The 88,370-nt window shown below is 54.2% G+C and carries 84 protein-coding genes, 2 tRNA genes and 1 other RNA gene; 37 read left to right on the forward strand and 50 right to left on the reverse strand.

Translation table 11 applies throughout. The features are described from left to right. Nucleotides 1-217: 217 nt before the first annotated feature. Nucleotides 218-490 (forward strand): hypothetical protein, encoded by a 273-nt coding sequence (locus tag JKP81_RS21720; protein ID WP_200553355.1) that lies wholly within the window; start codon nucleotides 218-220, stop codon nucleotides 488-490. A gap of 191 nt (nucleotides 491-681) precedes the next feature. Here the strand turns inward: JKP81_RS21720 and JKP81_RS21725 are convergent. Then, nucleotides 682-755, reverse strand: a tRNA-Gly gene (locus JKP81_RS21725). A gap of 202 nt (nucleotides 756-957) precedes the next feature. Between JKP81_RS21725 and JKP81_RS21730 the strand changes: the two genes are divergently transcribed. Continuing rightward, nucleotides 958-1,314, forward strand: coding sequence for a hypothetical protein (locus JKP81_RS21730; RefSeq protein WP_200553356.1), 357 nt, complete (start codon nucleotides 958-960; stop codon nucleotides 1,312-1,314). 55 nt (nucleotides 1,315-1,369) lie between these two features. Here the strand turns inward: JKP81_RS21730 and actS are convergent, their stop codons facing one another. Further along, nucleotides 1,370-2,104, reverse strand: a complete 735-nt coding sequence (gene actS, locus JKP81_RS21735) for an amidase activator ActS (RefSeq protein WP_045512762.1) — start codon at nucleotides 2,102-2,104, stop codon at nucleotides 1,370-1,372. Nucleotides 2,105-2,169: 65 nt separating this feature from the next. After that, entirely contained in the window at nucleotides 2,170-3,069 is a 900-nt protein-coding gene (locus JKP81_RS21740; RefSeq protein WP_200553357.1) for a LysR family transcriptional regulator, read from the reverse strand. A 218-nt stretch (nucleotides 3,070-3,287) separates the two neighbouring features. Here JKP81_RS21740 and JKP81_RS21745 point away from each other — a divergent pair, with 218 nt between their 5' ends. The 4 genes from JKP81_RS21745 (at nucleotide 3,288) to idi (ending at nucleotide 6,779) form a co-directional block, all read left to right on the forward strand. After that, the gene (locus JKP81_RS21745) at nucleotides 3,288-4,781 is read left to right on the forward strand and encodes a UbiD family decarboxylase (RefSeq protein ID WP_200553358.1); all 1,494 of its coding nucleotides are present in this window, start codon (nucleotides 3,288-3,290) and stop codon (nucleotides 4,779-4,781) included. Between the two features lie 10 nt (nucleotides 4,782-4,791). Continuing rightward, the gene (locus tag JKP81_RS21750; protein WP_313626058.1) at nucleotides 4,792-5,379 is read left to right on the forward strand and encodes a UbiX family flavin prenyltransferase; all 588 of its coding nucleotides are present in this window, start codon (nucleotides 4,792-4,794) and stop codon (nucleotides 5,377-5,379) included. Between the two features lie 15 nt (nucleotides 5,380-5,394). After that, nucleotides 5,395-6,111 carry a DUF554 domain-containing protein gene (locus JKP81_RS21755; RefSeq protein WP_200553359.1) on the forward strand — a complete coding sequence of 239 codons (717 nt, stop codon included), beginning with the start codon at nucleotides 5,395-5,397 and terminating at the stop codon, nucleotides 6,109-6,111. A gap of 116 nt (nucleotides 6,112-6,227) precedes the next feature. Further along, nucleotides 6,228-6,779 carry an isopentenyl-diphosphate Delta-isomerase gene (gene idi, locus JKP81_RS21760; RefSeq protein WP_200553361.1) on the forward strand — a complete coding sequence of 184 codons (552 nt, stop codon included), beginning with the start codon at nucleotides 6,228-6,230 and terminating at the stop codon, nucleotides 6,777-6,779. 48 nt (nucleotides 6,780-6,827) lie between these two features. On the opposite strand, the gene lysS is transcribed toward idi, so the two are convergent. The 5 genes from lysS to xerD all read right to left on the reverse strand — a co-directional run bounded on the left by lysS (nucleotide 6,828) and on the right by xerD (nucleotide 12,918). Next, nucleotides 6,828-8,345, reverse strand: a complete 1,518-nt coding sequence (gene lysS / locus JKP81_RS21765; protein WP_017457623.1) for a lysine--tRNA ligase — start codon at nucleotides 8,343-8,345, stop codon at nucleotides 6,828-6,830. A gap of 9 nt (nucleotides 8,346-8,354) precedes the next feature. Beyond that, nucleotides 8,355-9,453, reverse strand: a protein-coding gene (gene prfB / locus JKP81_RS21770) for a peptide chain release factor 2 (protein ID WP_131408511.1) whose coding sequence is annotated in 2 segments (ribosomal slippage) — nucleotides 8,355-9,377 and nucleotides 9,379-9,453 — 1,098 coding nt in all. Because the reading frame shifts where the segments join, the coding sequence is not laid out codon by codon here. Nucleotides 9,454-9,544: 91 nt separating this feature from the next. Beyond that, nucleotides 9,545-11,278: a single-stranded-DNA-specific exonuclease RecJ gene (gene recJ, locus JKP81_RS21775; RefSeq protein WP_200553363.1), complete on the reverse strand. Its 1,734-nt coding sequence runs from the start codon at nucleotides 11,276-11,278 to the stop codon at nucleotides 9,545-9,547. Between the two features lie 5 nt (nucleotides 11,279-11,283). Next, nucleotides 11,284-11,997 carry a bifunctional protein-disulfide isomerase/oxidoreductase DsbC gene (gene dsbC / locus JKP81_RS21780; RefSeq protein WP_200553365.1) on the reverse strand — a complete coding sequence of 238 codons (714 nt, stop codon included), beginning with the start codon at nucleotides 11,995-11,997 and terminating at the stop codon, nucleotides 11,284-11,286. A gap of 24 nt (nucleotides 11,998-12,021) precedes the next feature. After that, nucleotides 12,022-12,918, reverse strand: coding sequence for a site-specific tyrosine recombinase XerD (gene xerD, locus JKP81_RS21785; protein WP_200553367.1), 897 nt, complete (start codon nucleotides 12,916-12,918; stop codon nucleotides 12,022-12,024). A gap of 99 nt (nucleotides 12,919-13,017) precedes the next feature. Here xerD and fldB point away from each other — a divergent pair, with 99 nt between their 5' ends. Then, on the forward strand, nucleotides 13,018-13,539 hold the full coding sequence (gene fldB / locus JKP81_RS21790; protein ID WP_200553369.1) for a flavodoxin FldB: 522 nt from the start codon (nucleotides 13,018-13,020) through the stop codon (nucleotides 13,537-13,539). A gap of 12 nt (nucleotides 13,540-13,551) precedes the next feature. On the opposite strand, the gene JKP81_RS21795 is transcribed toward fldB, so the two are convergent. Together JKP81_RS21795 and sdhE are read right to left on the reverse strand one after the other, a co-directional pair. Beyond that, nucleotides 13,552-13,968, reverse strand: coding sequence for a protein YgfX (locus JKP81_RS21795; protein ID WP_020455134.1), 417 nt, complete (start codon nucleotides 13,966-13,968; stop codon nucleotides 13,552-13,554). Continuing rightward, the gene (gene sdhE, locus JKP81_RS21800) at nucleotides 13,949-14,215 is read right to left on the reverse strand and encodes an FAD assembly factor SdhE (RefSeq protein WP_131408523.1); all 267 of its coding nucleotides are present in this window, start codon (nucleotides 14,213-14,215) and stop codon (nucleotides 13,949-13,951) included. Before sdhE ends, JKP81_RS21795 begins: the two co-directional genes overlap by 20 nt. A 246-nt stretch (nucleotides 14,216-14,461) precedes the next feature. Between sdhE and ygfZ the strand changes: the two genes are divergently transcribed. Further along, nucleotides 14,462-15,445: a tRNA-modifying protein YgfZ gene (gene ygfZ, locus JKP81_RS21805; protein WP_200553371.1), complete on the forward strand. Its 984-nt coding sequence runs from the start codon at nucleotides 14,462-14,464 to the stop codon at nucleotides 15,443-15,445. Nucleotides 15,446-15,507: 62 nt separating this feature from the next. On the opposite strand, the gene JKP81_RS21810 is transcribed toward ygfZ, so the two are convergent. After that, nucleotides 15,508-16,167: a hemolysin III family protein gene (locus tag JKP81_RS21810; RefSeq protein ID WP_200553373.1), complete on the reverse strand. Its 660-nt coding sequence runs from the start codon at nucleotides 16,165-16,167 to the stop codon at nucleotides 15,508-15,510. Nucleotides 16,168-16,406: 239 nt separating this feature from the next. Here JKP81_RS21810 and JKP81_RS21815 point away from each other — a divergent pair, with 239 nt between their 5' ends. After that, on the forward strand, nucleotides 16,407-17,135 hold the full coding sequence (locus JKP81_RS21815; protein ID WP_086873857.1) for a MurR/RpiR family transcriptional regulator: 729 nt from the start codon (nucleotides 16,407-16,409) through the stop codon (nucleotides 17,133-17,135). A gap of 116 nt (nucleotides 17,136-17,251) precedes the next feature. Next, nucleotides 17,252-18,685 (forward strand): 6-phospho-beta-glucosidase, encoded by a 1,434-nt coding sequence (locus tag JKP81_RS21820; RefSeq protein ID WP_200553374.1) that lies wholly within the window; start codon nucleotides 17,252-17,254, stop codon nucleotides 18,683-18,685. Nucleotides 18,686-18,721: 36 nt separating this feature from the next. On the opposite strand, the gene JKP81_RS21825 is transcribed toward JKP81_RS21820, so the two are convergent. The 8 genes from JKP81_RS21825 to JKP81_RS21860 form a co-directional block, all read right to left on the reverse strand. After that, a complete protein-coding gene (locus JKP81_RS21825) occupies nucleotides 18,722-19,465 on the reverse strand; it encodes an SDR family oxidoreductase (protein WP_200553376.1) in 744 nt (247 codons plus the stop codon). 62 nt (nucleotides 19,466-19,527) lie between these two features. Continuing rightward, nucleotides 19,528-22,401 carry an aminomethyl-transferring glycine dehydrogenase gene (gene gcvP / locus JKP81_RS21830; protein WP_200553378.1) on the reverse strand — a complete coding sequence of 958 codons (2,874 nt, stop codon included), beginning with the start codon at nucleotides 22,399-22,401 and terminating at the stop codon, nucleotides 19,528-19,530. A 173-nt stretch (nucleotides 22,402-22,574) separates the two neighbouring features. Further along, nucleotides 22,575-22,964, reverse strand: coding sequence for a glycine cleavage system protein GcvH (gcvH, locus tag JKP81_RS21835; protein WP_045512799.1), 390 nt, complete (start codon nucleotides 22,962-22,964; stop codon nucleotides 22,575-22,577). Between the two features lie 23 nt (nucleotides 22,965-22,987). Next, the gene (gcvT, locus tag JKP81_RS21840; RefSeq protein WP_200553379.1) at nucleotides 22,988-24,082 is read right to left on the reverse strand and encodes a glycine cleavage system aminomethyltransferase GcvT; all 1,095 of its coding nucleotides are present in this window, start codon (nucleotides 24,080-24,082) and stop codon (nucleotides 22,988-22,990) included. Nucleotides 24,083-24,505: 423 nt separating this feature from the next. Next, nucleotides 24,506-25,708: an FAD-dependent 2-octaprenylphenol hydroxylase gene (gene ubiI, locus JKP81_RS21845; RefSeq protein ID WP_200553381.1), complete on the reverse strand. Its 1,203-nt coding sequence runs from the start codon at nucleotides 25,706-25,708 to the stop codon at nucleotides 24,506-24,508. 18 nt (nucleotides 25,709-25,726) lie between these two features. Beyond that, a complete protein-coding gene (gene ubiH / locus JKP81_RS21850) occupies nucleotides 25,727-26,905 on the reverse strand; it encodes a 2-octaprenyl-6-methoxyphenyl hydroxylase (RefSeq protein WP_200553382.1) in 1,179 nt (392 codons plus the stop codon). Further along, a complete protein-coding gene (pepP, locus tag JKP81_RS21855) occupies nucleotides 26,902-28,215 on the reverse strand; it encodes a Xaa-Pro aminopeptidase (RefSeq protein WP_200553384.1) in 1,314 nt (437 codons plus the stop codon). The genes ubiH and pepP overlap by 4 nt, the downstream gene beginning before the upstream one ends. Nucleotides 28,216-28,239: 24 nt before the next feature. Next, nucleotides 28,240-28,818, reverse strand: coding sequence for a YecA family protein (locus tag JKP81_RS21860; RefSeq protein ID WP_200553385.1), 579 nt, complete (start codon nucleotides 28,816-28,818; stop codon nucleotides 28,240-28,242). Between the two features lie 227 nt (nucleotides 28,819-29,045). Here JKP81_RS21860 and zapA point away from each other — a divergent pair, with 227 nt between their 5' ends. The 3 genes from zapA (at nucleotide 29,046) to JKP81_RS21875 (ending at nucleotide 30,219) form a co-directional block, all read left to right on the forward strand. Beyond that, complete coding sequence (zapA, locus tag JKP81_RS21865; RefSeq protein WP_017457603.1) at nucleotides 29,046-29,375, forward strand: cell division protein ZapA; 330 nt, start codon at nucleotides 29,046-29,048, stop codon at nucleotides 29,373-29,375. 43 nt (nucleotides 29,376-29,418) lie between these two features. Further along, a non-coding RNA gene (gene ssrS, locus JKP81_RS21870) (6S RNA) lies at nucleotides 29,419-29,602 on the forward strand. A 20-nt stretch (nucleotides 29,603-29,622) separates the two neighbouring features. Continuing rightward, entirely contained in the window at nucleotides 29,623-30,219 is a 597-nt protein-coding gene (locus JKP81_RS21875; protein WP_200553387.1) for a 5-formyltetrahydrofolate cyclo-ligase, read from the forward strand. Nucleotides 30,220-30,255: 36 nt separating this feature from the next. Here the strand turns inward: JKP81_RS21875 and serA are convergent, their stop codons facing one another. Both serA and rpiA read right to left on the reverse strand, forming a co-directional pair. Continuing rightward, nucleotides 30,256-31,488 carry a phosphoglycerate dehydrogenase gene (gene serA / locus JKP81_RS21880; RefSeq protein WP_200553388.1) on the reverse strand — a complete coding sequence of 411 codons (1,233 nt, stop codon included), beginning with the start codon at nucleotides 31,486-31,488 and terminating at the stop codon, nucleotides 30,256-30,258. 267 nt (nucleotides 31,489-31,755) lie between these two features. After that, nucleotides 31,756-32,415 (reverse strand): ribose-5-phosphate isomerase RpiA, encoded by a 660-nt coding sequence (gene rpiA, locus JKP81_RS21885; protein WP_017457599.1) that lies wholly within the window; start codon nucleotides 32,413-32,415, stop codon nucleotides 31,756-31,758. A gap of 164 nt (nucleotides 32,416-32,579) precedes the next feature. On the opposite strand from rpiA, the gene argP reads away from it, so the two are divergent. Beyond that, nucleotides 32,580-33,473: a DNA-binding transcriptional regulator ArgP gene (argP, locus tag JKP81_RS21890; protein ID WP_017457598.1), complete on the forward strand. Its 894-nt coding sequence runs from the start codon at nucleotides 32,580-32,582 to the stop codon at nucleotides 33,471-33,473. 39 nt (nucleotides 33,474-33,512) lie between these two features. Here argP and JKP81_RS21895 read toward each other — a convergent pair whose 3' ends face one another. The 8 genes from JKP81_RS21895 to tkt form a co-directional block, all read right to left on the reverse strand. Continuing rightward, entirely contained in the window at nucleotides 33,513-34,256 is a 744-nt protein-coding gene (locus tag JKP81_RS21895) for an oxidative stress defense protein (protein ID WP_200553390.1), read from the reverse strand. Nucleotides 34,257-34,351: 95 nt separating this feature from the next. Continuing rightward, nucleotides 34,352-34,987, reverse strand: coding sequence for an arginine exporter ArgO (gene argO, locus JKP81_RS21900; protein ID WP_200553392.1), 636 nt, complete (start codon nucleotides 34,985-34,987; stop codon nucleotides 34,352-34,354). Between the two features lie 138 nt (nucleotides 34,988-35,125). Beyond that, a complete protein-coding gene (locus tag JKP81_RS21905) occupies nucleotides 35,126-35,986 on the reverse strand; it encodes a small-conductance mechanosensitive channel MscS (protein WP_200553394.1) in 861 nt (286 codons plus the stop codon). Between the two features lie 187 nt (nucleotides 35,987-36,173). Beyond that, nucleotides 36,174-37,253: a class II fructose-bisphosphate aldolase gene (fbaA, locus tag JKP81_RS21910; RefSeq protein ID WP_200553396.1), complete on the reverse strand. Its 1,080-nt coding sequence runs from the start codon at nucleotides 37,251-37,253 to the stop codon at nucleotides 36,174-36,176. A gap of 215 nt (nucleotides 37,254-37,468) precedes the next feature. Further along, on the reverse strand, nucleotides 37,469-38,632 hold the full coding sequence (gene pgk, locus JKP81_RS21915; RefSeq protein ID WP_017457593.1) for a phosphoglycerate kinase: 1,164 nt from the start codon (nucleotides 38,630-38,632) through the stop codon (nucleotides 37,469-37,471). Nucleotides 38,633-38,680: 48 nt separating this feature from the next. Further along, nucleotides 38,681-39,700, reverse strand: a complete 1,020-nt coding sequence (gene epd, locus JKP81_RS21920; protein WP_200553397.1) for an erythrose-4-phosphate dehydrogenase — start codon at nucleotides 39,698-39,700, stop codon at nucleotides 38,681-38,683. 354 nt (nucleotides 39,701-40,054) lie between these two features. Further along, nucleotides 40,055-40,804, reverse strand: a complete 750-nt coding sequence (locus JKP81_RS21925) for a phage antirepressor KilAC domain-containing protein (RefSeq protein ID WP_200553399.1) — start codon at nucleotides 40,802-40,804, stop codon at nucleotides 40,055-40,057. Between the two features lie 310 nt (nucleotides 40,805-41,114). After that, nucleotides 41,115-43,106 carry a transketolase gene (gene tkt, locus JKP81_RS21930; protein WP_200553400.1) on the reverse strand — a complete coding sequence of 664 codons (1,992 nt, stop codon included), beginning with the start codon at nucleotides 43,104-43,106 and terminating at the stop codon, nucleotides 41,115-41,117. 279 nt (nucleotides 43,107-43,385) lie between these two features. Between tkt and JKP81_RS21935 the strand changes: the two genes are divergently transcribed. Beyond that, on the forward strand, nucleotides 43,386-44,144 hold the full coding sequence (locus tag JKP81_RS21935) for a M48 family metallopeptidase (RefSeq protein ID WP_200553402.1): 759 nt from the start codon (nucleotides 43,386-43,388) through the stop codon (nucleotides 44,142-44,144). 299 nt (nucleotides 44,145-44,443) lie between these two features. On the opposite strand, the gene speA is transcribed toward JKP81_RS21935, so the two are convergent. Beyond that, nucleotides 44,444-46,420, reverse strand: a complete 1,977-nt coding sequence (speA, locus tag JKP81_RS21940) for a biosynthetic arginine decarboxylase (protein WP_017457588.1) — start codon at nucleotides 46,418-46,420, stop codon at nucleotides 44,444-44,446. 8 nt (nucleotides 46,421-46,428) lie between these two features. After that, a complete protein-coding gene (gene yqgB / locus JKP81_RS23795) occupies nucleotides 46,429-46,611 on the reverse strand; it encodes an acid stress response protein YqgB (RefSeq protein ID WP_200553403.1) in 183 nt (60 codons plus the stop codon). A gap of 676 nt (nucleotides 46,612-47,287) precedes the next feature. Between yqgB and metK the strand changes: the two genes are divergently transcribed. The 8 genes from metK (at nucleotide 47,288) to ruvX (ending at nucleotide 54,487) form a co-directional block, all read left to right on the forward strand. Continuing rightward, on the forward strand, nucleotides 47,288-48,442 hold the full coding sequence (gene metK, locus JKP81_RS21950) for a methionine adenosyltransferase (RefSeq protein ID WP_200553405.1): 1,155 nt from the start codon (nucleotides 47,288-47,290) through the stop codon (nucleotides 48,440-48,442). A gap of 402 nt (nucleotides 48,443-48,844) precedes the next feature. Continuing rightward, entirely contained in the window at nucleotides 48,845-50,239 is a 1,395-nt protein-coding gene (locus JKP81_RS21955; RefSeq protein WP_200553407.1) for a sugar porter family MFS transporter, read from the forward strand. Nucleotides 50,240-50,320: 81 nt separating this feature from the next. Continuing rightward, nucleotides 50,321-50,827: a SprT family zinc-dependent metalloprotease gene (locus JKP81_RS21960; protein ID WP_200553409.1), complete on the forward strand. Its 507-nt coding sequence runs from the start codon at nucleotides 50,321-50,323 to the stop codon at nucleotides 50,825-50,827. An 87-nt stretch (nucleotides 50,828-50,914) separates the two neighbouring features. After that, complete coding sequence (gene endA / locus JKP81_RS21965) at nucleotides 50,915-51,613, forward strand: deoxyribonuclease I (RefSeq protein ID WP_200553411.1); 699 nt, start codon at nucleotides 50,915-50,917, stop codon at nucleotides 51,611-51,613. 81 nt (nucleotides 51,614-51,694) lie between these two features. Next, nucleotides 51,695-52,426, forward strand: coding sequence for a 16S rRNA (uracil(1498)-N(3))-methyltransferase (gene rsmE, locus JKP81_RS21970; protein WP_200553412.1), 732 nt, complete (start codon nucleotides 51,695-51,697; stop codon nucleotides 52,424-52,426). A gap of 13 nt (nucleotides 52,427-52,439) precedes the next feature. Then, complete coding sequence (gene gshB / locus JKP81_RS21975; RefSeq protein ID WP_097406108.1) at nucleotides 52,440-53,387, forward strand: glutathione synthase; 948 nt, start codon at nucleotides 52,440-52,442, stop codon at nucleotides 53,385-53,387. A 120-nt stretch (nucleotides 53,388-53,507) separates the two neighbouring features. After that, a complete protein-coding gene (locus JKP81_RS21980; protein ID WP_017457580.1) occupies nucleotides 53,508-54,071 on the forward strand; it encodes a YqgE/AlgH family protein in 564 nt (187 codons plus the stop codon). Beyond that, complete coding sequence (ruvX, locus tag JKP81_RS21985) at nucleotides 54,071-54,487, forward strand: Holliday junction resolvase RuvX (protein WP_200553414.1); 417 nt, start codon at nucleotides 54,071-54,073, stop codon at nucleotides 54,485-54,487. The genes JKP81_RS21980 and ruvX overlap by 1 nt, the downstream gene beginning before the upstream one ends. Before the next feature lie 153 nt (nucleotides 54,488-54,640). Here the strand turns inward: ruvX and JKP81_RS21990 are convergent, their stop codons facing one another. Then, nucleotides 54,641-55,333 (reverse strand): IclR family transcriptional regulator, encoded by a 693-nt coding sequence (locus JKP81_RS21990; RefSeq protein ID WP_200553416.1) that lies wholly within the window; start codon nucleotides 55,331-55,333, stop codon nucleotides 54,641-54,643. A gap of 66 nt (nucleotides 55,334-55,399) precedes the next feature. Here JKP81_RS21990 and JKP81_RS21995 point away from each other — a divergent pair, with 66 nt between their 5' ends. Then, a complete protein-coding gene (locus JKP81_RS21995; protein WP_200553418.1) occupies nucleotides 55,400-57,658 on the forward strand; it encodes an FAD-dependent oxidoreductase in 2,259 nt (752 codons plus the stop codon). Here the strand turns inward: JKP81_RS21995 and JKP81_RS22000 are convergent. After that, on the reverse strand, nucleotides 57,655-58,635 hold the full coding sequence (locus tag JKP81_RS22000; protein ID WP_200553419.1) for a type IV pilus twitching motility protein PilT: 981 nt from the start codon (nucleotides 58,633-58,635) through the stop codon (nucleotides 57,655-57,657). The two genes, JKP81_RS21995 and JKP81_RS22000, sit on opposite strands and share 4 nt — an antisense overlap. 17 nt (nucleotides 58,636-58,652) lie before the next feature. Here JKP81_RS22000 and JKP81_RS22005 point away from each other — a divergent pair, with 17 nt between their 5' ends. Genes JKP81_RS22005 through hemW form a run of 5 tightly spaced genes read left to right on the forward strand, consistent with a single transcriptional unit; the run spans nucleotide 58,653 to nucleotide 61,960 of the window. Next, the gene (locus JKP81_RS22005) at nucleotides 58,653-59,357 is read left to right on the forward strand and encodes a YggS family pyridoxal phosphate-dependent enzyme (RefSeq protein ID WP_200553420.1); all 705 of its coding nucleotides are present in this window, start codon (nucleotides 58,653-58,655) and stop codon (nucleotides 59,355-59,357) included. Nucleotides 59,358-59,375: 18 nt separating this feature from the next. After that, a complete protein-coding gene (locus JKP81_RS22010; RefSeq protein WP_200553422.1) occupies nucleotides 59,376-59,942 on the forward strand; it encodes a YggT family protein in 567 nt (188 codons plus the stop codon). Further along, nucleotides 59,939-60,229, forward strand: coding sequence for a DUF167 family protein YggU (yggU, locus tag JKP81_RS22015; protein WP_200553424.1), 291 nt, complete (start codon nucleotides 59,939-59,941; stop codon nucleotides 60,227-60,229). The genes JKP81_RS22010 and yggU overlap by 4 nt, the downstream gene beginning before the upstream one ends. Nucleotides 60,230-60,237: 8 nt before the next feature. Continuing rightward, nucleotides 60,238-60,831 (forward strand): XTP/dITP diphosphatase, encoded by a 594-nt coding sequence (locus JKP81_RS22020; RefSeq protein ID WP_200553425.1) that lies wholly within the window; start codon nucleotides 60,238-60,240, stop codon nucleotides 60,829-60,831. Then, nucleotides 60,824-61,960 (forward strand): radical SAM family heme chaperone HemW, encoded by a 1,137-nt coding sequence (gene hemW, locus JKP81_RS22025; RefSeq protein WP_200553427.1) that lies wholly within the window; start codon nucleotides 60,824-60,826, stop codon nucleotides 61,958-61,960. The genes JKP81_RS22020 and hemW overlap by 8 nt, the downstream gene beginning before the upstream one ends. 186 nt (nucleotides 61,961-62,146) lie before the next feature. Here the strand turns inward: hemW and JKP81_RS22030 are convergent, their stop codons facing one another. The 3 genes from JKP81_RS22030 to trmB are packed head-to-tail and all read right to left on the reverse strand — an operon-like array spanning nucleotide 62,147 to nucleotide 63,967. After that, a complete protein-coding gene (locus tag JKP81_RS22030) occupies nucleotides 62,147-62,866 on the reverse strand; it encodes a DUF2884 domain-containing protein (RefSeq protein ID WP_200553429.1) in 720 nt (239 codons plus the stop codon). Nucleotides 62,867-62,921: 55 nt separating this feature from the next. Beyond that, complete coding sequence (locus tag JKP81_RS22035) at nucleotides 62,922-63,248, reverse strand: YggL family protein (RefSeq protein WP_200553431.1); 327 nt, start codon at nucleotides 63,246-63,248, stop codon at nucleotides 62,922-62,924. Beyond that, nucleotides 63,248-63,967: a tRNA (guanosine(46)-N7)-methyltransferase TrmB gene (trmB, locus tag JKP81_RS22040; RefSeq protein ID WP_017457567.1), complete on the reverse strand. Its 720-nt coding sequence runs from the start codon at nucleotides 63,965-63,967 to the stop codon at nucleotides 63,248-63,250. The genes JKP81_RS22035 and trmB overlap by 1 nt, the downstream gene beginning before the upstream one ends. Nucleotides 63,968-64,109: 142 nt before the next feature. Between trmB and mutY the strand changes: the two genes are divergently transcribed. The 4 genes from mutY (at nucleotide 64,110) to JKP81_RS22060 (ending at nucleotide 68,144) form a co-directional block, all read left to right on the forward strand. Further along, nucleotides 64,110-65,159 carry an A/G-specific adenine glycosylase gene (gene mutY / locus JKP81_RS22045; RefSeq protein WP_200553433.1) on the forward strand — a complete coding sequence of 350 codons (1,050 nt, stop codon included), beginning with the start codon at nucleotides 64,110-64,112 and terminating at the stop codon, nucleotides 65,157-65,159. A gap of 25 nt (nucleotides 65,160-65,184) precedes the next feature. After that, nucleotides 65,185-65,460 (forward strand): oxidative damage protection protein, encoded by a 276-nt coding sequence (locus JKP81_RS22050; protein ID WP_200553435.1) that lies wholly within the window; start codon nucleotides 65,185-65,187, stop codon nucleotides 65,458-65,460. Nucleotides 65,461-65,569: 109 nt separating this feature from the next. Beyond that, nucleotides 65,570-66,652, forward strand: a complete 1,083-nt coding sequence (gene mltC / locus JKP81_RS22055) for a membrane-bound lytic murein transglycosylase MltC (RefSeq protein ID WP_200553437.1) — start codon at nucleotides 65,570-65,572, stop codon at nucleotides 66,650-66,652. A gap of 238 nt (nucleotides 66,653-66,890) precedes the next feature. Then, the gene (locus JKP81_RS22060) at nucleotides 66,891-68,144 is read left to right on the forward strand and encodes a nucleoside permease (RefSeq protein ID WP_200553439.1); all 1,254 of its coding nucleotides are present in this window, start codon (nucleotides 66,891-66,893) and stop codon (nucleotides 68,142-68,144) included. 242 nt (nucleotides 68,145-68,386) lie between these two features. Here the strand turns inward: JKP81_RS22060 and citG are convergent, their stop codons facing one another. The 8 genes from citG to JKP81_RS22100 are packed head-to-tail and all read right to left on the reverse strand — an operon-like array spanning nucleotide 68,387 to nucleotide 75,733. Beyond that, nucleotides 68,387-69,214 (reverse strand): triphosphoribosyl-dephospho-CoA synthase CitG, encoded by an 828-nt coding sequence (gene citG, locus JKP81_RS22065; protein ID WP_200553441.1) that lies wholly within the window; start codon nucleotides 69,212-69,214, stop codon nucleotides 68,387-68,389. Beyond that, nucleotides 69,192-69,731: a citrate lyase holo-[acyl-carrier protein] synthase gene (gene citX / locus JKP81_RS22070; RefSeq protein WP_175273134.1), complete on the reverse strand. Its 540-nt coding sequence runs from the start codon at nucleotides 69,729-69,731 to the stop codon at nucleotides 69,192-69,194. Before citX ends, citG begins: the two co-directional genes overlap by 23 nt. Further along, the gene (citF, locus tag JKP81_RS22075; protein ID WP_200553443.1) at nucleotides 69,728-71,254 is read right to left on the reverse strand and encodes a citrate lyase subunit alpha; all 1,527 of its coding nucleotides are present in this window, start codon (nucleotides 71,252-71,254) and stop codon (nucleotides 69,728-69,730) included. The genes citX and citF overlap by 4 nt, the downstream gene beginning before the upstream one ends. Nucleotides 71,255-71,264: 10 nt before the next feature. Next, complete coding sequence (gene citE, locus JKP81_RS22080; protein WP_086873483.1) at nucleotides 71,265-72,140, reverse strand: citrate (pro-3S)-lyase subunit beta; 876 nt, start codon at nucleotides 72,138-72,140, stop codon at nucleotides 71,265-71,267. Then, a complete protein-coding gene (citD, locus tag JKP81_RS22085) occupies nucleotides 72,137-72,430 on the reverse strand; it encodes a citrate lyase acyl carrier protein (RefSeq protein ID WP_020455183.1) in 294 nt (97 codons plus the stop codon). The genes citE and citD overlap by 4 nt, the downstream gene beginning before the upstream one ends. Nucleotides 72,431-72,447: 17 nt before the next feature. Beyond that, nucleotides 72,448-73,467, reverse strand: coding sequence for a [citrate (pro-3S)-lyase] ligase (citC, locus tag JKP81_RS22090; RefSeq protein WP_200553445.1), 1,020 nt, complete (start codon nucleotides 73,465-73,467; stop codon nucleotides 72,448-72,450). Between the two features lie 16 nt (nucleotides 73,468-73,483). Beyond that, a complete protein-coding gene (locus JKP81_RS22095) occupies nucleotides 73,484-74,347 on the reverse strand; it encodes a fumarylacetoacetate hydrolase family protein (protein ID WP_200553447.1) in 864 nt (287 codons plus the stop codon). A 21-nt stretch (nucleotides 74,348-74,368) separates the two neighbouring features. Further along, on the reverse strand, nucleotides 74,369-75,733 hold the full coding sequence (locus JKP81_RS22100) for a 2-hydroxycarboxylate transporter family protein (RefSeq protein ID WP_200553449.1): 1,365 nt from the start codon (nucleotides 75,731-75,733) through the stop codon (nucleotides 74,369-74,371). 335 nt (nucleotides 75,734-76,068) lie between these two features. On the opposite strand from JKP81_RS22100, the gene JKP81_RS22105 reads away from it, so the two are divergent. Together JKP81_RS22105 and JKP81_RS22110 are read left to right on the forward strand one after the other, a co-directional pair. Next, entirely contained in the window at nucleotides 76,069-77,706 is a 1,638-nt protein-coding gene (locus JKP81_RS22105; RefSeq protein WP_200553451.1) for a sensor histidine kinase, read from the forward strand. Further along, nucleotides 77,696-78,388: a response regulator gene (locus tag JKP81_RS22110; RefSeq protein WP_017457553.1), complete on the forward strand. Its 693-nt coding sequence runs from the start codon at nucleotides 77,696-77,698 to the stop codon at nucleotides 78,386-78,388. Before JKP81_RS22105 ends, JKP81_RS22110 begins: the two co-directional genes overlap by 11 nt. Before the next feature lie 35 nt (nucleotides 78,389-78,423). Here JKP81_RS22110 and JKP81_RS22115 read toward each other — a convergent pair whose 3' ends face one another. After that, nucleotides 78,424-80,559 carry an ornithine decarboxylase gene (locus tag JKP81_RS22115; RefSeq protein WP_200553453.1) on the reverse strand — a complete coding sequence of 712 codons (2,136 nt, stop codon included), beginning with the start codon at nucleotides 80,557-80,559 and terminating at the stop codon, nucleotides 78,424-78,426. A gap of 398 nt (nucleotides 80,560-80,957) precedes the next feature. Here JKP81_RS22115 and JKP81_RS22120 point away from each other — a divergent pair, with 398 nt between their 5' ends. Next, nucleotides 80,958-81,674: a DUF554 domain-containing protein gene (locus JKP81_RS22120; protein ID WP_017457551.1), complete on the forward strand. Its 717-nt coding sequence runs from the start codon at nucleotides 80,958-80,960 to the stop codon at nucleotides 81,672-81,674. A gap of 105 nt (nucleotides 81,675-81,779) precedes the next feature. Further along, nucleotides 81,780-81,855: transfer RNA gene (locus JKP81_RS22125), tRNA-Phe, on the forward strand. 768 nt (nucleotides 81,856-82,623) lie between these two features. Here the strand turns inward: JKP81_RS22125 and JKP81_RS22130 are convergent. From JKP81_RS22130 to tssF, 5 genes are all read right to left on the reverse strand, one after another. Continuing rightward, nucleotides 82,624-84,033 carry a VasL domain-containing protein gene (locus JKP81_RS22130; protein WP_200553455.1) on the reverse strand — a complete coding sequence of 470 codons (1,410 nt, stop codon included), beginning with the start codon at nucleotides 84,031-84,033 and terminating at the stop codon, nucleotides 82,624-82,626. Nucleotides 84,034-84,435: 402 nt separating this feature from the next. Then, entirely contained in the window at nucleotides 84,436-84,873 is a 438-nt protein-coding gene (gene tssE / locus JKP81_RS22135; protein WP_200553457.1) for a type VI secretion system baseplate subunit TssE, read from the reverse strand. Next, complete coding sequence (tssJ, locus tag JKP81_RS22140) at nucleotides 84,873-85,418, reverse strand: type VI secretion system lipoprotein TssJ (protein ID WP_200553459.1); 546 nt, start codon at nucleotides 85,416-85,418, stop codon at nucleotides 84,873-84,875. The genes tssE and tssJ overlap by 1 nt, the downstream gene beginning before the upstream one ends. Then, nucleotides 85,396-86,481, reverse strand: coding sequence for a type VI secretion system baseplate subunit TssG (gene tssG / locus JKP81_RS22145; protein WP_200553461.1), 1,086 nt, complete (start codon nucleotides 86,479-86,481; stop codon nucleotides 85,396-85,398). Before tssG ends, tssJ begins: the two co-directional genes overlap by 23 nt. After that, entirely contained in the window at nucleotides 86,445-88,199 is a 1,755-nt protein-coding gene (gene tssF, locus JKP81_RS22150; protein WP_200553463.1) for a type VI secretion system baseplate subunit TssF, read from the reverse strand. Before tssF ends, tssG begins: the two co-directional genes overlap by 37 nt. Nucleotides 88,200-88,370: the final 171 nt, after the last annotated feature.

Below are 88,370 nucleotides of genomic sequence, written 5' to 3' on the forward strand. Positions count from 1 at the left end.
ACAACCTGTTTGACTGCTTCAGTTTTAAACTCTTCGGGATAACGCTTACCGCTCATGGGCACCTCTCTTTAAGCCATCTTAAATGACTCTGAGGTGTCTGTTAAACCCGTGGCGATTCAGAGCAAAATTCGGCACATTGCAGCGGGAGTCGCCGCTACTGGCGATTCATTATCGCAGTATTCCAGCGGTACTTTTGGCGGCGTATTAGGGGGATCTTATGACGTTGACGAGTAGAACCAAAACTATCCTCCGATGGGGAGGAATTTGTTTTGTCACCTTAAGCTATTTCTTCGGGCTGTTTGTAGCCTTACAAGCATTCGCGATTTTCTCTGAAAATCAAACCCTTGTTTCAGACCCTGTTCCATTAAAAGACTATTACCAAGCGGTTGATTCAGTTATGCAAGCTACAAACGGCGTTTTTTATGTCGCCTTCTTTGGCTTTGCGATCTGTGTCCCGCTGATCTTACTCATCTTCAAAAAAGTGAGATAACCGCCAAAGGCTGGAGAGATCCAGCCTTTCCCTTTCTTCCTGAATTTAGCCAATACAAGCCGAATGCCAGTTGGTGGTTCGTTGTTCAATGTCAGAACAATCAAAAACAACTTTTGCTTAGTAAATTTCTGATAGCTAAACACATGCAAACCAACTTTTGTCGGTGTTTTATAAGAAAGGGGAGAGAATTCTGGAGCGGGCGAAGGGAATCGAACCCTCGTATAGAGCTTGGGAAGCTCTCGTTCTACCATTGAACTACGCCCGCATTGAGATGCGACAGGCATTATAACCTCTTAGCGCGTGAGAGCAAGGCGAGTTTGCGGGTAACCGCTGGAGTTTTAAGCAATTAATCTTCCCTGGTGTAGCGCCATCATTTTGTTGCGAAAATTAGGACAACATAACCTCCCGCGTTACGCTTTCAGGCATAGCATAGCTCCCGTTGTTCCCACTCATTTCAGAGAATCGCTATGAACGCTAAGCCGTTGGTTTTGGGATTTATTATTTTTGCGGGTTCGTTGAATACTGCACTGGCGGATAGTTGCCAATCCAACATTTTTGGTGGACAGGATTGCCGCTATGACGATGGCACAACCTCCAGCAGCCGGGCCAATATTTTCGGCGGGCAGGATACTAACTACAGCGATGGAAGAACGACAACCAGCCGAGCCAATATCTTTGGCGGCCAGGACACCGATTACAGCGACGGTACCCATTCGAGCAGCCGGGCCAACATTTTCGACGGCCAGGATACGGACTACAGCAACGGTAAATCCTCAACCAGCCGCGCGAATATTTTCGGCGGTCAGGATACGCAAAACAATTAATTCCACATCAACACGCAAGCTAACAGGGCGGGCTGCCGCCTGTTAGCTTCACTCATCAGCATTTCGGCGGGCTGCCTTGAGGCGGTAAATAACGCAGCGGATCGATAGCCGTCGCCTTATAGCGCAACTGGAAGTGTAAGCGCACTGAATCAGCATCGCTGCTGCCCATGGTGGCGATTTTCTGCCCCGCTTTCACACTCTGTCCGTTGTTGACCAGCAGCGTGTCGTTGTGCGCGTAAGCGGTAATGTACTCTTCGCTGTGCTTAATCATGATCAGGTTACCGTAGCCGCGCAGTTGATTGCCAACATAGACCACCTTCCCGGCGCCGGAGGCATAAACCGGTTGGCCGCGTGTACCAGCAATATCAATGCCTTTGTTCCCGCCGTCAGACGTGGAATAGGTCATGATGACTTTCCCGGTTGTCGGCCAGCGCCAGCAGCGCTGCCCTACTGGCGGCCACGACGAGAGCGGAACCTGCGAGGAAGGCACCACTTTTGCAGTCTTAGTGCCGGATTTTGTCGAGGATGAGGTGGTTTTCGACGCGCCATTCACTTTCAGCCGCTGCCCCACTTCAATGGTGTACGGCGGTGAAATGCCGTTCATGCTGGCCAGATCTTTTACGCTGGTGCCGGTAATACGGGATATGCGGTACAGCGTATCGCCCCGCTTCACCGTATAAACGGAGCCGGAATAAGTAGAGTTACTTCCGGCGCAGCTCGCCAGCAGCAAACTGATTGCCAGGCAAATGACAATACGAAACGGGCTTTTCGTCAGGCATCCTGCGCGCAAAACAGATCCTCGAATAGAATAAATGGCGACATATCATACCAGCCACTCGCCGGTTGCTAAACCCTTCAAACTGACTTGCGCGCAATCGGGTAACCCTGCGCGATAATTTCCATTATCTCCGGCAAATAAGGTGTGGAGGGCATCTTCACCAGCGCCGGATAAAATACCTGCGGTGAAGGAAACACATCCACCACATGGCAATGACTGAGTTTACGGGCGTCGACTTCCGATGACGGCAGCAGCGTGGCCGCGGCGAGACCAGACTCCAGCCACTCCAGGATCACTCCCGGCTGGGTGATGTGCATAATCACCTTCGGGTTACCACCCGCTTTACGAAACAGATCGATCAACATCTCGTAAGTGCCGGCGTCTTTTGCCCGGTGCAGCAGCACCAGTGGAAACGCCGCCAGCGCCTGGTAATCAAACGGGCTGGCAGGAGCTTGCGCCAGGCACTGCTTACTGATCACCGCCACCAGCCGCACCGGATCAAAAGAGACATAATCGAAGCCTTCGCTGCGATAAGGCCGCTGGATCATCGCCAGATCGATCGTGCCTTCATTGAGCATGGTTTCTAAGTGGCTGGAATCGGTAACGGATATATTAATTTCAGCATCGGGGTGGCGCTTATAAAGCTCCAGTAATAACGGTTTAAAATAGGATTGAAAAAGATGGGTTAAGCCGAGTCTTAGCTGGAATTTTTCTTTATTGGCAATTGCTACAGTTTCCCGTGCCGTATCTTCAACCTGACGTAATATTTCACAGGCTTTACGATAAAGAAAATAACCGGCTTCGGTGGGTTCAATTCTGTTTCCCTGACGCGAAAATAAGGAAACCTGTAACTCTTCTTCCAGTTCCTGAATCCGTTTACTGAGCGGCGGCTGCGCCATATTCAGCACTTTCGCCGCCTGGCTTACGGATCCCTGTTCCACCACACGGCAAAAATAACGCAATCTTTTCAAATCCATACCGCTTATCTCCGCTGTACCTGAGCGCTCAGTATCACACCTGGCGTAAAAAAGGAAAAGCACGACGTTTTATGCCATTTATCAACCTGAATTTAACATTCTCATAAAGAGTACTTTTTTGATCTGGTCTGCCTCCGGAAAACGGTATTTGTTTAATCACCGCAGGAAAAATAAGGTAACGGCAATCAGTAAATTCCCATCTAAAAATGGAAAAGACCATGTCAAATAGCAAAAACAATAATGCCAGCGGCGTTTTCGATTTACGCTCTGCACTTAAATTACTCAAAACACTGCCTGGCGAATATGTGGAAACCGACACCGAGGTTGATCCGCACGCGGAGCTCTCCGGAGTTTATCGTTATGTTGGCGCAGGCGGAACCTGCCAGCGCCCGACGCGGAAAAACGGTCCGGTGATGGTGTTCAACAAGGTGAAAGGTTTTCAGGATATCAGCGTCGCGATTGGCCTCAACGGTTCCCGCAAACGCGTCAGCCACTTCCTCAACTGCGCACCGGAAAAACTTGGCCACCTGCTGAAAGACTCGGTACAAAACCCGATTCCACCGGTGCTAACCCAGGACCACGCGGTGTGCCAGGAAGTGGTGCATCTGGCAAGCGATGCGAATTTCGATTTGCGCAAATTGCTACCTGCGCCAACAAACACCGAAGAAGATGCTGGTCCGTACATCACCATGGGGCTGTGCTACGCCTCAGATCCAGAAACGCGTGAATCCGATATCACCATTCACCGCCTGTGCGTGCAAAGCCGTGATGAACTGTCGATGTGGCTTACGCCGGGTCGCCATATCGACGCATTTCGCATGAAAGCGGAAGCCGCGGGGAAACCGCTGCCGATCTCCATCAGTATCGGTGTCGATCCGGCAATTGAAATTGCCGCCTGTTTTGAGCCGCCGACCACACCGCTGGGTTATGACGAACTGAGCGTTGCCGGTGCGCTACGCGGGCACGCCGTGGAAATGGTGCAGTGTAAAACCATCAATGAACGCGCCATTGCCCATGCGGAAATTGTTATTGAAGGCGAACTGCTGCCGCATATGCGTCTGCGTGAAGACCAGAACACCGATACCGGCAAAGCGATGCCTGAGTTTCCGGGCTACACCGGCGAAGCCAAAGAAGCCCTGCCGGTTATCAAGGTGAAAGCGGTAACCCATCGCTATAACCCGATCTGGCGCACCACAGTTGGGCCGGGCGAAGAACACGTCAACATGGCAGGTATTCCAACCGAAGCCAGCATCCTTGATATGGTAGGTCGTGCCATGCCGGGTAAACTGCTTAACGTCTTCGCGCACTCAGCGGGCGGCGGCAAGCTGCTGGCGGTGATGCAATTCAAAAAATTCTCGCCTGCGGATGAAGGTCGTCAACGCCAGGCCGCGCTGCTTGCATTCTCCGCGTTCCCGGAACTGAAACACGTGATTCTGGTTGATGAAGATGTCGACATTTTCGACAGCGACGATGTGCTGTGGGCGATGCAAACCCGTTATCAGGGCGATGTCGATACCGTCACCATTCCCGGCGTACGTTGTCACCCGCTCGATCCATCGCAGGTGCCGGAATACAGCCCGAGCATTTTGCAGCAGGGCATGTCCTGCAAAACCATTTTTGACTGTACGGTGCCATTCCATCTGAAAAGCCACTTTGAACGCTCGAAATTCAAAGCGGTGGATGTGAAACGCTTCCTGCCAGATTTCGAATAAGGAGGCCGGTGTGACCACATTGCAACGCATCATTGTTGGCATCAGCGGCGCTTCCGGTTTTCAGTATGGCGTGAAAGCACTTGAGCTTTTGCGCGGGCAGCCGCTGGAAGTCCATTTGGTTGTCTCGAAAGGGGCGGAAAAAACCTGTGCGCTGGAGACGGATTACCAGCTGGATGAGGTGATGGCGCTTGCGGATGTGGTGCATCCTGTCGGCAATCTTGGGGCTGCCATTTCCAGCGGATCGTATAAAACCATGGGCATGCTGGTTGCGCCCTGCTCCATGCGAACGCTGGGATCTATCGCCAACTGCCTGACGGATAACCTGCTAACCCGCGCCGCCGACGTGGTGCTCAAAGAGCGCCGCCGTCTGGTGCTGCTGGCGCGCGAAACGCCGCTTAATCTCGGCCATATTCGCAATATGCAGGCGGTGACAGAAATGGGCGGGATTATTTTCCCGCCGGTGCCGGCGCTCTACCAGCGCCCGCAATCCACTGATGAGATCATTACCCACAGCGTCAGCCGTGCGCTGGATCTGTTTGGTATTGATGTGAAAAATCTCCCGCGCTGGGGCGAGGGAAACCTCGCTCATCACGCGTAACGTGCAGGAAACATTATGTTAATCGGTCCTTATGTGAACGGCGCCGCCGTCATTGTTGGTGGTCTGCTCGGTTCACTGGTTGGTACGCGCATTCCCGAACGCGTGAAAGTGGCGCTGCCGCTGACATTTGGTTTGTGCTCTGTTGGTCTGGGTATCAATCTCGTTATTAAAGTGAAATTTATGCCCGCCGTGGTGCTGGCGATGGTGATCGGCGCGGTGATCGGCGAAGCGTTTTTCCTCGAAAAACAGATTGGCAAAGCGGCCGGCACCACGCGCGGTTTAATCAACCGTATTTTCCCGCCGGTTCAGGGCCTTACCCATGATGAATTCACCGAGAAGTTCGTCGCCATTCTGGTGCTGTTTTGCGCCAGCGGCACGGGGATTTTCGGTGCCATGCATGAGGGCATGACCGGCGATCCGTCGATTTTGTATATCAAGACGGTGCTGGATCTGTTCACGGCGGCGATTTTTGCCACCATGCTCGGCTTCTCGGTGATGACTATCGGTATTCCGCTGATCATCGTCCAGGTGGCGCTGGCTACGCTCGCGGTCTTTATCCTGCATATGATCACCCCGGATATGATGGGCGACTTCTCCTGTGCGGGTGGATTAATCATGGTGGCGACCGGGCTGCGAATTTGTAATATCAAGACCTTCCCGGTGGCGAACATGCTTCCCGGTCTGGTGCTGGTGATGCCCTTTTCCGCTCTCTGGGCCACTCTTTTTGCCTGAGCCTCGGATATACTAGCGTTTGCCCGGTGGCGCTGTGCCTGGCTGATCCGTGAGATCGCGTTCTCCCGGTAAGTCACGCATAGCGCCACCCGGCGTGGTTATGTTCGGGAGTCGTTATGGTTATTCAAGAACACGTTATTTTGCTTAACGACCAGGGAGAGGTTCTCGGCACGCAGGAAAAATACGCCGCGCACACATCGCATACACCGCTGCATCTGGCTTTCTCCTCCTGGCTTTTTCGCCCGACAGGCGAATGTCTGGTTACCCGCCGCGCAATGAGTAAAAAAGCCTGGCCCGGCGTCTGGACCAACTCAGTTTGCGGTCATCCACAAATGGGTGAAACCATTGAGCAGGCGATTGTCCGCCGCTGCCGCTACGAAGTGGGTGTTGAGATCGCCGCTATCACCGCCATCGCACCGGGTTTTCGCTACCGCGAAACCGATCCGTCAGGCATTGTCGAAAATGAGATCTGCCCGGTTTTTGCCGCAGAGATCGTATCGCCGCTAACAATAAACAGTGATGAAGTAATGGAGTATCAGTGGGTTGAACTGGATGCATTGCTGCGTGCGCTTAACGCCGCGCCGTGGGCTTTCAGTCCGTGGATGGCGGCAGAAGCCGCCAGCGCAGAGCAACAGTTACGACACTTTGCCGCAGAACTAGCGCAATAAAAAAGCCCCGACGCGACAAACGCCGGGGCTTTTTTTATCGCTGAGCGATTATTTCACCGGACGCATCGCCGGGAACAGGATCACATCACGAATAGTGTGGCTGTTGGTAAACAGCATCACCATACGGTCAATACCGATGCCCAGACCAGCAGTCGGCGGTAAGCCGTGTTCCAGCGCGGTCACGTAGTCTTCGTCGAAGAACATGGCTTCGTCGTCGCCCGCTGCTTTCGCATCAACCTGATCCTGGAAGCGCTGCGCCTGATCTTCTGCGTCGTTCAGCTCGCTAAAGCCGTTACCGATTTCACGTCCGCCAATGAAGAACTCAAAGCGATCGGTGATTTCCGGATTCTGATCGTTACGACGCGCCAGCGGCGAAACTTCCGCCGGGTATTCGGTAATGAAGGTCGGCTGGATCAAGTGCGCTTCGGCCACTTCTTCGAAGATCTCCGTGACGATGCGGCCCAGACCCCAGCTCTTCTCAACCTTGATACCGATACTTTCGGCGATTGCTTTCGCGCTGTCGAAGTTATCCAGATCCGCCATGTTGGTTTCCGGACGGTATTTCTTGATCGCTTCGCGCATGGTCAGTTTTTCGAACGGCTTCCCGAAATCAAACACTTCGTCGCCGTACGGCACTTCGGTTTTGCCGAGAATGTTCTGCGCAAGCGTACGGAACAGCGATTCGGTCAGTTCGATCAGGTCTTTATAATCTGCGTACGCCATATAGAGTTCCATCATGGTGAACTCAGGGTTATGGCGAACGGAGATACCTTCGTTACGGAAGTTACGGTTGATTTCGAATACGCGCTCGAAGCCGCCAACCACCAGACGTTTGAGGTACAGTTCCGGCGCGATACGCAGGTACATGTCGAGATCCAGCGCGTTATGGTGGGTGATAAACGGACGCGCAGAGGCACCGCCCGGGATCACCTGCATCATCGGCGTTTCCACTTCCATAAAGTCGCGGCCTACCATGAACTGGCGGATGCCGGCCAGGATCTGCGAACGCACTTTGAAGGTGTTGCGGGATTCATCATTCGAGATGAGATCCAGGTAACGCTGACGATAGCGCGCTTCCTGATCCTGCAAACCGTGGAATTTGTCCGGCAACGGACGCAGCGCTTTAGTCAGCAGACGCAGTTCGGTGCAATGGATAGAGAGTTCACCAGTCTTGGTCTTGAACAGCTTGCCGCGTGCGCCGAGGATATCGCCGAGATCCCATTTTTTAAACTGCTCGTTGTAGACGCCTTCCGCCAGATCGTCCCGAGAGACATACAGCTGAATGCGGCCACCCACATCCTGCAAGGTTACGAAAGAGGCTTTACCCATGATGCGGCGGGTCATCATACGGCCCGCAACGGCAACTTCGATGCCCAGCGCTTCCAGCTCTTCGTTCTCTTTGGCATCGAATTGTGCGTGCAGCTTGTCAGAGGTCTGATCGCGACGGAAATCGTTCGGGAACGCCACGCCCTGCTCACGCAGTTGCGCCAGCTTCTCGCGGCGAGTTTTCAGTTCATTATTAAGATCGACTGCCGCGTCAGCGCCTTGTGCTTGTTGTTCAGACATGTTGGTTCCTCATAACCCTGCTTTCAAACTTGCTTCGATAAATTGATCCAGGCTGCCGTCCAGCACCGCCTGCGTGTTGCGGGTTTCAACCCCGGTGCGCAGATCTTTAATGCGGGAATCATCCAGGACATAAGAACGGATCTGGCTGCCCCAACCGATGTCCGACTTGGTGTCTTCCATCGCCTGTTTCTCAGCATTTTTCTTCTGCATTTCCAGTTCATAAAGCTTCGCTTTCATCTGCTTCATGGCCTGGTCTTTGTTCTTATGCTGGGAGCGGTCGTTCTGGCATTGCGTGACCAGCCCGGTTGGAATGTGGGTAATACGCACCGCGGATTCCGTACGGTTTACGTGCTGACCGCCCGCGCCGGATGCGCGATAAACGTCAATGCGCAGGTCCGCCGGGTTGATTTCAATATCAATATCGTCGTCCACTTCCGGGTAGACAAACGCGGAGCTAAACGAGGTGTGGCGACGGCCGCCGGAATCGAACGGGCTCTTACGCACCAGGCGATGAACGCCGGTTTCGGTACGCAGCCAGCCGTAGGCGTAGTCACCCATAATCTTAATGGTGACAGATTTGATGCCCGCAACTTCACCTTCGGACTCTTCAATGATCTCGGTTTTAAAGCCGCGCGCTTCCGCCCAACGCAGATACATGCGCGTTAACATGCTCGCCCAGTCCTGCGCTTCGGTGCCGCCGGAACCGGCCTGAATATCCAGGTAGCAGTCGGCGCTGTCGTACTCACCAGAGAACATGCGGCGGAACTCCAGCTGCGCCAGTTTCTCTTCCAGCACATCCAGTTCGGCGACTGCTTCGTTAAAGGTTTCTTCGTCTTCGGCTTCAACCGCCAGATCCAGCAGGCCGCTGACATCTTCCAGCCCCTGACGCATTTGATCCAGCGTATCAACGATAGCTTCGAGTGAGGAACGCTCTTTGCCCAGCGCTTGTGCGCGCTCAGGTTCGTTCCACACGTCCGGCTGTTCCAGCTCGGCGTTTACTTCTTCCAGACGCTCTTTCTTGGCGTCATAGTCAAAGATACCCCCTAAGAACGTCGGAGCGCTCCGTGAGGTCCTGAATACGATTTTTTACCGGGTTAATTTCAAACATGGTCTGATTTCTTTTAATGGACTAGTCAAAATGCGGTGATAAGGGCGGAAGTTTACCGGATTCCCGCCCTGTTTTATAGCGAATACTGGCGCTAAAGTGGCCAGAGATTCTCGATGATCAGCTGTACGCTACGATTGCCGCGAAACTCGTTCACATCCAGTTTATAAGCAATATTTACCTGCCGCACACCGTTGTCCGGCCAGCAGGAGGTATCGACGTTAAAAGCGATGCCATCGAGCAACGGGCCGCCGCCAACCGGCTCCAGCATCACCTTGAGATGACGCTCGCCGACCAGTCGCTGCTGCAGGAGGCGAAACTCACCGTCAAACAGCGGTTCCGGGAACATTTGCCCCCAGGGGCCAGCTTCTCGCAACATCTCCGCGACTTCCAGCGTCATCTCCTGCGCCGACAGCGGGCCGTCAGAGACAATCTCACCTTGTAATAACGCTGGATCCAGCCATTCGGTCACCAGCTCGCCAAAGCGCTGGCGGAACTCTTCAAAACGGTGTTCTTCCAGCGTCAAACCGGCTGCCATTGCGTGACCACCGAATTTGAGCATCATGCCAGGAAACAGCATATCCAGACGCTCCAGCGCATCGCGCATATGCAGCCCCTGAATCGAACGTCCCGAGCCTTTCAGCACCCCATCTCCGGCAGGCGCAAAGGCGATCACCGGGCGGTGAAAGCGCTCTTTAATGCGCGAAGCGAGAATACCGACCACCCCCTGATGCCACTCGGGATGGTACATCGCTAAGCCGCCGGGCAGCGTTTCACCGCTGCGTTCAAGCTGCTCGCACAGCGTCAGCGCTTCTGCTTGCATCCCCTGCTCAATCTCTTTGCGCGTCTGGTTCAACGCGTCGAGATCGCTGGCTAACTGGCGCGCTTCACCAAGGTTATCGCACAGTAACAGCGCAACCCCTACCGACATATCGTCCAGCCTGCCCGCCGCGTTAAGGCGTGGTCCGAGCGCAAAACCGAGATCGCTTGCCGCCAGCTTCTGCGCATCGCGGTTGGCAATTTCCAACAGCGCTTTGATGCCGGGACGGCAACGACCGGCGCGAATACGGCTCAGCCCCTGCCAGGTCAGAATGCGGTTATTGGCATCCAGCGGCACCACGTCTGCCACCGTTCCCAGCGCCACCAAATCGAGCAGCTCTGCCAGATTTGGCATCGCCAGGCCGCGCGTCTCAAACCAGCCGTTGTCACGCAAAAAGGCACGCAAAGCCAGCATCAGATAGAACGCAACGCCAACCCCGGCCAGCGACTTCGACGGAAAATCGCAGTCGCGCAGATTCGGGTTAACAATCGCTTCGGCATCCGGCAACGTGTCACCCGGCAGATGGTGATCGGTTACCACCACCGGGATCCCCAGTTCATGTGCTCGCGCCACGCCGGCATGTGAAGAGATGCCGTTATCCACTGTCAGAATGAGCTGTGCGCCACGCGCATGCGCTTGATCGACCACTTCAGGACTAAGCCCGTACCCGTCGTCAAAACGATTTGGCACCAGGTAACTGACGTTTTCGCAACCGAGCGCGCGCAGCGCCAGCACGCTAAGGGCGGTACTGGTTGCGCCATCCGCGTCGAAATCACCCACCACAATAATGCGCAGCCCTTCACGCAAGGCGTTGTAAAGCTGCGCAACTGCATCATCGATACCGGTAAGTTGTTGCCACGGCAGCATGCCTTTAACACTGCGTTCCAGTTCACTGGCCGTGCGCACACCGCGGCTGGCGTATAAGCGACGCAGCAGCGGCGGCAAGTCTGCTGCCAGTTCTGCTGCGTCATCCACCTCACGGCGGCGAAGTTGTATCTGAGCTTTCACGCGAATTATTTACCGCCGGTCGCTTTCTGATGTTGATCGAGGAAGGCTTTCATTTCCGCCGGAGCCTGATACCCCGGAACGAGATAGCCGTCATTCAGCACGATGGCGGGCGTGCCGTTGACGCCAAACTGCACGCCCAGCGCGTAGTGATTGGCGATGTCGATATCACAACTGGCCGGTTTCACGTCTTTACCTTCCATCGCACTATCGAAGGCTTTTTTAGGATCTTTTGCACACCAGATAGCCTTCATCTGGTTTTCAACTTCGCTCGGTACGCCCTGACGCGGGAATGCAAGATAACGCACGGTGATGCCGAGTGCGTTGTAGTCTGCCATTTCGCTGTGCAGTTTCTGGCAGTAGCCACAAGTGATGTCGGTGAACACGGTAATGACATGTTTTTCCTGCGGCGCTTTATAGACAATCATCTCTTTTTCCAGCGCGTTCAGATGCGGTAACAGCATCTTAGTGGTGACATTTACTGGCTGCGCGCCGCTGACATCGTACATCGGGCCCTGGATGATATGTTTGCCATCTTCGGTCACATACAGCACGCCGCTGTTGGTCAACACGGCTTTCATTCCGGCAACAGGCGCGGGCAGAACTTCGCCACTCTGTACACCCAATTTTGCCAGCGACTGTTTGATAGCCGCGTCATCAGCATGTGCCGCGCCGGTAAACGCCGCCGCCAGCAGGGTGAACATCACTAAACCTTTTTTCATAACATATCCTTAGATTGTCAGCATTCACGCCCGCGGGTGATGCTGTTGATGAAGCTTGCGCAGCCGCTCGGTAGCGACATGCGTATAAATTTGCGTGGTCGATAAATCCTGGTGGCCTAAAAGCATTTGCACTACTCGCAGATCCGCGCCGTGGTTCAGCAGATGGGTGGCAAACGCATGACGCAAAACATGGGGCGAAAGCTTTTCACTGTCGATGCCCGCAAGCACAGCATAGTGCTTGATGCGATGCCAGAAAGTCTGGCGCGTCATCTGCTGCGCACGCTGGCTTGGAAATAGCACATCAATTGAAACACCGTTAAGCAGCCACGGGCGGCCATGCTCCAGATAGTTTTCGACCCAGTACACCGCCTCTTCGCCCAGCGGCACCAGGCGTTCTTTATTGCCTTTACCAATCACTCGTACCACGCCCTGGCGCAGGCTGATATCACTCATCGTCAGGCCAACCAGTTCCGAGACGCGAAGGCCGGTGGCATACAACACCTCAAGCATCGCTTTATCGCGTAACTCCAGCGGTTGGTCAACCACCGGTGCCTGCAAAAGCCTGCCTACCTGCGTTTCACTTAAGTCTTTCGGTAAACGTTGCGGCAATTTAGGCGATGCGAGTAATGCGCTGGGATCGTCGCTGCGTACTTTTTCCCGGTAAAGGTACTGAAAAAAACGTCGCACGGCGCTAAGCAAGCGCGCCGAGCTGGTAGCCTTATAACCCCCGCTCACCCTTTCAGCTAACAGCGCTTGTAAATCATCACTTTGCGCTTTTTCAAGACTGCTGGCGTGGTGGTGCAGCCACTCCACCACACTTTTCAAATCGCGGCGGTAAGCATTTAGCGTATTTTCCGCCAGGTTGTTCTCAAGCCAGAGAGCATCGAGAAACTGTTCGATCCGTGCAAGATCCTGTTCCATCCAGCGTCTCCTTTACTCAAACGCTGCATTATGCCTGATTGATGTACGATTCTGGTACACTGCGTGAAAAGACACATCAAGAATCGAGAAGTTTACGTTATGAATATCGGTCTGTTTTACGGTTCCAGCACTTGCTACACCGAAATGGCGGCGGAAAAAATCCGCGATATTATCGGCCCGGAACTGGTGACGCTGCACAACCTGAAAGACGATGCTCCCACCCTTATGGAACAGTACGATGCGCTTATTCTGGGCATTCCAACCTGGGATTTCGGCGAACTGCAGGAAGATTGGGAAGCGGTTTGGGATCAGCTTGATAACCTCAATCTCGACGGAAAAATCATTGCGTTGTACGGCATGGGCGATCAGCTCGGTTACGGCGAATGGTTCCTTGACGCACTCGGCATGCTCCACGACAAACTGGCTCCCAAAGGCGCAACGTTCATCGGTTACTGGCCGACAGAAGGCTATGAGTTTACCAGTAAAAAACCGGTCATTGCCGATGGGCAGCTCTTTGTCGGCCTGGCGCTGGATGAGACCAATCAGTACGATTTAAGCGATGAACGCATTCAAAGCTGGTGCGAGCAAATACTGACGGAAATGGCGGAACGGCTCGGCTGAGCCATACCCGCCTTAATGCAGCCCCTGCGCCGGATTTTGGGTGATCATCCGGCGTAGATCGCGCCACTCCTGCGAATCCATACTGTCTGCCGCCAGCCATAAATGCTGGCGCCGTCCATCTTCCGCACGGCGTAAACGCAACATCATGCCGCCGCGTATCATCCAGGGTGTACCGACAATATCCCACTCCACACCCTGCCAGCGCAGACGGGAATCCATGAGCAGTTTGATTTCGCCGTGGCAGGCGTTGATCCGCCGCTGGCTGCGTACGCAGTCGAAAACCACCAGCGACAGCAGCAAAAGCCATAGCGGCGTATAGCTCAACGGCCAGGGCATAAAAAGAATGAAGGCCGCCACCAATCCGTGCAGTAATAACGAAATCCATTGTGCGCGCCATGAGACGCGTAAATCAGATTGCCACAGGACCACGATCCCGATTCCGTGTCTGAATTAACTGCACCATTCGCTGCAACTCCGCGTCCTGGGGTTTGCCATGATTCATCAACCAGTTGAATAAATCAGGATCATCGCTTTCAAGCAGACGTACAAACAATTGCTTGTCATGGTCGCTGAGCGAGTCGTACTCGTGTTCAAAAAAAGGCATGATGGAGATATCGAGTTCGCGCATTCCGCGGCGACAGGCCCAATGGATACGGGCTTTATTATTAATATCCATGTTCTTCTCCCTTCATAGGCATGAGGGCCTATTGTAACGTGTTTTTAATATTCCTTTTGCGGAATATTTAGCTTCCCGGGCCTGCTTCCAGAATAAATCGCATCGTCTGCAAAATTATCACTGTGCTGCGTAGCGCCTCGCAATGCTCGCACAATGGCACAAATCGCATGCTTTATCGCTTGCATTGAACAATGGCTCTTTTACCATTAAGTACCAACACAGCGTTAAGCTAATCAGGACATTATTATGGCTTTTACTCCATTTCCTCCGCGCCAGCCGACCGCATCTGCCCGTCTGCCGCTGACGCTTATGACGCTCGATGACTGGGCGCTGGCAACCATTACCGGTGCGGATAGCGAGAAATACCTGCAAGGCCAGGTCACCGCTGATGTGTCGAAGATGGCGGTAGATCAGCATCTTTTGGCGGCGCATTGCGATTCTAAAGGCAAAATGTGGAGCAATATGCGGTTGTTTCACTATCAGGAAGGATTTGCCTGGATTTTGCGCCGCAGCGTGCGTGAATCGCAGCTTCGCGAACTGAAAAAATACGCCGTATTCTCAAAAGTCACTATCGCCGCAGATGACGAACATGTGCTGCTGGGCGTTGCCGGTTTTCAGGCTCGCGCCGCGCTGGCTAATCTCTTCACAACGCTACCGGACAGTGAAAAGCAGGTTGTGCAAGAAGGGGAAACAACCATCCTGTGGTTTGAACATCCGGGCGAACGTTTCCTGCTGGTTACCGATGTCGCAACGGCAGAGCAGGTAACGGAAAAACTGCGCGGCGAAGCGCAGCTTAACAATAGCCAACAGTGGCTGGCGCTGAATATCGAAGCCGGGTTAGCGGTGATTGACGAGCCAAACAGCGCACAGTTTATTCCGCAGGCGACCAACCTCCAAGCGTTGGGCGGCATTAGCTTCAAAAAAGGGTGCTACACCGGGCAAGAGATGGTGGCTCGCGCGAAATTCCGTGGTGCCAACAAACGTGCGCTGTGGTACCTGGCGGGCGCAGCCAGCCGTACACCAGAAGCGGGTGAAGATCTTGAATTGAAAATGGGTGAAAACTGGCGTCGAACCGGTACGGTGCTAGCATCAACTCAGTTGGATGACGGCCGCGTGCTGGTTCAGGTCGTAATGAACAATGACATGGAGCCAAACAGCGTGTTCCGCGTACGCGACGACGCCAGTACGTTAAGCATTGAGCCGCTGCCCTACTCGCTTGAAGAAGAATAATCCGCGTTAACACATCTGCACATGCTACAGCCGGGCTGGCACAAGCCGCCCGGCGCTACTGCTTAAACTTGTCCGACGTACAAATAGATCGCCAGGAAATGACACACGCTGCCGCCCAGCACAAAGCCGTGCCAGATCGCGTGATTATAGGGGATACGTTTACAGACGTAGAAAATGACGCCCAACGAGTACACCAGCCCGCCTACAGCCAGCAGCGTTACGCCACCCACCGATAACCGCGTCGCAAGCTGATAAATCACAATCAACGACAGCCAGCCCATCGTCAGGTATGTCACCAGCGACAGCACTTTGAACCGGTGCGCAATGGTGAGCTTAAACAGGATCCCCAGTAAGGCCAGGCCCCAGATAACAATCATCAGCCCACGCGCCAGCGGTGAATCCAGCCCGACCAGTAAAAAAGGCGTATAGGTTCCGGCAATCAGCAGATAAATGGCGCAGTGGTCAAATTTCTTTAACCATCTTTTTGCGCGCTGGTGCGGAATCGCATGGTACAGCGTGGAGGCGAGAAACAGCAGGATCATGCTGCCGCCATAAAGCGCGTAGCTGGTAATCGCGGTCATACTGGCGTTGCTGTCTACCGCCTGTACCAGTAGCAGTACCAGCCCGACAATACCGAACACCAGCCCGATACCGTGGCTGATGCTGTTGGCAATTTCCTCTGCCAGTGTGTATCCCTGTGCGATTAAAGGTTTCTTAACCATGGTAACTCCGGGAAAACTCAAAAAAACGTCGCAACACTAGAGTAACTGAGAATGATTCCAGTGCACACATGTACGCTAAAATAAATATCGTTGATGAATGTTTCATGACGCGGGCTGCCCCCCATGAATGCGAAAGTCAGGGAAACGGCGCCGGAGTTATGGCAGCATGTGAGCACGCAAAAAGCCTGCCGGGTTGCATTGGGCTACGTTTACAGCAAGCAAAGGATATCGCCGTGACAATGTTTACTCACTCCGCCATCGCCAGCCTGAATACTCTGGAGATGCTGGTTTACAACTTTGTCATCAAAAATCGCGACAAAGTGATGTACATGACCATTCGTGAGCTGGCCGACGCGGCGGGCGTCTCCACCACGACCGTGTTGCGCTTTTGCCGCAAGCTCAACTGCGAAGGCTATTCTGAATTTCGCGTACGTTTTAAATTATATTTAGAACAAAATGAGCCACCGCAAGCGAATTTTGGCGCCAGCGAAGTAATCAGCTTTTTTAAAAGCGTCAACAATGACGAGTTTGATAAATTATTAGATAACACCGTTGATATTATATTATCTTCCGAGCGCATTATATTTGTCGGCGCAGGCACATCTGGCGCGCTGGCGAAATATGGCGCAAGATTCTTCTCAAACATTGGTAAATTCAGTAACCATATCGACGATCCTTATTTTCCGGTCACCAATGATATGGCCAAAAACGCGCTGGCAATTGTCCTGTCAGTTTCTGGTGAGACGGAAGAGATCCTGCGCTTTGCCAGCCAGTTCAGCCTGCACCACTGCAAAGTACTGTCGATCACCAGCCACGAACACTCGCGACTGGCAAAACTGGCGGACTTTAATATCTCCTGGCATGTGCCGCAAATGCGCATTAGCGGCGGCTACGATATTACTACGCAAATCCCTGTTATTTATATTCTCGAGTCGCTGGGACGTAAACTGGCGAAGAAAATAGCATAAAAAAACAGTGTGTTTTTTCGGTGTAACAAATTACCCCAGCGGCAATTTGTTATATCGTGACATTTAATTCGCCTTTGTTAGACTCGTTATCAGCCAATATAACGGGAATAGCAACGATGAAAAAATTGACCTTACCGAAAGACTTTTTATGGGGCGGCGCGGTTGCCGCACACCAGGTTGAAGGCGGCTGGAATAAAGGCGGCAAAGGCCCGAGCATTTGCGATGTTCTGACCGGCGGCGCGCACGGTGTTCCACGTGAAATCACACAGGAAGTGGTAGCCGGCAAGTACTATCCGAACCACGAAGCCATTGATTTTCATGGTCACTACAAAGAAGACATCAAGCTGTTTGCCGAAATGGGCTTCAAATGTTTTCGCACTTCCATCGCCTGGACCCGCATCTTCCCGCAGGGCGATGAGCAACAGCCGAATGAAGAAGGGCTGAAGTTTTACGACGACATGTTTGATGAGCTGCTGAAATACAACATCGAGCCGGTCATCACGCTGTCCCACTTCGAAATGCCGCTGCACCTGGTGCAGGAATACGGCGGCTGGACCAATCGTAAAGTGGTCGATTTCTTTGTACGCTTCGCCGAAGTGGTTTTCGAGCGCTACAAGAGCAAAGTCAAATACTGGATGACCTTCAACGAAATCAACAACCAGCGCAACTGGCGCGCGCCGCTGTTTGGCTACTGCTGTTCCGGCGTGGTCTACACCGAACATGAAAACCCGGAAGAGACCATGTACCAGGTGTTGCACCACCAGTTCGTTGCCAGCGCCATGGCGGTGAAAATCGGCCATCGTATTAACCCGGCAATGAAAATTGGCTGCATGCTGGCGATGGTGCCGCTGTATCCCTTCTCCTGTAAGCCGGACGATGTAATGTACGCGCAGGAATCAATGCGTGAGCGTTATGTCTTTACCGACGTGCAACTGCGCGGCTACTACCCTTCTTATGTGCTGAACGAATGGGAACGCCGTGGTTTTACCATCAACATGGAAGCCGGTGACGAGGCGGTTCTGCGCGAAGGTTGCTGCGATTACCTCGGCTTCAGTTACTACATGACCAACGCGGTGAAAGCGGAAGGCGGCGCTGGCGATGCGCTCTCCGGTTTCCAGGGCAGCGTCCCGAATCCGCATGTTAAAGCGTCTGATTGGGGTTGGCAGATTGATCCGGTTGGCCTGCGCTATGCGTTGTGCGAGCTATACGAACGCTACCAGAAACCGCTGTTTATCGTCGAGAACGGTTTTGGCGCATACGATAAAGTCGAAGCAGACGGCAGCATCAACGACGATTACCGCATTGATTACCTGCGGGCACACGTTAAAGAGATGGTCAAAGCAGTGACCTACGACGGTGTGGATTTGATGGGTTATACCCCGTGGGGCTGTATCGACTGCGTCTCTTTTACCACCGGCCAGTACAGCAAACGCTACGGCTTTATCTACGTGAACAAGCACGATGACGGCACCGGCGATATGTCGCGTTCCCGTAAAAAGAGCTTTAACTGGTACAAAGAAGTGATTGCCAGCAACGGCGAAAATCTTTGACACTGCAAACTCCTCTCCCTGACGGGAGAGGAGTACTTATCTGCCACCGGCTAAATCCAGAAAACTGCCGGTGACATACGACGCTTTGTCGCTCAACAGCCAGACAATGCCCTGCGCCACTTCTTCCGGTTGTCCACCGCGCCGCATCGGGATCGCGCTACTCACCCGGTCCACACGCCCCGGCTCGCCGCCGCTGGCATGCATCTCTGTATAGATAAACCCCGGACGCACGCCATTCACACGGATACCATCCGCCGCAACTTCCAGTGCCAGCCCGGTGGTGAGCGTGTCGACGGCTCCTTTGGACGCCGCATAATCCACATATTCACTGGGCGAACCGAGGCGCGCCGCAGCCGAAGAAACATTAACAATCGCGCCGCCGTGCCCGCCATGTTGAGTGGACATCCGTTTGACCGCTTCGCGACAGCAGAGGAAATAACCCGTCACGTTGGTCGCCAGCACGCGATTAATACGCTCTGCGCTCAGTTGCTCTACCCGGCTTTGCTGAAACAAGATGCCAGCGTTATTGACCAGCGCGGTAAGCGGTTCCGGTTTTTCATCTATATACATAAACATGGCCTGTACCTGCGCTTCATCACTGATATCGGCCTGTACCGCGAACGCGTGACCACCCTGCGCGGCGATTTCCGCTACCACATCGTCGGCAGCGGGTTTGTTGCTGTGATAATTGACTGCAACGGTGTAGCCTTCTTGCGCCAGCAGCAGCGCGGTTGCGCGGCCAATGCCCCGACTGCCACCGGTGACTAATGCAATCGCCATCTGTGTCTCCTGAAAAGTAAAAGGGCGCCGAAGCGCCCTTAAAAGATAGCTGAATCAGCGTATTACTGATATTCGCTCATCGGTACGCAGGAACAGAACAGATTACGGTCGCCGTACACATCGTCAAGACGCTTCACGGTCGGCCAGTATTTGTTGGCAAAACCTGCCGGGAACACCGCCAGTTCGCGGGTGTAACTGTGATTCCACTCGGCTACCAGTTCGTTCTGCGTATGCGGTGCGTTAACCAGCGGGTTATCTTCCAGCGTCCACTCACCCTGTTTCACACGTTCGATTTCCGCGCGAATTGCCAGCATGGCATCGATCAAGCGATCCAGTTCGACTTTGCTTTCTGATTCAGTCGGCTCCACCATCAGCGTACCGGCAACCGGGAAGGACATGGTCGGCGCATGGAAGCCGTAATCAATCAGACGCTTAGCGATATCCAGTTCGCTGATGCCGGTCTCTTCTTTCAGCGGACGAATGTCGAGAATACATTCGTGCGCGACGCGACCATCACGTCCGGTATACAGCACCGGGAAAGCTTCTTTCAGACGGCTGGCGATGTAGTTGGCATTAAGGATCGCCACCTGGCTCGCTTGTTTCAGCCCTTCCGCGCCCATCATGCGGATATACATCCAGCTGATCGGCAGAATTGACGCGCTGCCAAACGGTGCCGCAGAAACCGCGCCCTGACGGGTAAGCATCCCTTCAATCTGCACCACGCTGTGACCCGGTACAAACGGTGCCAGATGCGCTTTCACGCCAATCGGCCCCATGCCCGGGCCGCCGCCGCCGTGCGGAATGCAGAAGGTTTTATGCAAATTGAGGTGCGACACATCCGCGCCGATAAAGCCCGGCGATGTGATACCCACCTGGGCGTTCATGTTCGCGCCATCCAGGTAAACCTGGCCGCCGAACTGATGCACCACTTCGCACACTTCGCGAATTGTCTCTTCATACACACCGTGGGTGGACGGGTACGTCACCATGATGCAGGAGAGATTGTCGCCCGCCTGCTCCGCTTTCGCACGCAGATCGGCCAGATCGATGTTGCCGTTTTTATCACATGCAACCACCACAACCTGCATCCCCGCCATCTGTGCCGATGCCGGGTTAGTACCATGCGCAGAGCTTGGGATCAGGCAGATATCGCGGTGACCTTCATTGCGACTTTCATGGTAGTGGCGAATCGCCAGCAGGCCTGCATATTCGCCCTGCGCGCCGGAGTTCGGCTGCATGCAAAGCGCATCATAACCGGTCAGTTTTACCAGCCAGTCGGAGAGCTGAGCGATCATCTGGTGATAACCTTCTGCCTGTTCCGGCGGGCAGAACGGGTGCAGTTCGGCAAATTCCGGCCAGGTTACCGGGATCATTTCCGCCGCCGCGTTCAGTTTCATGGTGCAGGAACCCAGCGGGATCATCGCCTGGTTTAGCGCCAGATCTTTACGCTCCAGCGAATGCATGTAACGCATCATCTCGGTTTCGCTGTGATAGCGGTTAAACACCGGGTGCGTCAGGAAAGCGTCTTCGCGCAGCATGCTCTGCGGGATAGAACGGCTGTCGAGCGCGACCTCTTTATCCAGCGCATCAATATCGAGCCCGTGTTTATCGCCCAGCAACACGTTAAACAGCACCTGCACATCTTCACGCGTGGTGGTTTCATCCAGCGTGATGCCAACGGCGTTGAGAATGTCGCTACGCAGGTTGATCTCCTGCGCTTCGGCGCGGGCCAGCACGGCGGCTTTGTCCGCGACATCAACACACAGGGTGTCGAAGTAGTGCGCGTGGCGCAGTTTCAGGCCGCCACGCTGCAAACCGGCAGCAAGAATATCGGTCAGGCGATGAATACGTCCGGCAATGCGTTTCAGCCCGGCCGGGCCGTGGAACACCGCGTACAAGCTGGCAATGTTGGCCAGCAGCACCTGCGAAGTACAGATGTTGGAGTTGGCTTTCTCGCGGCGAATATGCTGTTCGCGCGTCTGCATCGCCATGCGCAGCGCGGTGTTACCGGCGGCATCTTTCGACACGCCGATAATGCGGCCTGGCATGGAGCGTTTGAATTCATCTTTTGCAGCAAAGAATGCTGCGTGCGGGCCACCGTAGCCCATCGGCACGCCAAAGCGCTGCGCGGAGCCAAACACAATGTCGGCACCCTGTTTGCCCGGCGCTGTCAGTTGCACCAGTGTCAGCAAATCGGCGGCAACGCTGACCACAATTTTGCGGGATTTCAGTTCGTTAATCAGCGCGCTGTAATCATGCACCTCACCCGTGGTGCCGACCTGCTGGAGCAGTACGCCGAACACATCCTGGTGATCGAGAACTTTGGCCGCGTCATCAACAATCACATCAAAACCGAAGGTTTCCGCGCGAGTGCGTACGACGTCGAGCGTTTGCGGATGCACATCGGCCGCGACGAAGAAGCGGTTGGCACCTTTCAGTTTGCTGACGCGCTTCGCCATGGCCATTGCTTCAGCCGCGGCGGTGGCTTCATCCAGCAGCGACGCGGAAGCAATATCCAGCCCGGTGAGATCGAGCGTAACCTGCTGGAAGTTGAGCAGCGCTTCAAGGCGGCCCTGCGACACTTCCGGCTGATACGGGGTGTAAGCGGTGTACCAGCCTGGATTTTCCAGCATGTTGCGCAGAATAACCGGCGGCAACTGCACGGCGGTGTAACCCATGCCAATGTAAGACTTAAAGCGCTTGTTGCGGCTGGCAATGGCTTTCAGCTCGGCCAGGGCCGCGAACTCAGTGGTCGATTCCCCAACCTGCGGCGGTGTTGCAAGCTGAATGTCTTTTGGCACGATCTGGCCAATCAGTGCGTTTAACGAATCCGCGCCAACTGTGTTCAGCATCTCCTGCTGTTGCTGAGCATCCGGCCCGATGTGACGTCCAATGAAAGCGCCACGGTTTTCAAGCTGGCTTAAAGTCTGTGTCATGAGCGATGGTTCCTGAAACGTGCAGTGAATCGATGTAGAAATTACCTGAATACGCTGAACCCTTCGCGTTGCAGGAAGGCGGCGACGCAGCATATCCCCAGGTGCTGACATTAGTAAGCAACTGGGGGGAGCGAGGAAGCCAACGCGTCTGCCACGCGAAGGATGAGGCGTATTTACTCGTCTTCGAGCAGCGCGGCGTAGGCTGTGGCGTCCAGCAGGGCGGCAATTTCTGCTTCGTCGCTGGCTTTGATCTTGAAGATCCAGCCTTCGCCATACGGCTCGCTGTTGACCAGCTCTGGCGAATCCGCCAGTTGGTCATTGACTGCCACGATCTCACCGCTGATTGGCGCGTAGATATCAGAAGCCGCTTTTACCGATTCGGCAACAGCGCAATCATCGCCCGCGCTAACGGTCGCGCCCGCTTCCGGCAGGTCGACAAACACCATATCGCCCAGCAGTTCCTGTGCGTGTTCGGTGATGCCAACGGTGTAGGTGCCGTCCGCTTCTTTGCGCAGCCACTCGTGTTCTTTGCTGTATTTCAGTTCGCCTGGTACGTTGCTCATTTCATTCTCTCCAGATAAAAAGGTTACGCGACAGCTTTGCCAGCGCGCACAAAAACAGGTTTAGTGACTTTGACCGGCATTTCACGGTTACGGATCTGTACAACGGCATTTTCGCCGATCCCCGCCGGAACACGCGCCAGTGCAATACTGTAGCCGAGCGTTGGCGAGAACGTACCGCTGGTGATCACGCCTTTTTGCACATTGCCTTGTGCATCGGTGAAGTGCACCGGCAGCTCATTACGCAATACGCCTTTTTCCGTCATCACCAGGCCAACCAGCTGTTCGGTGCCTTTTTCACGCTGCAGTTCCAGCGCATCGCGGCCAATAAAGTCTCGCTCCTGCGGCTCCCAGGCGATTGTCCAGCCCATATTGGCGGCCAGCGGAGAGATACCTTCATCCATCTCCTGACCGTACAGGTTCATGCCCGCTTCCAGACGCAGAGTATCGCGCGCACCAAGGCCGCAGGGTTTCACGCCCGCATTGACCAGTGCCTGCCAGAAGCTGGCCGCTTTTTCGTTGGGCAGCGCAATTTCATACCCTGCTTCGCCGGTATAACCAGTGGTCGCAATGAACAGATCACCAGCTTCAACGCCAAAGAACGGCTTCATACCTTCAACGGCGCGGCGCTGCTCGTCAGTAAACAGGCTGGCGGCTTTCGCCTGCGCGTTCGGGCCCTGGACCGCAATCAGCGACAAGTCATCACGGACGGTGATGTCGATGGCATAAGGTTCAGCGTGTTGGGAAATCCAGGAGAGGTCTTTTTCGCGGGTGGCGGAGTTTACAACGAGGCGGAAGAAATCTTCAGTGAAGTAATAGACGATCAAGTCATCGATTACGCCGCCCGAGGCATTTAGCATGCCGGTATAGAGCGCTTTACCGGGCTTCGTGAGTTTAGCGACGTCGTTTGCCAGCAAATAACGCAGAAACTCCCGGGTACGGCTGCCTTTGAGATCGACGATGGTCATGTGTGACACATCAAACATTCCGGCATCGGTGCGCACCGCGTGGTGCTCGTCGATTTGCGAGCCGTAATGCAGCGGCATCATCCAGCCATGGAAATCCACCATGCGGGCGCCGTTTAGCGTGTGTTGTTCGTATAAAGGGGTCTGCTGAGCCATCTTTTCCTCGTCGAATAAGCTGAGCCATCACGTTTTTCAGCGGCATGATTTGCGCCAAAACAACTGGTGCCGACACCGTTTTACGACGCCGACGCAAACGTTCTCTTTGGCCTGAACTTATCACCGAAAGCAGCGCTTAACCATAAGGAAAAATGGTCCATCACATTAGCTTATGACCCATCACGCACAAAATGCTATCAGAGCATTATTCTGGTGAATAACGATTCACCCTTCATAAAAAATCAGCTTTAACGACAAAAAAGAAGAGAGTGCAGCATTTCACTCTGTAAAAGAGTGGATTTTCCCGAAAAGAAAAAAACGTGACATGAGAAAATCTAATCCGAAAAATGCGGTGAAATTAGAATATTTCAAATGAGGAAGAGACATCCCCTCCCGGTACCGGGAAGGGAAAGTGTGACGCAGTTAACGTAACCACTCAGGCAGGTCATTAAGCCCCATCGCCTGGCGTAACAACCGCGTTTTCACACCGGGAAGGGTATCCGCCAGTTTCAGGCCAATATCACGCAGCAGTTTCTTCGCCGGGTTTGCACCCGAGAAGAGTTCGCGAAAGCCCTGCATCCCGGCCAGCATCAGCGCCGCGCTGTGTTTACGGCTGCGCTCATAGCGGCGCAAATAGAGATGTTGACCAATGTCTTTACCTTCGCGGCTCAGACGCTTCAGCTCGGTGATCAACTCAGCAACATCCATAAACCCGAGATTCACACCCTGCCCCGCCAGTGGGTGAATGGTGTGCGCAGCATCGCCAACCAGTGCCAGGCGGTGCCCGGCAAACTGGCGTGCATAACGTCCGGTGAGCGGATAGACCTGACGTTCGCTCTCAACGCGGCACAGCCCAAGGCGGTTATCGAACGCCACACACAGCGCCTGGTTGAATGCTTCATCACTCGCCTGCTGCATAGCTTTCGCCTGCTCTGGCGGCAGCGACCAGACAATTGAGCACAAATGCGGATCGCTAAGCGGCAAAAACGCGAGAATGCCGTCGGCGTGAAACACCTGGCGCGCCACCGCCTGATGCGGCTCATCGGTGCGAATGGTCGCCACGAGCGCATGATGATGGTAATCCCAGAACGTCAGCGGAATATCGGCCTTGTTGCGCAGCCAGGAGTTCGCGCCATCTGCGCCAACCACCAGCCGTGCAGTAAGCATGGTGCCATCTTTTAAGGTCAGAAACGCATCGTTTTCGCCCCACGCCACCTGCTGCAGTTCAGCCGGTGCCAGGAGAGTAACGTCCTTACATTGCCGGGCTTTATCCCACAGCGCCTGGTGGATCACCGCGTTTTCGATAATGTAACCAAGATGGCTGTAGCCCATGCTCTGGTCGTCAAACGCGATGCGGCCAAAACTGTCTTTGTCCCACACTTCCATGCCGTGATAGCGCCCGGCACGTTGGGCAATAATGTTTGACCAGACGCCAAGGTGCGTCAGTAACTTTTCGCTGGCAGCATTAATCGCTGACACGCGCAGCGCCGGAGGAGCATCTTCCGCCAGCGGCGTCGGTTCATTCTGTTCCAGCACCGCCACGCGCAACCCGCTGCCCTGTAAACCACAGGCCAGCGCCAGCCCGACCATGCCGCCGCCGACAATCGCAACATCAACACTCTGCACTCTTCGCTCCTTTTGTCTTTAACGGGCAACCCAACCGAGGGTACGTTGCGCCAGCGCATCGCGCGCCGGGGTAAATAATTCCATCGCCATCAGCCCGGCATTCCGCCCAACGACCAACGGCATCCAGTGATTGGCAAACAGATGCACCAGCCCATCGGTGACGCCGATAGTGGCTTTTTTATCTGCATGACGGCGATCGCGGTAGCCCGTCAACACGGGGGAGCAACCGACATCTTGTTGCACCGCCCACGCCTCAGCCAGCGTTTCTGCCAGCGTCATCACATCGCGCATGCCGAGGTTAAAACCCTGCCCGGCGATAGGATGCAGCGTTTGCGCGGCATTGCCGACCAGCACCGCGCGGTGCGAGACAGGCGAAGAGGCCGCGGTTAGCGTCAGCGGGTAAACGCTACGTTTGCCCACATGCAGGATGCGCCCGAGTCGCCAGCCAAAGGCCTTTTGTAACTCGTGGCAGAAACGTTCGTCAGACCAGCCGGCAACCTGCTGCTGTTTTTCCAGCGGATGGCACCACACCAGCGAACAGCGGCCTTGTGACATCGGCAACATTGCCAGCGGGCCGTGTTCGGTAAAACGCTCAAACGCCCGCCCCTGATGCGCCACAGAAGTGGTGACATTGGCGATAACTGCCGCCTGGTGATAAGGCGCTTGCTGCCAGTCCACACCCAGTTGCTCACCAATGCGTGAACGAGAGCCGTCTGCCGCCACCAATAACTGACCGGTAATAGATTCACCACTCTCCAGCGTTACGCTCACCTGTTGCTCATTACGGGCAACCGCACTGACTTTCGCCGGGCAATGCAGCGTCACGCCAGGCGCATTTTGCAACAGAGTGAATAGCCGCTGCCCAACGTCATGCAGTTCAACAACATAACCAAGCGCATCGATGTGGTAATCCTGTGCATCCAGCGTGACAAAGCCTGCATGGCCGCGATCGCTGACATGAACCGTTGAAATCGGCGTTGCGCAGGAGGTGATAGTTTGCCAGATGCCGATACGCGCCAGCTGCTGGCACGTGCCTGCCGCTAACGCAATGGCGCGGGCGTCAAACCCCGGATGCGCGGATGCGCCGGGAACGCTGGCTTCTACCAGATGAACAGGTAATTTGCCGTGAGTAAGATGAGAAATCGCCAGCGCAAGTGTTGCGCCAGCCATGCCACCGCCAACAATGATCACGCTCATGAACGTGATGCCGCCATCAGCGCTTCAATCTCGTCAGCGCTTTTCACGACGCTGGCGGTCAGGTTTTCGTTGCCGTCTTCAGTGATGACGATGTCATCTTCAATACGAATACCAATGCCGCGATACTGCTCCGGCACATCGGCATCCGGCGCGATGTAAAGACCTGGTTCAACCGTCAGCACCATGCCCGGTGCCAGCTCACGCGAGCGATCTTTGCCATAGACACCGACATCGTGCACATCCAACCCGAGCCAGTGGCTTAAGCCGTGCATAAAAAACGGGCGGTGCGCGTTTTTTTCCACCAGTTCATCGACTTCACCTTTCAGGATGCCGAGCTTCACCAGCCCGGTAATCATGATGCGCACCACTTCGCTGGTCACTTCCTGGATGGACGTGCCTGGGCGGAAAAGCGCAAGGGCTCGTTCCAGCGAGGCCAGCACGATATCGTAGATTTCGCGCTGCGCCGGGCTGAATTTGCCATTTACCGGGAAGGTACGGGTGATATCACCGGCATATCCCTTGTATTCACAACCGGCATCAATCAGCACCAGATCGCCATCACGCATCTGGCTCTCATTTTCCGTGTAGTGCAGGATGCAGCCATTGACGCCGGAACCCACGATGGTGTTATAGGAGGGAAAACGCGCGCCGTGGCGGTTAAACTCGTGCTGAATCTCACCTTCGAGCTGATATTCCAACATCCCCGGACGGCAAACCTGCATCGCACGGGTATGCGCCAGCGCGGAGATCTCCCCGGCGCGACGCATCACGTCTATCTCTTCGGCAGATTTAAACAAACGCATTTCATGCACCATCGGTCGCCAGTCGGTTAACGTTGGCGGCGCAAGCAGATTCTGACGCGAGCCTTTGCGCAACTTATCCAGCGCAGTGAACACAATGGTGTCGGCATAGTCGAATTCACCCTGCGCGTGGTACACGGCATCAAGACCGTTAAGCAATTGATAAAGATGTTCGTTGATTTCCGGGAACGCCAGTGCGCGATCGACGCCCAGCTTTTCCGGCGCGGCTTCCTGACCCAGGCGACGACCAAACCAGATCTCCGCGGTTTTGTCGCGCACGCGGTTGAACAGCACGCTGTGGTTGTGGGTGTCATCACTTTTGATCAGCACCAGCACCGCTTCCGGCTCGTTAAAACCGGTGAAATACCAGAAATCGCTGTGCTGGCGGTACGGGTATTCACTGTCTGCGCTGCGCGTGGCTTCCGGTGCGGCGAAAATTAACGCTGCGCTGCCCGGCACCATCTGCGCCAGCAATGCCTGGCGGCGACGGAGAAACTCAAGCTGTGTCATGACACCGACTCCCTACAAGGTGAATTAATGTAACGTGGGCTTACGCACTTCCGGTGCGGTAGGCTGTGGGCGCGTGAACGTGTCGTGGCACAGCAGCGCCGCGACGCGGACGTATTCGACGATCTCGTCGAGCGACATTTCCAGCTCTTCCTGATCTTCGTCTTCGTCATAGCCCAGTTGCGCAATGTTGCGCAGATCGTCAATCGCTTCGCCGGTTTCACCCGTCACTTTATCGAGCTTCGGCTGGGTAACGCCCAGCCCCAGCAGGAAATGGTTCACCCAGCCCGCCAGCGCGTCGGCGCGGTCGAAAACGCTAACATCATCGCCATCCGGCAAATAGAGCTGGAACAAGAAACCGTCGTCTTCCAGCGAGTCGCTGGTTGCTGAATGCATGCTGCGCAGCGCTTGCGCCAGCTCGTGACCGAATGCCAGACCGTCGTTGGTTAAATCATGCAGCAACGGCTGCCAGGAGCTGTCTTTGTTACCGCCGCAGAGGATCCCCGCGATAAGCCCGTGCATTTCAGCAGGAAGTAATCCCACGCCCTGTTGGTTGAGTAGCTGGGCTACATCGTTGTAACCAGGTATTTCGTTCTGTATAGACATGCGCATTCGTCGTCGTTGGGGGGAATATTCATGATATGCTACCACTTTGGCCCCTGGTGATATACCCGTGATGCTTCACGTTCCATGCGTTTGCATGCACTCCGAATCATTAAGGTATAGACGCAAAAAGCTTGAAAGCGCGCGCCGGGGTAGCTTATAGTGTCGCCCCTTCGCAGCCCAGGGCTCGGATGCGAAGGCAGAGCGCAGTCAAACAGCAGGAAGGTGGCATGTCTGCACAACCCGTCGATATCCAAATTTTTGGCCGTTCACTGCGAGTGAATTGCCCGCCTGAACAGAGAGATGCTCTGAATCAGGCCGCGGAGGATCTGAATCAGCGGTTGCAAGATCTGAAGGTTCGCACTAGAGTCACAAATACTGAGCAGTTGGTGTTTATCGCCGCGTTGAACATTAGTTACGAGCTGACTCAGGAAAAAGCAAAGACCCGCGAATACGCCGCCAGCATGGAACAGCGTATTCGGATGTTACAGCAGACCATCGAACAAGCATTGCTTGATCAAGGTCGCATAACAGAAAGACCGGGACCAAAGTTTGAATAACGCTTCAGGGTCATCTGTGTTAGAGTGACCGTGAAGCCAAAAAATATCTCTGAGATGTTTGCAAGCGGGCCAGTCCCCTGAGCCGATATTTCATACCACAAGAATGTGGCGATCCATGGTTGGTGAGCATGCTCGGTCCGTCCGAGAAGCCTTAAAGCTATGACGACGCATTCACCTTGAACCAAGGGTTCAAGGGTTACAGCCAGCGGCGGCATCTCGGAGATTCCCTTCTTTTTTTACAACCATCATGACGCAACTCCCTGATTTTCCTTCGTCACGACAAGAAATCCGCAAAGTTATTCGCCAGCGCCGGCGTGAACTCACTCCTGAACAACAAACGCACTTCGCCCAGCAGGCTGCGGCACGCATGATGGCGTATGCGCCGGTTGTGATGGCACATAGCGTAGCGTTGTTTCTCTCTTTTGATGGCGAGCTGGATACCCAACCGTTGATTGAGCAACTCTGGCGTAGCGGTAAACGCGTTTACTTGCCGGTGTTGCACCCATTCAGCCCCGGCAATTTGCTGTTTCTGTATTACCACCCGCACAGTGAACTGATCGTCAACCGTCTGAAAATTCAGGAACCGAGGCTGGATGTGCGCGATGTGTTGCCGCTCAACCAGCTCGACGTGCTGATTACGCCGCTGGTCGCCTTTGATGAACAAGGGCAGCGCCTGGGAATGGGCGGTGGTTTTTACGATCGCACGTTACAAAACTGGCGCGAATATGGCCTGCAACCGGTGGGTTACGCGCATGACTGCCAGGGTGTGGAGAAGCTGCCAGTGGAAGAGTGGGATATTCCGCTGCCTGCGGTGGTTACGCCATCCAGAATATGGCAGTGGTAACTTTCCCCTCCCTTGCGGGAGAGGAAAAAACATCGTTTAGAACAGCAGACGGGAACGAATAGTACCCGGAATCGCTTTCATGCTCTGTAACGCTTTCTGCGCCACATCTTCATCCGCTTCAATATCAATCACCACATAACCCATATACGGCGTGGTTTGCAGGTACTGCGCTGCAATGTTGATATTCTGGCTGGCGAAAATCTGGTTGAGCGCGGTTAGCACACCAGGGCGGTTTTCGTGGATGTGCAATAAGCGACGGCCACCGTGCAGCGGCAAAGAGACCTCCGGGAAGTTCACCGCAGAAAGCGTCGAACCGTTGTCGGAGTACTTGATCAGTTTACCGGCCACTTCCAGACCGATGTTTTCCTGCGCTTCCTGTGTGGAGCCGCCAATGTGCGGCGTCAGCAGGACGTTGTCGAATTCACACAATGGAGAGTCAAACGGATCGCTGTTGGTCGCCGGTTCAGTCGGGAACACGTCGATTGCCGCGCCCGCCAGATGTTTACGCTTCAGCGCATCGCACAGTGCCGGAATATCCACCACCGTACCGCGTGCGGCGTTGATCAGCAGTGCGCCCGGCTTCATCAGCGCCAGCTCGTCCGGCCCGATCATATCTTTTGTCGAAGCGTTTTCCGGCACATGCAGGCTCACCACATCGCTCATATTCAGCAAGTCGGAGAGATGTTGCACCTGGGTTGCATTGCCGAGTGGCAATTTGCTTTCAATATCATAGAAATAGACGTGCATCCCCAGCGATTCCGCCAGAATACCGAGCTGCGTGCCAATATGGCCGTAACCGATAATACCGAGTTTTTTACCGCGCGCTTCATATGAACCAACCGCCAGCTTGTTCCAGATACCGCGATGCGCTTTGGCGTTAGCTTCAGGAATACCGCGCATCAGTAGCAGCAGTTCGCCAATGACTAACTCTGCCACCGAACGGGTGTTGGAGAACGGCGCGTTGAACACCGGAATACCACGCTTCGCTGCCGCATCCAGATTCACCTGGTTGGTACCAATACAGAAACAGCCGATAGCCACCAGTTTTTCCGCCGCAGCGATGATATCTTCAGTCAGTTGAGTACGGGATCGCAGGCCGATAAAGTGGGCATCACGGATGGACTCTTTCAGTTGCTCGCTATCCAGCGCGCCTTTGTGAAACTCAATGTTGGTGTAACCTGCAGCGCGAAGGCTATCCAGAGCTTTCTGGTGCACCCCTTCGACGAGCAGAAATTTAATCTTGTCTTTCTCCAGTGATACCTTTGCCATTTACCCGACCCTGTTTTTGTCTTGACTGTGATGTTGTGCAGATTGCAATCCGCGTTAGTCAACATATCAAAAAAAACTATCGCGGCAATATGAACGTTTGCGTCGGGCATCTGAAGAAATGTCATACAGCGGGAAATGGCAGAGAAAAATGCTAAGAAACAAGAAGCAAGCGGTAGGTAACGCATGACGAGGGCTAAAACGTGACAGATATCACCAAATTTGCCCATTTCAGATTTTTTACAGGGAGGCATGCGCCTCCCTGTCAGATCATTTCACGATAGTTTTCACGCCGTCAGCGGTGCCGATCAGCGCCACATCCGCGCCACGATTAGCAAATAACCCCACAGTCACTACGCCTGGCAACGCATTGATGCTGTTTTCCAGCGCAATCGGGTCGATGATCTCAAGACCATAAACATCCAGGATGACGTTGCCATTATCCGTCACCACGTTTTGGCGATATTCCGGACGACCGCCCAGCTTGACCAGCTCGCGAGCAACAGCGCTACGCGCCATCGGAATTACTTCCACCGGCAGCGGGAATTTGCCAAGGATATCAACCTGCTTGGAGGCATCCGCGATACAGATGAATTTATCCGCCACCGAGGCGATAACTTTTTCACGGGTCAGCGCCGCGCCGCCGCCTTTGATCATTTGCATCTGGCCGTTAATCTCATCCGCGCCATCCACATAAATGCCCAGGCGGTCCACCTCGTTGAGGTCGAACACGGTAATGCCAAGGCTTTTCAGTTTTTCGGTGGACGCGTCCGAGCTGGAAACTGCGCCTTCAATCTGTCCTTTCATCGTGCCCAGCGCGTCAATAAAGTGTGCCGCGGTAGAGCCGGTGCCAACCCCAACAATGGTGCCAGGTTCTACATACTTCAGCGCTGCCCAGCCCACTGCTTTTTTGAGTTCATCCTGCGTCATGGTCGTTTGCCTGTGGTGTGAAATTTCAGGCGCATTATAGACCAGCGTTACCCTAAATGTCCCTGTGACCAGTGTCACATTACGCGACGTCCAATTTCGTCTGTACCGAACAAAAATTTATGTCATAGTGCTGAGTACGATTTTTTCAGGAGAATGCCCGAGCAATGAAACGTCCGGACTACAGAACATTACAGGCGCTTGATGCGGTTATTCGTGAGCGCGGATTTGAACGTGCCGCACAAAAGCTGTGTATTACCCAGTCCGCCGTGTCGCAGCGCATTAAGCAACTGGAAAATATGTTTGGTCAGCCGCTGCTGGTGCGCACCGTGCCACCTCGCCCTACCGAGCAGGGGCAAAAACTGCTGGCGTTGCTGCGCCAGGTCGAACTGCTGGAAGAAGAGTGGCTTGGTGATGAACAAACCGGCTCCACGCCGCTGCTGTTATCGCTGGCGGTCAACGCCGACAGCCTGGCGACCTGGCTGCTGCCTGCATTAGCCCCGGTACTGGCCGACTCACCGATTCGCCTGAATCTGCAGGTGGAAGACGAAACCCGCACTCAGGAGCGTTTGCGTCGCGGAGAAGTCGTTGGCGCAGTGAGTATTCAGCCGCAAGCGCTGCCCAGTTGCCTTGTCGACCAACTTGGCGCGCTGGATTACCTGTTTGTCGGTTCGAAAGCGTTCGCCGAGCGTTATTTCCCGAACGGCGTCACCCGCTCTGCGCTGCTAAAAGCGCCGGCGGTTGCGTTTGATCATCTCGATGATATGCATCAGGCTTTTTTACAGCAGTATTTCGACTTACCGCCGGGCAGCGTGCCTTGCCATATCGTCAACTCTTCCGAAGCGTTTGTACAACTGGCGCGTCAGGGAACGACCTGCTGCATGATCCCGCATCTGCAAATCGAAAAAGAGCTGAACAGCGGGGATCTGATCGACCTGACGCCCGGTTTGCTGCAGCGCCGGATGCTGTACTGGCACCGTTTTGCGCCAGAAAGCAGGATGATGCGCAACGTCACGGACGCGCTGCTGGAATATGGGCATCGGGTGTTACGGCAGGATTAATAAAACGCCCTCTTCCCGGTCGGGAGAGGGCGAAAAGGATTACTTCGCCGGTGCCGCAGTCTGCTGCTGGCTCTGAGTCGGTTCCAGTTGGAATACGACATCTACCTGATCAGCAAACTGAATCGACGGTTGCTCATAGGTTTCCTGTGCGGAAGCGGCTTCTGGCGCATCCGCTTTCATCATGCGTACCATCGGGCTCGGCTGATAATTGGAAACATGGTAGCGCACGCTGTAGATCGGGCCGAGTTTAGCGTTAAAGCCCGCCGCTAACTGCTGCGCCTGGTGCGTTGCATCATCGATAGCCGCTTTGCGCGCTTTATCTTTGAATGACTCTGGTTGCGCAACGCCCAGTGATACAGAACGAATTTCGTTCAGCCCCGCTTTCAGTGCGCCATCCAGCAATGAATTAAGTTTATCCAGCTCACGCAGCGTAACTTCCACAGTACGCACTGCGCGGTAGCCTTTCAGGATGCTTTTGCCGTTCTGGTAGTCATAATCAGGTTGTGTGCGTAAGTTCGCGGAATTAATGTCTTTTCGGGCAATGCCGTTTTGCTCAAGAAAGCTAAGATATTGCGCAACACGGTCATCGGCCTGTTTTTTGGCTGAGGCAGCGTCTTTCGCGGCGACATTAACCTCAATCGCCAGCGTGGCGATGTCCGGGGTCGCGTCCACGCTTGCCGTACCTGAGGTGACAATATGCGGACCGTCCGGCAATTCGCTCGCCTGTACTGCCATCCCGCTGAAACCGACCATTGCCGCCAGGGCCATCACTTTAAATTTCACAGTTGCTCCTCCATGGTGCTTTTGTTACGCCCAGAATTGCAGGACGCCTGGCAGCAAGCTTAGCGGCTAAGTGTGAATTGTCCATCGGACTTACCTTAACTGAATAATCCCTGCATATGGTGCACGCCTTCGCGCGCCAGCTGGAAAGCGATAAACCACATCACCAACCCCACCAGGGTGTTAATCACCCGCTGTGCTTGCACCGTGCGCAAACGCGGCGCAAGCCAGGCCGCAAGTAAAGCAAGGCTGAAAAACCACAGGAAGGAGGCGCTCACCGTGCCCAGTGCAAACCAGCGTTTTGGCTCCGCAGCAAGCTGACCGCCAAGACTGCCGAGTACCACAAACGTATCGAGGTAAACGTGGGGGTTCAACCATGTAACCGCCAGCATGGTGGCGATTATGCGCCAGCGTCCCTGGCGCATTGCTTCAGCATTCGCCAGTTCAATGGTGCTACCGAACGCCATTTTCAGTGCGCCAAAGCCGTACCACAGTAGAAACGCCGCGCCGCCCCACGTCACCAGTGCCAATAGCCACGGCGACTGCATCAGCAATGCGCTCCCGCCGAAAATGCCCGCGCAAATCAGTAATACGTCGCTGAGCGTGCAAAGCGCCGCAGTCATAATGTGGTACTGCCTGCGGATGCCCTGATTCATGACAAAGGCATTTTGTGGCCCAAGCGGCAGGATCAACGCAGCCCCAAGCATAAGGCCTTGAAAATAATAAGATAGCACGTGGTAATTCCGTCAGAATTGTTTCGAACGCTGACTATAGCGCGGTAAAATCATTAGATGAAATGGATAATACTAATCGTTAATAAGCTTGCCTAATAACGAAGAGCACAAATAAGGCCGGAATCCCGGCCTTGATATTTACTGCTCTGTGGAATTTTTCACGCGTTTGAAATTCACGTCCATCTGTGGATACGGGAAACTGATGCCGTTTTCATCAAAACGGCGTTTGATAAGTTCCAGTACATCCCAATAAACGTTTTGCAGATCGCTGCTCTTGCTCCAGACGCGTACCACAAAATTAATCGATGAAGGCCCCAGTTCATTGAGGCGTACCGTCATTTCACGATCCTTGATAATGCGTTCGTCAGCCTGAATAATTTCAGTCAGGATGCGTTTCACCTCATCGATATCGGAATCATACGCCACACCAATAATAAACTCGTTGCGACGCACCGGTTCGCGAGAGAAGTTAACGATATTTCCGGCGATGATTTTGCCGTTAGGAATAACCACAATACGCCCATCGACAGTGCGCATGGTGGTAGAGAAAATCTGCACCTGCAATACCGTACCGGCCACGCCACCCAGATCAACATACTCGCCTGAGCGGAACGGGCGGAAAGTCACCAGCAGCACACCAGCCGCGAGGTTAGAGAGCGAGCCTTGCAGCGCCAGACCGATAGCCAGACCGGCGGCACCGAGAACCGCGATCACCGAGGCAGTTTGCACACCAACGCGCCCCAGCGCGGCAATCAACGTAAACGCGATAATACCGTAGCGCACCAGCGCGGAAAGAAAATCCGCCACCGTGGCATCGATGTGTCGCGCCACCATCAGGCGATTAACGGTATTCGAGACAATGCGCGCCACAATCATCCCGACAATGATGATAGCGATAGCGGCCACGATATTAACGACATAGCTCAATAGCAGCGCCTGGTTGTTTACCAGCCATGAACCTGCATTATTAATGCTGTCGACAACGTCAAGATCTTCCATTCGAGCTTCCTTATGTTGTTCCAAAACGGGAAAACCACCCCTTCAAGTAAGGAGAGATCCCTAAAGGGTAAACAAAAAGCCGCCATTTCGCCAAGCTGATCACATTTTGTGTTCGCAGGCATTCCGTTGAATTCGCAATAAAAAAGGCCCGCATTTTGCGGGCCTTTTCAGACAAAAGCAGTACAAATTACAGAACGTCTACCGCGTTCAGCTCTTTGAAAGCCTGCTCCAGACGAGTCACCATGCTGGACTGCGCTGCACGCAGCCATACACGCGGATCGTAGTATTTTTTGTTCGGCTGGTCTGCGCCTTTCGGGTTGCCCAACTGGCCCTGCAGGTAGCCTTCGTTTTCTTTGTAGTACTTCAGAATACCTTCCCAGGTTGCCCATTGGGTGTCGGTATCGATGTTCATTTTGATAACGCCGTAGCTTACGGAGTCTTTGATTTCCTGAGCGGAAGAACCGGAACCACCGTGGAATACGAAGTTCAGGCTGTTGTGTGGCAGGTTATGTTTTTTGGAAACATATTCCTGAGAGTCGCGCAGGATAGTCGGGGTCAGTTTCACGTTACCCGGTTTGTACACGCCGTGTACGTTACCGAAGGAAGCAGCGATGGTGAAACGCGGGCTGATTTTGTTCAGCTCGGTGTAAGCGTAATCAACGTCTTCCGGCTGAGTGTACAGTGCAGACGCGTCCATATGGCTGTTGTCTACGCCGTCTTCTTCACCACCGGTGCAACCCAGTTCGATTTCCAGCGTCATGCCCATTTTGGCCATACGCGCCAGATATTTGGAGCTGATCGCGATGTTCTCTTCCAGAGACTCTTCAGACAGGTCAATCATGTGAGAAGAGAACAGCGGTTTACCGGTAGCTGCAAAGTGTTTTTCACCCGCGTCCAGCAGGCCGTCGATCCACGGCAGCAGTTTTTTCGCGCAGTGGTCGGTATGCAGAATAACCGGCACGCCGTAATGTTCTGCCATCTGGTGTACGTGATGCGCACCAGAGATTGCACCGAGGATTGCCGCGCCCTGAGGAATGTCGGTTTTCACGCCTTTGCCAGCGATGAACGCTGCGCCGCCGTTAGAGAACTGAACGATAACAGGCGCTTTAACTTTCGCTGCAGCTTCCAGAACAGCGTTAATGGAGTCAGTACCCACGCAGTTAACCGCAGGCAGAGCGAAGTTGTTTTCTTTAGCTACCTGGAACACTTTCTGAACGTCATCACCAGTGATCACGCCAGGTTTTACGAAATCAAAAATTTTAGACATGTTACGTAGTCCTGTATCTTCGGCCGTTGTACACATCATCCGTCAAGCTGACTCGGCGCTGGCTGCCTTCGCTTACATCAGAGACTTATTTCAGTCAGTTCCTGATGATTCACTCCGTTGCCGCCTTGATGCAACTTGAATGATTTTGTGTAGAGAATTAAAGCGAGCCCGAAAGCGCGCTGAAAACAGGGCAGGTTTCCCTGCCCTTGAATGTCTTACTTCTTAGCGCGCTCTTCGAGCATGGCTACTGCCGGCAGTACTTTGCCTTCCACAAATTCGAGGAACGCGCCACCGCCAGTGGAGATGTAGGAAATCTTGTCAGAGATACCAAACAGGTCAATGGCCGCCAGAGTGTCGCCGCCGCCTGCGATGGAGAACGCGTCGCTGTCTGCAATCGCGTTAGCCACAATTTCGGTACCTTTACGGAAGTTCGGGAATTCAAACACGCCAACCGGACCGTTCCACAAAATAGTTTTGGCGTTTTTCAGGATTTCAGCCAGTTTTTGTGCAGAAACGTCGCCCAGATCCAGAATTTGCTCATCATCTTTGATGTCAGAAACAGATTTCAGGGTCGCAGTTGCGGTTTCAGAGAACTCAGTCGCAACGCGAACATCTGTCGGGACCGGGATATCGCAAGTACCGAGCAGGCGTTTGGCTTCATCAACCAGGTCGGCTTCATACAGGGATTTACCAACGTTGTGGCCTTGCGCAGCAACGAAGGTGTTAGCAATGCCGCCGCCAACAATCAGCTGGTCAGCGATTTTGGACAGAGAATCCAGAACGGTCAGTTTAGTGGAAACTTTAGAACCACCAACGATAGCAACCATCGGACGAGCCGGTTCTTTCAGCGCTTTACCCAGCGCTTCCAGTTCGTCTGCCAGCAGCGGGCCTGCGCAAGCGACATCAGCAAATTTACCGATACCATGCGTAGACGCCTGAGCGCGGTGCGCAGTACCGAATGCGTCCATCACGAACACGTCGCACAGTGCAGCATATTTTTTAGACAGTGCTTCGTCGTCTTTCTTCTCGCCTTTGTTAAAGCGAACGTTTTCCAGAACGACCAGTTCACCTGCGGCAACTTCTACGCCGTCCAGGTAATCTTTAACCAAGCGAACCGGGTTGGACAGTTTGTCTTTCAGATAGTTAACAACCGGCAGCAGAGAGAATTCTTCGTTGTACTCGCCTTCGGTCGGACGACCCAGGTGGGAAGTCACCATTACTTTCGCCCCCTGCTTCAGCGCCAGTTCAATGGTCGGCAGAGAAGCACGAATGCGCGCGTCGCTGGTCACTTTGCCATCTTTAACCGGCACGTTCAGATCAGCACGGATGAAAACGCGTTTACCAGCCAGATCCAGATCGGTCATCTTAATTACAGACATGGTGAATCCTCTCAATGATTCTTAAAGTTTTGCGAGCGCTGTTGCGCCCTACCTGAAACCAATAGCCGCCATTGCTAACGTCGTGTCGAGCATTCGGTTAGCAAAGCCCCATTCGTTATCGCACCATACCAGGGTTTTAATCAGGTGCGCGCCACTGACCCGTGTCTGCGTGCCATCAACAATGGCACTGTGCGGATCGTGGTTAAAATCGGTTGAAACCAACGGTAATTCCGTATAGTCAACTATACCATGAAATGTTCCCTGCGCTGCTTTTTGCAGCAACGCATTGACTTCACTGGCTTTTACCGGTTTCTTCACCGTTACACTCAGATCGATAGCGGTGACATTAATTGTCGGCACACGTACCGCTATCGCTTCAAATCTGTCATTAAACTGCGGGAAAATTCTCGTGATGCCAGCCGCCAGTTTGGTATCCACCGGGATGATGGACTGGCTGGCCGCGCGCGTACGCCGCAAATCGGGGTGATAGGCGTCAATCACTTGCTGGTCGTGCATCGCCGAGTGAATCGTTGTCACGGTTCCTGACTCAATGCCATACGCATCGTCGAGTAGTTTGATGACCGGAATAATACAATTCGTCGTACAGGACGCGTTAGATACCAGCAGGTCAGTGGCTCGCAGCGAGTTTTGGTTAACGCCGAAAACAATCGTTGCATCAAGGTCGTGGCTACCAGGATGGGAAAAAAGCACTTTTTTCGCGCCCGCCGCCAGATGCGCCTCTCCATCTTCACGATTGCCATACACGCCTGTACAGTCGAGCACCACATCGACGCCTAACTCACGCCAAGGCAGCGCGTCGATAGCACGCTCATGTAGGATGCGAATAACGTCATCGCCGACAATCAGTTGTTCACGCTCCTGGCGAACATCCCATGCGAAACGTCCATGGCTGGTGTCATATTTCAACAAATGCGCCATGCCCATGGCATCGGCCAGTTCGTTGATTGCCACCACGGTGATTTCCGCCCGACGCCCGGATTCATATAAAGCACGAACCACATTGCGCCCGATGCGACCGAAACCATTAATCGCTATGCGTACGGTCATAACTCTCCTGCAAGGCTAGCCGGCCTGAAGTGGATGACAGAGTAATCCAGCAACCACAGAAGGGGAATCCTCGCCTGCTTAAACTGCGTCTGTTTGATTATTTGTCGAACATTTAGCCGACTGAAACGCTTCAGCTAGAATAAGCGAAACCTGGAATAAAAGGAATGATTGTCCAGACGGTTTCGCCAGTAATCTGACCTGCATCACATTTTCACTGGAATAATTGGCGTGCCCGGAGGGCTTTTTGCTGAGGTTAAGAATTTACAGAAAGGGGGAACAAGCGCAACAAAGCATCCCTGCGCGATGTGTTGATAAAGAAGGGGTGATCCCGGCAAAACGCTTTACTGAGGATGGTTAAAACCAGCTACGTTCCGGTGCTTTTGATTCGGTGCGTTCTGCGCGCGGCATCTCAACCGGCAGCGAAGAGAGTTGCTTAGCCCACAGATCGGCTACCCATTTCACGCCCCTGGCGGTAAAACGCGCCTGAGACCAGCTACGCTTATTTTCCCCTACGCCGCCTTGGACGGTAAAGTAGCCCGCATCGATATGGTACTGCGGCGGCATCAGCGCACCGTCGACGCGGTGCATAATGTTGCGCTCAAGCAAAAAACTCCGGAACAGGGACTCCTTCACCCGCAGCATCTTACAAAGCTGACGGAATCCAAGCGACTCCTCAACCCTGACATACCGGTCAAAGAATTCCGCCTTTGGGGCAGAAATGGCAAGCAGCGCTTCCGCACGCTGACGCTTTTCATACTGTTCGGCCCACGCGCGCGCCGCGGCTGCTGGATTAGTAAAATCAGGCAGGCTGATAAGCGTCTCTTTCTCCTGCCAGCGATCGAGCATTTCTGCGGTAAAGCCCGGCGAGAGGCGCGAAACCGTCAGCAATGAGTCCCGCTTATTGAGCAAAAACTCCTGCCGCATCTCACCTTCCCGCTCATACATATGTTCGCTCACCGGCTGGGAGAGTCGTTGCGCAGTTTCCAGGCTTTTCACCATCCGTTTCACTTCGGTGTGAGTCAGGCCTGTCAGTTTTGCGATTTCGCGGCTGCTGATCGTCGCCGGAGCCTGTTGCGAATTGAAATTTTCACCAGGGATTACCATAGGTTCACTCCTTACACATACTCACCTTGGATAATTTGTAGAATTATTATACGGCTTACTGTACGAATATCCAGTATATTTTTTATGCATAACTCAACAGCGTATACGTCGTGCAGTGAAGAGCGGGATAAATAAGTAATAAGCGGCTGGAGAAGCTAACGCAGAGGTAGGCTGATTAATGGGTTGATATGGGTGGATGACGCTATGTTTAGCAGGCCTGCAAAGCAGTCGTCTTAATAAAACACAGGCACAATCTGGAATGAGGGTCATGCTGGCCCGGCAGGACTTGCGCCGCCGGGCCAGAGGATGATTACAGCAGCGCTTTCGCTTTTGCTACAACATTGTCAACGGTGAAGCCAAACTCCTCGAACAGCTGCTCTGCCGGAGCGGACTCACCAAAGGTGGTCATACCGACGATTGCGCCGTTCAGGCCGACATATTTGTACCAGAAGTCAGCAATACCGGCTTCAATCGCCACGCGAGCCGAGACGGCTTTCGGCAGTACGGATTCACGGTAAGCCGCATCCTGTTTGTCGAACGCGTCGGTGGATGGCATGGAAATCACGCGCGCCTTCACGCCTTCGGCAGAGAGTTTTTCCCACGCCGAGACAGCCAGTTCAACTTCTGAGCCAGTGGCAATCAGAATCAGCTGCGGCTGACCTGCGCAATCTTTCAGGACGTACGCACCGCGGGCGATATCTGCCAGTTGCTGCGCGGTACGCTCCTGCTGCGCCAGGTTCTGGCGGGAGAGGATCAGCGCGGTCGGGCCGTCATGGCGCTCAACACCATATTTCCACGCCACCGCAGATTCTACCTGGTCACATGGACGCCAGGTGCTGACGTTCGGGGTAACGCGCAGGGAAGCAACCTGCTCTACCGGCTGGTGAGTCGGGCCATCTTCGCCCAGACCAATCGAGTCGTGGGTGTAAACCAGCACCTGACGCTGTTTCATCAGCGCTGCCATACGCACCGCGTTACGGGCATATTCGACAAACATCAGGAAGGTGGAGGTGTACGGCAGGAAACCGCCGTGCAGCGCGATACCGTTAGCAATCGCGGTCATACCGAATTCGCGCACGCCGTAGTGAATGTAGTTACCGGCAGTGTCTTCGTTAATTGCTTTCGAACCAGACCAGATAGTCAGGTTAGACGGAGCCAGGTCAGCGGAACCGCCGAGGAATTCCGGCAGCAGCGGGCCGAAGGCTTCGATAGCATTTTGAGAGGCTTTACGGCTGGCGATTTTCGCCGGATTAGCCTGCAGTTTTTCAACAAAGGCCTGCGCTTTAGCGTCGAAGTCAGACGGCAGCTCACCCTTCATACGGCGGGTGAATTCAGCCGCTTCCTGCGGGAAGGCTTTTGCGTAAGCAGCAAACTTGTCGTTCCACGCCGCTTCTTTCGCCTGGCCTGCTTCTTTTGCATCCCATTGCGCATAGATTTCAGACGGGATTTCAAACGGCGCGTATTTCCAGCCAAGCTGTTCACGGGTCAGCGCGATTTCCGCGTCGCCCAGCGGCGCACCGTGGGAGTCGTGTGTACCGGCTTTGTTCGGCGAACCGAAACCAATGATAGTTTTGCACATCAACAGAGACGGTTTATCCGTCACGCTACGTGCTTCTTCAACGGCGCGTTTGATGGCGTCTGCGTTGTGGCCGTCGACGCCACGAACCACGTGCCAGCCATAGGCTTCAAAGCGTTTCGCCGTATCATCGGTAAACCAGCCTTCTACGTGACCATCAATGGAGATGCCGTTGTCATCATAGAACGCCACCAGTTTGCCCAGCTTCAGCGTACCGGCCAGCGAGCAAACTTCATGGGAGATGCCTTCCATCATGCAGCCGTCGCCCATAAAGGCATAGGTGAAGTGGTCAACAATGTCATGCCCAGGACGGTTGAACTGCGCTGCGAGAGTTTTCTCAGCAATCGCCATACCTACCGCGTTGGCAATGCCCTGGCCAAGTGGACCGGTAGTGGTTTCAACACCTGCGGTGTAACCCACTTCCGGGTGGCCCGGCGTTTTTGAGTGCAGTTGACGGAAGTTCTGCAGTTCGGACATTGGCAGATCGTAGCCGGTGAGGTGCAGCAGGCTGTAAATCAGCATTGAGCCGTGGCCGTTAGACAGCACAAAGCGGTCACGGTCAGCCCAGGCCGGATTTGTCGGGTTATGGTTCAGAAAATCACGCCACAGCACTTCGGCGATATCGGCCATCCCCATCGGGGCTCCCGGGTGACCGGATTTGGCTTTCTGTACCGCGTCCATGCTCAGCGCACGAATAGCATTAGCAAGCTCTTTACGTGAGGACATTTTGACTCCAGATCGGACTGTTAAGGGCTGTTCCCGTAACGACTTGACGACAGCGCGTTTTGGGCTACGCCGGAAAAAAGTGCCAACAATGTAACCCAAGCGACAAGTCATGTACATGGAGCATCCTTTTGCCGATTCAGAAATCTCTGGAAGCTGCTCGCATGTTGCGCAATCTCCTCGCCCGCCTTCTGTTCTGTTCCTTATACTTACGTTCACCACCGGTTCGCCTGAATTGGTGTATGAACAGAATAGCTATCCAATCATTGCGGAAGAGAACAAATGAAAATTCGCCCAGCCCTGCTTGCTCTGGGAATGACCACCCTGCTTGCCGGGTGTCAGAACATGAACTCCAACGGTTTTCTCAGCTCAGGAGCGGAAGCGTTCCAGGCCTACACGTTGAGCGACGCGCAGGTAAAAGCGCTAAGCGATGACGCCTGTAAACAAATGGACAGCAAAGCGACCATCGCTCCGGCGAGCAGCCCGTACACGCAGCGTTTGAATAAAATTGCCACCGCGCTGGGTGACAACATCAATGGCCAGCCGGTGAATTACAAAGTCTACGTGGCGAAAGACGTCAACGCCTTCGCCATGGCGAATGGCTGCATCCGTGTTTACAGTGCGCTGATGGACATGATGACCGATAACGAAGTTGAAGCGGTGATTGGCCACGAAATGGGCCACGTGGCGCTAGGCCATGTGAAGAAAGGCATGCAGGTTGCGCTCGGCACCAATGCGGTACGCGCGGCAGTAGCCTCCGCCGGCGGGATTGTGGGCAGCTTGTCGCAGTCGCAGCTTGGCGCGCTGGGCGAGCAACTGGTTAACTCCCAGTTCTCTCAGCGCCAGGAAGCCGAAGCGGATGATTACTCTTATGACCTGTTGCGCAAACGCGGCATTAGTCCAGCCGGGTTAGCCACCAGCTTCGAAAAACTGGCGAAGATGGAAGAAGGCCGTCAGAGTTCAATGTTTGACGATCACCCGGCTTCGGCTGAACGTGCGCAGCATATCCGCGATCGCATGGCGGCAGATGGCATTAAATAATCTCCTGGGGAGGCAACCTTGCCTCCCTTTTTGTTTCACCTGAAAAGAAGCGCAACGGATAAAACTATTTAATTACCAAATAGTTAGAGCGTATCGCAACACGGTGAATGGTTTACAACACGCGTGTTTCCCGATTACCCGGCAGGATGTTGTCAGCGGTTACAATGGCGTGTTATCCCGCCGATATAAAGTCTGCCTCCATCAGAAGAGCATCTTGACCTGCTGAAAAAAAATCCCTTCCGCGCCGTGCTGGCGAGGAAGGGATTCCGTTCTTTACCGGTCAGACGCTATAAATTGCGTTACTCGTCTTCCAGATAGGTGTAACCGTAAAGCCCGGCTTCGAACTCTTCGAGGAACTGCTGTTGCAGCGTCTCATCAAGCCCGGTCTGTTTCACCTGATCGCGGAACTGCGTCAGCAGCGTGTTCGGATCGAGCTGCACGTATTGCAACATATCCGCCACGGTGTCGCCTTCATCAGAAAGCTCCACTTCAACGCTACCATCCGGGAAGACAAATACGTCCACCGCTTCGGTATCGCCGAACAGGTTATGCATGTTACCGAGGATCTCCTGGTAAGCACCGACCATAAAGAAGCCCAGCATCGGCGGGTTCTCCGGATCGTATTCCGGCATCGGCATGGTCGTCGCAATCCCGTCGCCATCCACGTAGTGATCGATAGCGCCATCGGAATCACACGTAATATCCAGCAGCACAGCACGGCGTTCCGGCGCGTGATTCAACCCTTCTAACGGCAGAACCGGGAACAGCTGATCGATCCCCCACGCATCCGGCATCGACTGGAACAGCGAGAAGTTGACATACATTTTGTCCGCCATGCGCTCCTGCAACTCATCGATAATCGGGCGATGCGCACGGTTGCTCGGATCGAGCTGTTTCTGCACTTCGTGGCACATATTCAGATACAGCTGCTCGGCCCAAGCGCGTTCTTGCAGGCTGAATGTGCCGGAAGAGTAACCGACATGGATATCGTGCAGATCCATCTGGCTGTCGTGCAGCCATTCGCGCAGCGAACGACGCGTACCCGGCTCATGCATCTCCTGCCAGGTTTCCCACATGCTTTGCAAAGCGCGCGGCGCATCTTCGGCCGGTGGGATCGCTGGCGTGTATTCGTTACGCTCAACGCCAATAATGTTAGAAACCAGAACGGTATGGTGCGCGGTGACGGCGCGGCCAGATTCGGTGATCACCGTCGGGTGCGGCAGGCCGTGCTCTTCACAAGCATCGCCAATCGCCCAAATGATGTTGTTGGCATATTCGTTCAGGCCATAGTTCACTGAACAATCTGACTGGGAACGCGTACCTTCATAGTCCACGCCCAGGCCGCCGCCCACATCGAAACACTGAATGTTGACGCCAAGCTTATGCAGCTCAACATAGAAACGCGCCGATTCACGCACGCCAGTGGCGATATCGCGAATGTTCGCCATCTGCGAACCGAGGTGGAAATGCAACAGTTGAATGCTGTCCAGACGCCCGCGCTCGCGCAGCATTTCCACCAGTTGCAGAACCTGGGTTGCCGCCAGACCGAATTTTGATTTTTCGCCACCGGAGGACTGCCATTTCCCGGAGCCCTGCGATGCCAGACGCGCACGCACGCCAAGACGCGGTACCACGTTCAGGCGTTCGGCTTCTTCCAGCACGATGGCGATTTCGGTCATTTTCTCAATCACCAGATAGACCTTATGGCCCATCTTCTCGCCAATCAGCGCGAGGCGAATGTATTCACGGTCTTTATAACCATTACACACAATCACTGAACGGGTCATGCCCGCATGCGCCAGTACCGCCATCAGCTCCGCTTTGGAGCCCGCTTCCAGCCCCAGCGGTTCGCCGGAATGGATCAGCGACTCAATCACGCGGCGATGCTGGTTCACCTTGATCGGGTAAACCAGGAAATAGTCACCGTTGTAACCGTAGGATTCACGCGCACGTTTGAAGGCGGCGTTAATCGAACGCAGACGGTGTTGCAGGATCTGCGGAAAACAGAACAGCGCGGGCAGACGTTGCCCCTGCGCTTCACGCGCTTTCACCAGCTGCGCCAGGTCGACACGGGCTTCTGGGACGTCCGGATCCGGGCAAACGCTGATATGGCCCAGCTCGTTGACGTCGTAGTAATTATTGCCCCACCAGGCAATGTTATAAGTACGAAGCATCTTGCTGGCTTCCTGGGAGCTCATCGCAACCTCCTGCATGGAACGTAGTACACCCTGTTCGCCTGCTGACGAAGGCGAAAACGAAGACATGTCGTCAGACATAACGAACCTCAATAGATGAAAGTGTATACCCTGTGCACATCACGACGCCCAAAGGCGGCCGCGCGAAAATGCATACGGATAAAATAGTTGACTACTATCGCAGTGACACATAGCGATAACAACCCATAAACAGTCTGACTTTTCAGCGAAATATGCTGAAGCACCGACTGTGCGACCGGTTTCTTATTCATTTCATTGTAAAACACGTATCGGGACTCGAGTATGACAGCCCGGCGAAACCACGAGAAAACCCCTGTTCTAACAGGAGAGCCCTTGTTCAGTTATCACAATGCCTTACCGGCCCTGGAGTCCTGAGAAGCGCCGAAATGGGTATAACATCGGCAGGTTTGCAGATTCGAAATGCAGGTTGCGGGGAATAAACGCACGTCAGAACGACGCGACAGGTCCTGTAGAAAACAGCGCTTCATTATCTCTTATCACCTCCACGCAAGCCGTTAAGACCCGCGACAAGCCAAAGCCATTAAATTCACTGCTTAACCCGGCTGGAAGTGGCGACACAGCGTTTCTGCCGTGCGCTTTTTTAATGAGCCGCGCGCGGCGTTTTATACCGATAACGGGGTGAAAATGCAAAATAAAAAAGCTGTGTTTGCCGCATTGCCAGGAAAATTTTCCGTCACTATTTGTGACAGGATGTGGCGAGCATCAAAAAACGCTGGCAATAGGGTCAAGAGTTAACCTAAAATAGCCATCCAGATGTTAATCCGTCCATACGTGAAGAATGTATGCGCAGAACCGATTAACACGCAGACTTCATGTGTCATCTTCTGCAGTCCGCGTCCGCCAGACGCGAAGACCTCCGGACACAGAATTCGAGCTAACCGTATTATTCCAGGGTGAAAACTTACTATGGCAAAACACCTTTTTACGTCCGAGTCCGTCTCTGAAGGGCATCCTGACAAAATCGCTGACCAAATTTCCGATGCCGTGCTGGACGCTATCCTCGAGCAGGATCCGAAAGCACGCGTTGCTTGTGAAACCTACGTCAAAACCGGCATGGTACTGGTAGGTGGCGAAATCACCACCAGCGCGTGGGTAGATATCGAAGAGATCACCCGTAACACCGTACGTGAAATCGGCTATGTGCATTCGGACATGGGCTTTGACGCGAACTCCTGCGCCGTACTGAGCGCAATTGGTAAACAGTCTCCGGATATCAACCAGGGTGTTGACCGTGCAGATCCGCTGGAACAGGGCGCTGGCGACCAGGGCCTGATGTTTGGCTACGCGACCAATGAAACTGACGTGCTGATGCCAGCACCGATCACCTATGCTCACCGTCTGGTTGAGCGTCAGGCTGAAGTGCGTAAAAACGGCACGCTGCCGTGGCTGCGTCCGGACGCGAAAAGCCAGGTGACGTTCCAGTATGACGACGGCAAAATCGTCGGCATCGACGCGGTAGTTCTGTCTACTCAGCACGCAGAAGATATCGATCAGAAATCCCTGCAAGAAGCGGTGATGGAAGAGATCATCAAACCGATCCTGCCGACTGAATGGCTGAACGCCTCAACCAAATTCTTCATCAACCCGACTGGCCGTTTTGTTATCGGTGGCCCAATGGGCGACTGCGGTCTGACCGGGCGTAAAATCATCGTTGATACCTACGGCGGCATGGCTCGCCACGGCGGCGGCGCATTCTCCGGTAAAGATCCGTCAAAAGTTGACCGTTCTGCGGCGTATGCTGCGCGTTACGTGGCGAAAAACATCGTTGCGGCTGGCCTTGCCGATCGCTGTGAAATCCAGGTTTCTTACGCTATCGGCGTAGCTGAACCCACTTCCATCATGGTGGAAACGTTCGGTACGGAGAAAATTGCCATCGAACAGCTGACGCTGCTGGTGCGCGAATTCTTCGATCTGCGTCCGTACGGCCTGATTCAGATGCTGGATCTGCTGCATCCGATCTACAAACAAACCGCCGCATACGGTCACTTTGGTCGTGAAACTTTCCCATGGGAAAAAACCGACAAAGCGGCGCTGCTGCGTGAAGCGGCCGGTCTGGAATAATTCTCTGACCGCGTTGCTGTTCAGGCCAGCCTTGTGCTGGCCTTTTTATTTTTGACACCGGTTCATTCCGCCGCAATTTTCTCCTGCGCCTATACTCACTTATCCCGCACCACATTTATCTGAAAGCGATTACACCGCTGCGCTTCGCTGATTTTTCAGACTTTTCCTTTTGAAAAACGAACATAACATGACTGTTACATTCCGTTTCGGTTTAGTCTGAAACTCACCGCGCCCTCTCTCCTTTACCGCCCAACAATTCTATAATAATTAACACTTTTATTTACATTGACGGCCTTATTGCAATGTAACCGATTACACTCGTGTGATGTAAATCACGTATTTTTAGTGATGAGTGGCCTACCTTTTACATCGAAAAAACCAATGACATGAATGGAGGGCATAATGCCTGACAATAAAAAACAGGGGTATTCAAACAAGGCAATGACCTTCTTTGTTTGTTTCCTCGCTGCACTGGCAGGACTGCTTTTTGGCCTGGATATTGGGGTAATCGCTGGTGCGTTGCCCTTCATAACCAAAGATTTTCAGATTAGCGCACACACGCAGGAGTGGGTGGTCAGCTCAATGATGTTCGGTGCCGCCGTTGGCGCCGTCGGCAGCGGCTGGCTCTCCTGGCGCCTGGGACGTAAAAAAAGCCTGATGATTGGCGCAGTCTTGTTTGTCATCGGTTCGCTCTGTTCTGCGGCTGCGCCAAACGTGGAAGTGCTGATTATTTCCCGCGTACTGCTTGGTCTGGCCGTTGGTATTGCTTCCTATACCGCGCCACTGTATCTCTCTGAAATCGCGCCGGAAAAAATTCGCGGCAGCATGATTTCCATGTATCAGTTGATGATCACTATCGGGATTCTGGGCGCTTATCTCTCTGACACCGCGTTCAGCTATAGCGGCGCATGGCGCTGGATGCTGGGTGTCATCGTCATTCCGGCGATCTTGCTGCTGATTGGCGTGTTCTTCCTGCCGGACAGCCCGCGCTGGTTTGCCGCCAAGCGCCGCTTCCATGACGCCGAACGCGTGTTGTTGCGCCTGCGCGATACCAGCGCCGAAGCGAAAAACGAGCTGGAAGAGATCCGTGAAAGCCTGCAGGTAAAACAGACCGGCTGGGCGCTGTTCAAAGAGAACAGCAACTTCCGCCGCGCGGTGTTCCTGGGCGTATTGTTGCAGGTGATGCAGCAGTTCACCGGGATGAACGTCATCATGTATTACGCGCCGAAGATCTTTGAACTGGCGGGTTACACCAACACCACCGAGCAGATGTGGGGCACGGTGATTGTGGGTCTGACTAACGTACTGGCGACCTTTATTGCCATCGGTCTTGTGGATCGCTGGGGACGCAAACCCACGCTGGTGCTGGGCTTCATGGTCATGGCGGCCGGTATGGGTATTTTGGGCACCATGCTGCATCTGGGTATCCATTCGCCGTCGGCACAATACTTTGCTGTCGCCATGCTGCTGATGTTTATTGTTGGCTTCGCCATGAGTGCCGGTCCGTTGATTTGGGTGCTGTGTTCCGAAATTCAGCCGCTGAAAGGCCGCGACTTCGGTATCACTTGCTCCACCGCGACCAACTGGATTGCCAATATGATTGTCGGCGCAACCTTCCTGACTATGCTGAACACGCTGGGCAACGCTAATACCTTCTGGGTTTACGGCGGTCTGAACGTCCTGTTCATCGTACTGACACTGTGGCTGGTGCCGGAAACCAAACATGTTTCGCTGGAGCACATCGAGCGTAACCTGATGCGTGGCCGCCCGCTGCGCGAAATTGGTTCCCACAACTAACCTTAAAGGCTTCCTCCGCGGAGGAAGCCTTTGCTTTTTGCCTGTTGCACTCCTGCCCCGCCCCACCTATTCTCTGCACTTATGAAAACTCCCCGTCTTCCAATCGCTCTTCAGCAAGCCGTGATGCGCAGCCTGCGGGATAAACTCGCGCAAGCGAACCTGAAACTGGGGCGCAACTACCCGGAACCGAAACTGGTATATCAACAGCGCGGCACGGCGGCGGGCACCGCCTGGCTGGCCGATTATGAGATCCGGCTTAACCCCGTTTTGCTACTCGAAAACCAGCAGGCGTTTATTGAAGAGGTGGTTCCCCACGAACTGGCACACTTGCTGGTGTGGAAGCACTTTGGTCGCGTCGCACCGCACGGCAAAGAGTGGAAGTGGATGATGGAGAGCGTGCTCGGTGTGCCTGCTCGCCGCACACATCAGTTCGAACTGGAATCCGTGCGACGCAATACTTTCCCATACCATTGCAAATGCCAGCAGCACCAGTTGACGGTGCGACGACACAACCGGGTGCTGCGCGGCGAGGCGGTTTACCGCTGCGTACACTGCGGCGAGCCGCTGGCTGCCGGCGCGAGTAACTGAATCCATTAAGAAGTTTTCCGCGCGAACTGATTGCATCAGGCAACAGCTTCCGCTACGTTGCGAACTCGTTTTGACAGGGAGTTCGCCATGTTTCGTTTTATCTCACTCTTCTTCGCGCTGATCGCTGTTCCCGCCTTCGCAGCGGACGGTATCAACAGTTTTGCCCAGGCCAAAGCGGCGGGCGTCAAAGTTAACGCCGATGTGCCGGGTGATTTCTACTGCGGCTGTAAAATCAACTGGCAGGGTAAAAAAGGGGTTATCGACCTCGCGTCTTGCGGCTACCAGGTGCGTAAAAACGAAAACCGCGCCAGCCGGGTCGAATGGGAACATGTCATGCCCGCCTGGCAGTTCGGCCATCTGCGCCAGTGCTGGCAGGATGGCGGGCGTAAAAACTGCGCCAAAGATCCGGTGTACCGTAAAATCGAAAGCGATATGCACAACCTGCAACCTGCCGTTGGCGAGGTAAATGGCGATCGCGGCAACTTTATGTACGGTCAATGGAACGGCGGTGAAAGCCAGTACGGTCAATGTGACATGAAAATCGATTTCAAAGAAAAACTCGCCGAACCACCAGTGCGCGCTCGCGGCGCGATTGCCCGTACCTATTTCTATATGCGTGACCAGTACCAGCTCAGCCTTTCACGCCAGCAAACTCAGCTTTTCACTGCATGGGACAAGCTTTATCCGGTCACAGACTGGGAGTGCAAACGTGATGAGCGCATCGCCAACGTGCAGGGCAACCATAACCCTTACGTGCAGCGCGCTTGCACGGCGCGAAAGAGCTAACCTACACTAGCGGCATTTGTTAAAGTCCGCCCCGCCCGCCAACCCCGGCCGGGGCTGCAACCTAAGCGGATTCGAAATAACATGCGCATTCCCCGCATCCACCATCCAGAACTTATCCAGCCAGGCCATGATATCGCTCTCAGCGAAGATGCTGCCAACCATGTCGGACGCGTGCTGCGTATGGGACCAGGCCAGGCCATTCAGCTTTTCGACGGCTCCAATCAGGTGTTTGAGGCCGAAATTATCCGCGCTGATAAAAAAAGCGTGGTGGTGAAAATCCTGAGCAGTGACGTGGACGATCGTGAATCGCCGCTGCATATTCACCTTGGTCAGGTGATGTCGCGTGGTGAAAAAATGGAATTCACTATCCAGAAATCGATTGAGCTTGGGGTAAGCCTCATTACGCCACTTTTTTCTGAGCGCTGCGGGGTTAAACTGGATGCTGAACGTCTGAACAAGAAGCTTCAGCAGTGGCAAAAGATTGCCGTTGCCGCTTGTGAACAGTGCGGGCGCAATCGGGTGCCGGAAATACGTCCGGCCATGGATCTCGAAGCCTGGTGCGCCGAAGAGGAAGCAGGCTTAAAGCTGAACCTGCATCCGCGCGCCAGCCAGAGCATTAACACGCTGCCGCTACCCGTTGAACGCGTGCGCTTACTGATTGGCCCGGAGGGCGGGTTATCCGCCGACGAGATTGCGATGACCGCGCGTTATCAGTTCACAGATATTTTGTTAGGCCCCCGTGTGCTACGCACAGAGACTACGGCGCTTACCGCCATCACCGCGCTTCAGGTGCGCTTCGGCGACCTGGGATGAAAGGAGAAGCAGAATGATCAAGCTCGGCATCGTGATGGATCCCATCGCGGACATCAATATCAAAAAAGACTCCAGCTTCGCCATGCTGCTGGAAGCTCAGCGCCGCGGCTACGAGCTGCACTATATGGAGATGGCAGATCTTTATCTGATTAACGGTGAAGCCCGCGCCCGTACCCGTACGTTGTCCGTCGAACACAATTACGACAAATGGTATGAGTTCGGCAGCGAACAGGATCTTGCTCTCGCTGAGCTGGACACCATCCTGATGCGTAAAGATCCACCGTTTGATACCGAATATATTTATGCGACGTATATACTTGAACGCGCGGAAGAAAAAGGCACGCTGATCGTTAACAAACCGCAGAGCCTGCGCGACTGCAATGAAAAGCTTTTCACCGCCTGGTTCCCGGAATTAACCCCGGAAACGCTGGTCACCCGCAACAAAGCACAACTGAAAGCCTTCTGGCAAAAGCACACCGACATCATTCTTAAGCCGCTGGACGGCATGGGCGGCACCTCAATTTTCCGCGTGAAAGAGGGCGATCCAAACCTCTCGGTTATCGCCGAAACGCTCACCGAGCTGGGCAGCCGCTACTGCATGGCGCAGAACTACCTGCCCGCCATCAAAGATGGCGACAAACGCGTGCTGGTCGTTGATGGCGAACCGGTGCCTTACTGCCTGGCGCGCATTCCGCAGGGCGGTGAAACCCGCGGTAACCTCGCCGCAGGTGGACGTGGCGAACCACGCCCGTTAAGCGAAAGCGACTGGGCTATCGCGCGTAAAGTCGCGCCGGTGCTGAAAGCCAAAGGGTTGATCTTTGTCGGTCTGGATATTATCGGCGATCGCCTGACCGAAATTAACGTCACCAGCCCGACCTGCATACGCGAAATCGAAGCGGAATTCCCGATCTCCATCACCGGTATGTTGATGGACGCTATCGAGAAACGCCTCGGAAAATAACTGTCATAGAAAGGTGCGGGACGGATCCCGCCCCTCGCCAGCTTTGGCTAGTGACAGCACTCCGCTTTCCCCCCATACTAAGCTGTCGCTTTTTTGAACCAGGAAACAGAACCTCTGACAATGAATTTACAGCATCACTTTCTTATTGCCATGCCTGCTCTTCAGGATCCCCTCTTTCGTCGCTCCGTGGTTTACATTTGCGAGTACAACGATGAAGGTGCGATGGGGCTGATTATTAATAAGCCTCTGGAAAACCTGAAAGTGGAAGGTGTTCTGGAAAAACTCAAAATCCAGCCCACAGAACGCGATCCGGCAATCCGCCTGGATAAACCGGTGCTGCTTGGCGGCCCGCTGGCCGAAGATCGCGGTTTTATTCTGCACACGCCACCAGCGGCATTCTCGTCGAGCATTCGCGTGTCGGATAACACCGTGATCACCACCTCGCGCGATGTGCTGGAGACGCTTGGTACGGCAGAGCAACCGAGTGAAGTGCTGGTTGCGCTGGGCTATGCATCATGGGAGAAAGGGCAGCTCGAGGAGGAGATCCTTGATAACGCCTGGCTCACGGCACCTGCGGATCTCAACATTCTGTTTAAAACGCCGATCGCCGATCGCTGGCGTGAAGCGGCCAAACTTATCGGCATCGATATCTCCACCATGCCTGGCGTGGCAGGACACGCCTGATGAGCGGAACCCTGTTAGCCTTTGATTTTGGCACCAAAAGCATTGGCGTTGCCATCGGGCAGCGCATTACGGGCACGGCTCGCCCGCTCAGCGCGCTGAAAGCGCAGGACGGCACGCCGGACTGGAAGCTTATCGAAAAGCTATTAAAAGAGTGGCAGCCCGAGTCTGTGATTGTGGGTTTGCCGTTGAATATGGACGGTACCGAGCAACCACTCACCGCCCGAGCCCGTAATTTTGCCAACAAAGTTCATGGCCGTTTTGGCGTGCAGGTTACGTTGCATGATGAGCGCTTAAGCACCGTAGAAGCCCGCGCCGGGCTGTTTGAACGCGGCGGTTTTCGCGCGCTCGACAAAGGAAGTGTCGATTCCGCTTCCGCAGTCATCATCCTTGAGAGTTACTTCGAACAATATTTCTGAACCTGCCCCGACCAGCAGTTCTCCCTGTTACTGACCCGACGAAAGCCGCGACCTGTTCGCGGCTTTCTGCCGATCGTTCTCACAATTTCTGGCTGTGCTTTTTGCATTTCACGGCGTGTTTCTATAAAAGAAACATAAAGACATTAGCCAGTATCACGATTTTTCCGTCAGGCGTTCGACCAGCGCGTGCAGTGCCTGCAGTCGTGTTTCCACGACCGCGTCGTCAACGTGCCACATTCCGGCAAAGGCGAGCGCGGCGGAGTGCGCGCCAAGGGGTTTTGCCATTGAGACTTCACCGTCGTCATGGTGCCAGACCACATGGCCACGCTCACGCTGTTCAGCGACGTGCGGACCAAGCAGCAGCCACTGCTCTTCGCTAAAGCGCTGTTGCAGAGTTTCATCACTTTCTGCCGCCAGTAACGCCATACCGATGACGGACTGCCAGGCCGGAAGCATATGAAAACCGGCCAACGCCTGGCTGACCTGACTACCGGGCTCGGAGTGATAGATATAGATCACCTGATCCTCCCAGAGCACGCCCATTGCCACCACGATGTCTTTCGGGGCATGGCTTTCCAGTAGCGGCAGCGCCTGGGAGAAAAGTGCTGAACCACGGATGGCCTGCGCCGCCAGCGCATGAATACCGGGGCCAGGCAAATAGCGACGCTGTGCGTCCTGCATCGTCAGGCCAATAGAAGCCATGGTCATCAACAACCGGTTTACACGGGTTGTGTTAATGCCCATCAGGCGCGCCAGTTCGCGACAGCCAATGGCGCGATCGCTGGAAACCAGATACTGCAGGCAGCGAATGCCGTCGATCAGGCTTTGATTGGGTTGTGAAGACATTGCAGGTTCACTTTTCAGGTTGCTCGAAAAACCGATTTTACCGCCAGTAAAGAAGGAAACAAGGTTATGAAAATCTTTCCTCAAACCGATGCCAGAATATTTCCAGCACAGCAACTGCACGCAGACCTGTTAGTTGCAGGCGGCGGGCTGGCAGGGCTTTGTGCCGCGCTGGCGGCAGCGCGAGACGGCCTGCAGGTAGTGCTCGTTCAGGACAGGCCAGTGCTGGGTGGTAATGCCTCCAGCGAAGTGCGTCTGTGGGCCAACGGCGCAACGTCACATATGGGCAATAATAACCGCTGGGCGCGCGAAGGCGGCATCATGGGCGAAATCATGGAAGAGAACCTCTGGCGGAACAAAGAGGGGAATCCGGTGATGTTCGACCTGGTGCTGCTGGATCTTGCCAAAAGCCAGCCGAGGCTGACATTGCTGCTCAATACTGCCGTCTTTGAGGTCGAAAAAACGGAAAATGCCCTCACTGCGGTAAAAGCCTTCAACCCCATTAACGAAACCTTTTACACCGTCAGCGCCGCGCAGTTCTGCGACGCTACCGGCGACGGCGTGCTCGGTTTTCTGGCGGGTGCAGAATACCGCGAAGGCGCGGAAGAAGCAGAAGAGCTGGGCGAAAAAATGGCGCCCGGTGACAATTTTGGCCATAAGCTGGGGCACTCCATCTATTTCTACACTAAGCAAACCGCTGGACCAGTAAACTTTGTGCCCCCCTCTTTTGCGCTGAAAGATATCACTGAGATCCCGCGCTATAAGCGCCTGACATCAACGCTGAACGGCTGCGATTTATGGTGGCTGGAGTGGGGAGGCCGCCTCGATACCGTGCATGAAAGTGAAGAGATCAAATGGGAACTGTGGAAGATAGTCTGGGGCGTCTGGGATCACATTAAAAATTCTGGTGAATTCCCTGAAGCTGCCAATATGACTATCGAATGGGTCGGCGCGATCCCCGGCAAACGCGAAAGCCGCCGTTTCCTTGGCGATCATTTGCTGTGCCAGCAGGACATTATTGAGCAGCGCGATCACTACGACGCCGTAGGTTATGGCGGTTGGTCGATAGATTTGCACCCGGCGGATGGCGTTTATAGCACCCACGACGGTTGCCGGCAGTTTCACAGCAAAGGCACCTACACCATTCCGTTTCGCAGCCTCTACAGCCGCTCGCTCGATAACTTATTGCTTACCGGCCGGCTGATCTCCGCTTCGCATGTCGCCTTCGGCAGCGCCCGTGTGATGTGTACCTGCGGTCTGTTGGGCGAAGTTGTCGGGCGCGCCGCCGCGCAGTGTAAAACACTTAACCTGCTACCGCGTGAGCTGGCGCAGCGCGAGCATATCAGCGCTTTGCAGCAACATTTACAGGCCACTGGCTGTTATATCCCACGTCAGTGGCTGAACGACCCGGCGCAAGGTGCCACCGTCAGCGCCAGCAGCGAATACCAACTGATTGAGCTGAAACCCAACGGCAACTGGCAGTCGCTTTCGGAACGCATGGCGTTACTGTTACCCGTACGCGCAGGCGTGCAACTACCCGAGATGACGCTGCGTTTACGGGCATCAACACCGCAGCCACTGGCGGTTTCGCTGCTTGGCAGCGCACGCGCCGGGAACTTCACCCCGGACTATCAATACGACGAAAACGTGCTCCAGGTCTCCGGCGAAGCGGAGTATACCCTGGCCTTCCAGTGGCAAAGCGATCGCGACCAGTATGTATTTATCGCTTTCGAAGCGCAGGAAGGTATCGAAATTGCGCTCACGGATACCCACCTGCCAGGCATTATGACGGTTTTTAACAGCCTTAACGCCCGTGTGGCAAAACACACCCGGCAGGTCGCAGACAGCGATTATGGCGTCGACGAGTTCGATTTCTGGCTGCCACGCCGCCACCCGCAGCAGATTTTCCCTGCCCTGCGTTTCAGCCAACCACTGAATGCCTGGTGTGCGCAGAATGTATTAAATGGCCGCTTGCGTCCGGAGCAGCAAATCAACGCATGGACGCCCGCTGCTGACGATGTCGCCCCGGAAATCATCTGGCGCTGGGCGGAGCCGCAAACGTTGCAGCATCTAACGCTGGTACAGGACAACGATTTCGATAACGCGATGGAGTCAGTGCAAATGGGTCACCACTATGCCGTAACGCCACACTGCATCACGCACTACCGCCTGTGGGCCGATGAACAGCTCCTGGCCGAGGTGGTAAATAACCACCACTCGGTGTGCCAGCACAGACTGGAAGAACCACTGACGGTGCGCAGCGTCAGGCTGGAGATCCTGAAAACGGCAGGCGCGCTGCCTGCGGTTTACTCACTTAACATCCGCTAAAGCCAGCCTTGTAGCACCCGTTGTTGGTGGCTTTGTGCGAAAGTTTGCATTCCAGCCTGTTGCCCGGTTTGCATCACCCCGGGCAACTGGTGCGTTTTGCCTTCGCGAATCAGGCTCGCCACCGCCGGAGAGTTAATCAGCAACTCAAATAACGCCACTCTCCCTCCCCGCTTGTCCGCCTCAAGTTTTTGCGCCAGCACCGCCTGCAGACTTCCCGCCAGTTGGCTGCGTACAGGATCTTTTTCTTGCGCAGGAAAGGAATCAACCAACCGCTCTACAGCTTGTGCTGCGCCGCGCGTATGCAGCGTCGCCAGCACAAGATGGCCGGTTTCAGCGGCGGTCAGCGCCAGACGGATGGTCTCGCTGTCGCGTAACTCACCGAGAAGGATCACATCCGGATCCTCACGCAGCGCCGCACGCAGACCGTCGGCAAATGTCATGCAATGCAGACCCACTTCCCGCTGCTGAATCAGGCAGCGGTTGCTGGTGTGAACAAACTCGATCGGATCTTCCAGCGTGAGAATATGCGCATCGTTATGTTGATTCAGATAATCCACCATGGCTGCCAGGGTGGTAGATTTGCCGCTACCAGTGGCACCCGTCACCAGTATCAGGCCGTTTTCACGCCCAAGTAATTCGCCCAGCAGCACAGGCGCATCCAGCTCACTGAGCAGTGGGCAGCTTTGCGGCAGCACACGTAACGCCAGCGAAACGCCACCGTGACGCGTAAAGGCACCTGCCCGCAGCCTATGCCCTGCGGCTGTCGTCAGGGCAAAATCGACCTGCCCCCGCTCTCGCCACAGACGCTGCTGAGCAGTATTGAGGTGCAGATCAATCAGCCCGGCGAGATCCGCTATTTCAAACGGCGCGGGTTCCAGACGGCCTTGCTGCCGCCAGCGCGGCGCTGAGCCACTGCACAGGTGTAGATCCGAGACATTATGCTTTACACTAAGCGCCACTATTTCTTCTATATCCATATAGCCATCCTGGAATCATGAACGATATTGCGCATAACCTGGCACAGGTCCGGGACAAAATCTCAGCCGCCGCAACGCGCTGCGGCCGTGCTTCAGAAGAAGTGACATTGCTTGCAGTGAGCAAAACTAAACCTGCGAGCGCTGTCGCAGAAGCGATCAATGCCGGGCAACGTGCTTTTGGCGAAAACTATGTTCAGGAAGGGGTGGATAAAATTAACCACTTCAGGCAACTGGGCGTTCAGGGTTTGCAATGGCACTTTATTGGCCCGTTACAGTCCAACAAAAGCCGTCTGGTGGCGGAGAACTTCGACTGGTGCCACACGGTAGACAGGTTGCGCATTGCCAGCCGTTTAAGCGAGCAGCGCCCGGCAACGTTAGCGCCGCTGAATGTGCTTATTCAAATCAACATCAGCGATGAGCAGAGCAAATCCGGTATTGCGCTCAGCGAGCTGGATGCGCTGGCCGCTCAGGTAGCCGAGCTACCCGGCGTTTGCCTGCGCGGGTTGATGGCAATACCTGCGCCGGAAACAGATTACGAACGCCAGTTTGCCGTGGCACGGCAAATGGCTGTAGCATTTGAGGCGTTGAAAACACGCTATCCGACGGTGGATACCCTGTCGTTGGGCATGTCCGACGATATGACCGCCGCCATTGCGGCGGGAAGCACGATGGTGCGCATTGGTACGGCCATTTTTGGTGCGCGCGATTACACGAAAAATTAAGGAAAACTGAGGAACGCCATGAAGACGTTGACTTTCCTGCTCTCGACAGTGATTGAACTCTACACAATGGTTCTGCTGTTACGTGTCTGGATGCAGTGGGCACGCTGCGATTTTTACAACCCGTTTTCGCAGTTCGTGGTCAAGGCCACGCAGCCGATTGTCGGGCCGCTGCGCCGGGTGCTGCCCGCAATGGGGCCGCTGGATAGCGCCTCGCTGCTGATTGCCTTTATTCTGTCGTTTATCAAAGCGATAGTGATATTTATGGTGATCACTTTCCAGCCGATTATCTGGATTTCCGCCCTGCTTATTTTACTGAAAACCATCGGCTTGATGATTTTCTGGGTACTGCTGGTGATGGCCATCATGAGTTGGGTCAGTCAGGGACGCAGCCCGGTAGAGTATGTGCTGATGCAGTTGACCGAGCCGCTGCTGCGCCCGATCCGCAGTTTGCTGCCGGCCATGGGCGGCATTGATTTTTCACCGATGATTCTGGTGCTGCTGCTGTATGTTCTGAATATGGGGATTGCAGAAGTGCTGCAATCTACCGGCGATATTCTGCTGCCGGGGCTGTGGATGGCACTATGAGTGCCGTTGTTACCTGTGAAGACGGGCTGGTGTTGCGGCTGTATAGTCAGCCAAAAGCCAGCCGTGACGCCATTATCGGGCTGCATGGCGACGAGTTAAAAGTCGCCATCACCGCCCCGCCAGTGGACGGCCAGGCTAATGCGCACCTGGTAAAATTCCTCGCTAAGCAGTTCCGCGTGGCGAAAAACCAGGTCGTGATTGAAAAAGGCGAACTGGGCCGCCACAAACAGATTAAAATCTCACATCCGCAACAGATCCCGACAGAAGTCGCGGCGCTGATACATTAGGATCCGCTATGCAAAAAGTTGTCCTCGCTACCGGTAATGCCGGTAAGGTGCGCGAGCTGGCCTCGCTGCTGAATGATTTTGGCTTTGATGTTGTCGCACAAACCGAGTTGGGCGTGGAATCCGCCGAAGAGACCGGCCTGACGTTTATTGAAAACGCGATCCTCAAAGCGCGCCACGCATCACAGGTTACCGGCCTGCCCGCTATCGCTGACGATTCCGGCCTGGCTGTCGATGCCCTCGGCGGCGCGCCGGGGATTTATTCCGCCCGTTATTCCGGCGTTGATGCCAGCGACCAGCAGAACCTCGAAAAACTGCTCGACGCGCTAAAAGATGTGCCGGACGCTGAGCGCAAAGCGCAATTCCATTGCGTACTGGTCTATATGCGTCATGCGGATGACCCGACCCCGCTGGTGTGCCACGGCCGCTGGTCTGGCGTAATTACGCGGCAGGCTGCGGGTAACGGCGGCTTTGGCTACGATCCGATTTTCTTTGTCCCTGCTGAGGGCAAAACCGCTGCGGAACTCACCCGCGAAGAAAAAAGCGCAATATCCCACCGTGGACAAGCGTTGAAACTGTTACTGGAAGCACTGCGTAATGGCTGATTTGCCACCTTTGAGCCTTTATATACATATTCCGTGGTGCGTGCAGAAATGTCCGTACTGCGATTTCAATTCCCACGCATTGAAGGGCGAAGTGCCGCACGATGACTACGTTCAGCATTTGCTTAACGATCTCGATGCGGATGTCGCCTACGCACAGGGACGTGAAATAAAGACCATTTTTATTGGTGGCGGTACGCCGAGCCTGCTCTCTGGCCCGGCAATGCAAACATTGCTGGACGGCGTGCGTGCGCGTTTGCCGCTCGCACTGGATGCAGAAATAACGATGGAAGCCAACCCCGGAACCGTGGAGGCCGACCGCTTTGTCGACTACCAACGTGCCGGCGTGAACCGCATTTCCATTGGCGTACAAAGTTTTAGCGAAACGAAGTTGCAGCGCCTGGGGCGTATTCACGGCCCGCAGGAAGCCAAACGCGCCGCGCACCTGGCGAGCGGGCTGGGGTTACGCAGCTTTAACCTTGATTTAATGCACGGGCTGCCGGATCAGTCGCTGGAAGAAGCGCTGGATGACTTGCGCCAGGCGATTGCGCTCAACCCGCCACATTTGTCGTGGTATCAGCTCACCATTGAACCTAATACGCTGTTTGGCTCACGTCCTCCGGTGCTGCCAGACGACGATGCGCTCTGGGACATTTTCGAACAGGGCCACCAGATACTTACCGCCGCCGGGTATCAGCAATATGAAACCTCGGCTTACGCGAAGCCCGGTTATCAGTGCCAGCACAATCTCAACTACTGGCGTTTTGGCGACTATCTGGGGATTGGCTGCGGTGCGCACGGTAAAGTGACGTTTCCGGATGGGCGTATTCTGCGTACGGCAAAAACCCGTCATCCACGCGGTTATATGCAGGGCAATTATCTGGATAAGCAGCACGATGTGGAAGCGCAAGATAAACCGTTCGAGTTCTTTATGAACCGTTTCCGCCTGCTGGAACCCGCACCGCGTGCTGATTTTTCACGCTATACCGGCCTGGATGAACGCGTTATTCGCCCGCAAATTGAGGAAGCACTGAAGCTGAATTATTTGACGGAAAATGAAGAGAGCTGGCAGATAACAGAACACGGGAAGTTATTTCTTAATTCCCTGCTGGAACTATTTCTTGCCGAATAATTCAGGTGCTGGCTGTTCGGTTATTTGAACAGCCAGCCAGATATTAGCCAGGCTCTACAAAATACTCCGCAAGTACCGCAGAACATCCCGTCGATTAATGCAGTCAGCGAGCCTGCCACAACGAGATAAAAATGGCGCAAAAGGTAAAAATAACAGCCTTCGTAGAAAGAAGGCTGCTGGTTGCGGTCACTTAAGTCCGGAGGTTAATGCCTTACGGCTCTCTTCCAGCGTCACTACACGTTTACAAACATCTTTCCCGAACTGCTGGAAATCCGCTTCCTGATTTTTCCACTCGTTCTGGATAGCGGTCTGTAAACCGCCCAGGCTGCCTAAGACGTTTTGTAATGGGTTGCCGCCGCTTTTCAGCACCGCTTTCGCGCCCATTTCATTAATGCTGTCCTGCAAAATGCCGCCCATTGCCTGATTCACCAGTTGCTGGCCGTCCGCGCGCACTTGCTCAATCGCTTTATAGTGGAAGGTCAGGCCATCGCTACGATGTTCAATAATGCGATTCATCTGCTCTTTTAATTGTGCATCAAGCTTGGTCAGGCGATTACGCATGCTGCTGCTTTCACCTACCTCTTTAACGATGATTTTATCCAGCGCGATGCGGTTTTTCTCCACGCGGCTACGCGCACCATCGTCAATCCACGGCAGCGCGCTGCGCAGTTCAGCCTGGTAATCTTTTGCCTGTTCGCGCTGGGCGGCGCTAAGGGTCGGTTGTTTGCCGTTGAACATCACGTTGCCGTCCGGTGTGATAACCAGATTGCCGTTCTCGCCTTTCACCTGCACGGTTTGCGGGTTGATGATCACATCGTCACGCGGCGTGACGCTACATTGATAGTCGGCCTGAGCCGCGAATGCTGTAAGCGTTAGAGCCGCCGCCAGTAGCGTTTTGCGCATCATAAAAACTCCTGTAGAGACAAAACGGGCCAGCAAATGCTGGCCCCTTATGCTTTAGTTAGTCCCACCAAACGTCGAAAAGTTCGCTGACGCGCACATCGGTCAGCTGGTGTTCTTCAAGCCATTTGCGCACGACAGCCTGATGCTCTTCAGTACATTTGCCAATCTCTTGCAGGCAAATCAGACCATCCCACGCCAGATAACCGCTACCGTCAAACGCCAGCTTGTTCGGCTCAATCACTTCCTGAATAAAGTCATCAACCGTTTTATCAATCTGCTCTTCGCTGGTTCCTTCCGGGAAGCGCCATGCAACGGAAAAACCCAGTTCCTGAAATTCATCGATATGCATTTTTTTACGCAAACGACGGCTGCGGTTTGTTGCCATTATTTCACCCTCTCGAACATTAAGTCCCATACGCCGTGACCAAGACGATGGCCACGCTGTTCAAATTTGGTTACCGGACGCGACTCTGGACGCGGCACAAAGTCGTTGGTCGCCGACAGGTTTTTGTAACCGTCGATGGACGTCATCACTTCCAGCATATGCTGCGCGTAAGCTTCCCAGTCTGTCGCCATATGAAACACGCCGCCCAGTTTAAGCTTACTTTTCACCAGTTCAGCAAAGGGTACCTGAACGATGCGGCGTTTATTATGACGCGCTTTGTGCCACGGGTCAGGGAAAAAGAGCTGCACCATGTTCAAAGAATTGTCAGGAATCATCTTGTGCAACACTTCCACCGCGTCGTGGCACATTACGCGCAGGTTTTCCACGCCCTCTTCATGTGCGGAGGAGAGGCAAGCGCCAACGCCCGGCGAGTGCACTTCAATGCCGAGAAAATTCTGCTCGGGGCGCATCTTCGCCATTTCAACCAGCGACGCCCCCATGCCAAAACCGATCTCCAGCGTAACCGGGGCAGTGCGGCCAAACAGCGCGGTGAAATCCAGCGGCTGTTCAGTGAACTCAACGCCCATCACCGGCCAGTAATTATCCAGCGCGTGTTGCTGCCCTTTCGTCAGGCGGCCCTGGCGACGGACAAAGCTGCGAATGCGGCGCAACGGGCGGCCGTTTTCATCAAATTCCGGTGAAATGACGTCGTTATTCATAAAGTGATCTGCTTGTGAGAGTGTTCAGGAAACGGGCATTATCCAAAGTTAATCGCCCGATGCAAGCACCGGAAAGTTCCGGTTTACAGCTCATCGCCTCTGTGCTGCAATCTTCGCCCCTGATTACGTGATTCTGGTGACCATGCAAGCGTCTCAATTTTCAGCCCAGGTGCTGGGCTGGTACGACAAATACGGGCGAAAAACCCTGCCCTGGCAAATTGAAAAAACGCCTTACAAAGTATGGCTATCGGAAGTGATGTTGCAACAAACGCAAGTGACAACCGTAATCCCCTACTTCCAGCGCTTTATGGCGCGTTTCCCAACGGTGACCGATCTGGCGAACGCACCGTTGGATGAAGTGCTGCATTTATGGACCGGGCTGGGCTATTACGCCCGTGCCCGCAACTTGCATAAAGCCGCACAGCAGGTCGCAAACCAGCATGCGGGGCGTTTCCCGGAAACATTCGAGGAGGTCGCTGCGTTGCCGGGCGTCGGCCGCTCGACTGCGGGCGCGATCCTCTCTTTGTCGCTGGGCAAACATTTCCCTATTCTCGATGGCAACGTAAAACGCGTGCTGGCGCGCTGCTTTGCGGTGGACGGCTGGCCGGGTAAAAAAGAGGTGGAAAAGCGTTTGTGGGAGATCAGCACAGCGGTCACCCCGGCTCAGGGCGTCGAGCGCTTTAACCAGGCGATGATGGATCTGGGCGCGATGGTTTGCACCCGTTCGAAACCGAAATGCGAGCTCTGCCCGCTGCAAACGGGCTGTGAAGCCTACGCGGCGAATACATGGGCGCAATATCCGGGTAAAAAACCGAAACAGACGCTGCCCGAACGCACCGGGTATCTTCTGCTGATGCAGCATGAAGGTGAAGTGTACCTTGAGCAGCGACCACCGAGCGGGCTGTGGGGCGGGTTATTCTGCTTCCCGCAGTTCAGCGATGAGGCCAGCCTGCGTGCCTGGCTGGCGCAGAGGAAGATTAGCGCCGATAATCTCAGCCAACTTGTGGCGTTTCGCCATACATTTAGCCATTTCCATCTGGATATTGTGCCTATGTGGCTTGGCGTGTCCTCGTTCTCGTCTTGCATGGATGAGGGCGCAGGTCTTTGGTATAACTTAGCGCAACCGCCATCCGTCGGTCTGGCGGCTCCCGTGGAACGCCTGATACAGCAATTACGCGCCGAAGTCCGTTAAGCGCGCAAGCAAAGAGGATTATGTTATGAGCAGAACTATTTTTTGTACCTTCCTGCAACGTGAAGCGGAAGGGCAAGACTTCCAGCTCTATCCGGGCGATCTCGGAAAACGCATTTACAACGAGATCTCGAAAGAGGCCTGGAAACAGTGGCAGCATAAGCAAACCATGCTGATCAACGAGAAAAAACTCAACATGATGAACGTCGAGCACCGCAAGCTGCTGGAAGAGGAGATGGTGAATTTCCTGTTTGAAGGCAAAGACGTGCACATTGAAGGCTATACGCCGCAAGAAAAAAAATAAGCCGCTGTTCACGCGCAATCACTGGTAATGCCGCGAATGCATGGGAAGGCATTGCCAGTGCGCAGAAGACACCGGCGCTAACACACCAACACAATTGCATCCCGGAATGATGAAAAAATATTTAGCGCTAGCGATTATTGCGCCGTTGCTGATTTCTTGTTCCAGTTCGAATAAAACGGGCGACGACTACAACGAAGCCTGGATTAAAGACACCAACGGTTTTGACATCCTGATGGGTCAATTTGCCCATAATATTGAGAATTTATGGGGGTTTAACGAAGTTCTGATAGCAGGCCCAAAGGACTACGTTAAATACACCGACCAGTACCAAACCCGCAGCCACATCAACTTCGATGAGGGAACGATCACCGTCGAGACGATCTCCGGCACCGATCCTGCGGCGCATTTGCGCCAGGCGATTATTAAAACCCTGTTGATGGGCGACGATCCGGGTTCTATCGATCTTTACTCTGATGTTGACGATATCCAGATCTCGAAAGAGCCATTCCTGTATGGCCAGGTGCTGGATAACAACGGCGAAGCCATTCGCTGGCAATGGCGTGCCGCGCAGTTTGCGGACTATTTGCTGCAAACACGGCTGAAAAGCCGCAGCAATGGTTTACGTATGATCTACAGCGTGACCATTAACCTGGTGCCAAACCACCTGGATAAACGCGCACATAAATACGTCGGTATGGTGCGCAAAGCGTCACATAAATATGGCGTTGAAGAGTCGCTGATTCTGGCGATTATGCAAACCGAATCCTCCTTTAACCCGTACGCCGTTAGCCGCTCCGATGCGCTGGGCTTAATGCAGGTTGTGCAACATAGCGCCGGTAAAGATGTGTTCCGCGCGCAGGGAAAATCTGGGACGCCCGATCGTAGTTATCTGTTTGATCCGCAAAGTAACATTGATACAGGCACCGCTTATCTGGCGATGTTGAATAACATTTATCTCTCCGGGATCAATAACCCAACGTCACGGCGCTATGCGGTTATTACCGCTTATAACGGCGGTGCCGGCAGCGTGTTGCGCGTCTTTTCCGCCGATAAAGTGCAGGCGGCAAATATCATCAACACCATGACGCCAGGAGATGTATACCAAACCCTGACTACCCGCCACCCATCGGCGGAATCCCGCCGCTATCTCTACAAAGTTAACGCTGCACAGAAAACTTACCGTCGCAACTAATCTGCTGCCTCTTTCGTCTGTTCCGACGAAAGAGGCATAAGATATTTATGTGAGTGATGCAAACGGTTGCGCCAAAGTGTGAGATACGTCACCATATAAAAATGCAATCAGAGGAAGTTTGCATTTTTATGTCGGGCATAACAAATTCGCCACCCCGTAGATGGTAGAATCCTGACACATAACAAACGCAATTGTGCCCATTCCAACATCTATCACTCTCCTTTGTGAGGAAATTAGCATGAATCTTAAGCTGCAGCTGAAAGTCATTATCTTTCTGCAGTTCTGCCTGTGGGGAAGCTGGCTGACTACGCTTGGCTCTTATATGTTCGTTACCCTGAAATTCCAGGGCGCGGAAATTGGCGCGGTGTATAGCTCGCTGGGTATTGCATCACTGTTGATGCCAACGCTGCTCGGTATCGTTGCGGACAAGTGGCTAAGCGCAAAATGGGTTTATGCGCTGTGCCATCTGATTGGGGCGATTACGTTATTTATCGCCGCAGGCGTCACCACGCCTGGCGCAATGTTTGTCATCATCCTGCTTAACTCGCTGGCCTACATGCCAACGCTGGGCCTAGTGAACACCATTTCTTACTTCCGCCTGAAATCCGCAGGCCACGATATCGTGACCGATTTCCCACCGATTCGTATCTGGGGCACCATCGGCTTTATTCTGGCGATGTGGGCGGTGAGCTTCTCCGGTTTCGAACTGAGCCACATGCAGCTTTACATTGGCGCGGCGCTGTCGCTGGTGCTGAGTCTGTTCTCTCTGACGCTGCCGCATATGCCGGTTGCCAAAAGCAAAGAGAAACAGACCTGGGTGGAAATGCTGGGCCTGAACGCTTTCGCGCTGTTTAAAAACAAGCGCATGGCAATCTTCTTTATCTTCTCGATGCTGCTGGGCGCCGAACTGCAAATCACCAACATGTTCGGCAACACCTTCCTGCACAGCTTCGACGCGAACCCGCTGTTCGCCAACAGCTTCATCGTGACGCATGCGTCGGTGATGATGTCGATTTCGCAGATTTCCGAAACCGCGTTTATCCTGGCAATCCCGTTCTTTATGAGCCGTTACGGCATCAAGAACGTCATGATGATCAGTATCATTGCCTGGGTACTGCGTTTTGGTCTGTTTGCCTATGGTGACCCGACGCCGTTCGGTACCGTGCTGCTGGTTCTGTCGATGATCGTTTACGGCTGCGCATTCGACTTCTTCAACATCTCCGGTTCGGTATTTGTGGAGAAAGAGGTGAATCCGGCTATCCGCGCCAGTGCGCAGGGTATGTTGCTGATGATGACCAACGGCTTCGGCTGTATTCTCGGCGGGATGGTGAGCGGCAAAGTGGTTGAGATTTACACCACTGCGGGCATCACCGACTGGAAAACCGTGTGGCTGATTTTCGCAGGTTACTCGCTGGTGCTGGCCTTCGCTTTCGTGATGCTGTTTAAATACAAACACGTGCGCGAACCGGCAGGTGTGGCGCAGAAAGCCTGAGCCCCTTCACCGCCTCTCTGAAGGTGGTTAAAATACAAAGACAAAACCCGGCCTGAGCGCCGGGTTTTTTGTGGCCATTTGACCACCTTTTTTTGTGAAGGTGGTCAGCAACAGGCTTTAGCTTATTGTCTTTGGATGTAAATTGTTCAGAACAGGCAGAGACGTTTTATTAAAGCTTTTAATGCGCGCCTCTGGGTCGTAATCAATACCATTTGCCAGACAAATGTTTTTTTATGGCCTGCTTACAGCCCGGCAAGAACCCAGGCTACCGCCAGCAGATCGGCACTCCCGCCAGGGCTTAAGCGGCGCGCCATTAGCGCCTTATCCATTTCGCGCAGCGCGTCGCTATTCCAGCCCGTTGCCAGCAATCTCGCCGCATAATCCTGTACGTAGTGCAGCCCTTCAATACCGCCGCGTGAAACCAAATTACTGTCGCGGTTCGCGGCCATCAGGCGCAGCAGCGCATTGTGTAACCGCCGCTCCCCGTGCTCCTGATGCCAGTACGGCAACACCGCGCGGCGCACAGTGATAAACCCCTGTTCCGCTTCACCGCGTGCCCCCGTCAGCCCATACTGGCGAAACTGTTTTTCACCCGCCGTGATAGCCTGTGGGCGATCTGCCAGCTCATGTGCCACTAATCCACAACAGATTTCACTCACCTGCTGGCAAAGCGCGTCAGCGCTAACCCTGCGCCCTTGTCCCTGCAAACGCCCGGCGGCGAAACAGAGCAGACCAAGCGAAAAAATGCCGCCTTTGTGTGTATTCACGCCCCCTGTCGCCGTGAACATCCCTTGCTCGCAGGCGATACCCATTGGGCGCAGCAGCCGTAGCTGTTCGCTGGCCGGTTTCTGCGCATGGGTTTTTCCTGCTTCGGCAAAGACCCTGAACCACAGCGCGATCGCCGCAATACTCTTTAAAAACAGCGCATGATCCATATCCTGGTGCGAGCCGTTATTGGCTCTGTCCACCAGCCCCGGTTTGGGGGTTAAATCCAGCTCAAGACGCAGCGCCTGCGCCGCAAGCTCAGGCACGTCAGCAATGGCGGATTTAGTCGCGAGCAAACCAGCCATCAATTAATTTCTCCACGCGAGCCACTACATCTTCTACCGAATGGCGACGCGAGCGGGCGCAGCCGTGTGCAGGTTCATCACATACCAGGCAGCGTCGGGTATTTAAATCCAGCGAATGCCGCCCAACCTGCCCTTCTTTCGGGCAAAACACATCGAAATCCCACAGTCTGCCAAGCGGATGAGTCTGTTCCATCTCCACGCATTGCGCTTTGATTTCCACTGCCGGATGCTCCACGCACCACAGCGCTTCCGCACCGGTTGGCAGCCACAACACCTGCCTGTCCAGCACGCGCCAGTGGTTTTGCCACAGCAACTGGTCGCAGGCCTGGAGTGCCACGCCCATGGTATTGCGGTAGCGAATACTGTCTTTTACCGCGCCGGGGGTAACCAGCGTCAGCGAAATAACCGGTTGTTGATAGTGAGTGAGCCAGTCAGCCTGACGCGCCGCGCGGCTATCTTTCGCCGCCAGCAGCGCTTCGAGGCTGACGCCCGCTCTCACGGGCGTCAGTGTGGTCATAAATTGTCCTCTTTAACCTGACGAACCACATCGATCACGCTGCCGTCGCGATAACGGATCACGCCAACAATGCGGTCAGTGAATGCGATCGGTTTCGGTTCGCCGGTCAGTGAAATCGCACGCTGGTAAAGCGCTTCGATGTCAACGATTTTCAGCCCTGCCGCCAGCAAACGCTCACGAATATCCGGGCGCGCCGGGTTAACAGCAATACCGTGATCGGTGACCAGCACATCGATACTTTCCCCTGGCGTCAGCAACGTGGTGACGCGTTTTACCACGGTAGGAATACGGCTACGCAGCAAGGGCGCGACAACAATGGTGAGGTTAGCCGCTCCCGCGACATCGCAGTGGCCGCCAGATGCGCCGCGCATCACGCCATCAGAACCGGTGATAACGTTAACGTTAAAGTCGACATCAATTTCCAGCGCGCTGAGGATCACCACATCCAGCTGATCGCAACTGGCAGCTTTACCGCCAGGATTGGCATAGACGTTGGTGGAGATCTCAACGTGGTTCGGGTTACGGTGCAGCGAAGCCGCCGCTTCGCCATCGAAACACTGCGTATCCAGCAGTTTTTCAATAAGCCCTTTCTCATGCAGATCCACCAGGCTACCGGTGATGCCGCCAAGCGCGAAGCGGGCTTTTACCCCGTGGCGCTCCATTTTTTCTTCCATGAAGCGTGTTGCTGCGGTCGCTGCTGCGCCGGAGCCGGTCTGCATGGAGAAACCGTCTTTGAAATAACCGGAGTGCTCGATCACATCCGCTGCATAACGGGCGATCATCAGCTCGCGCGGATTGCTGGTGACGCGTGCCGCGCCGACGCTGATTTTCGCCGGATCGCCCACACTCTCTACCTGCACGATCAGATCAACCTGATCCTGACCAAGGCTCGCAGGCATATTGGGGAACGGCACCAGTTCTTCGGTCAGTAACACCACTTTTTTGGCAAACTGCGCATCCACCATCGCGTAACCCAGCGAACCACAACAGGATTTCCCCTGTGTGCCGTTGGCGTTACCGAACTCGTCGCTGCACGGCACGCCGAGGAAAGCGACATCAATGTTCAGCTCACCATCCTGCAACAGCTTCACGCGGCCGCCATGAGAGTGAATCTGGACCGGTTCCGCCATCAGGCCGTGAGAGATTGCATCCGCCAGCTTGCCGCGCATCCCGGAGGTGTAAATACGCGAAATCACACCGTTCTGAATATGCTCGATCAGCGCGTCGTTGCAGGTCATCAGCGAACTGGACGCCAGCGTCAGATTTTTAAAACCCAGCCGCGCCAGCGTTGCCACGACGTTGTTGATCACACGATCGCCTTCGCGAAATGCATGGTGGAAAGAGACGGTCATGCCGTCTTTCAGACCGCTGCGCGCAATCGCGTCTTCCAGCGTCGCGCAGAGTTTGCGCGTGTGTTTGGTGTTGATATCCGCCAGCCACGGCGTCGCCGCGTGCGCGCTTTCAAAGGGTTTTAAATCACGCAGATGGGGAAAATTAACGTGAAGAAGCTCTGTTTGATTCATTGTTCTGTCCTTAACGACGCACGCCGGACGCAGCTGCACGTTCCAGCACCATCTGCGCGTGATTAATAATCGGGGCGTCAATCATTTTGCCGTTCAGCGAAACCACGCCCAGGCCGTTACGCTCGCCCTCTTCTGCCGCTTCGATAACCACTTTCGCGTGATCCACTTCCTGCTGAGTTGGCGCATAGGCGTTATGCAGCAGATCGATTTGGCGTGGGTTGATCAGTGACTTGCCGTTGAAACCCATTTTGCGCACCAGGTCGACTTCTCGCAGGAAACCGGCTTCATCATTGACGTCTGACCACACCACGTCGAACGCATCAATTCCAGCGGCGCGCGCGGCGTGCAGCACAGCGCAGCGCGCGTAGAACAGCTCAGTGCCGTCGCCACGTTCAGTTTGCATATCCATTACGTAGTCAAACGCGGCCAGCGCGATACCAATTAAGCGCTGCGAGCTGCGCGCAATCGCGACAGCGTTAATTACGCCAATCGCCGATTCAATCGCCGCCATTACGCGAGTCGATCCCACTTCGCGACCGCAGGCCAGTTCGATGCGCTCAAGGTGGCGTTCCAGTTCGTAGATATCTTCCGGCGTATCCGTTTTCGGTAAACGCACCACATCAACACCGGCACGAACCACTGCTTCCAGATCTGGCAGGCCAAACGGCGTGTTCAGTGGGTTAATACGTACCACGGTTTCCATATCCTGATACATCGGGTGCTGCAGCGCGTGGAACACCAGCAGGCGCGCGGTGTCTTTTTCGCGCAGCGCTACCGCGTCTTCCAGGTCGAACATGATCGAATCAGGGCGATAGATGAATGCGGTGGAGAGCATGGCGGCGTTAGCGCCTGGCAGAAACAGCATGCTACGACGTAGTTTTTTCACAGCAGTTTCCCCCAGTCGATTTCAGTGCCTTCGGCGGCGCGCAGAATGGCGCTTTGCAGGCGGGCACGGATTACGCAGTCCAGTGCGCCTTTGTCTTCAATGATGATTAAGCCCTGGCGGACTTCCATCGCGCGCAGCGTGGCATCCACTACCTTGCGGATTTGATCGCCGAACTGCTTCATCACCTCGCTGTGGATAACAATATCCAGCTCGCCTTCTGCGGGGGCGATTTTCACCATCAGGTCGCTGGACTCCATCGTCCCGGCCAGCGCCTCCCTTACAATTTTCATAGTTATTTTCCTGATTTTTAAGCGACTTCCGCGCTGTAATGAGACTCAAGGTGCGCAAAAGTGGTATCCGGTACAATTTCCCGAATACGGGAAAACTGGTGTGTTTTGAGTAAACGACGCACTTCCGAGGCAGAGATGGCGGTGCCGGTCGCTTTAATACGCGGAACTTCCACCACCTCGACAGCCCCCGCGAGCAACTGATGCATAGTCTGGTTGTACTGGCGGGTGATATCGCAAAACGGCTCGCTGCCGATAAAGCGGTGGGTAACACCGAGCGCCGGGGCAATATGGTTACGGAAGATGAGCAGGTCGATTTCGCTCCACGCCTGCTGCACTTTGCCGGTCTCTTTAAGGAAATAGGCCGGAAAGGTAGCGCGGGAAATAATGTACTGAGAGCCTTCGTGAACCGTGACATTTGGCAGATGCGCCACGCCCGCTTTCACCATTTTCAGCCGTGCGGAGAAAGGAAAGAACGAAGCATCTTCCCGCACCACAAACAAGTGCAGCCAGTCGCAGGCCTGTGCGGCCTGCTCAACCAGATGCCGATGGCCAAGCGTGAAGGGATTGGCGTTCATCACAATGGCACCGATGCGATTTCCGGCAACGCGGCGCGCCTGCAAAGTACGGCAGTAACGCTGAATGCCAGACGGTGTATTTTCCATCAATATCGCATTGTTGCCGCTCTGGGCAACCGGCCAAAAACCGCTGTGCTGGAAACGCTCCCGATTACAAGGGCGCGTGCACAGGAACAGATGAAAATGTCCACGCGCCAGCGCCAGGTGCTCAACTTCCGCCAGCAACCGCGCGCTAAGGTTTTCCCCACGCAACTGCTCTTCAACCGCTACACACTTGATGACGTTGGCGGCGAGACCTGCACAACCCACCAGCCGGTTTCCCGACCAGGCTTCAACGAAGGTGGTGATATCACTGTCCATACCTAAACCACTGTCTGCGAGCAACGTGCGGATAGAGGCCAGCCGTTGAGTATTGCCGTTGACTTCCGCAACGCGGAAGTCGATGGAGGGTCGTGCTTGCATCGTATTGCCTTCGTCCTTAGTGCGCTGCCGTCAGCGCATGGGCTGGCGCATCAATAATCACATTGCTGAGGTGACCGATGTTTTCGATCTCCACTTCGATGCGATCGCCCGCTTTCATAAACAGCGGCGGATTGCGTTTCTTGCCAACGCCGCCCGGTGAACCAGTGATGATGACATCGCCCGGCGTCAGGCTGGTAAAGGTGCTGATGTACTCAATAAGCTCGGCGACCTTGTGGATCATGCTAGCGGTGTTATCGTCCTGTACCATGCGACCATTCAACCAGGTGCGGATAGTGAGCTGATGCGGATCGGGGATCTCATCTGCCGTGGTCATCCACGGGCCGAACGCGCCGGTCTGCCGCCAGTTTTTACCGGCGGTGAACCAGGTGTGCTGCCAGTCACGCGCAGAGCCATCCATGTAGCAGCTGTAACCTGCGACATGACTTAACGCCGCGTCACGAGAGATGTTTTCACCGCCTTTACCGATGATCACCGCCAGCTCACCTTCGTAGTCGAATTCGCTGGAGTGGCGCGGTTTCAGCACCGGCGCGTTATGCCCGGTTTGCGAGTCGGCGAAGCGCACAAACAGCGTCGGTGCCGGGTTATGTTGATCGAACTCTTTGCGTTTTTCGGCGTAGTTCATGCCGACGCAGAGGATTTTCCCCGGGTTTTCAATGACCGGCAGGAAGTTGAGATCGTCAAAGCGCAGATCCGTCGCTTCACCGCTCAGCTGTTGTGCCTCACTCAGCGCGTCGGCTGCGAGCAACGATTTCAAATCACCGTAGCGGTCGCCCAGGCGCTGGCCCAGATTGATGACACCATCAGCCTTGACGATGCCGTAGCTACGGATCCCCTGATGGACAAAGCTTGCGAGTTTCATATCAGTTCCTGTAGTGCTTAATCAGACGAGGAAATTGCCAAGAACCAGCAGCGATACCGACACGTTGATCGCTCCGCCAATACGGGTAGCAATCTGTGCAAACGGCATCAGGCTCATACGGTTACCGGCAGTCAGGATGGCAACATCCCCTGTACCGCCCTGGCCACTCTGGCAGCAGGAAACAATGGCGACATCAATCGGATGCATGCCAATCTTTTTACCTACGAAGAAACCAGTGGCAACCAGTGCGGAAACGGTACTCACGATCACCAGCAGGTTATCGAGAGTGAAAGCGTGAACCAGCTCTTCCCACGGCGTAATGGCAACGCCCACGGCGAAGAGGATTGGGTAAGTCACGGAGGTCTGGAAGAATTTGTACACCACCTGAGAACCTTCCAGCAGGCGCGGAGAAACACCGTGCGCCAGCTTAACCAGCACGGCGGCAAACAGCATGCCGACCGGTGCAGGCAGGCCAATCAGTTTGTGGCCGAGCATGCCGATCATGTACAGCAACACAGCCAGCAGTGCGCCCGCCGCGATGGTGGTGACATCAGTTTTACCGGAAAACGCGGGGGCAGCCGGCGCTGGTTCATCACCGTTGCTGCGGTTTGGCATCAGTTGGCCTTCGCCGGTCAGATGCGGGAAGCGTTTACCCAACTGGTTCAGGCAGCCGGAAATAATGATTGCGGTCAGGCCGCCCAGCATCACCATCGGCAATACACGACCCAGCGCAACGCCTTGATCCATATGCAGCAACGTGGCGTAACCGATCGAGAGCGGAATGGCGCCTTCACCTACACCACCCGCCATGATTGGCAGAATGATGAAGAAGAAGATCTGGAACGGTTCCATACCCAGCGCCAGGCCAACGCCCATACCCACCAGCATGCCAACCACTTCGCCACACACCATTGGGAAGAAGATACGCAGGAAGCCCTGAATCAGGGTAGTGCGGTTCATGCTCATGATACTGCCGACAATGATGCAGCAGATGTAGAGATAGAGGATGTTGGTTGATTTGTAGAACTTGGTAGTGGACTCGACCACCACATCCGGTAGCAAACCGTAATACACCATTGCCGAAGGAATAAAGGTGGCGCAAATCGCCGCTGCGCCCAGTTTGCCCACGATCGGCAGACGTTTACCGAACTCACCGCATGCAAAGCCGAAGAATGCCAGCGTCGCCACCATCACGACGATATCGCTCGGCAACTTGCCGCCAAGACAATCGATAGCAATTAACGCACCGGCTAGCAGGAATAATGGCAGTGGAATAATCCCCACTTTCCACGTATCCATAATGTGCCACCACTTATCCTTCAGTGATGTTTTTTGAATCGCCAGCGATTCAGAGGTAACAGAGAATGAATCGTCAGTTGTGCTCATAATTAAGCCCCTTGGTTATTTTGTGGCTGTAGAGTAAAGGGCTAAACGCATACTTTATGTGAGGAATAGCATATTAAAACCGGAGTTTTAATGGCTCCTATGGTTTTTAAGGTGTCTTTTATTTTGTGTGATTTACGCCTTAATTATTGGCATGGTTTTTATGGTTTTTTTAAATAGAAATACAAGTTAATAACATTTCCAAAAAAGAATATTTAACAGACCGTTTTTCCGCTTCAGCACTGGCTGTGCAAGGGATCACAAGTTTCCAGTAAACTGCGTACGCGTGCGCAAAAAGATGCTACATTGGCGCTTTGCTGGCTGCTGTGCGAACCGTCATGAAAGTCTCTTTCCAAATCAAACTTTTTATTTCGCTGGTGCTTTTTTTCTCCGGATTGTTCGTTCTGCTTGGCGTTTATTATTACAAGGATGTCGGTCGCCAGCTATATCAGGAAATGAGCGCACGAGCAAAAATACAGGCTGAGGAAATAGCCATTATTCCGAATTTACGCCAGTCGGTTGCCGATAAAGATATTCGAGCCATCGCGCAATTTATGCATAAAGTGGTGGCGCATAGCGATGCAAGCTTTATTGTTATCGGCGATAACAAAGGCATGCATTTATTTCATTCAGTCGATTCTGATGTGGTCGGAAAAACATTAGTGGGTGACGATAATACCGAGGTGTTGCACGGGAAAAGCATCACCACTATCCGCAAGGGCGGGTTGGGTATTTCGTTACGCAGTAAAGCGCCGATTTTTGATGATGCCGGGCGCGTTATCGGGATTGTGTCTGTGGGGTATCTGACCAGTTATCTCGATACCATCACGCTCGGTAAAGTGATCAATATTTTTATTGCCGCTGTATTGCTGCTGGCAGCGCTGTTTATTTTTTCCTGGTTCTTTACCCGCAGCATTAAAAAACAGATTTTCTCCCTTGAGCCACGGGAGATTGGCCTGCTGGTGCGCCAGCAAAAGGCGATGATGGAATCGATCTACGAAGGGGTGATTGCGATTGACAGCGGACTGCGCATTGAAGTGATCAATCAGGCGGCACGCAAACTTCTGGAGTTAAGCCAGCCGACGCGCGAGCTGCGCGGGCAAACCGTTGATGAAGTCATTGCCCCGGTACCGTTTTTTGACCGTTCGATGATGCTGGAAAACGACACGCACGATGAGATTTGCCGTTTTAATCAGTTAACAGTGATTGCCAGCCGGGTACGCATCATGCTGGAGAATAAATTGCAGGGCTGGGTGATTACCTTTCGCGATCGCAATGAGATAGACACGTTGAGCGCGCAACTCAGCCAGGTGAAGCGTTACGTTGATAACCTGCGCATTATGCGCCATGAGCAGTTGAACCGCATGAACACGCTCTCTGGCCTGCTGCATATGGAGCGTTACGATGAGGCCGTGCGCTACATTCAGGCGCAGTCAGAGCACGCGCAGGAGTTGCTGGACTTTATCTCTTCGCGTTTTAGCTCGCCGACGCTGTGCGGTTTGCTGCTGGGGAAAGCGGCGCGCGCCCGTGAAAAAGGGGTAGAACTGGCCTTTGATCCGCTGTGTCAGATGGACAGAACCTGCCGGTTGTTGGGTGAAGCGGAGCTTATCTCAATCATCGGTAACCTGTTGGATAACGCGATTGAAGCAACCCAGCGCGCCACGCTGCCTCACGAACCGGTTGAAGTGCTGATTTTGCTGAACGAACGGGAGTTGATTATTGAAGTGGCGGATCGCGGTATCGGCATTGATCCAGCGATTCGCGATCATATTTTTGAACGCGGGATGACCACCAAGCGCAGTGGCGATCATGGTATCGGTCTGTACCTGATTGCCAGCTATGTCACGCAAGTGGGCGGATCGATTGAGGTCTCCGCTAACACGCCTCGCGGCACGATTTTCTCTTTGTTTATTCCTGAAACGGGTAACGTACCGCGTCCCGTGCCGACCCTGGAAGATCAGAATTATGCAACATGAACTGATAGACGTGCTGATAGTAGAAGATGAAAACACGCTTGCGCAGCTTAATGCGGAACTGGTCAGCAGACACCCGCGCTTGCGCCTGGTGGGCATTGCCTCGTCGCTTGCCGAAGCGCGGGAGTTATTGAGCAATACGCAACCACAGTTAGTGTTACTGGATAACTATTTGCCGGATGGCAAAGGCATTACCCTTATTAACGATCCGCAGATTATTCGCGCAAACTGCTCGGTGATTTTCATTACCGCCGCCAGTGATATGGACACCTGTAGCCAGGCGATCCGTAATGGCGCGTTCGACTATATTCTCAAACCCGTGTCGTGGAAGCGGCTGAGCCAGTCGCTGGAGCGCTTTGTGCAATTCGCCGAGCAGCAACGCGTATGGAAAATTGTCGACCAGCAGAACGTGGACTCGCTTTACCAGTTACAGGCAAAGAATTTCCGCCAGGATAATGGCAGTAAAGGCATTGAAGAGAGTACGCTGGCGCTGATTCAGAAACTGTTTGCCGACGAGATCGCGCGCTGTTTTTCTGTTGATGAAGTGGTGAGCGAAACGGGGTTGAGCAAAACCACCACCCGGCGCTATCTTGAGCACTGTGTGGAAGCCGGGTTTCTGGCGGTGGAGATGCAGTACGGGAAAATCGGCCACCCGAGGCGCATGTACCGCCGGGTGGCTGCGTGAAATGGCCCCTCACCGTGTGGCTGAGGGGCTAAAAACTACTTCAGCACATAACCGTACAAACGCTTAATGCCATCGGTGTCAGTCTCCGAATAAACGCCCTGCAGCTCCGGTGAAAAGCCCGGCAGCAGATTGACGCCCTCTTCCAGCGCGAGGAAGTAGCGCTGCACCGCCCCGCCCCATACTTCTCCCGGCACTACGCAGAGCACGCCCGGCGGATAAGGCAGCGCACCTTCGGCGGCGATGCGCCCTTCCGCCTTACTGATGCGCACCAGCTCAACATTACCGCGAATAAACTCGCTGTTGGCATCCTGCGGATTCATCACTACCGCTGGCAGGCTGGCCTTGCGGAACATCGCCTTTTGCAGATCTTTTACGTCAAAACTCACGTACAGATCGTGCATCTCCTGGCACAGCTCACGCAGCGTGTAGTCGCGATAACGCACCGGATATTTGTTAAAAATGGTTGGCAGCACGTCAGCCAGCGGCGTGTCGTCTTCAATATGTTGTTCGAACTGAGCGAGCATCGCCACCAGCTGCGCCATCTTCTCGGCGCTTTCGGCCGGCGTCAGCAGGAACAGGATCGAGTTGAGATCGCACTTCTCCGGCACAATGCCATTTTCACGCAGGTAGTGCGCCAGAATGGTGGCCGGAATGCCGAACTCGGTATATTCACCCGTTTCCACATCGATGCCGGGCGTGGTCAGCAGCAGTTTGCAGGGATCAACAAAGTATTGCTCGTGCGCATACCCTTCAAAACCGTGCCATTTATCACCCGGCTCAAAGCTGAAGAAGCGCCGCTCGTGGGCGATCACGTCTGTTGGGTGATCCTGCCATGGTCGCCCGGCGATCTCCGGCGGCACAAAAGGTTTGATCATCTTACAGTTCGCGATGATCGCTTTGCGCGCTTCAATACCCAACGCTACGCATTCTGCCCACAGACGACGCCCGCTCTCGCCCTGATGGATCTTAGCGTTCACGTCCAGCGCGGCAAATAACGGATAAAACGGGCTGGTTGACGCATGCAGCATAAACGCATTGTTCAGCCGCTTATGCGGGCAAAAACGTGCCTGTCCGCGCAGATGGTTATCTTTTTTGTGGATCTGCGAGGTTTGTGAGAACCCGGCCTGCTGCTTGTGCACCGACTGGGTGACAAAAATGCCCGGATCGTTCTCGTTCAGCTCCAGCAGCAGCGGCGAGCAGTCGGCCATCATCGGGATAAATTGCTCATACCCTACCCAGGCCGAATCAAACAGAATGTAGTCACACAGGCTGCCGATCTTGTCGATCACCTGCCGTGCGTTGTAGATCGTGCCGTCGTAAGTACCAAGCTGGATCACCGCCAGGCGGAACGGACGCGGCTGATCGGCCTTTTCCGGCGCGACTTCACGGATCAGCTCGCGCAGATAAGTTTCGTCAAAGCAGTGATCGTCAATGCCACCAATAAAACCAAACGGGTTACGCGCCGCTTCCAGATAGACCGGCGTTGCACCGGCCTGGATCAAGGCGCCATGATGGTTGGATTTGTGGTTATTACGATCGAACAGTACCAGATCTCCCCGCGTTAGCAGCGCGTTGGTCACCACTTTGTTGGCGGCAGAAGTGCCGTTCAACACAAAGTAGGTTTTATCGGCGTTGAATACCTTCGCGGCAAACTTCTGCGCATGTTTGGCCGAACCTTCGTGGATCAGCAAATCGCCAAGCTTGACGTCGGCGTTGCACATGTCGGCGCGAAATACGTTCTCGCCGAAGAATTCGTAAAACTGACGACCCGCCGGGTGCTTTTTAAAGAACTCACCGTGCTGATGACCGGGGCAGGCAAACGTGCTGTTGTCCATTTCGACATACTGGCGCAGCGTATCGAAAAATGGTGGTAGCAGATTATCTTCATAATCACAGGCGGCGGTTTCCAGCTCCAGCCAGTCCTGATCTTTACCGCCGATCACCGCTGTCACGCCTTGAGGCACGGTCTCCGGCTCTTGAGTGAACAAAAAAACCGGCAGGTTAAACCCCGTCCGTTTGAGTAACGCAAGAATGCCGCTGCGACTCTCCGCTAATGTCATGACGACTGCCGCCACATCCGTAAAATCGGTACTGTCCAGCGTCACCACTTCGCGGTGGGTGGAAAGCGCAGATATCAGCTCGCGGCTGACGGCAATTTTCATTGATTTCATAAGCACGAATACCCGTTTCAGGGGAGTAAAAGACCCCGGACAAAGCAGTTGCTTCGCCCAACGAACGTGTCTGACTGGAACCAGCTCCGACCGCCAGACATCAGTAAAAGCAGACAGCTTCTGATCTTACTGTTGTCCTACAGTGAGCGTGCGTTACCCTCACCGCATGGTGAGTGGAGTATGGGGAAATATGACACGGGTGCCCGAAGGCATGCCGGTGCAAAACGCGTGACAAACAGCAGTCATGTACGTCATCTGGCAGCTCCCGTAGGTGGAATAAAATTCGCGCAATCATGTCACCTTTCCCAAAGAGGCGCAACCAGGCCGGGCGTGGTCGCGCATAAAAATGCTATTCTATGCGGCATATTATTCAGTTATATGAAACACAGGGGTAACTCGTGCTTACAGGTCCTTTTATTAACGCCGCTGCGGTATTAATTGGCGGCACCCTGGGCGCGTTGCTCAGCCATCGCCTGCCCGAGCGCATCCGTTCCTCCATGCCTTCGATTTTCGGCCTTGCGTCGCTGGGTATCGGTATTTTGCTGGTGATCAAATGCGTGAATTTGCCGGTAATGGTGCTCGCCACGCTGGTCGGCACGTTAATTGGCGAACTTTGTTACGTCGAGCGTGGTATCAGCGGTGGTGTTAACGCGTTACGTAATCTGCTGCAAAAACGTAAAGACGGGGATGCCAACAGCGCTCACGAGTCGTTTATTCAGAGCCTGGTGGCAATCATTATTCTGTTCTGCGCCAGCGGCACCGGGATTTTTGGTTCCATGCGCGAAGGGATGACCGGCGATCCGAGCATTCTTATTGCTAAAGCTTTTCTCGATTTCTTTACCGCCGTGATATTCGCGACTTCACTCGGTTTTGCTGTCGCGATGATCTCCGTGCCGATGCTGATTATCCAGCTTACTCTCGCCACCTGCGCGACACTGATCCTGCCGCTGACCACGCCCGCAATGATGGGCGATTTCACCGCCGTTGGCGGCATCCTGCTGCTGGCGACCGGGTTGCGCATCTGCGGCATTAAGATGTTTGCCGTGGCGAATATGCTGCCCGCGCTGGTGATTGCGATGCCGATTTCTGCCCTGTGGACAGCATTTTTTGCCTGAGCGAACGTGCATTATGCGCAAAGTGGTGATAGATTGTGCAGTCCGCAGCGAATTGAAGAAATTTCGTTGACGGAGCGCGGCGAATCAGGTTTAATGCGCCCCGTTGCCCGGATAGCTCAGTCGGTAGAGCAGGGGATTGAAAATCCCCGTGTCCTTGGTTCGATTCCGAGTCCGGGCACCACTTATTCAGAGAACCCAGCCTATGGCTGGGTTTTTGCTTTTGGGGATACGTACTCTCCATCGAACTGCGTTCGATTATTCGCCGCAAACCTCATGCCTCATCCAGAACTGACAATTCAGAGCGCGTTGGACAGAAGACGCGATGGGTTCTTACCCCCTGAATTTGTCCCTGCCCTTTAAGAACTATCGCTAAAAGTTGTCGAATAATACCGAAACCTGTGCCAGGATTTTGTCGCGCAAAAACACGCCCGAAGGGTTTTCAGTCCCCCTCCTGCGAGCGGTATCAAACTAAAGGAAAGGTTAAAAAATGCATACATTAGGATTTATCATCGGGGCAGCACTGGTTATCTTTATTTACATGGCGCTGAAAAAAAAGCGTAATGCGAAAGCGGATAACGCAACGAAAAAGCAGGACTAAGCAGAAAGTTGCCGTAACACCGCATAGCCATAATCAGTAGCAATTGCTGTGTTACGGTGCGCAAACGCGTTGATAAAAAATCGCTGCAAATATAAATAGCCCCGCCTTAGTTTCGTGCGCTTGTTGAACTCCCGACCAAATTGCCCCTGCCTCAAAATCCGTGCTGCATCCCATTAGATCCCGCTCATCCTTTGATCCTGCCAAAAGGTCGCTCTTGCCAGATCGGATCCTGCATATGGCCGTACTTATAACGCTGCCAAATGTGGCGCAATCTCCTGTATGGAGAACCCGCCGTTCTCTTCCTCAGCAAAAGTTGTTTCCTTAATCGTTCAGGGGGCCGGGATTTACCGATTATTTGTGCAGCAACGTCGTGACAGGTGTGCTGTTTTTCATCAGACCCAGTGTATAAATCTGTGACCGTAGATGTTGTTCCAGTTGCCGGATAAGTTGCTGACGCCGGGGAGAACCGGCTGGTAATAAATTAATCTGACGAAGCTGTTCCTCCGTCGGTTCAGCCTGCTGAAAGCTGGTTATCATGCCAAAAACGGATGACTTCAACTCACTGACCGTCATGTACTTACCCTTGTGCCCATCCAGCCCACTCAGTTGGTTACTCAGTTGCTGTAATTTCGTCATTCCTTGATGCCAGCCATTCAGATTTTCTGTTGGTATGCTGGCAGCGTTCAATTGCCGAAGCCACTGCTGTGCCAGTGGTTTCGCCTGCTCAGGCCAGAGCGACTGAGCCTGTTCGACCAGTTGACGGCTGTAGTCAATATTCCAGTCCGGTGGCAACTGACCTAAGCGCACGAGCTGCTGCTGCGTGTCTGCGAACAAGGATTGCGATATGGGAGCGTGCTGATACAGCGTATCAAGTTGTGCAGGAGTGAGTGTCGCGGGTAACGGTGCCAGCGATGCAACAAGCTGAGCCTGTAACGGGTCAAGTCGATGTAAGACATGCCAGCCCCACACCGTTGCCGCACTTATTACCAACATGGTGCACATGCCGGCGGCAAAGGATTTCCACTTTTTTCCCTGTACCGGTATCGTCGCCAGTACATCCACGTTCGGCTGATGTTCGGGTTGTGCAACATAAACCCAATTAACCGTGTTGGTCGGTTCGTTCTTTTCTGTAACAGGAACATCAGGCAAAGCATCACTTAATATTCCCGCGCTATTCATTACTGTCGCAGGCAGCACGACACCAGTCTGAATAGCTACACCAGAGTCGGATGCGCCGTCACTATTTTCCAGCCGAACAGCACTGTTATGTATCATCAATCGCAACGTATTGAGCTGGCTCAGGTGCTTAAGTTCCAGACGCTGTAGCACCGCGCCGAGACGCGTTAGTAGTTGCTCCGCCCGATATAACTGGCTGAGGTCGCTGTAGTTCAGCGCTAGCGCGCGCATCCGTTGCTGCAGGCGCTGGCTCAGATTGCTGAGAATTTCCATGCGGGCGTGTACAGGCTGCGGCCAGAGTCCTCCCCACTGATGACTTATCAGGGCCTCCAGTATTGCCAGGCCCTCATTCAGACCGAATAATCCGGCCAGTTGCGTTCGGGTAAGCGTGTACCAGGCCGCTGTCTGCAATTCCACGCCATTTTGCTCAAACAGTGAGAGACAGAGTTTTTCTACATACCGCCAGTTCACATCCGGGCGTGCTGGATGGCTCAGCTTGCTTAGCTCATCGCGCAGGGCCACATAATCCGGCAGGGTACGCGGGTCGCTACCGGTTTTGATTTTACGGGGGGAAATGTCATTCATGACCAGATATCCATTTAACTTGTATAGAGCGGAAGGTTTTGGAGGCATTGTCAGCAAAGGAGTTCATATCTGAGTTCGCGTACGCAAGCCGTGCTTTGCACGATGGGAAATGGATTTGGCACGAGAATATTGCTGGGGTACGTGCTGAATTTGTGTTCAAGATATAAACGCTAGCATTCAAGCTTTTTGTCTGTTCGCGCCTTCTGCGTGACGCTGAGTTTCATATCGCATTAGCCACTCTTCCACCTGTTCCTGACACGGCTCATTCACTGGCGAAATGTAGCGATAGCAGCCAGGCGCCCACTGATGAACGAAACGGAGAGGGGTTGTCGGGACTGTCACTTTTCAGGAATTGTGATTTTACGAACACTATCTGCCCTGGCCTTACGTACGGATTGTCGTTTAGAGATACTGCTGTTGCTTAAGGTGTCGCAACAGAACCCGCCCTTCAGGTTTAAAATCTGTGCCATAACGCACCAGGCCAATACCTTTGAGTTCAGCGTCTATGGCATAACGCAGTTCACCGGGGATTTCCTGCTCCAGCAGTACAACGGCGATTTTTTTCAGGCGTGGCTCATATTTGAGCAGGACGGCGGAGAGGGTTCCCATCAGTACATGCGCCGTCCCCGGCATGCCCTCAAGGATTTTGGTCATGTCAGGCAGTCCATAGTCCGGCAGGTGCGCCAATGTGCCTGCACGACAGTTAAGAACGCGCTGCATATTGTCCAGTACGGAAAGTATGACCTGATTTTCTTCATTGCCCTGCTGAAGGTTGAGGCCACCGGCGAAATTGCCGGTGAGCATTTCATATAAAGAAGGAGAGTTTTGGCTGTGAGGCATTATTCGTCCTTTACCGGTAGCAGCCTGAGAGAGTTATTCCCGGCTTCAACCACCCGGGGGGTATCCGGATCGAGTTCTTCACGGTTTACCGTCAGCTTCCATGTATTTTTCACCAGATCGGGTTGCCGGAACAATCCAGCCACGGCCACGTAATTCGCGTCCTTTTCCAGTGGCATATCGAGCAGCACGTCTCCGCCCGGTTTAAGCACGACATCGCGGGTAGCCAAAAGATCAGTTCCGAGTACCTTTTCACCGTCGTTCAGTAGCTGCTGGTACACACTTTCTTCGAAGGTTTTGTGGTCTTTGAGTTGATAAATCCGCACAAGAACCGATTCAGACAGCACGTTGTTCTCACGGGCATCTGTGTTCAGTGCTTCACGAGCCGTGAAATCAAGATGTAGCACCTTAATCTTTTTGTAGAACACGGCGTTAAATGCCGATTTGGTGCCATCAGTAATGTCCTGCGTCACCCCGCAGCCCGCCAGATTGAACACCAGCACAGGCAGTAGCCAGAACGCGATCTTAGTAAAATTTGTACGTAACACGTCGGTTTCCTTGTTGTGTTTTCGCAGGTTCCAGTCCTGTGTAGTAGCCCAACTCTATCGTAAAGCTCTGCGGGATATCGTCCGGCAGTGCATCACCTTCCACACCGAGTACGCCGTTTATCCCAAGCCAGAAAGAGCCTTCGCCCAACGGCATGAAAGCCAGCAGGCGGCTACAAATGGTCAGGGTAATTTTTGCCCTGAATCGCCAGCCCAGGTATACCCGCAGCATAACCAGCAAATCCTGATACAGCAGGCCATCCGGCCTCCAGCCCTGCGATTCCTGTTCGTTATCCGTGGAAAGAGCAATCAGCAGTTGGCTGTTGGCATCCAGCACTTCGTCGCCAAGCGGCGTATTGCCATCCAGCAGAAAATCCTCATCGCCATAAAAGCCCAGAGGTTTACTCACTTCTACCGGGCGCAGACAGTAAGGGCTGACCTGCACGGTGGTATCCGGAGCCAGCAGACTAACCAGTGCCTGTATCCCCTCCTGGGTTTTACCCGGCTGGCGCAACACGCCAAGCAGAGCCAGAAAGCGTGATACTGGCGTGGTAATATGTTCAGCCGTGCCGGGAATACCCAGCCCCACCAGCCCCAGCAATGACTGTGAGATATTGTCGGTGCCGCCACGTTCAAACGTGGCCGGATAAGAATACTTGCGCCAGATGCGGTAGAACTGCGTCAGAATGCGGTGGTTAAAGATATCCAGGAAACCCTGCAGCGCCTCATGTCCTTCCCGACGCTGAGCAATGTCATCGAGATATGTCGTCGGCAGCGGGGAATCTACGCCGTACAATCCCATAAACGTGGCACGGATGATCGGCGGTTTGCTGTCATCGTCTTCATCATATTCAATCGCCTTCAGCTCACTGACCGGAAAGCCCATCCCTGGATGCGGCGCAAAGCGCACCGGGTCATCTGCCGGGTGGCTGGTTGAGCCCATCAACGGTTTGTCCGGATTCAGTTTCTCCAGTAGCTGGCAGAAACGATAGAAATTGATCCGGTTGAGGTCAGCCTCCAGCCGCGCGGTCAGCCGGGAATACGGCGATTGTGCTTCTCTTCCCATTCCAGACGTTCTCCGGTCGGTTGCAGGATAATAATCAGGCGATTAAACAAGTAAATGTCGGTGTAGAGCGCAAAGAAGCGACTCAGCATCTCGCCGAACAGACAGATGTCGCCCCGCCCGGCAAAACCGTGGCTGTCCAACATCACTTCTATCTGCACACCGCGCACCAGGTAGCCCTGCTCAAAGCGCTCAGTTTCGCTGTGTTTCACATCAATGATGCTCTCCAGACGGCGGCGGTTCATCTCACTGTTGGTCCACTCATACAACGCAAGGGTGCCACGCAGCACATCGGCATTATCCATCATCGAAAGGAACCCGCTGCCGAGGTGGCTGAGTACACGCCAGTGAAACCTGTCCTGTGCTGGCGGATAACAGGGAAGCGTCGGGGCGCAAAGGTTGCGAACAGCAATGCTGACCGAGGTGGTTTTCATCACCGTGTCGAGCACGGTGCTCTGCAGCGCGCGCCGAGGTAGCTGACCATTGGTGCCGGTGAGCGTCAGAGAAAGGCTTTCATCTTCCGGGATGATATGGGTATCAAAGGCTTCACCACCGAGAATAAGCCAGGTGTTATGCAACCCGGATGGACCACGACGCACACGGGTGTGCCAGTAATATTCCGGTGCCTCATGGCGCATCATTCCCCCCTTGTGGCGAAAGCTCGTGAAGGGGACGTAGGTATGCTGGCTGGATGACATCACCGAATCCACCGCATAAATCTCTGTGTGACCGTCCTGCACACGCATCGGACGCAGCATGTATTCCGTTTGCAACCCGTTGAGCGTCAGCGGGTCGGATTCCAGCGGAAACAGGTTGATCACCGGTACACAGTTGAGGCGCAAGTGCTTTTCAGTGAAGCTGAAGTCATGCTCCCAGCGCTCAGCCAGGACCACATCTATTTCAAACCAGGAGAGCTCAGCCGGAAAGGCGACGGCCTCCAGCCCTCGCAGCCCGGTGAACATGAATTTCTCGCGAAAGGTGAAATACTCCAGTAGCAGCTGATAGCCACTGAAACTACTCTCCCCCTTCGGCCACAGAGCGTCGTCATCACCAAACCCGAGAGCAGTGAAATACCCGTCAAGTGGTCTTCTCTCCACGTCACCCGACATCCGCAACCACAGACGGCCAATATTCAGGGTAAAAGCTTCATGCATGGCGCAGGCCAGCGGTGTGTCAGCATTGAAGTAAAACGGGATCAGGCTGAGATCGATACGACTCCAGTCTGCAAGTTGACTACAGTTAAAGCGCAGCGTAATCACCGACCTGCCATCAGGATCGGTTATCAGACTTGCGTGCTCAAGCGACAGCGGCTGAAGGATGATCTCTTTGGTGGTGGTGTACCGGCAGCGGGTGCCCTTCTCACCGATCGGCCGCGAGTTCACCTCGAAACCTTTGACGATACGCATCTGCTCCTTCATTTCACGCCAGTCGGGAGTAAACTCCACCACGGACATCGAGGGTATGGTGCGCAGGTAATGTGGCCACAGCAGGCTGACCAATCCTTCGGTCAGCTCCGGCAGGTCATCGTCGAGCTTCTCGCGCAGCCGCCCCATGAGGAAAGCAAAGCCCTCAAACAGGCGTTCCACATAGGGGTCACGGGCACCTGCTTTATCGAGGTTAAGCATTGCCGCCTGCTCAGGATGAGCACGGGCGAACTCTTCACCTGCCTCCAGCAGGTAACGCATTTCAGCGTCGTAATAACGCAGGGTTAAATCATCCATAGATAACCAATATGATTGAGTGACTCACAGTGTTCAGGAATAAAGCGAAGTCTGAATCGCCACGGGTTTAACAGACACCTCAGAGTCATTTAAGATGGCTTAAAGAGAGGTGCCCATGAGCGGTAAGCGTTATCCCGAAGAGTTTAAAACTGAAGCAGTCAAACAGGTTGT

It is taken from the genome of Kosakonia sp. LAM2021, from assembly GCF_016620385.1.
GTDB classification, from domain to species: Bacteria; Pseudomonadota; Gammaproteobacteria; order Enterobacterales; family Enterobacteriaceae; genus Kosakonia; species Kosakonia sacchari.

Coding starts and splice junctions, on each gene's coding strand:
- mutY (WP_200553433.1), top strand. CDS start 64,110: ATGCAAGCGTCTCAATTTTCAGCCCAGGTGCTGGGCTGGTACGACAAA.
- JKP81_RS21955 (WP_200553407.1), top strand. CDS start 48,845: ATGCCTGACAATAAAAAACAGGGGTATTCAAACAAGGCAATGACCTTC.
- serA (WP_200553388.1), bottom strand. CDS start 31,488: ATGGCAAAGGTATCACTGGAGAAAGACAAGATTAAATTTCTGCTCGTC.
- JKP81_RS22030 (WP_200553429.1), bottom strand. CDS start 62,866: ATGATGCGCAAAACGCTACTGGCGGCGGCTCTAACGCTTACAGCATTC.
- gcvH (WP_045512799.1), bottom strand. CDS start 22,964: ATGAGCAACGTACCAGGCGAACTGAAATACAGCAAAGAACACGAGTGG.
- JKP81_RS22095 (WP_200553447.1), bottom strand. CDS start 74,347: ATGAAACTCGCAAGCTTTGTCCATCAGGGGATCCGTAGCTACGGCATC.
- rpiA (WP_017457599.1), bottom strand. CDS start 32,415: ATGACGCAGGATGAACTCAAAAAAGCAGTGGGCTGGGCAGCGCTGAAG.
- dsbC (WP_200553365.1), bottom strand. CDS start 11,997: ATGAAAAAAGGTTTAGTGATGTTCACCCTGCTGGCGGCGGCGTTTACC.
- JKP81_RS21815 (WP_086873857.1), top strand. CDS start 16,407: ATGTTTACTCACTCCGCCATCGCCAGCCTGAATACTCTGGAGATGCTG.
- JKP81_RS21860 (WP_200553385.1), bottom strand. CDS start 28,818: ATGTCTATACAGAACGAAATACCTGGTTACAACGATGTAGCCCAGCTA.
- fbaA (WP_200553396.1), bottom strand. CDS start 37,253: ATGTCTAAAATTTTTGATTTCGTAAAACCTGGCGTGATCACTGGTGAT.
- citX (WP_175273134.1), bottom strand. CDS start 69,731: ATGACCACACTGACGCCCGTGAGAGCGGGCGTCAGCCTCGAAGCGCTG.
- rsmE (WP_200553412.1), top strand. CDS start 51,695: ATGCGCATTCCCCGCATCCACCATCCAGAACTTATCCAGCCAGGCCAT.
- JKP81_RS21995 (WP_200553418.1), top strand. CDS start 55,400: ATGAAAATCTTTCCTCAAACCGATGCCAGAATATTTCCAGCACAGCAA.
- trmB (WP_017457567.1), bottom strand. CDS start 63,967: ATGAATAACGACGTCATTTCACCGGAATTTGATGAAAACGGCCGCCCG.
- JKP81_RS22000 (WP_200553419.1), bottom strand. CDS start 58,635: ATGGATATAGAAGAAATAGTGGCGCTTAGTGTAAAGCATAATGTCTCG.
- JKP81_RS22110 (WP_017457553.1), top strand. CDS start 77,696: ATGCAACATGAACTGATAGACGTGCTGATAGTAGAAGATGAAAACACG.
- JKP81_RS22130 (WP_200553455.1), bottom strand. CDS start 84,033: ATGAATGACATTTCCCCCCGTAAAATCAAAACCGGTAGCGACCCGCGT.
- ruvX (WP_200553414.1), top strand. CDS start 54,071: ATGAGCGGAACCCTGTTAGCCTTTGATTTTGGCACCAAAAGCATTGGC.
- JKP81_RS22035 (WP_200553431.1), bottom strand. CDS start 63,248: ATGGCAACAAACCGCAGCCGTCGTTTGCGTAAAAAAATGCATATCGAT.
- ubiH (WP_200553382.1), bottom strand. CDS start 26,905: ATGAGCGTGATCATTGTTGGCGGTGGCATGGCTGGCGCAACACTTGCG.
- pepP (WP_200553384.1), bottom strand. CDS start 28,215: ATGACACAGCTTGAGTTTCTCCGTCGCCGCCAGGCATTGCTGGCGCAG.
- sdhE (WP_131408523.1), bottom strand. CDS start 14,215: ATGGATATTAATAATAAAGCCCGTATCCATTGGGCCTGTCGCCGCGGA.
- JKP81_RS21925 (WP_200553399.1), bottom strand. CDS start 40,804: ATGGTAATCCCTGGTGAAAATTTCAATTCGCAACAGGCTCCGGCGACG.
- yggU (WP_200553424.1), top strand. CDS start 59,939: ATGAGTGCCGTTGTTACCTGTGAAGACGGGCTGGTGTTGCGGCTGTAT.
- JKP81_RS22100 (WP_200553449.1), bottom strand. CDS start 75,733: ATGAGCACAACTGACGATTCATTCTCTGTTACCTCTGAATCGCTGGCG.
- JKP81_RS22005 (WP_200553420.1), top strand. CDS start 58,653: ATGAACGATATTGCGCATAACCTGGCACAGGTCCGGGACAAAATCTCA.
- argP (WP_017457598.1), top strand. CDS start 32,580: ATGAAACGTCCGGACTACAGAACATTACAGGCGCTTGATGCGGTTATT.
- pgk (WP_017457593.1), bottom strand. CDS start 38,632: ATGTCTGTAATTAAGATGACCGATCTGGATCTGGCTGGTAAACGCGTT.
- JKP81_RS21935 (WP_200553402.1), top strand. CDS start 43,386: ATGAAAATTCGCCCAGCCCTGCTTGCTCTGGGAATGACCACCCTGCTT.
- tkt (WP_200553400.1), bottom strand. CDS start 43,106: ATGTCCTCACGTAAAGAGCTTGCTAATGCTATTCGTGCGCTGAGCATG.
- JKP81_RS22115 (WP_200553453.1), bottom strand. CDS start 80,559: ATGAAATCAATGAAAATTGCCGTCAGCCGCGAGCTGATATCTGCGCTT.
- mltC (WP_200553437.1), top strand. CDS start 65,570: ATGAAAAAATATTTAGCGCTAGCGATTATTGCGCCGTTGCTGATTTCT.
- JKP81_RS21740 (WP_200553357.1), bottom strand. CDS start 3,069: ATGGATTTGAAAAGATTGCGTTATTTTTGCCGTGTGGTGGAACAGGGA.
- metK (WP_200553405.1), top strand. CDS start 47,288: ATGGCAAAACACCTTTTTACGTCCGAGTCCGTCTCTGAAGGGCATCCT.
- fldB (WP_200553369.1), top strand. CDS start 13,018: ATGAATATCGGTCTGTTTTACGGTTCCAGCACTTGCTACACCGAAATG.
- idi (WP_200553361.1), top strand. CDS start 6,228: ATGGTTATTCAAGAACACGTTATTTTGCTTAACGACCAGGGAGAGGTT.
- JKP81_RS22020 (WP_200553425.1), top strand. CDS start 60,238: ATGCAAAAAGTTGTCCTCGCTACCGGTAATGCCGGTAAGGTGCGCGAG.
- JKP81_RS22050 (WP_200553435.1), top strand. CDS start 65,185: ATGAGCAGAACTATTTTTTGTACCTTCCTGCAACGTGAAGCGGAAGGG.
- tssF (WP_200553463.1), bottom strand. CDS start 88,199: ATGGATGATTTAACCCTGCGTTATTACGACGCTGAAATGCGTTACCTG.
- JKP81_RS21810 (WP_200553373.1), bottom strand. CDS start 16,167: ATGGTTAAGAAACCTTTAATCGCACAGGGATACACACTGGCAGAGGAA.
- JKP81_RS22010 (WP_200553422.1), top strand. CDS start 59,376: ATGAAGACGTTGACTTTCCTGCTCTCGACAGTGATTGAACTCTACACA.
- citC (WP_200553445.1), bottom strand. CDS start 73,467: ATGCAAGCACGACCCTCCATCGACTTCCGCGTTGCGGAAGTCAACGGC.
- JKP81_RS21990 (WP_200553416.1), bottom strand. CDS start 55,333: ATGTCTTCACAACCCAATCAAAGCCTGATCGACGGCATTCGCTGCCTG.
- JKP81_RS21960 (WP_200553409.1), top strand. CDS start 50,321: ATGAAAACTCCCCGTCTTCCAATCGCTCTTCAGCAAGCCGTGATGCGC.
- epd (WP_200553397.1), bottom strand. CDS start 39,700: ATGACCGTACGCATAGCGATTAATGGTTTCGGTCGCATCGGGCGCAAT.
- JKP81_RS21745 (WP_200553358.1), top strand. CDS start 3,288: ATGTCAAATAGCAAAAACAATAATGCCAGCGGCGTTTTCGATTTACGC.
- yqgB (WP_200553403.1), bottom strand. CDS start 46,611: ATGAATAAGAAACCGGTCGCACAGTCGGTGCTTCAGCATATTTCGCTG.
- speA (WP_017457588.1), bottom strand. CDS start 46,420: ATGTCTGACGACATGTCTTCGTTTTCGCCTTCGTCAGCAGGCGAACAG.
- JKP81_RS21980 (WP_017457580.1), top strand. CDS start 53,508: ATGAATTTACAGCATCACTTTCTTATTGCCATGCCTGCTCTTCAGGAT.
- JKP81_RS22060 (WP_200553439.1), top strand. CDS start 66,891: ATGAATCTTAAGCTGCAGCTGAAAGTCATTATCTTTCTGCAGTTCTGC.
- citG (WP_200553441.1), bottom strand. CDS start 69,214: ATGGCTGGTTTGCTCGCGACTAAATCCGCCATTGCTGACGTGCCTGAG.
- JKP81_RS21825 (WP_200553376.1), bottom strand. CDS start 19,465: ATGGCGATTGCATTAGTCACCGGTGGCAGTCGGGGCATTGGCCGCGCA.
- zapA (WP_017457603.1), top strand. CDS start 29,046: ATGTCTGCACAACCCGTCGATATCCAAATTTTTGGCCGTTCACTGCGA.
- JKP81_RS21905 (WP_200553394.1), bottom strand. CDS start 35,986: ATGGAAGATCTTGACGTTGTCGACAGCATTAATAATGCAGGTTCATGG.
- JKP81_RS21820 (WP_200553374.1), top strand. CDS start 17,252: ATGAAAAAATTGACCTTACCGAAAGACTTTTTATGGGGCGGCGCGGTT.
- tssE (WP_200553457.1), bottom strand. CDS start 84,873: ATGCCTCACAGCCAAAACTCTCCTTCTTTATATGAAATGCTCACCGGC.
- gshB (WP_097406108.1), top strand. CDS start 52,440: ATGATCAAGCTCGGCATCGTGATGGATCCCATCGCGGACATCAATATC.
- hemW (WP_200553427.1), top strand. CDS start 60,824: ATGGCTGATTTGCCACCTTTGAGCCTTTATATACATATTCCGTGGTGC.
- gcvP (WP_200553378.1), bottom strand. CDS start 22,401: ATGACACAGACTTTAAGCCAGCTTGAAAACCGTGGCGCTTTCATTGGA.
- JKP81_RS21755 (WP_200553359.1), top strand. CDS start 5,395: ATGTTAATCGGTCCTTATGTGAACGGCGCCGCCGTCATTGTTGGTGGT.
- JKP81_RS22105 (WP_200553451.1), top strand. CDS start 76,069: ATGAAAGTCTCTTTCCAAATCAAACTTTTTATTTCGCTGGTGCTTTTT.
- JKP81_RS21875 (WP_200553387.1), top strand. CDS start 29,623: ATGACGCAACTCCCTGATTTTCCTTCGTCACGACAAGAAATCCGCAAA.
- xerD (WP_200553367.1), bottom strand. CDS start 12,918: ATGGAACAGGATCTTGCACGGATCGAACAGTTTCTCGATGCTCTCTGG.
- JKP81_RS21720 (WP_200553355.1), top strand. CDS start 218: ATGACGTTGACGAGTAGAACCAAAACTATCCTCCGATGGGGAGGAATT.
- JKP81_RS21730 (WP_200553356.1), top strand. CDS start 958: ATGAACGCTAAGCCGTTGGTTTTGGGATTTATTATTTTTGCGGGTTCG.
- endA (WP_200553411.1), top strand. CDS start 50,915: ATGTTTCGTTTTATCTCACTCTTCTTCGCGCTGATCGCTGTTCCCGCC.
- ygfZ (WP_200553371.1), top strand. CDS start 14,462: ATGGCTTTTACTCCATTTCCTCCGCGCCAGCCGACCGCATCTGCCCGT.
- citF (WP_200553443.1), bottom strand. CDS start 71,254: ATGAATCAAACAGAGCTTCTTCACGTTAATTTTCCCCATCTGCGTGAT.
- citD (WP_020455183.1), bottom strand. CDS start 72,430: ATGAAAATTGTAAGGGAGGCGCTGGCCGGGACGATGGAGTCCAGCGAC.
- tssG (WP_200553461.1), bottom strand. CDS start 86,481: ATGGGAAGAGAAGCACAATCGCCGTATTCCCGGCTGACCGCGCGGCTG.
- gcvT (WP_200553379.1), bottom strand. CDS start 24,082: ATGGCTCAGCAGACCCCTTTATACGAACAACACACGCTAAACGGCGCC.
- lysS (WP_017457623.1), bottom strand. CDS start 8,345: ATGTCTGAACAACAAGCACAAGGCGCTGACGCGGCAGTCGATCTTAAT.